Origin of the sequence: Burkholderia sp. D-99 (assembly GCF_011605345.1) — a bacterium.
GTDB lineage: Bacteria > Pseudomonadota > Gammaproteobacteria > Burkholderiales > Burkholderiaceae > Burkholderia.
This window is the reverse complement of the sequence record NZ_JAAOXM010000005.1, coordinates 172,769-288,111: the sequence shown is the minus strand read 5'-3', so window position 1 is coordinate 288,111 and position 115,343 is coordinate 172,769. Positions and strand designations below refer to the sequence as shown.

General features: G+C 67.4%; 68 protein-coding genes and 1 pseudogene (1 of these 69 cut by a window edge). 41 read left to right on the top strand and 28 right to left on the bottom strand.

The features are described 5' to 3' along the window. Positions 1-120: 120 nt before the first annotated feature. From HAV18_RS20875 to HAV18_RS20830, 10 genes are all read left to right on the top strand, one after another. Complete coding sequence (locus tag HAV18_RS20875) at positions 121-1,167, top strand: LLM class flavin-dependent oxidoreductase (protein WP_347814779.1); 1,047 nt, start codon at positions 121-123, stop codon at positions 1,165-1,167. Positions 1,168-1,207: 40 nt separating this feature from the next. Beyond that, a complete protein-coding gene (locus HAV18_RS20870) occupies positions 1,208-2,434 on the top strand; it encodes an FAD-dependent monooxygenase (protein WP_166959217.1) in 1,227 nt (408 codons plus the stop codon). 66 nt (positions 2,435-2,500) lie between these two features. Further along, the gene (locus tag HAV18_RS20865; protein ID WP_166959215.1) at positions 2,501-3,034 is read left to right on the top strand and encodes a flavin reductase family protein; all 534 of its coding nucleotides are present in this window, start codon (positions 2,501-2,503) and stop codon (positions 3,032-3,034) included. Positions 3,035-3,395: 361 nt separating this feature from the next. Beyond that, a complete protein-coding gene (locus tag HAV18_RS20860) occupies positions 3,396-4,319 on the top strand; it encodes a LysR family transcriptional regulator (RefSeq protein ID WP_166959213.1) in 924 nt (307 codons plus the stop codon). Between the two features lie 100 nt (positions 4,320-4,419). Further along, positions 4,420-6,522: an FUSC family protein gene (locus HAV18_RS20855; protein WP_166959211.1), complete on the top strand. Its 2,103-nt coding sequence runs from the start codon at positions 4,420-4,422 to the stop codon at positions 6,520-6,522. Further along, positions 6,512-6,706 (top strand): DUF1656 domain-containing protein, encoded by a 195-nt coding sequence (locus tag HAV18_RS20850; RefSeq protein WP_166959209.1) that lies wholly within the window; start codon positions 6,512-6,514, stop codon positions 6,704-6,706. The genes HAV18_RS20855 and HAV18_RS20850 overlap by 11 nt, the downstream gene beginning before the upstream one ends. A 24-nt stretch (positions 6,707-6,730) precedes the next feature. Further along, positions 6,731-7,645, top strand: a complete 915-nt coding sequence (locus HAV18_RS20845) for an HlyD family secretion protein (RefSeq protein WP_166959207.1) — start codon at positions 6,731-6,733, stop codon at positions 7,643-7,645. Positions 7,646-7,656: 11 nt separating this feature from the next. Next, positions 7,657-9,132: an efflux transporter outer membrane subunit gene (locus tag HAV18_RS20840; RefSeq protein WP_166959205.1), complete on the top strand. Its 1,476-nt coding sequence runs from the start codon at positions 7,657-7,659 to the stop codon at positions 9,130-9,132. Between the two features lie 57 nt (positions 9,133-9,189). After that, the gene (locus HAV18_RS20835; protein WP_166959203.1) at positions 9,190-9,630 is read left to right on the top strand and encodes a hypothetical protein; all 441 of its coding nucleotides are present in this window, start codon (positions 9,190-9,192) and stop codon (positions 9,628-9,630) included. 52 nt (positions 9,631-9,682) lie between these two features. Next, positions 9,683-10,426, top strand: a complete 744-nt coding sequence (locus HAV18_RS20830) for a hypothetical protein (RefSeq protein WP_166959201.1) — start codon at positions 9,683-9,685, stop codon at positions 10,424-10,426. Between the two features lie 127 nt (positions 10,427-10,553). On the opposite strand, the gene HAV18_RS20825 is transcribed toward HAV18_RS20830, so the two are convergent. From HAV18_RS20825 to HAV18_RS20800, 6 genes are all read right to left on the bottom strand, one after another. Further along, positions 10,554-11,279, bottom strand: coding sequence for a hypothetical protein (locus tag HAV18_RS20825; RefSeq protein WP_166959199.1), 726 nt, complete (start codon positions 11,277-11,279; stop codon positions 10,554-10,556). A gap of 217 nt (positions 11,280-11,496) precedes the next feature. Continuing rightward, positions 11,497-13,191, bottom strand: coding sequence for a long-chain fatty acid--CoA ligase (locus HAV18_RS20820; RefSeq protein ID WP_166959197.1), 1,695 nt, complete (start codon positions 13,189-13,191; stop codon positions 11,497-11,499). Positions 13,192-13,320: 129 nt separating this feature from the next. Then, positions 13,321-14,991 carry a GMC family oxidoreductase gene (locus tag HAV18_RS20815; RefSeq protein ID WP_166959195.1) on the bottom strand — a complete coding sequence of 557 codons (1,671 nt, stop codon included), beginning with the start codon at positions 14,989-14,991 and terminating at the stop codon, positions 13,321-13,323. Between the two features lie 29 nt (positions 14,992-15,020). After that, a complete protein-coding gene (locus HAV18_RS20810) occupies positions 15,021-16,442 on the bottom strand; it encodes a coniferyl aldehyde dehydrogenase (protein ID WP_166959193.1) in 1,422 nt (473 codons plus the stop codon). Between the two features lie 166 nt (positions 16,443-16,608). Further along, entirely contained in the window at positions 16,609-17,565 is a 957-nt protein-coding gene (locus HAV18_RS20805; protein WP_208102051.1) for an alpha/beta fold hydrolase, read from the bottom strand. 2 nt (positions 17,566-17,567) lie between these two features. Beyond that, on the bottom strand, positions 17,568-19,094 hold the full coding sequence (locus HAV18_RS20800) for an NAD(P)/FAD-dependent oxidoreductase (RefSeq protein ID WP_166959191.1): 1,527 nt from the start codon (positions 19,092-19,094) through the stop codon (positions 17,568-17,570). 181 nt (positions 19,095-19,275) lie between these two features. On the opposite strand from HAV18_RS20800, the gene HAV18_RS20795 reads away from it, so the two are divergent. Continuing rightward, a complete protein-coding gene (locus tag HAV18_RS20795) occupies positions 19,276-20,487 on the top strand; it encodes a CdaR family transcriptional regulator (protein WP_243771741.1) in 1,212 nt (403 codons plus the stop codon). 306 nt (positions 20,488-20,793) lie between these two features. Here the strand turns inward: HAV18_RS20795 and HAV18_RS20790 are convergent, their stop codons facing one another. From HAV18_RS20790 to HAV18_RS20730, 13 genes are all read right to left on the bottom strand, one after another. Next, positions 20,794-21,453: a TetR/AcrR family transcriptional regulator gene (locus tag HAV18_RS20790; RefSeq protein WP_166959189.1), complete on the bottom strand. Its 660-nt coding sequence runs from the start codon at positions 21,451-21,453 to the stop codon at positions 20,794-20,796. Between the two features lie 34 nt (positions 21,454-21,487). Then, on the bottom strand, positions 21,488-22,837 hold the full coding sequence (locus HAV18_RS20785; RefSeq protein WP_166959761.1) for an FAD-dependent oxidoreductase: 1,350 nt from the start codon (positions 22,835-22,837) through the stop codon (positions 21,488-21,490). A gap of 104 nt (positions 22,838-22,941) precedes the next feature. Continuing rightward, a complete protein-coding gene (locus tag HAV18_RS20780) occupies positions 22,942-23,910 on the bottom strand; it encodes a YCF48-related protein (protein ID WP_166959187.1) in 969 nt (322 codons plus the stop codon). 25 nt (positions 23,911-23,935) lie between these two features. Further along, positions 23,936-24,220: a hypothetical protein gene (locus HAV18_RS20775; RefSeq protein WP_166959185.1), complete on the bottom strand. Its 285-nt coding sequence runs from the start codon at positions 24,218-24,220 to the stop codon at positions 23,936-23,938. Between the two features lie 31 nt (positions 24,221-24,251). After that, on the bottom strand, positions 24,252-26,612 hold the full coding sequence (locus HAV18_RS20770) for an efflux RND transporter permease subunit (protein ID WP_166959183.1): 2,361 nt from the start codon (positions 26,610-26,612) through the stop codon (positions 24,252-24,254). Between the two features lie 63 nt (positions 26,613-26,675). Continuing rightward, the gene (locus HAV18_RS20765; protein ID WP_166959181.1) at positions 26,676-28,517 is read right to left on the bottom strand and encodes a DUF1302 domain-containing protein; all 1,842 of its coding nucleotides are present in this window, start codon (positions 28,515-28,517) and stop codon (positions 26,676-26,678) included. Positions 28,518-28,601: 84 nt separating this feature from the next. Beyond that, positions 28,602-29,966, bottom strand: coding sequence for a DUF1329 domain-containing protein (locus HAV18_RS20760; protein ID WP_166959179.1), 1,365 nt, complete (start codon positions 29,964-29,966; stop codon positions 28,602-28,604). 32 nt (positions 29,967-29,998) lie between these two features. Continuing rightward, positions 29,999-30,160 (bottom strand): hypothetical protein, encoded by a 162-nt coding sequence (locus HAV18_RS20755; protein WP_166959177.1) that lies wholly within the window; start codon positions 30,158-30,160, stop codon positions 29,999-30,001. 165 nt (positions 30,161-30,325) lie between these two features. Continuing rightward, entirely contained in the window at positions 30,326-30,739 is a 414-nt protein-coding gene (locus tag HAV18_RS20750; protein WP_166959175.1) for a RidA family protein, read from the bottom strand. A gap of 18 nt (positions 30,740-30,757) precedes the next feature. Then, on the bottom strand, positions 30,758-31,591 hold the full coding sequence (locus HAV18_RS20745; RefSeq protein WP_166959173.1) for a phytanoyl-CoA dioxygenase family protein: 834 nt from the start codon (positions 31,589-31,591) through the stop codon (positions 30,758-30,760). 592 nt (positions 31,592-32,183) lie between these two features. Then, the gene (locus HAV18_RS20740) at positions 32,184-32,873 is read right to left on the bottom strand and encodes a hypothetical protein (RefSeq protein WP_166959171.1); all 690 of its coding nucleotides are present in this window, start codon (positions 32,871-32,873) and stop codon (positions 32,184-32,186) included. 34 nt (positions 32,874-32,907) lie between these two features. Beyond that, positions 32,908-33,564, bottom strand: a complete 657-nt coding sequence (locus HAV18_RS20735) for a cytochrome c (RefSeq protein ID WP_166959169.1) — start codon at positions 33,562-33,564, stop codon at positions 32,908-32,910. Positions 33,565-33,574: 10 nt separating this feature from the next. Continuing rightward, positions 33,575-35,062 carry an FAD-dependent oxidoreductase gene (locus HAV18_RS20730; protein ID WP_166959167.1) on the bottom strand — a complete coding sequence of 496 codons (1,488 nt, stop codon included), beginning with the start codon at positions 35,060-35,062 and terminating at the stop codon, positions 33,575-33,577. 395 nt (positions 35,063-35,457) lie between these two features. Between HAV18_RS20730 and HAV18_RS20725 the strand changes: the two genes are divergently transcribed. Next, positions 35,458-36,396 carry a thioesterase family protein gene (locus HAV18_RS20725; RefSeq protein WP_166959165.1) on the top strand — a complete coding sequence of 313 codons (939 nt, stop codon included), beginning with the start codon at positions 35,458-35,460 and terminating at the stop codon, positions 36,394-36,396. 126 nt (positions 36,397-36,522) lie between these two features. Here HAV18_RS20725 and HAV18_RS20720 read toward each other — a convergent pair whose 3' ends face one another. The 5 genes from HAV18_RS20720 to HAV18_RS20700 all read right to left on the bottom strand — a co-directional run bounded on the left by HAV18_RS20720 (position 36,523) and on the right by HAV18_RS20700 (position 41,246). Continuing rightward, positions 36,523-37,194, bottom strand: a complete 672-nt coding sequence (locus HAV18_RS20720; RefSeq protein ID WP_166959163.1) for a TetR/AcrR family transcriptional regulator — start codon at positions 37,192-37,194, stop codon at positions 36,523-36,525. A gap of 277 nt (positions 37,195-37,471) precedes the next feature. Further along, positions 37,472-38,344, bottom strand: coding sequence for a c-type cytochrome (locus tag HAV18_RS20715; protein ID WP_166959161.1), 873 nt, complete (start codon positions 38,342-38,344; stop codon positions 37,472-37,474). Then, the gene (locus HAV18_RS20710) at positions 38,345-39,823 is read right to left on the bottom strand and encodes an FAD-dependent oxidoreductase (RefSeq protein WP_166959758.1); all 1,479 of its coding nucleotides are present in this window, start codon (positions 39,821-39,823) and stop codon (positions 38,345-38,347) included. Positions 39,824-39,883: 60 nt separating this feature from the next. Further along, positions 39,884-40,612, bottom strand: coding sequence for a TetR/AcrR family transcriptional regulator (locus tag HAV18_RS20705; RefSeq protein WP_208102049.1), 729 nt, complete (start codon positions 40,610-40,612; stop codon positions 39,884-39,886). Beyond that, the gene (locus HAV18_RS20700; RefSeq protein ID WP_407062436.1) at positions 40,551-41,246 is read right to left on the bottom strand and encodes a hypothetical protein; all 696 of its coding nucleotides are present in this window, start codon (positions 41,244-41,246) and stop codon (positions 40,551-40,553) included. Before HAV18_RS20700 ends, HAV18_RS20705 begins: the two co-directional genes overlap by 62 nt. 781 nt (positions 41,247-42,027) lie before the next feature. On the opposite strand from HAV18_RS20700, the gene HAV18_RS20695 reads away from it, so the two are divergent. The 11 genes and pseudogenes from HAV18_RS20695 to HAV18_RS20645 all read left to right on the top strand — a co-directional run bounded on the left by HAV18_RS20695 (position 42,028) and on the right by HAV18_RS20645 (position 54,389). After that, positions 42,028-43,167, top strand: a complete 1,140-nt coding sequence (locus HAV18_RS20695; protein ID WP_166959159.1) for an ATP-binding protein — start codon at positions 42,028-42,030, stop codon at positions 43,165-43,167. 430 nt (positions 43,168-43,597) lie between these two features. Next, positions 43,598-44,755: an efflux RND transporter periplasmic adaptor subunit gene (locus HAV18_RS20690; RefSeq protein WP_166959157.1), complete on the top strand. Its 1,158-nt coding sequence runs from the start codon at positions 43,598-43,600 to the stop codon at positions 44,753-44,755. A 20-nt stretch (positions 44,756-44,775) separates the two neighbouring features. Beyond that, entirely contained in the window at positions 44,776-47,919 is a 3,144-nt protein-coding gene (locus HAV18_RS20685; RefSeq protein ID WP_166959155.1) for an efflux RND transporter permease subunit, read from the top strand. A gap of 4 nt (positions 47,920-47,923) precedes the next feature. After that, positions 47,924-49,366, top strand: coding sequence for an efflux transporter outer membrane subunit (locus HAV18_RS20680; RefSeq protein ID WP_166959153.1), 1,443 nt, complete (start codon positions 47,924-47,926; stop codon positions 49,364-49,366). A gap of 113 nt (positions 49,367-49,479) precedes the next feature. Further along, positions 49,480-50,169 carry a response regulator gene (locus tag HAV18_RS20675; RefSeq protein ID WP_166959151.1) on the top strand — a complete coding sequence of 230 codons (690 nt, stop codon included), beginning with the start codon at positions 49,480-49,482 and terminating at the stop codon, positions 50,167-50,169. After that, positions 50,166-50,426 carry a hypothetical protein gene (locus tag HAV18_RS20670; RefSeq protein WP_166959149.1) on the top strand — a complete coding sequence of 87 codons (261 nt, stop codon included), beginning with the start codon at positions 50,166-50,168 and terminating at the stop codon, positions 50,424-50,426. Before HAV18_RS20675 ends, HAV18_RS20670 begins: the two co-directional genes overlap by 4 nt. Before the next feature lie 51 nt (positions 50,427-50,477). Then, a pseudogene (locus HAV18_RS20665) lies at positions 50,478-50,606 on the top strand (lipoprotein-releasing system transmembrane subunit LolC); the annotation flags it as partial. Between the two features lie 198 nt (positions 50,607-50,804). Continuing rightward, positions 50,805-51,452 (top strand): paraquat-inducible protein A, encoded by a 648-nt coding sequence (locus tag HAV18_RS20660; RefSeq protein WP_166959147.1) that lies wholly within the window; start codon positions 50,805-50,807, stop codon positions 51,450-51,452. Then, positions 51,449-52,096, top strand: coding sequence for a paraquat-inducible protein A (locus HAV18_RS20655; RefSeq protein ID WP_166959145.1), 648 nt, complete (start codon positions 51,449-51,451; stop codon positions 52,094-52,096). Before HAV18_RS20660 ends, HAV18_RS20655 begins: the two co-directional genes overlap by 4 nt. Next, entirely contained in the window at positions 52,093-53,763 is a 1,671-nt protein-coding gene (locus tag HAV18_RS20650; protein WP_166959143.1) for an intermembrane transport protein PqiB, read from the top strand. Before HAV18_RS20655 ends, HAV18_RS20650 begins: the two co-directional genes overlap by 4 nt. Continuing rightward, a complete protein-coding gene (locus HAV18_RS20645) occupies positions 53,760-54,389 on the top strand; it encodes a membrane integrity-associated transporter subunit PqiC (protein ID WP_166959141.1) in 630 nt (209 codons plus the stop codon). The genes HAV18_RS20650 and HAV18_RS20645 overlap by 4 nt, the downstream gene beginning before the upstream one ends. 87 nt (positions 54,390-54,476) lie before the next feature. Here the strand turns inward: HAV18_RS20645 and HAV18_RS20640 are convergent, their stop codons facing one another. Beyond that, positions 54,477-55,631 carry an AraC family transcriptional regulator gene (locus tag HAV18_RS20640; RefSeq protein WP_166959139.1) on the bottom strand — a complete coding sequence of 385 codons (1,155 nt, stop codon included), beginning with the start codon at positions 55,629-55,631 and terminating at the stop codon, positions 54,477-54,479. Next, complete coding sequence (locus HAV18_RS20635; RefSeq protein WP_166959137.1) at positions 55,631-57,265, bottom strand: AMP-binding protein; 1,635 nt, start codon at positions 57,263-57,265, stop codon at positions 55,631-55,633. The genes HAV18_RS20640 and HAV18_RS20635 overlap by 1 nt, the downstream gene beginning before the upstream one ends. A 301-nt stretch (positions 57,266-57,566) precedes the next feature. Here HAV18_RS20635 and HAV18_RS20630 point away from each other — a divergent pair, with 301 nt between their 5' ends. The 3 genes from HAV18_RS20630 (at position 57,567) to HAV18_RS20620 (ending at position 60,357) form a co-directional block, all read left to right on the top strand. Continuing rightward, positions 57,567-58,358 carry an HAD-IIB family hydrolase gene (locus HAV18_RS20630; protein ID WP_166959135.1) on the top strand — a complete coding sequence of 264 codons (792 nt, stop codon included), beginning with the start codon at positions 57,567-57,569 and terminating at the stop codon, positions 58,356-58,358. A 300-nt stretch (positions 58,359-58,658) separates the two neighbouring features. Continuing rightward, entirely contained in the window at positions 58,659-59,114 is a 456-nt protein-coding gene (locus HAV18_RS20625; RefSeq protein WP_166959133.1) for a carboxymuconolactone decarboxylase family protein, read from the top strand. A gap of 139 nt (positions 59,115-59,253) precedes the next feature. After that, on the top strand, positions 59,254-60,357 hold the full coding sequence (locus HAV18_RS20620) for an AraC family transcriptional regulator (protein ID WP_166959131.1): 1,104 nt from the start codon (positions 59,254-59,256) through the stop codon (positions 60,355-60,357). Between the two features lie 109 nt (positions 60,358-60,466). Here the strand turns inward: HAV18_RS20620 and HAV18_RS20610 are convergent, their stop codons facing one another. After that, positions 60,467-61,972 carry a HAMP domain-containing sensor histidine kinase gene (locus HAV18_RS20610; RefSeq protein ID WP_166959129.1) on the bottom strand — a complete coding sequence of 502 codons (1,506 nt, stop codon included), beginning with the start codon at positions 61,970-61,972 and terminating at the stop codon, positions 60,467-60,469. Beyond that, positions 61,972-62,691, bottom strand: a complete 720-nt coding sequence (locus HAV18_RS20605; protein WP_166959127.1) for a response regulator transcription factor — start codon at positions 62,689-62,691, stop codon at positions 61,972-61,974. Before HAV18_RS20605 ends, HAV18_RS20610 begins: the two co-directional genes overlap by 1 nt. 485 nt (positions 62,692-63,176) lie before the next feature. On the opposite strand from HAV18_RS20605, the gene HAV18_RS20600 reads away from it, so the two are divergent. The 15 genes from HAV18_RS20600 to HAV18_RS20530 all read left to right on the top strand — a co-directional run. Next, complete coding sequence (locus HAV18_RS20600; protein WP_166959125.1) at positions 63,177-63,470, top strand: hypothetical protein; 294 nt, start codon at positions 63,177-63,179, stop codon at positions 63,468-63,470. Beyond that, on the top strand, positions 63,461-64,180 hold the full coding sequence (locus HAV18_RS20595; protein ID WP_166959123.1) for a thioesterase II family protein: 720 nt from the start codon (positions 63,461-63,463) through the stop codon (positions 64,178-64,180). The genes HAV18_RS20600 and HAV18_RS20595 overlap by 10 nt, the downstream gene beginning before the upstream one ends. A 136-nt stretch (positions 64,181-64,316) precedes the next feature. Continuing rightward, on the top strand, positions 64,317-65,267 hold the full coding sequence (locus HAV18_RS20590; protein WP_166959121.1) for a UDP-glucuronic acid decarboxylase family protein: 951 nt from the start codon (positions 64,317-64,319) through the stop codon (positions 65,265-65,267). 159 nt (positions 65,268-65,426) lie between these two features. Beyond that, positions 65,427-66,737, top strand: a complete 1,311-nt coding sequence (locus HAV18_RS20585; RefSeq protein ID WP_166959119.1) for a diaminobutyrate--2-oxoglutarate transaminase family protein — start codon at positions 65,427-65,429, stop codon at positions 66,735-66,737. Positions 66,738-66,815: 78 nt separating this feature from the next. Further along, positions 66,816-67,814, top strand: a complete 999-nt coding sequence (locus HAV18_RS20580; RefSeq protein WP_166959117.1) for a TauD/TfdA family dioxygenase — start codon at positions 66,816-66,818, stop codon at positions 67,812-67,814. 308 nt (positions 67,815-68,122) lie between these two features. Then, a complete protein-coding gene (locus HAV18_RS20575) occupies positions 68,123-72,520 on the top strand; it encodes a beta-ketoacyl synthase N-terminal-like domain-containing protein (RefSeq protein WP_166959115.1) in 4,398 nt (1,465 codons plus the stop codon). Continuing rightward, entirely contained in the window at positions 72,517-75,840 is a 3,324-nt protein-coding gene (locus HAV18_RS20570; protein WP_166959113.1) for a type I polyketide synthase, read from the top strand. The genes HAV18_RS20575 and HAV18_RS20570 overlap by 4 nt, the downstream gene beginning before the upstream one ends. Then, positions 75,837-89,249 carry a non-ribosomal peptide synthetase/type I polyketide synthase gene (locus tag HAV18_RS20565; protein WP_166959111.1) on the top strand — a complete coding sequence of 4,471 codons (13,413 nt, stop codon included), beginning with the start codon at positions 75,837-75,839 and terminating at the stop codon, positions 89,247-89,249. Before HAV18_RS20570 ends, HAV18_RS20565 begins: the two co-directional genes overlap by 4 nt. 10 nt (positions 89,250-89,259) lie before the next feature. Beyond that, complete coding sequence (locus HAV18_RS20560; RefSeq protein ID WP_166959109.1) at positions 89,260-90,876, top strand: MBL fold metallo-hydrolase; 1,617 nt, start codon at positions 89,260-89,262, stop codon at positions 90,874-90,876. Further along, positions 90,864-94,778: a non-ribosomal peptide synthetase gene (locus HAV18_RS20555; protein ID WP_166959107.1), complete on the top strand. Its 3,915-nt coding sequence runs from the start codon at positions 90,864-90,866 to the stop codon at positions 94,776-94,778. The genes HAV18_RS20560 and HAV18_RS20555 overlap by 13 nt, the downstream gene beginning before the upstream one ends. Next, complete coding sequence (locus HAV18_RS20550; RefSeq protein WP_166959105.1) at positions 94,775-103,861, top strand: non-ribosomal peptide synthetase; 9,087 nt, start codon at positions 94,775-94,777, stop codon at positions 103,859-103,861. Before HAV18_RS20555 ends, HAV18_RS20550 begins: the two co-directional genes overlap by 4 nt. 851 nt (positions 103,862-104,712) lie before the next feature. Next, positions 104,713-113,439, top strand: a complete 8,727-nt coding sequence (locus tag HAV18_RS20545) for a non-ribosomal peptide synthetase (protein WP_243771738.1) — start codon at positions 104,713-104,715, stop codon at positions 113,437-113,439. Continuing rightward, on the top strand, positions 113,436-114,092 hold the full coding sequence (locus HAV18_RS20540) for a glycosyltransferase family 25 protein (protein ID WP_166959101.1): 657 nt from the start codon (positions 113,436-113,438) through the stop codon (positions 114,090-114,092). The genes HAV18_RS20545 and HAV18_RS20540 overlap by 4 nt, the downstream gene beginning before the upstream one ends. Before the next feature lie 53 nt (positions 114,093-114,145). Continuing rightward, on the top strand, positions 114,146-114,625 hold the full coding sequence (locus HAV18_RS20535; RefSeq protein ID WP_166959099.1) for a hypothetical protein: 480 nt from the start codon (positions 114,146-114,148) through the stop codon (positions 114,623-114,625). 37 nt (positions 114,626-114,662) lie between these two features. Beyond that, positions 114,663-115,343 carry the beginning of a cyclic peptide export ABC transporter gene (locus tag HAV18_RS20530; RefSeq protein WP_166959097.1) on the top strand. The gene runs 1,023 nt beyond the window's last position, so 681 of the gene's 1,704 nt are visible here — the first part of the coding sequence; its start codon is at positions 114,663-114,665; the stop codon falls past the right edge of the window.

Here is a 115,343-nt window from a genome sequence, read left to right as displayed (position 1 = left end):
CTTGCAAGTACATTGCGAGCGATCCTGTTTCCCGACCAGGGGACGCATTCGTCGCGGCATCGCTTCCCCTTTGCAGACAACGGCAGTACATCAACCTGTGAGGTGTCTATGAAGTTCGGCGTGTCCTTTCTGCCCGATACCGGCCCGGCCGACCGCCCGGCGGCCGACTATTACGCGCAGGCGCTGAAGCTCAGCGCGCTGTCCGAGCGACTCGGCTACACGTACGTGAAGATGACCGAGCACTACCTGAAGCCGTACGGCGGCTACAGCCCGTCGCCGCTGATGTTCCTCGCGGCCGTGGCCGCGCAGACGAAATCAATCCGCCTGATGACGGGCGGCATCCAGGCGTCGTTCCATCATCCGATCCAGCTCGCGGCCGAGGCCGCGCAGCTCGACGCGATCTCGAACGGGCGGCTCGAACTGGGCTTCGCGCGTGCCTTCCTGCCGTACGAATTCGATGCGTTCGGCATCGATCTCGATTCGAGCAAGACGCGCTTCCAGCAAACGATCGACGCGACGGTGCGGCTCCTCGCCGAGGAATCGGCCAGCGAGGACACCCCGTTCTTCCGCTATCGCGACGCGCAATCGCTGCCGCGCCCGACGCAGCAGCCGCGCCCGCCGGTCTGGGTCGCGGCGCTGCTCACGCCGTCCAGCTTCGAGTGGATCGGCGAACGCGGCTTCAACCTGCTGATGGCCGCGCCGCCGCGCAAGGCCGCGCTCGCGAAGACGCAGGAGATGGTGGCGCTGTATCGGGAAACCTTCGAGCGCCATCACGGCCACACCGGCCGCAAGCCGCAGGTCGCGATCAGCATCCCGCTGATGATCGGCACATCGGACGCGCACGCGCTGGCGCTCGCGGAGCCGCGCCTGCGCCATCACTGGCGCCAGTTCGCGGAAGCGGCGAAGTCGTGGGAGCAGGTGCAGTCATCGGCCTACCAGGGCTACAACGAAGCGATGAAGAACAAGATGGGCGGCATGGACACGGCCGACCTCGACGCGACCGCCGTGCTCGGCACGCCCGACACCGTGCGCCAGCGCATTCGCGCGCTCGAGGCCGATCTCGGTCTCGACGCGATCCTGTGGCACATCGACTACGGCGCGCAGCCGTACGAGCTGATGAGCAACAACCTGGAGGTATTCGCCCGCGACGTGCTGCCGGGACTATGACGCCATGCCGATTCCTTCCGGATCCACAGCGAACCCGCCCATGACACCGTCCCTGTCACTCGACACGATCGTCGTCGGCGCCGGCATCGGCGGCCTGGCCGCCGCGCTCGCGCTGCGGCGCGCCGGCCATCGGGTCACCGTCCTCGAGCAGAGCCGGGCGTTTCGGGAAGTCGGCGCCGGGCTGCAGGTCGTGCCGAACGCCACGCGCGCGCTGCGTGCGCTCGGCGTGCTCGACCGGCAGCGGCTGGCCGCCGTCGCCCCGACCGCGACGATCCGCCGCCGCTGGCAGGACGGCAGCCTGCTCGGTTCTTTCCCGCTCGGCGACGATGTCGAAGCCGCCTTCAACGCGCCGTACTGGAACGCGCATCGCGCCGACCTGCATGCCGCGCTGCTCGACGCCGTGCGCGACCCGTACACGGCCGGCCCGCCCGTCACCGTACTCGGCGGCATCGCGGTGCGCGGCCTCGACGCGTGCGGGCCGAGCGGCGCGACGCTCGTCGACGCGGCGGGCACGCGCTGGCGCGCGGATCTCGTCGTCGCCGCCGACGGCATTCATTCGACGCTGCGCCACGCGCTGCTCGGCGACGACGCGCCGCACTACAGCGGCGACGACGCGTATCGCGCGCTGATCGACGCCGATGCAATCGACCCGCGCTCGCCCGTGTTCGAGATCGTCAAAGAACCGCAGGTGACGATCTGGCTCGGGCCCGGTCGGCACGCGATCCATTACTGGGTGCGCGACCGCCGGCTGCTGAACCTCGTCGTGATCGTGCCAGGCGACGGCAGCACGCGCGAATCGTGGAGCAGCAAGGGGGACCGCGCAACGCTCGAAGCCGAGCTCGACGGCTGGGATCCGCGCCTGGTCGGGCTGATCCGCTGCGCGTCGGACCTGAGCCGCTGGTCGCTGCACGACCGCCAGCCGCTCACGCGCTGGGTGTGGGACAGCGTGTGCCTGCTCGGCGACGCGTGCCACCCGATGCTGCCGTACCAGTCGCAAGGCGCCGCGCAGGCGCTCGAGGACGCGGTCGTGCTCGGCCGGTGCGTGACCGGGCTCGCGTCGAAGGAAGCGCTCGGCGCCGCGCTGGTCGAGTACCAGCGCCTGCGGATCGACCGCAGCGCGCGGATCCAGCTTGCCTCGGCCGGCAACGGCGGCGTGTTCCACCTGCCCGACGGCCCCGAGCAGGAGGCGCGCGACGCCGAGCTCAAGTCGCGCCGCGCCGACTTCAAGTCCTACCACTGGACCTGGGCCAACGCGTACCAGCTTTGACGCCCGCCCCAGTGCCGTGCGGTGCGACCCGCGCGGCACCGGGGCCCCTCGCGACAGGATTGCATCATGACGAACACCGTGGACATTGCGAAGCAACTGAAACAGGCGATGCGTGGCGTGGCCGCCACCGTCACGATCGTCACGACCGGCGGCGGCGGCGACGGCGCCACTGCCGCACCGTGCGCGCTGACCGCCAGCTCGTTCACGTCGGTCGCGCTCGATCCGCCGACCGTGCTGGTGTGCATCAACCGCGGCGCCAGCATTCACGCGTCGATCACCGGCCGCCGGCGCTTCTGCGTGAACGCGCTGCGAAGCTGCCACGTGCCGCTCGCGCTTGCGTGCAGCACGACGGGCTCCGATGCGCGCTTCGCGCACGACGCGTGGCGCACCGACGCGGCGACCGGCCTGCCCTATCTCGAGAACGCGCAGACGTCCTTCTTCTGCGACACGCTCGAACAGGTCGAGGTCGGCTCGCATTCGATTCTGGTCGGCCGGGTCACGCGCGTCGCGATGTCCGACGACGTGAACCCGCTGATGTACGTGAACGGCGCGTTCGCCGCCGTCCGCTCGCTGCCGCTCGATGCCGGCACGGGGCGCTAGCGCGTGTTCCCGCAAACAACAGCCATGCGGACGTGCCTTACCGCCCGTCCCCCGAGAGGACTTCCTTGGCACGCGTGCAGCGAGCAAGAAGCGCCGTTTGGCCGAGTCCAGCACCCCGAAGGAAGTGCCCTTGGAAGACAAGCGACGCACGACGCCGCAATGCGGGCGGAAAGGCACCTTCCCCTGCTTTGAGCATTCATTCGTGAGGCTGCCCCGTGATTGGCGGAAACACGCCCTTACCCACCGATGCGTGCGTCACGCGTGATGCCGCGCGCAATCATTGCGTGCGCTGCAGTCACGCTGCGCGCGCGTATCCCGCACTACCATTGCGCCGCATGCACGCGATGAAACGGAGAAGCCGATGGCACCCGACCTGAACCTGCTGATTTCGCTCGACGCGCTGCTCGAAGAGGGCAGCGTCGTCGGCGCCGCACGCCGCATGAACCTCAGCCCGCCCGCGATGAGCCGCACGCTCGCGCGCATCCGCGAAACGGTCGGCGACCCGATCTTCGTGCAGGCCGGCCGCAAGATGGTGCCGACGCCGCGCGCGCTCGAACTGCGCGGCGTCGTCCGCGAGACCGTGGAGCGTGCATCGCAGTTGCTCGCGCCGTCCGCGGAAATCGATCTCGGCACGCTCGACAAGCAGTTCAACGTGCGTGCGAACGACATCTTCGTCGGCCTGCACAGCAGCCGGCTGCTCGAGGAGATGGCGCGCGGGATGCCGCGCGCGATGCTGCGCTTCATGCCCGAGGAAGACGACATCGACGACGATGCATTGCGCAGCGGCCGCATCGACCTGTTCATCAGCGCGTCGCGCCGCCTGGGGCCGGAGATTCGTGTCCAACCGCTGTTCACGACGACCTTCGTCGGCCTCGCGCGCCACGACCACCCGATCTTCGACGACGACATCACGCCCGAGCGCTTCGCGCGCTGGCCGCATATCGGCGTCTCGCGGCGCGGCAAGTCGGCGGGGCCGATCGACGACGCGCTCGCCGCGCGCGGGCTCGCGCGCCACGTGCTGCTCGTCGTGCCGACGCCGTATGCGGCGATCTTCGCGCTGCAGGCGTCGGACCTGATCCTGCCGCTGCCCGAGCATCTCGCGCGCGGCGCAGTGCAGGCCGGGCTCGGCGTGCGCGCGTTCGAACTGCCGGTGCCGCTCGAAACCGTGCTGATCACGCAGGCGTGGCATCCGCGCTTCCAGAGCGACCCCGCGCACCAGTGGCTGCGGCGGGTCGTGCGCGGGCTGTGCACCGGCCAGCCGGCGCTGCATCCGGCGCACGCATGACGCATGCATCGCACGCACTCGTCGAGTGCAAAGACGTCACTGTTCCGCATGCATGGCTCGACCGTAGACTGGCTTCGTCCTTTCTCATGGAGCGAGCGCAGTGCATGACGCAGCAGATCAGACGCGCGCCGTCGCGGCGCCGCCCCGCCGCCTGAATCGCGCGGCCGCGGCGCTGATCGCGCGCATCGACATCTTCACGCCGCGCGGCGCGTATGTCGCGCGCTCGGTCATTGCCGCCGCGCTCGCGCTCGGCGTCGCGTACCTGCTCGAACTGGAAACCCCGTACTCGGCGGCATCGACGGTGCTGCTCGTGATCAATCCCGTCCAGGGCGCGGTGATCGGCAAGGGCGTGTGGCGCGTGGTCGGCACGATCGCGGGGATGGTCGTCGCGTTCGTGCTGATGGGCTGCTTCGCGCAGCAGCCGCTGCTGTTCATCCTCGGCTTCGCGTTCTGGCTCGGCGTCTGCGTCGCGGGCATGACGCTGCTGCGGCACTTTCGCGCGTCGGGCACCGTGGTGGCCGGCTACACGATCGGCCTCGCGACCTACGGCGCGATGCAGCATCCCGAGCTGACTTTCGAGCACGTGATCGGGCGCGGCTCGACGGTCGCGATCGGCGTGCTGTGCCTGAGCCTCGTGTCGATGCTGCTCGGCACGCGCGACGTGCACGCGAAGCTCGACGCGCTGGTGACACGTGTCACGGCCGACGTCGCGCGGGTCATCGCCGCGCAACGCAACGGCCTCGCGGCGGCCCCCGCCGACGACAAGCGGCACGCGCTGTTCGCCGGCATCTACGGCATCGACGATCTGCTCGCGCTCGGCAAGGCCGAATCGGAAGATCTCGCGCAACGCGCGGCCGCCGTGCGGCACGGGATGGCGTCGCTGTTCGGCGCGCTCGCGGGCGGCATGCCGCCGCTGCCGGCCGACAGTCCCGGCGCGCGCGCGGTCGCGTCGCTGCAGCCGGGTCTCGCGGCAGCGTGGCAGGCCGCCGCCGACGCATTGGGCAACGGCCCCGGCGGCGCGGCGCACGCGCTCGTCCTGCTAGCCGATGCGCGCGAACGCTTGCGCGACGCGCTCGATGGCATCGCGCTGGGTCATCCGCGCGACGACGCGGCGCTGCTGATCGCCGGCGAACGGCTGATCGAACAGATCGATGACTACCGCGCGGCGCTGGACGGGCTCGTCGAATTGCAGCGCCCGCGGCCGGGCTACCGGCCCGCACGGGTGCGCTTTCACCGCGACACGGGCGCGGCCCTGCGCAACGGCGTGCGCGCTGCGTGCGCGATCACGATCTCGGGCGCGTTCTGGCTCGCGACGGGCTGGAACCAGGGCGACATGATGCTGCTCGTCGTCGCGCCGTACTGCGCGCTGCTCGCGACCGCCGGCAACCCGGCCGCCGGCGCGCAGGCGTTCATCAAGGGCACCGTGCTCGCCGTGCCGGCCGCGTTCGTGTGCGCGTTCGGCATCCTGCCGCGCATCGAGGGCTTTCCGCTGCTCGTCGTCGCGCTTGCGCTGTTCTGGATGCCCGGCATCTACGCGACGAGCGTGCCGAAGACCGCGCTCGCGGGGCTCGCCTATCTCGTCGCGTTCAACACGCTGACCGGCGCGACCAATCCGTTCCGCCCCGACTTCGCGCTGTTTCTCAACCAGTCGGTCGCGTGGGTGCTCGCCACGTTCCTCACGCTGCTCACGTTCCGGTTGATCCTGCCGCGCAACCTGGCCGTCGACGCCACGCGGCTGCGCCGCACGATCCGCGACGACACGCTCGCGCTCGTGGCCGGCAGGCGCGTCACGGCGGCGGGCTGGCAGCAGCGCCAGCAGCACCGCATCGCGCAGCTCGGCGCGCTGCTCGCGGGCCAGCCGGCCGCGATGACACAGGCCAGCATCGAGGCGCTCGCGGCGCTGCATGTCGGCAAGGAGCTGCTGCGGATCCGCCGCGGCGCCGCGCGCGACGGTTTGCCCGACGCCGCGCGGCGGTACGTGCGCGCCGGGCTCGCGGGTCTCGCGCGGCATGCAGCCGCCCCGCCGCGCGCAGCCCGGCATGCACGGCGCGCCGCGCACGCCCTCGCCGGCCTCGCCACCGCACAGCCGGGCAACACCGACCTGAAGTGGCTGATGGCCGCGTTCGCCGACGTCTACGTTTTGCTGCACACGTACGCCGCCTATTTCACCGCCGTTCCGGAGCGCGCCCGCGATGCTCAGTGAATTCGCGCTGGCCGGTATCTACCTGCCGCCCTTTTTCGTCTATGCGTGCGCAACCGTGCCGCTCTACATGGCCGTGCGCGCACTGCTCGCCCGGCTCGGCGTGCTGCGCCGCGTGTGGCATCCGGCGCTGTTCGAGTTCGCGATTTCGCTGGTGCTGGTCGCCACGCTCATCCTCTATTTCTAGCCTCCCGTCGGAACGTATCGCGTCATGTCGCTCAAACCCCTCACCCGCTCCCTGCTGACGCTCGCCACGGTGGCCGTCGCGATCGTGCTGGTCGCCGCGCTCTGGCATGCGTACGTCCTCGCGCCGTGGACGCGCGACGCGCGCGTGAGCGCGCACGTCGTGCGGATCGCGCCCGAAGTGTCGGGCACCGTCGTCGAAGTCGCAGTGGTCGACAACCAGCGCGTCGCGAAAGGCGACGTGCTGTACCGGATCGATCCGCAGCGCTTCGCGCTGGCGGTGGAGCAGGCCGAAGCGCAGGTTGCCGCGACCGCCGAGTCGATGCGCCAGAAGCGCGACGAAGCGCAGCGGCGAACCGGCCTCGACGATCTCGTGCCGCGCGAGGACATCCAGCGCTCGAGCCGCGCGGTGGCGATCGCGCAGGCCGAGCACCGCAAGGCGCTGGCCGCGCTCGACGTCGCGAAACTCGACCTCGAACGCACGACGCTACGCTCGCCGGTCGACGGCTACGTGACGCAGCTGCGTCTGCGTCACGGCGACTATGCGGTCGAGGGCAAGCCCGGCATCTCGGTACTCGACGCGCACAGCTTCTGGATCACCGGCTATTTCGAGGAAACCAAGCTGCGCCGCATCGCGACGGGTGCGCCCGCAACGATCCGGCTGATGGGCTTCGATCCGCTGCTGAGCGGGCACGTGACGAGCATCGGTCGCGGCATCGCGGACGAAAACGGCACGCTCGACGAACTCGGCCTGCCGGCCGTCAACCCGACCTTCAGCTGGGTGCGGCTCGCGCAGCGCATTCCGGTGCGCATCGAGATCGACCGGGTGCCGGCCGGCGTGCTGCTGGCGGCCGGCATGACGTGCAGCGTCGAAGTCGGCGAACGCGGGCGCGAGCGCACGCCGCGCGGCCGGCTCGCGTCGTGGCTGCACGCGTGGATGTGATGGAGGCGACGATGCGATGCCCGTTCCCTCCGCTGCGCGCGACGTGCTGCGTGCGCGCCTTCGTCGTGGCCTGCGCGTGCGCGCTGGCCGCGTGCACGACGGTCGGCCCCGATTACGTGGCGCCGCAACCCGCGCACCCGCCCGGCTGGATCGCGCCGCGCGACACGGTGACGACCGCCCCCGCGCAGTTGCAGGACTGGTGGCGCGCGTTCGGCGATGCGCAGCTCGATGCGCTGGTCGAGCAGGCGATCGCGCACAACCAGGATCTCGCGATCGCGCGCCAGCGCTTGCTGCAGGCGCGCGCCGAACGTGACCAGATCGCGAGCCGCCTCGGCCCGACCGTCAGCGCCGGTGGCAATGCCGATGCACTGCGCTCGTCGCGGGCGCTCGACTGGCCGCCCGGGATCGGGCAGTCGCGCACCTACCGGCTCGGCTTCGATGCGTCGTGGGAACTCGACCTGTTCGGCGGCACGCGACGCGCGGTCGAATCGGCCGATGCGCAGATCGATGCGTTCGACGACGATCGCCACGCGATCCTCGTGAGCCTGCTGGCCGAGCTCGCGTCGGATTACGCGGCGCTGCGCGCGACCCAGGAGCGGCTGCGCATCGCGACGGACAACGTCGCGAGCCTCGACGCCACGCGACGGCTGACCGAGCGTTCGAACCGGCGCGGCCTCGGCACGTCGTTCGCGGTTGCGCAGGCGCGTGCCGAGCTGCAGCTCGCGCAGGCGACGTTGCCGCCACTGCAGCGGGACGTCGCGCGGCTCGCCCACGCGATCGGCGTGCTCGTCGGCGGCTTTCCGGAAACGCTGCGCGACGCGCTGAGCGCGCCCGGCGCGACACTGCCTGTCGCCCCCGCGCTGCCCGTCACGCTGCCATCGGACGTGATTCGCGAGCGCCCCGACATTCGCGCGGCCGAACGGCGGCTTGCCGCCGCGACCGCGCAGATCGGCGTCGCGCGCGCCGAGCAGTTCCCGCATTTCGCAATTCCGCTGAGCCTCGGCACGACGGCGAGCCTCGTGCAGGACCTGTTCACGGGTGCGAGCGTCGCCTGGTCGGTCGCGCTCGACGGCACGCAGACGCTGTACGACGGCGGCCGCGCGAAAGCCGGCGTCGACGCCGCGCGCGCGGCCGCCGAGGCCGCACGGCTCGCCTACGAGCAGCGCATCCGCAGCGCGTTTCGCGATGTCGAGGACGCGCTGGTCGCGATCAGCGCGGCACGCGACGGGCAGGCCATGCTCGCCGCGGCGGTCGACAGCAGCCAGGATGCGCAGTCGCGCGCGACGCGGCTGTACCGCAACGGCCTCGGCGAATACCTGTCGGTGCTCACCGCGCAGCGCGCGACGTACCGCGCACGCGATGCGCTCGCACTCAGCCGGCTCGCCCAGGTGCAAGGTGCGATCGCGCTCTACAAGTCGCTCGGCGTCGGCTGGCGCGACGCGCCGCCGGTCGCGCAGGCCGGCGCAGCGCCAGCGAACGCGCATTGAATGCCGCCTCACGGCCACCCGACGCTTCGGCGTCGCTCATCCACCGGAGAACCCTCGATGCCCGCTCTCAATCCGAATGATTTCGCGTTACACGACATCCAGCTCTTTCCGGTCTGCGTGTTTCGCCCCGAACACGCGACACCGGGCTACGCGCCCCGCTGGGAAGGCGAGATCGACACGCTGATGCGCCACGGCGAGCCGTTCGTGATCGTCTACGTCGAGCTCGATACCGACGAGAGCCACGACGACCGCAAGCATCGCGCGGTCTGGCTCAAGCAGAACAAGGAAGCGCTGGGCGCCGTCTGCAAGGCGCTCGTCAGCGTCGAATCCGATCCCGACCGGCGAGCGGAAGTGGCCGCGCAAGGAGAGATCGCCGTCAAGGCATTCGGGATTCCGCATCATGCGGTGGCGTCGCTCGGGCAGGCCGTCTCGCTCGCCGCGCGGCTCACGCGGCAGCACTCGGGCAATGACGCGCGGCAGGCCGGACAACAGGCATGACGGGGCCGGCACGCCAGGCCACGTTGAATTCGCCACCGACGCGAGGGCCGGCATGCGCTATCCAAGCCTGACGATCACGGGCTCGCACACGCTTGCGTCCTGTCCGTCGCGGCTTCCCGATCCAGGCGAGATCCTGTTGTGGCGACTGCGCGGCGAATGGCAGCTCGTCAGCAGCGAGCGAGGCCATCTCTACCTGTCGAGGACGGAGCTGCGGCGTGCCAGGACGCATCCGAATCGCGCGCACGGCCGCCGCTTCGCGATCGGCCGGTCGGCGCTGCGCGCGATCCTGGGGACGCTGGCCGGCCGCGCGGCGGACGAGTTGACGCTGATCGAGCGCGAGGCCGACCATATCGCGATCGCGGGCTGCGACGTGCTGGACGGGCTCGACATCGTGGTCGGCCATGCCGGCATCTGGATCGTGATCGCGATCGCCCGCGGCCCGATCGGGCTGGGCATTGCGCAGACCGGCACAACCGCCGATCCGGCATCGCGCGACCAGCTTCGGCTGGACAGCATTTCGAATGCGTGCGGGAGCGGACACGGTGCCACGCTCGCGTCGCTGGCGCCACTCGCGGGGCCATTCCGCGAGGTCGATACGCCGCATGCCGGCAACTGGCGCCTGCTCGATATCCCGCTGTCAGGCCTGGCCTGCGCGGCAACCATTGCCGCTCGCCAGATGGACCGGATCCATGCGGTCGGCTGGCGCGGCGAGCGGAAAGACTGGCTGGCCGATCGGGATCGCTACCTGCGGGCGGCGACGTTGCGCGCCGGCGCCGCCTGCGTCGCGGCCGGGTAGACCGGATTCGGGGCCCACCCGTTGCATGCCTGGGCGATTCGCGCGTTCGGAATCGTTCATGGGAGCCGTCCATGGGAGCGCGCGAAGGAAGCCGGTTATGGGGGCTCCCGGTGTCGACTTCGATCCGTTACCCGGCAACCGCCACACCCGCTTTCACGTGCCGGCCGGCACGGCGCAGCAACTGCAGGCCGAACCACAGCATCCACAACGGCAGCAGCAGGACGACGACGATCTCGCTCGCACCCGTCACGGCTTCGAACTCCGGAAAGAATCCGGACACGAAAATGACCGCGAAGAACCACCCGGTGATCTTCAGCAGGAACGACCCGTGCCATCCGGCCTTTTTCAACAGATTGGCGGCGATCGGAGCCCAGAAGAACACCAGCGGCCCTTCGGCCCACCACAGCCCGCTTTGCGTACCGTTGGCGACGGTCGCCCACGCTGCCGCCGCCGCGGCCCTCGTTACGCCGTCTCCACCCGCATACATCTGCGCCAGCGGATTGAGCACCGACAACTGCAGTGCCGCGCCGGTGATGCCGAGCACCGCATACGCGCCGATCGCGAACGCGATCATGTAGCCGAGCGCACCGAGTTCATCCTTGAAGCTATGCAGGAAGTACCCGCCGATCACGAGCACCGCGAGATAGAACCCGAACACGTCGGCCAGCATCGACAGGCGAAACAGGTCGCGCGTGTCGGACGGCAGGCTCAGCATCGTCGCGCCGTGCAGCAACATGCCGGTATCCGTGCCGGCCACCATCGACACCAGCCCCACGTTCGCGTACGCCAGCAGGCCGCCGACGATCGCGCTCCATGCGGTGAAACGCATGACCTTGTATGAATCGTTCCTCATTCTCTTTCTCCGCACTCCATGCCCGGTTCCCGCATGGAGAACCATTCGATTGACGTTGACAGGCCCGATCGCGCGACGCCGCAAACCGGGTCGCCCGATCAGTAGTTCATATTAATAATGATAGGTCGCAATGACAAACATAAAAGCAGCGCAGCACACGAGGGAATGCCCTCACGGCTGCTTCATTCAGGTCGACGCGTGACGCATTGCACGTACGTCATGCCACTGCGTTCCCCTGAGCGGCGGCGGCTGCCGCCGCCTCTTCCCTTTCCTGCAGTTCCCGCCACATGATCTTTCCCGACCCGGATTTCGGCAGCGACTCGACGAATTCGACGATGCGCGGAACCTTGTAGGAGGCCATATGATCGCGTGACCAGGCAACCACGTCGTCGGGCGTGACACCGTCGGGATACGCCGGATCCAGCACGACGAATGCCTTCACGGTCTCGCCGCGATGCGCGCTGCGCGTGCCGATCACGCACACTTCCTTGATCGCCGGATGGCGGTACATCATCGTCTCGACTTCGGCCGGCCACACCTTGTAGCCCGACGCGTTGATCATCCGCTTCAGCCGGTCGGCCATGAAGAAGTAGCCGTCCGCGTCGACGCGGCCGAGATCGCCGGTGCGCAAAAAGCGCTTGCCGTCGATCTCGACGAACGCCTGCTGCGTCGCATCCGGATTGCGCCAGTACCCTTGCATCAGTTGCGGCGCATGCGTGACGATCTCGCCTACCTCCCCTTGCGGCACGGGCTGGAACGTGACCGGATCGACGATCCGCGCATCGACGTCGAACACTGGAATGCCGAGGCACTGCGCCTTGGGGCGCGCCGGCGGATTGATGTGCGTCGCGGCGATCGTTTCCGACATCCCGTAGCCTTCGACATAGTCGAGCCCGACCGTTTCCCTGAGTTTCCGGGCAATCGCGTCCGGCATCGCCGCGCCGCCGCCGCGCACCGAGCGCAGGCTCGACAGGTCGTATTCGTGCAGGTTCGGGTTCGACAGGAAATCCACCATCATCGTCGAGATCGACTGCCACACGGATACGCGGTTGCGGCCGATCGCGCGGCCCGCGGCATCGCGATCCCAGCGCGGCAGCACGACCACCGTCGACCCGCGGTACAGCGGGCCGTTCAGGCCGCCCTGCATGCCGGTGACATGAAACAGCGGCAGTACCGCCAGGTGGATCGCGTCCTCGGGGTCGTCGAACCAGTCGACGAAGCCGGCCCCCGTGCACATGACGCTTCGATGCGTGTGCACGCAGCCTTTCGGCCTGCCCGTCGTGCCGGACGTGTAGGGCATCAGGCAGATGTCGTCGGGGCCCGCCGTCAGTTCGCCCGGCGCCAGCTTCGCGGCGAGCGCATCGTGCCAGTGCACCACGCCGGGCCCGTCGACGTGGCGCGGCGCGGCCACGAAATCGGGCAACGGAACGGCCGGAGGTTGCGCCACGTAGTCGCCATACGTCGCCACAACGACGTTCGCGAGGCCACCCGCGCCGCCCACGAGCGGCGCGATGCGCGGATACAGGTCCTGCGCGACGAACACCGTGCTCGCGCCGCTGTCCTCGATGTAATGCTCCAGCTCGTCGGTCATGTTCATCGGATTGACCGGAACGACCACCGCGTTCGCACGCAGGATGCCGTAGTACGCAATCATCCATTGCGGGCTGTTCTGCATGTACAGCAGCACGCGGTCGCCCGCCTTCACCGCGCAACGTTGCTGCAGGAAGCCCGCCACGTGCTCGGCTTCGCGCTGGAAACGCGCGAACGAGACCGGCGTGTCGTAGAACAGGATGAACGGCTTGTCGGGATGGCGCGTGGCCGCGGCCTCCACGTGACGGAACAGGTTGGTCGCGGGCGGCACCTGATGCGTGGCCAGGTGCGCGGGCCAGAATGGCGATCGGATGGCAGACATGGTTCGGCAACTCTTCGTCAAAACTGCGGGTGATAAATCGCATCGGCGGGACCGGTCGTCCCGACGCTGCATGCACGCATTCGTTTGGCCGGGTGAACGTCCGACGCTGACGGCCATCGGACTGTCACCCTATCGGCCGGTCTCGATGCCCGACGTCGTGTACCGGTGTGTTTCCGCCGCCGTCGCGCCCGCCGCGGATGCCACCCGGCTAACGCCGCGCATCATGTCGACCGCCTTCTCCGCGATCATGATGGTGGGCGCATTGGTGTTGCCGCCGATCAGTGTCGGCATCACCGATGCATCGACGATGCGCAGCCCGTCGAGGCCATGCACGCGCAACTGCGGATCGACCACGGCCATCGCGTCCTGCCCCATGCGGCAGGTGCCGACCGGGTGATAGACGGTATCCGTGCGCTTGCGCAGCACGGCGCGGATCTCGTCGTCGCTGTGCACGTCGCGCGTGAACATGTCCCGCGTGATCCACTCCGCGAGCGCAGGCGCGTTCATGAGGCCGCGCGTGATCTTGAAGCCCGCCACCATGTCCTCCAGGTCGCGCGGATCGTCGAGGAACGCGGGATCGATCAGCGGCGCGTCGGCCGGGTCGCGGCTGAGCAGCGTGACCGAGCCGCGGCTGCGCGGGCGCAGCAGGCACACGTGGCACGACAGCCCGTGGCCCAGGTGCATGCGCCGCGCGTGGTCGTCGACCAGCGCCACCAGGAAATGCAGCTGGATGTCGGGCGCGTCGAGGCCGGGTTGCGTCTTCAGGAACGCACCGCCTTCGGCGAAATTCGACGTCAGCATGCCGCGCCGCTCACGGCGAAAGCGCATGATCTCGCGCAGCATCCGCGCGCTGCCGCCCACCGAGATGCCCATCGTATCGAGGCTGCGCGTGCGGTAACTGAAGATGAAGTCGGGGTGATCCTGCAGGTTGCGGCCCACGCCGGGCAGATGGTGCAGCGTCTCGATGCCAAACCGCGCGAGCTCGCCATTCGGGCCGATACCGGACAGCATCAGCAGTTGCGGCGTCTGCAGCGCGCCCGCTGCCAGCACCACCTCGCGCCGGGCGCGGAAGGTCTTCAACGTGCCTTTCTGCAGCACTTCCACGCCCACCGCGCGCTTGCCCTCGAACAGGATGCGCCGGACCTGCGCGTGCGTTTCGACGGCGAGATTGGCGCGTTTGCCGAGGTGGGGGAACAGATAGCCCTTCGCCGCGCTCCACCGTTCGCCCTGCTTCTGCGTGACCTGGTAGATGCCGACGCCTTCCTGCTGCGCGCCGTTGAAATCGTCCGTCAGCGGCAGGCCGGCCTGGCGGGCCGCCGCCAGGAAGCGCGCCTGGAACGGATTGTCGGAACGCAGGTCGCTGACCCACAGCGGGCCGTCCTGGCCGTGCCACGCGTCGTCGATGCGCTCGTTATGCTCGCTCAGGCGAAAGTACGGCAGCACTTCGTCGTACGACCAGCCGGGATTGCCGAGCGCGGCCCACGTGTCGTAGTCGCTGCGGTGGCCACGAATGTAGACCATCGCGTTGATCGCGGACGAGCCGCCCAGCGCCTTGCCGCGCGGCTGATAGCCGACACGCCCGCCAAGCCCGCGCTGCGGCACCGTATCGAACGCCCAGTTGTTGAGGTGGGTCGGCAGCATCGCGACGGTGCCCGCCGGGATGTTGATCGCCATGTCGTTGCCGCCGCCGCCCGCCTCCAGCAGGCAGACAGTGGTGTCCGGGTCTTCGGTCAGGCGCCCTGCTACCACGCTGCCGCCCGAGCCGCCGCCCACGACGATGTAGTCGAACTGATGATTCATGGCATTTCTCTCGATACAGGATTCGGAAGTCACGCGATTCGCGACAGCGTGCGCAGCAGCAAATCGAAGACGCGTCCGTACGGAGGATGGAACAGCACGGCGCCGTTCCAGCGGGCCTGGTGAAACACCGGCTTCAGTTTGCTGAAGGTGTCGAAGCCCCATCGCCCGTGATAGGCGCCCATGCCGCTCTGCCCGACGCCGCCGAACGGCTGGTTCTCCTGTACCAGGTGCCACAGGCAGTCGTTGATCGTGACGCCGCCGGACACCGTCTCGCGCAGCACGCGATCGCGGCGCGACGCGTCTTCGCCGAACCAGTACAACGCCAGCGGACGCGCGCGGCCCTGAATCCAGGCCAGCGCATCGTCCAGATTCGCGTATTCGACGATCGGCAGGACGGGGCCGAAGATCTCTTCGTTCATCAGCCGCGTGTCGGCCGGTGCGCCAACCACGATCGTGGGCGCGAGCTTGCGCGACGACATGACAAACGATTCGCCGGCCGGGTTGACTTCGAGGATGCGCGCGCCCGCGCGACGCGCTTCATCGACCATGTCGGCGAGGCGCGCGCGGTGGCGTTCGCTGATGATGGCCGTGTAGTCGGGATTGGCGGCCAGCGTCGGATACAGGCGCGCGACGGCGCGCGCCAGTTGCGACGCGACGCTGTCGGCCGTGCCGGTGGGCACGAGCAGGTAATCGGGCGCGACGCAGGTCTGGCCCGCGTTCAGCAGCTTGCCGAACGCGATGCGCTGCGCGGCCACCGCGACGTTGCACGACGCATCGAGGATGGCCGGCGATTTGCCGCCGAGCTCGAGCGTCACGGGCGTCAGGTTGGCCGCGGCCGCCTGTGCGACGACACGCCCCACCTGGGTCGAACCGGTGAAGAACAGGTGATCGAACGGCAGGCTCGCAAACGCCTTGCCGAGTTCGACGTCGCCCGCTACGACGTCCAGTTCGTCCGGTGCAAAGGTCTCGCGCGCCATCGACGCGAGCAGGTCGGACAGCGCGGGCGTGAGCTCGGACGGCTTGATCAGGACGCGATTGCCGGCGGCAAGCGCCGCGAGTGCCGGCCCGAGCGAAAGCTGCAGCGGGTAATTCCACGGCGAGATGATGCCCGTCACGCCCAGCGGTTGCGGCATGAGCCGGTTGTGGCCGGGACGGAAATGCAGCGCGGTCGATACGCGGCGCGCCCGCATCCAGTGCTTCAGGTGCCGGCGCGCATGCCGGATGCCGGCGCGCACGACGAACACCTCCGCAAGCCGCGTCTCGTGAGCGGAGCGGCCCTGAAAATCGGTGTCGATGGCGCGCACGATGTCGTGCTCGTGCGCATCGAGCCACGCGGCCAGCCGTTCGAGGCGCGCCAGCCGGGTGGCCAGCGTCGGGTTCGGCTCCAGCGCGAAGGCGCGGCGCTGGCGCTCGAAGCGGGCCGCAAGGTCGGTCGGGTAGCCTTGATGCATGGTGTCTCCTCCTGTTTGTCGATCGTGCGATCGCGTCGCATCACGACAAGCGTCTTGCAAGGTGTTCCTGGTTTTCACGCTGCCTTGGGGCAGTTCTCTTGGCGGCGATTGCGCGAGCGCCGCGCCACGCCGTCTCCCCCGGTCCGCGTGCCGCGGGCGAACCGGCTCACGCAATGTGCCTGCCGGCGCGCGCGGGTTCCGCGGCAGCGCACGTCGCACGGCGCCGGATATGGCCGTCGATCAGGCTCGTCAGCAGCGGCACGACGCCATCGGGAATGTCATGCCCCATGCCCCGCACCATGACCATGTCGGCTCCCGGGATGGCGGCAGCGGTCGCGACACCTCCGCTGGGCGCGACCAGCAGGTCTCGATCGCCGTGTACGACCAGCGTCGGCGCCTGGATTCGCCGGATTTCATCGGTTCGATCTCCTGAATTGATGATCGCGCCGATCTGGCGGGTCGTGCTCTCGTGGTCGCGCGCCTGCTGGCCGCGGTCCCATGCCTGCGCCGCGTACGCGCGCCGTGCGGCGTCGTCCGCGGGATATGCCTGCGTGCCGATGTGGGCCATGATGCGGCTGTACTGCTCCACCGCCGCATCGCGCGTGCGCGGCGGCGGTGCGGTCAGCATCATCATGCTCGACATGGCCGGCTGGCCGACCTTGCGCGCACCGGTCGTGGAGATGATGGAGGTGAGCGACAGCACGCGTTGCGGATGACGCGCGGCGAGCACCTGGCCGATCATGCCGCCCATCGACATGCCGACGACGTGCGCGCGCGCCACCTGCAGGTTGTCGAGCAAGCCGATCGTGTCCTGCGCCATGTCTTCCAGGTCGTAGCCGTCCTTGACTGGCCGGCGCAGGAATTGCCGGAGCACGCTCGGCCCCGGCCGCGGAATGCGGGACGAGCGCCCGACATCGCGATTGTCGAACACGATCACGCGATAGCCGCATTGAATCAGCGCGCCGATCAGCGCAGGCGGCCAGAAGGTCAGCTGGAGCGTCATGCCCGCGATCAGCAGCAACGGCTCGCCGTCGTCGGGCCCGTAGGTGCGATAGCAGAGGCGCACCCCGCTCGGCAGGTCGCAGAACGCGTCCTGGATCTGTTCCATGGCGTGGATCGTCATGATCAGGCTCCGACGGCCCGGCGGGCCTCGACGCGATCCGTGCCGCCTGCTGCCGGCGCGTGCCGGAAACGCAGGTTAGGATCTTCGACCGGGCCATGCCGCAATATCTTGACGTCGACGTGATAGTCCATCGACATGACCCACGGCGTGCCCGGGCCCTGTCGCGGCAGGCCGCCGATCGCACGCTGGACGTAGCCGGCACCGAAATCGAGCAGCGGTCGCGTCGGCATGTCGGCGGCCGGCAATTCGGGCATGCAGACCGCGTAGCCGCCGCGCTCCATATGCGTCAGCAAACGACAGAAGTGTTCGGCCAGCAGCCCGACCTTCATCGTCCACGACGAATTCGTATAGCCGATCGAGAACCCGAAGTTCGGCACGCCGCTGAGCATCATGCCCTTGAAAGCCACCTTGCTGTGGAGATCGACCGGCTCGCCGTCGACCACCAGCTTGATCCCGCCGAAGAATCTGACGCTGAGCCCGGTCGCCGTGACGATGATATCGGCGGGCAAGGTCTGCCCGGATTCCAGCACGATGCCCGTTTCCGTGAAGGTCTTGATACGGTCCGTCACGACCGATGCACGGCCATCGCGAAGCGACTTGAAGAGATCGCCGTCCGGCACCGCGCACAGGCGCTGGTCCCACGGGTTGTACGGCGGGTTGAAGTGGACGTCGACCGGATAATCCTTCGGCAACTGGCGCTTGTTCAGGTAGCGGATCAGGCGCCGTGCTGCCTGCGGACGCGACCGGCAGAAGCGCCAGATGAAGCGGGAAATCGCGACATTCTTCCGACGCACGATCGCATAGGCCCACTTGTGCGGCATGATCTTGCGCAGCGTATTGGCGATGATGTCTTCCGACGGCAGGCTCACCACGTAGGTCGGCGTGCGCTGCAGCATCGTGACGTGCCCGGCCTTGCCGGCCATGGCCGGCAACAGCGTGACGGCAGTCGCGCCACTGCCGATCACCACCACGCGCTTGCCGCTGTAGTCGAGATCTTCCGGCCAGTGCTGCGGGTGAACCACCGGGCCGCCGAAGTTCTCGATCCCGTCGAGCTTCGGCGTGTAGCCTTCGTCATGGCGATAGAACCCTGCGGCGCTGAAGAACCACTTGGCCAGGATCGTCTTGCGTTCGCCGGTATCGAGGCGCTCGACTTCGACGCTCCACAGCGCCTGCGCACTCGACCAGCTTGCCTGGATCACCTTGTGATTCATGCGGATGTGACGATCGATCCCGTATTCGGTCGCCGTCTCTCTCAGGTACGCAAGGATCGAATCCGCACCGGCGATCGCCTTCTTGTCGGCCCAAGGCTTGAAACCGTAGCCGTAGGTGTGCATGTCCGAGTCGGAGCGGATGCCCGGATAACGGAACAGGTCCCACGTGCCGCCGGTCGCGGCACGCGCTTCCAGAATGAGGTACGTCGTGCCGGGACGGTCCGTCTCGAGTTGACGGGCAACGCCGATCCCGGAAAGGCCGGCGCCTACGATGAGCACATCCACATGCTCGGTGGACGGAAGAGGGTGTACGGTCACGGCGTGTCTCCAGATTGCGTCGAAATGCGCGATGTGACGTTATTGTTATCAACCGAATTGCGCCGAACAAGGTGTCGAACGCACAGTACGCGACTACAATTGGTGCAACTTGCACCTCTTCACCTGCGTGTTGCCCGCCATGTCCCAGAATCTTCCTCCCGTTACCCCGCCGCCATGGCCGATGCCGTCACTCCGCATCCGGGAATTGATGCGCCAGGGTGCCGAAATCGCGCTGAATGTGCAGACGGAATGGCTGCAGGAACTGGACAAGGAGAACGTGGCGACCAGCCCGACGATGAGCGACCCCGTGCTCGCGGCGGCCGTGCGGCGGATCAACCGCAACGGGCTGATTCACTGGGCAACCTCCAACCTCGAAAACCCTTGCGCGCCGGTATCCCGCTTTCTGTCCGCCGACATGCTGAGCAGTGCGCAGGAACTGGTGCGGCGCGGCCTGACCGACCTTGTGTTCGTCGCGGCCCGTTCGTCACAGAGCGTCCTGTGGCAACGCTGGATGGAGCTCGCGTTCGCGTTGACCCAGGACCCGGAAGAACTGCGCGAGTTCCTGGCCGTGTCGTCACGTTCGATCGCGACTTTCATCGACACCAACATGGTGGGCATGGCGGAGTTCATGCGCGCCGAACGCGAAGCGCGACTGCGCGGCACGCACGCCGACCGTCGCGAACTGGTCACGCAGATCGTCGAAGGCACGGCCATCGGCGCGCAGGAGGCCAGCCGGCGTCTCGGCTATACGCTGGAGCAGCGCCATCATGCCGCGATCGTCTGGAGCGAGGAAGCCGATATCGAACTGGGGCTGCTGGAGCGGGCGGCCGATGCACTGGCCCAATGCTCGGGCACGCGCAATGCACTGGTCGTCGTCGCGAACACGGCGACGCTGTGGGTCTGGACGTATCACGACGGCAAACCGCTCGACATGTCCTGGTTGCAGCGCGCGATCAACCCGCTGCCCGGCGTGCACATGGCCGTCGCGACCGCCGGCAGCGGCATGGAAGGATTCCGGCACGGTCATCTGGACGCACTGGCGACGCAGCGGCTGCTCGGCCGGCTGCATGCCGGCGTCGGCGTGGTGCATGCGGACAGCATGAGCCTGATCGCGCTGATGACGAACCATATGGAGTCCGTACAACAGTTCGTCACCAATACGCTGGGCGAACTGGCCACCGCCGACAAGTCGCTGCGCGCTGCGCTGCGCGCGTTTCTCGCGGAAGGCTGCAGCGTGACCGACGCGGCCGAGAAAACCCATGTTCACCGCAACACGCTGCTGCGCCGTCTCGAGCGCGCCGAGTCGCTGCTGCCCCGCCCGCTCGCGCAGCAGCGCCTGCACGTCGCGGCCGCGCTGGAGGTGCTGTACTGGATCGCCAGCGATCCGGATTGATTGCGGCGAATGCGGTGGGGCCGCTCACCTGCAGATGACGTGTGCAGCGGCGGTTGACGTGCAACGGAAAGCGACGGCCCGCTGCTCGGCGCTCGGCATCGACATCGCGCTGTCGGAACTGCCGTGGAGTGCGTTGTCGCTAGCCGCGTGGCTGCTCTTTCCGGCACTGGACGCAAAGAACGCGTCCGCGCTGGCCGGATGGCAACCAAGGGCCCGACGCCGACGGCCCGACATGCGGAGCAGCACGCCGGCGCGTACCCCACGGGTTCGTTGCGCGGCTACGCACTGTCACCGCAGGGCGTTGCCTCAAGGTCGCGTTCCGTAGATGAGACGACGGGCCGTCTCCATGAACATCACATCGAGCCTCTGCGTAAATCGCGCTGACCCGGTTTGCATCGTCAGGCCATCAGCAGTCGCAATCAACAGCGTGGCAACGTGCAGGCTGTCGGCCGCGTCGAACGCCGGATTGACGGTGCGCAACAGCTTCGCGATCTCGCGCGTCAGTGTGTCGTACCATCCGTCGAACAGTTTGAGGCATTCGGGATCGATGGCGGCGAACGACAGGAAATGCCTGAACAACGCGCCGTATTGCGCATCTTTCGCATCGCTCAACGAGCGTGCCAGCACGCGTTCGAGTACGTCGTCGGGAGAGGCATCGCTGTCGAGCATGCGCGTCAGCTCGCCCAGGTACGCATCGATGGCCGGCTCGATCACGGCCCGCAGCACGGCCAGCCGGGTCGGGAAGTAGTACTGCAGATTGCTCACGCTGATACCGGCGCCGGCGGCGACCGCGCGCTGCGAGAAGGTCAGCGGGCCACCTTTCAGCAGCAGTTCCCGCGCGACGTGAACGATCGTGTTGCGCGTGCGCAGGCCCTGGGCCCGCATGCCGTCGAGATTGCTGCCTGACGACGCGGCACTCGTCGCGCGCCGCCTTCTGCCACCGTGGTGCGCTTTGGGTTCGGTCATCGTGTCCGGTTCGTCGTGATGGTGTTGGATGGCGCTATCCGCGATTCGCGTGGCGGTTCACGCGCTCGTCGAGCAGGTTCGCGATGCCCAGCACTGCCTTGATCGCACACCAGCGCAGCGGCTCCGGCGGCATCGACGGCGTGCGGTGCGTGAGCGCGGCGAGCAGCGGCGACTCCGCGCCGTGGATCCGGTCTGCCAGCACCTGCCCGATCAGCGACTGCGTGCCGACGCCGTGCCCCGAGCATCCGGCCGTGTAGAACACGTTGCCATGCGTGCCGGTCGCGCCGACCACCGGCAGCGCATCGCTGGCAACCGAGATATAGCCGCTCCAGCATGCACGCACCGGCAGGTTGCCCAGTTGCGGGAAACGCGCGTGCAGCGTCGCCAGCAGCGCGCGATAGGCCGCGTCGTCCGGTACGTTCGGCGTCCGCGAACCATAGACGTAATCCAGCCGCTTGGTCGTCACCAACAGCGTATTGCGCGCGGTGAGCCGGTGGCTCTCCATCGTCATGTGCGGTGTCACGATTCCCTCGCGATTCGGCCAGCCCAGTATCGCCAGTTGCGCATCGGAAAGCGGTTCGGTTTCGAGCGCCGACACGCGCAGCGGCATCACCTTGTTGCCAAGCAAGCCGAGTTGCGGCGTATACGCATTGGTGGCAAGCACCATGACCGGCGCGCTTGCGCTGCCGCGCGCCGTCCGGGCCCGTACGGTCTTGCCCGGGTCGAAGTCGAGCAGCGCGGTGTTCTCGTAGAGCCTCACGCCTGCCGCGAGCGCGGCGCGCCGCAAGCCCGTCACATACTTGCCGGGATCGAGCGTGCCGCCGCCGGGCAGGTGGCAACCGAACAGGAACGCCGGCGGAATGCCGCGCGCGCGCAGCGCCGCGCCATCGAGAAACCGGGCAGGAGAACCGAGCGCAATGCCCATCTCCATGTTCTCGCGCAGGCGCTTCTCCTGCGACGGATGCACGCCCGCGCGAATGATCCCTGTCGCGCGAAAGTCGCAGTCGATCCCGTACTCGACGAGCTTGCGCTCGACGTAGGCAACGCCTTCGTCGTAGAAGCCGACGATCCGTTTCGCCTGCTCGCGCCCCACGCGCTTCACGAACAGTTCGTACTCGAGCCCCTGCCCGCCCGCGAGATAGCCGGCATTGCGGCCGCTCGCGCCGAAGCCCGCGAACTCTCGTTCGATCACGACGACGCTGGCGCCGCGCGCAGTCAGTTCGAGCGCAGTGGACAGGCCCGCGAAGCCGCCGCCGACGACGACCACATCCGCGCGAACGTCGCCTTCGAGCTGCGGCTGCATGTCGTCCGGCCGCTCGATCCATCCGCCGATGGGCCGGTATGCTCGCAACGCACGGTCTGCCTGCGCCGTATCGAACCGCATGGCATTGCCGGACGAGTCATCCAGAAATGGGTACTGCGAATCGCTCATATGTGCCTCCGTCACTCCGTGCCACCAACAGGAATCCCGCGTCATTCGGGATGCAATCAGGGCGACGTCAACACGCCGTCCTGCGAGAAAAGGATCGGCGTGCCGCCGTTGTCGGGCAGCGCGGCGGTCAGCGTCGCACGATCCGGGCGCTGCGCAACCTCGACCGTTGCCGCCCCCGCACGCTGCTTCAATACCAGGCCATCGATCCCGACGCCGATCAGGCCATCACCTGCCGCCACCAGACCGGTGATCGAACTCCGCGTGCGACTGTCGACGGCCGTCCAGTTCACGCCACCGTCGCTGCTCTGGTACAGGCTGCCGAGCAGGCCACCCACCACCACGCGACCATCCGGCAGCGCCGCGCCCGTCCAGAGCGAACCCTTGCCGCCCGTCTGCAGGTAGATCCAGCTCGCACCGCCGTCAGTCGACTTCAGCACCGTGCCCTGTTCGGCCGAGATGTAAAGCGCGCCGTGACGATCGCCGAACGCGTGATACAGGTTGCGGTCGGCCTTGCCGCCGCCCGGCGGCTTCGGCAGCGTCACCCGGGTCCAGGTCTTGCCGCCATCATGGGTTTGCAGCATCAGCGACCACAGGCCGACCGCGAGCCCGTCCTGCGGCGTCGTGAACAGCACGGAGAACAGCGGCTGGTCGACCGACGTGTCGATGCGCTGCGTCATCCAGGTCTCGCCGCCGTCGTCGGTCGCGAGTATCGTCCCCCACTGGCCGACGGCCCAGCCGTGCTTCGCATCCGCGAACGACACGGCCGACAGCGTCGCCGACACCGGCACGCGTCGCGCCTGACGCCAGGTCTTGCCGTCATCGTCGGACAGCAGCACGATGCCGTGCTCGCCGACCGCGACGATCCGCGACCCGGCGCGCGCTGCGTCCATCAGCATCATGTGCGTCGGCGCGGCCCACGCGTGCGCAGGCTTCACGGCCCACGCCGCGACGGTTCCGTCCTGCGTTTGTGCGAAGGCCGTCCCGGCCGCGCAGAGCGCGATACAGGCAATGAGCGTCTTGATCATGGTGAATCTCTGTAGTGTGCGGGCATCAGTGGTTGAATAGCGCCGACCAGCCGGCATTCGCTTCGCCGAGCGCAACGGCCGATGGCTTGTCGGCACCCTGCGCGGTCGCTGCCCGTCGCTCGGCCTTGCCGTCGTCCGACGACGCAGCGACACCTGTTTCTCCGGTTGCGGCGTGGCGCACACCGGTGCGTGTCGTGTCCGTCGCGAACGCATGAGCCAGCGCGGTCCGACCCGCGCCCGCTTCATGAAATCGCGGGAAGGCACTCGCCGCGATGCAAAGTGCGGCGCAAGCAGTTAGCGTCTTGACCATGAACGAATCTCCATCAGCATGTTCACAAGCTTCAGTGACTGAACAAACCCGGCGCACGGGCCGGCTTGCGGCGCGGGAACCGACGCTCCAGCACCGAGGCCAGCGCGGGCAGCGCCGTCATCGCCATCAGCAGGTTGACGAGGAACATGAACGCCAGCAGCTTGCCCATGTCGGCCTGGAACTTCAGCGCGGAGAAGCTCCATGTCGCCACGCCGATCGCGAGCGTGATCGCCGTGAAGATCGTCGCGACGCCGACTTCGAGCATCGCGTGCTGCACCGCCTTCACGATCGTCTGCCCGCTCGCGAGGTGCACCTGCAGCCGGTTGTAGATGTAGAACGCGTAGTCGACGCCGATCCCCACCGCCAGCACCATCACCGGCAACGTCGCCACCGTCAGCCCGATCTGCAGTTCCTTCATGAACCAGTAGCCGATGAAGGTCGCCACCGACAGCGGTGCACAGCACGCGATCATCGCGCGCCAGTCGCGGTACGCGAGGAACACGAGGAACAGGATCGCGCCGTACACGTACAGCATCATCGGCAGCTCGCTGCCCGCGACTTCCTCGTTGGTCGCCGCCAGCACGCCCGCATTGCCGGCCGCGAGACGCACGGTGATACCCGGGAACGGATGCGATGCGCGATACTGCTTCACGTCGTCGAGGATGCGGTTGATCGTCGTCGCCTTGTGGTCGGTCAGAAACAGGTGCACGGCCGACATCGTGCAGTCGGCCTTCATGAAGCCCTTCACGCGCCCGACGTCGACCGATACCGCCCCGTAGTTCTCCCGATCGATCGGCACCACGTTCATCTTCGGATAGTCTTCGTTGTAGCCCTGGTTGTATGCGCGCAGCATGCCCGAGTACGACTGCACCGACACCACGCCCGGCTCGGTGCGCATCGCGGCCGCGAAATCGTCCTCGTACAGTCCGACCGCCGGGTTGTCGCACGCCTTGCCGGCCGACTCGATCGCAACCGTCAGCCAGTCGAGGCCCATGTCGTAGTTGCCGGCGATTGACGTCGCGTCGCGATTGAAGCGGGCGGCCGCGCGCAGTTCCGGCGCACCGGGCTGCAGCGTGCCGATCACGCGGTCGCGGCTTTGCCACGCGGCCAGCGCGAACACGACCAGCGCCAGTGCGACGGTCGCGCCCGCATACTTCGGCTGCGCGATGCGCGCGAGCGGGCGCAGCCATGCCGAGCGCCGCTCGCCGCGCTTGAGCGCGCTGTCCGCGTAGCGCTTCGTGAAGTTGAAGCAGGACGCTGCCACCGGCAGCAGGATCAGGTTCGTCACGATCTTGTACGCGACGCCGAGCGACGCGGTGATCGCCAGTTCACGCACCATCGGGATCGGGATCAGCAGCAGCGTGATGAATGACACGAACGCGGTGATCAGCGCGAGCACGCCCGGAATCAGCAGCCCGCTGAAGCTGCGCCGCGCCGCCTCGTACGAATCGTGCCCGTGCGAAATCTCGCGCACGATGAAGTTCACCTGCTGCACACCGTGCGACACGCCGATCGCGAACACCAGGAACGGCACCAGCACCGCGAGCGGGTCGAGGCCGAAACCCAGCAGCCTCAGCGTGCCGAACTGCCAGACCAGCGACGTCAGCGAGCACGCGATCAGCAGCACCGTGAAGCGCAGCGAATGGCAATACCAGTACACCGCGAGCGCGGTCAGCAGCAGCGCGATCGCGCAGAAGCCGAGCACGGCCTTCGCGCCGTCGGCGATGTCGCCGATCTGCTTCGCGAAGCCGATGATCTGCACCTCGTAGCCGGCATCCTCGAACGGCTGGCGGATCTTCTGTTCCAGCAGATGATTGAAGGCGACGTAGTCGAGCACCTTGCCCGCACCGTCGCGCTCGTTCAGCTCGGCCGTGATCATCGCGCTATCCTCGCCGTGCGACACGAGCGTGCCGACATAGCCGCCCAGCGTCGTCGCGCGACGGATCTTCTCGACGATCTCCGGCGTCAGCTGATCCGGCGTGATCGTGCCCGAAATGATCGGCTCCGCCCGAAACCCTTCATCGGTAATTTCATTGACGAACGCGTTCGACGTCCACAGCGAGCGCACACCGATCCGGTCGACGTTCGGCAGGTAGGTCACCGCCTGCGTGACCTTGTACAGCCGTGTCAGACCGTCCGGCGTCCAGATCGAGCCGTGCTTCGCGCGCACGACGACGGTGATCCGGTTCGCGCCGAGCAGGTCGTTCCGGTACTGCTGGAACGTACGGATGTACTCGTGACCGATCGGCATCTGCTTCTCGAAGCCGGCATCCATGCGCAGTTGCATCGCGAACACGGCCATCACGACGGTGAACAGGCCGATCGCCGCGAGCACGATCGCGCGATGACCGAAGAAAAGCCTTTCAAGGCGGCTGACCAGACGATTAAGCACTGCATTACCCCTTCATGTTTTCCGGCGATGCCCGACGCGCGCGCTCGCTTCCGCTTGCGCCCGTCAGAAGTTCCGGGTAGCAAACACACCGACGAAATTGCGGTCCGCATACGGATTGCCCACCGACTGATGGCCGCCGAAGAACGCCGCGAAGTTGATGCCCGCCTGCCACGTCGGCGGATTCTGGTTGAACAGCACGTAGACGTTCACCGACTTCGCACCCTGCATGTAGTTCGCGGTGAAGGTCGGCGTGTACCCGTAGAGGCCGGTGCTGAACGTCACGCCCGGCGTCACCTGCCAGCCGGGAATCAGCGAGCCGTCGTAAGTCCAGTTGAAGTCGACCGTCGCGCCCACCGAACTCGACGTGCCCTGCCCTTGCGTGATCGGATAGCCGAGCCCCGAGTTGTTGTTCAGCCACGGGAAATAGCCGGTGGCCGGCACCTGCGTGACCGGCTGCCCGTCCACGGTGCGCGTCACGTCCGAACCGAGGCCCGGGTAGTAGATCCACGTGAGTTCCCAGGTCAACGCGGCGGAATCCGCGGCGATCAGCTTCAGGAACGGGTACTCGCTGCGCGTCAGCGCGAGGAGCCCGTTGACATCCAGCTGGAACTTCTTCTTGTCGGCCCACTGCTGGCAGTTGACACCCTGTACGCCGTTCGTGACCAGGTCGGTCGGGCCGCCCGCGCCGTAGCAGCTCGACAGCGCGACGGCATCGCGCGGCCGATACGACAGCTCGGTGCCGATGGCCCACGGGCCGACCCCGAAGTTCGCGCTCGCGCCGAACAGTTGCCGATTCTGGAGATACGACCATTGCGCGGTGCCGTTTGACAGCGTCGACAGCACCGGCGACTTGTCCGTGTAGTTCAGGTAATAGAACGCGAAGTTCGCATCGAACGAGCGCGGCGAATAATTGAACTTCACACCGAACTGCGGCCGGTACTTTGCCGGCAACTGCGTGGAGACCGGAATGCCGAGGTCATTGAACGGCGGCCCGGCGAAGGCGCCGTTGACGAGCCCGTTCTTGATCGCGTTCAGCGTATCCTGGTTACCCGCTGCCGCCCCGCCGCCGATTGCATTGGCGATCGTGCCGACGCCCGGGCCCGACACGTTGGGGTTGTTCGCGTTGATCGTGAACGGTTCGGCGCCGCGGCCGATGACGTTCGCCAGCGACCAGTACGAACCGACCGGCGGGAGGCGGTTGCCGTTCCACTGGAACTGGTAATACGCTTCGGTGCTGAAGCCGTGGGAAAGATCGGCAGCGAGGCTCAGCATCGGCGCCGGCAGCAGCGCCTGCTTGAGCTGCGAACCCGGGATCAGCAGCTTCTGGACGTCGATCGAGTTGGTCGCGTTGATGCCGCTCTGCGCGTAGATGCTCTCACCCCAGTTGATCACCTGGTTGCCGAGCCGAACGTGCGCGTTGCGTCCGTCGATCGTGAAGTCCTTCTGTGCCCACAGATCGAGGAGTTGCGCGTTGTACACCACCTGCGCGGCAGCCGTGCTCGACAGCGGTGTTCTGGCCGTTCTCCCGGCGAGGAAATCGTACATCCCCGTGCCGCGCACCATGAACTTGAGCCCTTCGCTCGGCATCTTCAGCAACAGCTCGCTGGTCGCGCTCACGTAGGTGCTGAACGGCTGCCCCTTGCGGTAGTTCAGGTCGCCGTTGTCGCCGTAACCCCACTGGTTCGTATTGGCGGCCGCACCGCAGCCGTACGCGTTCGGATCGCCGGTCAGCGAGCAGCTCGGACTCTTGGTCCGGATCCCGCCGCCCGCCGTGAGATTGGACACCCACGACCCCTGGACAGTCCCGTCCCCGAGCGTGAACTCGTACCCGTACGCAGTCGACGTTGCCACACCCAGCATTGCAATCGACACCGTAGTAGTCTTAACGATATTGCTTGCTTTCATCGCACCACCCACCCATCTCCAGACCGGATGCCGACGGCGCGAGCGCGCCGTCGGGCCTGTTTTCTTTTTTTTTTACTACGGCAATCAGCGTTCGCTGACCGACCTCAGCGATTCCGCCGTGTAGAAATCGGACTTGAAGCGCGGATCGTTGATCTCCTGATACCAGCGGATATCCTTGCCCTGGCCGATCGTCGACGAATCGAACACGTAACGTCCGCTCAGCACGTCGTACTGCGCCATCGGCTCGTTGTCGCAGGCACCGCCCAGCTCCCATACCGGAATCGGGTAGCTCTCGCGTACCTTCCACAGCTTGCCCTGCGCGTCGTAGTCCTCGCCGACGAGTGCAAGCCAGCTGTCCTCGTCGAGGTAGAACACCTTCTTCGACGCGACATGGCGCGCACTCGGCTTGACCGTCGCCTCGACGACCCATACGCGATGCATCTCGTAGCGCCGGTTCGCCGAAGCGATGCCGTCCGGCGTCGCGACGTCGTGCAGCTTGCTCTTGAACTTGTACATGCCGAATGCGTTGTACGGAACGAGCATGTCGCGCTTGCCGACGAGCTTCCAGTTGAACCGGTCGATCGAGCCGTTGAACATGTTGGCTTCGTCGATCAGATACTGGTTCTCGAAGCCGATCAGCGGCGCGTCATGCGTATAGGCCGGCATGCGTCTCACACGGCGCTGGCCCGGAAAGTAGTAGTAGGTTTCCGAGTCCTTGTTGAAATACTGGCGCTGCACGAATGCCTGCCCGGCCAGCGCGGCCGGTGAAGTGGCCGAGAAATAGGCGGCCAGGCTGAGCTGGTCGACATCCTTCGGCCCGCTCTTGCCCGATTTGCCCGACGGGAAATAGAACACCTGCGGGCCGATCCCGTCGATCCAGTCGCCGCCGCCCGGACGCGGCGAGATGGACGTGACGACCAGTGGCCATTCGATACCCACACCCCGATACCGGTTCTCGTAGTTCAGGATCGCTTCGACGCCGTTTTTCGGCTGCGGAAACAGCACGCCTGGCAAGACGCCCGCTTCGAGCGTTTCGCCATCCGATGCGAGCTTCGCGGCCGCGAGGTTGGCCTTCGTGTTCTGCTCGGCGAATTCCGGCAGCTGGCACTCGCGATGCGACGGGTAGACATCCATCCGGTAACCTTTGCGCTGCTTGATCAATGCGATCTGGCCGGGCGACAGATTGCTCGCGTACTTGTCGACGTTCGCGGCATCGATCGAATAAAGCGGCTTCTCGTTCCGGTGTTTCCAGAAATCGCCTCGCGTCTTGCCGTATTCCCAGCCCGACTGCGGCTCCTGCCTGCCGGCAAAGGCCGGAATGGAGCCGTCCTTGCTCGCGCCGCGTTCGGCTCCCACCGGGGTGAGGTCGTCGGCCATGGCGCCGCCGGCCATCATCAACAACGCAGCCGCGATTGCGGACACGGTTCCGATCGTGTGCTTCTTCATCATGTTCTCCTTCCGAGACTCTCGAGACTCTGCTTTCATTCACCGGTTGCGCGGTTGACGGGCGACAGGCGTTCAATCCGTTTCGAGTGGCTAGCGCGCCGCTTCATGGCGGGCCATCGCGTGACCTCTGCGACCGCGAAACGCTCGATCTTCATCGAGCCGATGCGTTTTACTTTGTAAGCAATACGAAATATCATCTGTACTCTCCGGCCCCAACCGCTTCAATCCTTACCGCCCTCTTCCGTCGCCGGCGCGGGGATTCGGCGCATCCGGCAGGCAGTCCTCACGTGCCGGATGCGGCGGCGTCGAACCCCGCCTTGCGTCGCCGCTGCTCCGGCCGCGCCAACGGCCGGATGTCCGGCTCAGGCAGCGCCGGACCCGGCCACTGCCACCGCGCGCACTTCGACACACAGCTCGGGCAACGCGAGCTGCGTCACCCCGACCGCCGTCCACGATGGATAGCGATCCGGGAAATATTCGTCCTTCACGGCCGAGAAGGCTTCAACCTCGGCGCGCAGATCCGTATGAAAAGTCGTCAGTTCGACCACATCGGCAAGACTCGCGCCCGCCTCGACCAGAATCGCCTTCAGCGATTCGAACGCGATGCGCGCCTGCGCCTGCACGCCGTCGCCCGGTCGCATATCCGCGCCGATTCCGACCTGGCCGGAAACCCAGATCGTGTCGCCCACCCGCGTGGCCGGGGCGAAATGGTAGGTGTCGTACCACGCCTTGAACCCGGGTGGAATGATCGGTTGCCGCTTGCTGGTAGTTGCCATGACTGGAATCCTCCGGATTCAGACGAGTTGACGGAAACACGGCGCGCGAAACGGGTCGCCCGCCTTCAAGGACGCGAGCTCGTCCACGAACAGCACGCCGGCCGGCGTGAAACCGGATGCGCTGTTGTCCGGCAACGGGCTGAACGTGGCGTCGTCGCCGAAGAAGCGCAGCACGAGCGTGTGGCGATCGGGAAACTCCGGATCGACCACGCCGCCGCCGTGCAGCACGCCGGGATGAAGCAGCAGGACGTCGCCCGGCTTCGTGGCCCACGAGATGATGTCGTACTTGCCCGGATCGGCGCGGCGCTCGGCTTCGATGTCCGGCATCCGCGGCCACACGCCACCGCCATGCAGCGGCTCGGTGGGATCGTCGACGTTCTGGAACGTGGTGCCGTCGTGACGCACGCCGCGATGCGAGCCCCGGACGATCTCGAGCGCGTTGCGCTTGGGAACGGCCTCGAAACTGATCCACGCGTTGCCGAAGTGCATCCCTGCCCACGGCAGGTACGAGGTGTCCTGATGCCACAACGAGCGCGCGCCCTTTCCGCCTCGCTTCAGGAACAGCTCCTCGGCGAAGAACCACGCGTGCTCCGATCCCCACAAGTCGGCAAACAGGCGACCGAGCGGCAGCGTGGCGACCAGCTCGTCGAGCCGTTCCTTCGCATACGGATTCGCGTTGTCGACGTGCGACCGGAATTCGGTACCGTCGAGCAGGCTCGACGCCATCGGCCCCGGGTTTTCAATACCCCAGTCGAACGCGAGCCGGCATCGGGCCAGCTGTTCCTCGTTCAACACACCTTCGATCAGAACCGCGCCGTCTTCCGCGAAAGCCTTGCGCTTGACATCGTCCATCTGTCACCTCCTGTTGGTTCGCCCCCGCCTTGCTTGCGGGTCCGCTGTACCGTCTTGACTGTAGAACTTGATAACAATGTTAGGTAATGATGATAAATTTAGAAAAAAATAAAAAGAGAGGGTATTCCCGGTACGGATTCAATGCGTGGACAAAGCGGGATGCCTGGCATGGCATGCGCTCCCTCAGCCGGGCATGCGAAGCCGATCACGGCCGCGTGCCTGCCGGCGCGCCGCGCCGCGTGCACGACGAAAGGGCACACGAAGGACAAGTGCCCGCTCTTTCCTACGACGATTGTTCGACGGCTTTCACGTGTCGCGGCCAGCGCCGACCCGAGACCCCGCCATCCCAAACATCGGACAACGAGACACTCAGGTCGTCTACGGATCGATGTCGACACCGCAGCACGCAGGCCAGTGGATACGCGAGGGCCGATGCACGTTCGCCTCGCTCCTGAACACCGTTACTCACGCGCGCGATCGGCCGCGGCGAGTAACGGAAGCGATTCGGCCCTGCGCGGCACGACGACACGACGGCCATCTCCGGCACGTGTCTTCGATCGACGCAAATGCGCCGGTGCGCGTCGCTACGCGCTTACGCGAGGCGACGATCCCCGCTCCGTGTCGAGCGGAGCCGGCTGGCGTCATGCGTCTGACCTGCGCGCTCCAGCGCGCAATAGGCGTAATACAGCACGACTGTCATGTACGACCACGTCACCAGCGCGAGTACGAAGAAGTTGAGCACGACGTTGTGCTCGTCTCCCGGTATCGGATAGAAGTCGTAGATGCATGCAATCGCCATCGACGCTGCCGCCGCGACGGTCGTCGTCATCGCGTGAAACCGCTCTTCGGCCGCCAGCAATTTCCGCACAAAACCGGCGAGGTAGATCGTCAGCCATGCCCATGTCGCGACATAGAAATACGGCTGCACTTTCGCGATCAGGCCAGACACCAGCACGATGGTGCCGACGATGGAGATCCCGAACAGCACGACATCCTGGCGGCCCGACGGCCGGTAGCCGCGCGTCACGGCCATCAGGCCTGCAACGGCGACGAGCGGCATCCCGAAGCCGCGGGAAAACGCATCCAGGACATGCGAGATCAGCCCCGATATCTCGAAGTGAGTCGCGAAGTAGATCAGCGCATTGGTCGAAGATACCGTCACGATGAACCACTCGATCCCGAGCAGGAAATTGCGCTTCTTGAGAAACTTCCAGCCGTAAATGGCCGTCGTGGTTGCCAGCAACCCACTGGCGAAGCAAAGTACGAGCGATCTGCTGTCCATGATCAAATGCTCCATTCCGATTGCATACGGTTCATCATTCCTTCTCCGGATTCAAACTCGCCAGGTACTGGGCGACGGCGTCGCGGTCTTTCGGCGACAACGCGGCGGCGACGCGCTGCATCGTGCCGGTCGCTTCGGTTCGCGTGCCGGCGGCAAACGCCTCCAGTTGCTTCAGCAGATAGTCGTGCCCCTGGCCCGCCAAGCGCGGGAACTGCGCCTGGCCTGTCAGGCGGGCGCCGTGACACGCGGCACACGCCCCCTTCTCGACCAGTTGCCTGCCTTGCGCCGCCTGTTGCGGATCGGCTTCGAAGTAGCGGTTGCTGCGCACCGGCTGCCGCGCGTAGTACTCGGACAGCGACTTGATTTCGGTCTCGCTCAGGCTCATCGCCAGCGGCGCCATGTTCGGGTTGGCGCGCTTGCCGCTCGCGAAGTCGTGAAGCTGGGCCGCCACGTAGGATGCCGGCTGCCCCGCCAGGCTCGGATAACCCTGCTCGACCGACGTACCCTTGACGCCGTGACAGCCGAGGCACGCGTCGGTCAGGTGCGGCCACGGCCCGCCGTCGGCGCGGTACGCATCGTCGGACGCGGACACGAACTGTTGAAGGCGGTACAGATTCAGCAGCGTCGGCCCGAAGACGACGAGCGATACGGCGACGAGCCCCGCAATGGCGAGCAAGATGCGTTTTTTCATGATTGCTCTCCTATGCGCGGCGCAGGCCGTTCAGTGCCTGCAATGCGCCCTGATGGCCCGAACGCACGGCGCCATCCATGTAGCCCGCCCAGATGTTCGCGGTTTCGGTCCCCGACCAGATCAGGTTGCCGCACGGCAAATGCAGTCCGTCGCCGTGCGCACTCCAGAAGCCCGGTGGAATCGCGGACACACACGTGATCGTCCACGGGTCGGCGCGGCTCCAGTCGTGGTCGTGATACGACACGGGCGACAACGCATCGTCACCCCACGCCTGCGCATAGATGTCCGTGAGCATGTGTTGCGCGGCCTTCCGGTCCGTCGGCAACAGCGCGTTCCGGACGAACGCGTTGATGATCCCGATCTCGCCGCCGGGCGGGGAGTTGTCGAACGCCCAGATGATCGGCCCGCCGACCTGGAAGATATGGCCGTTCAGCCCCTTCTCCCGCCAGAACGGACGGCGATAGACCATCGCCGTCTTGCGCGCCGGCGAGTGAGCGGGCCACGCACGCTGCAGCGACGCCCGCTTCTCGGGCAACGGCGGCTCGAACTGGACCTGGTTGCAGAGGGCCGGGTGGATAGCCATGATGACCTTGCGCGCACGCACCTCTCCACGATCGGTATGCAACGTGACGATGTCGCGATCCCAACCGGAGATCCGGCGCACCGGGGTCGACAGGCGCACCTTGTCACCCAGTTGCCCGGCCATCTTCGTGCAAAGGATCTGCGAGCCGCCGATGAAGCGTGTTTCCTGTGCGCTGTGCTTGATGGAGTCGAGTTGCGTGAAGTCGCAGGACGCCGAATTGATCATCGACAGGAAGTGCAGCAGCCCCATCCTGACCGGCGGAGCGCCGCCGCTCAGCGTGCACGAGCCCTCCCACCCCACCCGGTCCTCGGGCTTGATGTCCTGCGTCACCAGCCAGTCGGCCACCGACAGCTTGTCCAGCTCGCCCGCCCGGGGCGACGTCCACGGCGCGCCCGACGGCACGTCGCGCGACATCTTGCTGAGCTTCGACGATATGGCTTCGTCGGTGCCGAACGTGCCTTTCAGGTCGGCCGTCGCGCGGCCTTCTCCGCCCAGGATGACCGTCTTGCCTTCGTAGTAACTCGGGAACGTGCCCACCTCCAGTTCGCGGGCGAGATCGGCGACGGCGGTCTGGCCCGGCCCGATCCATTGGCCGCCGACCTCGGTGACAAATCCGCCTTCCACGTTGTAGTTGAGGGTCCGGCCGCCGACGCGGTCGCGCGCCTCGAGCACCACGAACGATTCGCAACCGGCCTGGCGCAAGTCGCGCGCGGCCGTCAGCCCGGCCAGCCCCGCACCGATGATGACCACGTCGAGTACGTCGCCCGGCGTGCCGGACGTGCCGCCTTCGCCGGCGCTCGCCTGCCGCGCGCCGATCGCGAGCGTGCCCACGGCGGCGGCCGACGCGCCCGCATACTTGAGCCACTGCCGCCGACGCAGATCAGCTGCTCCATTGGGGAAAGACTTCTTTGGCATTTTGTGTTCGCTACTGCAATGAAAGTCGCTCGGGAGCCGTCAATCAGGATGACGAACGATAGGCGGCCCGTTCGGCACGTCGTTCCACACCGATCTGAATGCAGTCGCCATCCAGGCGCCCGCTCGTGGCGCAAGGCAAGTCGACAACCCATGCAATCCATTTATAGGAATATGTGACAAAAGTAGGTCATGATACATACAACAAAAATAAAGAAAAGACAGGGGATTACCCTGCCTGTGAAGAGCCGTCGGACGCTGGCAGACGACGATGCGCACGGCAGATCATTCATCGCACGAATGCATGCCGATTCACAAAATAAACTTCAGTGCGGCGCACGTGCCCGCTATGCTCGCGGTCAAGAATCCACGCGAGAAATCGCATCGATCCGCCGGCGATGGCATCGTCGCACGGCATTCACGCGCTCGATCACGGCAACCCATGTCCGGCCGCGACTCGCGCGCGTGCCGTGGTGCGCGTGCCGCTCAATTCGATTCCCCGTCTCGTCGACGGGGCATGGCCTCATGGGAACAGGAATGTCAGGCGCCTGCGTGGAAATACCCGTCGATATCTCGTCGCGATTCGACGTCCTTGGCTATCCGAACGGGGCTACCTCACGAGGCTGGCAGCCGAGACGCTCGCCGGACGGAGCGCGCACCCCGATCTGCTGTCGATCAACGCGAGCTTTTTCGGCCATCCCGTTTCCGGCCCCGCAACGGCCCGCATCGTCGAACTGGGGTCGACAAAAAGCCTGTCGCGCGCGACGTTGTCGTTGATGCAGGAAGACGAACTCAAGGCGTTCTACGTTGCGACGTTCACCGACTTCTCCCGGACCACCGGCGCCACGGCGTCGGATTGCGCGGGACCGCAGTTGCCGGCCACGCCTTATCGCTCGTGCGTGAGCATCGACACGCTGGCGATCCCCGATCCGATGCGCTCGTTCATCTCGCAGTTCGACCTGCGTCTCGCACCTGGGGCATTGCAGAACAGCAGGCCCCAACACACCGCGACCATAGAGGGATGGATTTCTCTGGATGACGAAGTATCGCCGACGCTCGCGTCGCTGGCCCTCTTCGCCGATGCGTTCCCGCCGCCGATCTACAACGTCATCGATCGCGCCGAGTGGGGATCGGTGTCGACGATCGACTATGCGGTCCATCTCAAGGCCAACCCCGACCCCGGGCCGATCCACTCACGCTTCCTGACGAAGGAAGTCCGCAACGGCCTGCTGGTCATCGATGGCGAATTGCGGGATACGAGCGGGCAGCTCGTGGCGGAATCGCGTCAGCTCGTGAAATTCCGCGGAACGCTCGGCAACACACGTCCGGCAAGCTGAATGCCCACCGTGCGCGTCGCCATCGCCAGACGCGGCGCCTGCGACGCGGTATCACGCGCGGGGGGCAAAAGAAAAAAGACAGGGGCATGCCCTGTCTTCTCATGTCACCTGGCCAGACCGCGGCCGCTACCGGCTCTTGCCGCCGGACGCCTTGCCTTCCACCAGGGTGTATGCCGACGCCAGAAACCTCGTATCGAGCCCCTCCGTCTGCCGCCCCATCGTGTACTGGAGCGCCAGCCCGTCGACCATCGCGACGAGCAGCATCGCGACATGCTCGCCGTCGGCTGCCTTGAGGCCCGGATTCACTGCACGGACGAGCACGGCGATCGCTTGCGTCAGGGACGCATACCATTCGTCGATCAGCCGCGCACATTCGGGGTCGATCGACGCGAACGAAACGAAGTGGGCCCACAGGGCCGTGCCCTTGACGTCTTTCGCATTCTCGAGCGCCATGTCGAGCAATGCATCGAGCGTTTCACGCGGCGGCGCGCCGCTTTCAAGCGCGCGCTTCAGCGCGCTCAGGTAGGCCTCGATCTCGGGCTCCATGACCGCCCGCAGCACGGCAAGCCGCGTTGGAAAATAGTACTGGAGGTTGCTGACGCTGATGCCGGCACGCTGCGCGACCGCACGCTGGGAAAACTCCAGCGCACCACCCTCGAGCAAGAGTTTCCTCGCCACGCGCACGATGAGTTTGCGCGTACGGACGCCCTGGGCCCGAAGGCCTTCAGGCTGCGCGCCGGTGGGTGCAGCACTCGATGTGCGCCGTTTCCTGGTCGGTTGCTCAATAGGCACTGTCATCGCTTCCGTCGTGATCTGGGCGTTCCCGCCTTCCTGATGTGATAGGACCGGCGTTTCGCCGGTCGCGAACGACTATACCCGATGCCGACACCAATTTCCATCCGGGGCGCCGCCGGCTGGCGGCTCGCGGCCGCTGCCTCCGTTCGTCGCGGCGCGCGTATCGCGCGCGCCGTGTCGCGGCTACCGGGGCCGCCCCGAGCCTGCCCGTTCTTCCGGGCGCTACCGTCCGCCCGCGTCGTCGCAGCAAGCGGGCGGGATCGCCGCGCCGCTGCCGTCGTCACCTGACGCCGCCGCCATCGCGCCCGGGCGACGCGTTGGCGAGGTAGTACGCCACGGCACGGATGTCGTCGCCGGACAACCTGGCGACAGCGGCATGCATCGCACGGGCCGGATCGGCACGATTCCCGGTCTTGATGGCCGTGATCTGCTTCACCAGATCCGCCTCGTCGTGATTCGCGAGGCGCGGCGCATGATCCGCCGATGCGGCCGCAGCATGCGTCGGTGCGATACTCGCCAGGTAATGCGCGACGGCCCGGATGTCTTCATCCGACAATGCGGCGGCCACCCCATTCATCGCGCCGGTCTCGTCATGCCGCTTGCCTGCCCGGAACACGACGAGCTGGTCTGCCAGATAGGCCTCGCCCTGCCCCGCGAGGCGAGGCGCGCGCTCGTTGCCCGTCAGGCCCGCACCATGACAGGCGACGCAACTTCTCGCCTGCACCACCGAAAGGCCGCGCGTGGCGAGCGCCGCGTCGACCCGTATCTTCTCGTTCTGGACCGGTGCCTGGCGCGCGAAATAGTCGGCCAGCAGCTTCATCTGTTTCTCGTCCATGCCGCGTGCAAGCGGCCCCATGTACGGATCCGGCCGGCGGTCGCTGGCGAACGCGCGCAACTGGGCCTCGATATAGGCCGCCGGCTGGCCGGACAGCGCCGGATATCCGCCGTTACCCGATTGCCCGCGCGGGCCGTGACAGATGAAACACGTCTCCTGCGGCTGAGGCCACGGGCCGGCATCGGCCCTGAGCGTGTCGGCCTCGCTGTCCAGCGCCTTCCCGAAGCGGTAATAGCCGTACAGATCGGGCCCGAACACCACGCCGGCCGCCGACACGGCAGCGACCACGACAACACCGATGATCCATGCTCGCTTCACTCAAGCCTCCGTTGTCCGATGCGCGAGCGCACCCAAAACCTGCAGTGCGGCGCGATGCCCCGAACGCACCGCGCCATCCATTGCGCCGGCCCAGATGTCGGCCGTCTCCGTTCCTGACCAGATCAGCCGCCCGGCCGGCGGGTGCAGGTACTCGCCCCACTTCGTCCAGAAGCCGGGCGGAATCGGATGGATGCAGGTCAGCGACCACGGGTCCACCTTGCCCCAGTCGTAATCGTGGAACTGCGTCGGGCGCAGCGCCTTGTCGCCGAGCGCCTGCGCGTAGATCGCGGAAAGCGTCCGTTCCGCCACCTTCGCGTCGCTCGCGAGCGCGCCCGGTGCGATGAAGCCGTTGATGACGCCGATCGACGCGTCCGGCGGCGAGTTGTCATAGGCCCACAACAGCGGACCGTTGACCGGGATGACCTGCCCGTTGAACCCGTCGTCCCGCCAGAACGGCCGGTCGTAGACGTGAACCGTCTTGCGCATCGGCGCGTAGGCGGGCCACCGGCGTTGCAGCTGCGCCCGGCCGTCCGGCAGTGGCGGGTCGAATACGACCTGATTGCACAGCGCCGGATTCAACGCGACGATCACGCGGCGCGCGCGCACGACACCCTGGTCGGTGTGAAGCTCGACGACCTCGCGATTCCAGCCGGAAATCTTGCGTACCGGGCAGGACAGCTTCACCCGTTCGCCGAGTTCGTTCGCCATCCTGATGCTGAGCACCTGCGAACCGCCGACGAAACGCGATTCCTGTGCGCCCCCCTTGATCGACTCGAGCTGCTCGTAGTCACTGTTCGCGCTGTTGATCGTCGCCAGGTAGTGCAGCAAGCCGAGCTGCGCCGGCGCCGTGCCGAGCGACAAACGGGCGGCCAGGCTGAACGAGAATTTCTCCTCGTTGGTCAGGCCTTGCTGCGCAAGCCACGCGCCCAGCGACAGCTGGTCGAGCTCTGCCGCATTCGGTGCCTTCCACGGCGCCGCCGAAGGCACGTTCTTCGCCATCGCATTGAGCCGGGCCGCGATCGTGCCGTTGCCGCCCACCGTGCCCTGCGTGTCCTGCGCCACCCGCGCACCGTCCGCCAGGTATACCGTCTTGCCGGCGTAGTACGTATCGAAGGTATCGACGTTCAGCTCGCGCGCGAGATCGACGATCGCTGTCTGGCCCGGACCGAACCACTGCCCTCCCGCCTCGGAAATTCTGCCGCCGCCGAGGTCGTGGTTGTAGGTTCGCCCACCGACGCGATCGCGCGCCTCGAGCACGACGAACGATTCGCATCCGGCACGCTTCAGGTCGCGCGCGGCGGTCAGCCCCGCGAGCCCCGCGCCGATGATCGCGACGTCGAGCACGCCGTCGTTCCCGATAACTGCGTCGGCCACTCGCGCGAGCGACACTTCGCCGGCCGCGAGCGACGCCGCGCCCACCGCTGCGAGGCGGAGTATGTTGCGCCGGGTCTGGGCATCCGGCCTGGGTTTGCGATTCATTTTTATAGTCCTTCCGTCCTCGTCAGTTTGTCCTTGCACCGGTACGCGGCGATCGCGCGTTCATTCCATCAGCTCGTCGCACGTACTGCTCACGAACACTTGCGTCACCGCCGCGTCGACCCATGCGTCGGTCAGGTGCCACCGTCCGCTCGCACCGTCGGGCAACACGTCGTCGCCCAGCCCCGTCAGGCCGAGCGTCAGCAACTCGATCGGCAACGGCAGCCGCACACCGGCGCACGCCAGGCTCCGATCCCGCTGCTCGTTCAGGAATGCAGCGAATCGAACGCGGAACCGCTGGTCGTGCACGGACAAGAGTGCCGCTTCCATCCACATGACGCAGGCATCAGGCTGGCGATAGCGTTGCCTGAAGTACGCATGCATCGCGCGCTCCGTCACATCGCGATCGTTACGCGCTTCGACGATGCGCATCAGCTCACGCTCGACGTCTTCGTGATCGCGCTTCAGCAATTCGAGCAGCACGACCGTCTTGTCGCGGAAATTCGAATAGAACGCGCCGCGCGTATAGCCCGCCGCGACGGCGATGCTCTCGATGCTCGCCGCCGCATACCCTATTTCGGCAAAGATCGTGCGTGCCGCTTGCAGCAAACGCTCCCGTGTCTCGCCGTCGCGCCTCCTTCCGCGCCGAGGCGCCGGCTTCACCGCATGTCCGGTCTGATCCGCGCCGGGTTCTGCGTACTCTTTCATATCCTCATTCATGTCAGGATTCCTATTCGAATGAGGTAAATTCACGCCACCGGAGCATGCCTGCAGCCCCGGCCTTTTCGACATGACGCTTCCGTTCCAGCGCGCAGTACGCGTAATAGATCGCTACCGCGAAATACGACCACGTCAGCAGCGCCAGCACGGGAAAACTGAATACGGCGCCGTGCGCATTGCCAGGCATCTTGTACAGGTCGTCGACATACGCGACGATCAGCGACAGCACGATCGCCAGCGTCGTCGTCATCGCATGCAACGCTTCCGCGGCACGCAACAGCCGCACGACGAAATAAACCAGATAGAGCGCCAGCAACGCCCACATCGCTACATAGAAATACGGCAGGACGACATCGACGAACTCGAGCGTCATCAGCGCCATCGTTCCCACCACGGCCGTCCCGAACAACATCACGACCTGCTGGGCCATCGGCCTGTATTCGTGCGTGACGGCCATCATGCCGGCAGCCGCAATCACCGGGATGCCGAACCCTCTCGTGAACATGTCCAGGAAGTGCGCTACGCCGGACGAGCATGACCAGCCCGTCGCCATGAAGATCAGCGCGTTAATGGAAGACGCCGTCACGACCCACCAGGCGACCCCGAGCAGCGGGTTGCGCTTCCGGACGAACTTCAGGCCGTAGGTTCCTGTCGCCCATGCCAGCAAGGCAACGGACAACTCAATGTCAGGCGATCTGAAATCCATCATGAATCTTCCAGTACCGATTCGGTTCGATGCTTCATTGCTTCTCCGGATCAACGCGCGCCCGACTCGATTGCGCACGCCCATCGGTGTGCTCATGCTTCCCGTTCGCACCGGCAGCGACACCCCACCCTTCCTCGATCCTCGCCCCTTCCATCGAACCCCGCCGGATCAAGCGGGCCGGGACAGTTCAACAAATAGAAAACATTAACTATTGTAGGTCATGATACATAACAACTGTCCATGAAAAAAAGCAGGGTATTCCCCTGCCTCGAAAGCGCCTTGATCGCCTGGAATCATCGGGCAGGAATCGGGGCCAGCCGATGGCCCAACACGCCTGCCGACCCGAGCCGCCCCGCACTGCCAGCGTCGCTCGCTTTCCAACGCACCCCGAACCATCGTGTCATCCGGTGGCCAATTTCGTGCGGTAACATTGCGATTCGATGGAGTGAATAGCAAAAACCAAAGCGGACACCATGACTGAAGAATCCATACCGTCCCGCGCGAGTCGAGCCGTTCGGCCACTGTCTCTGTCGGTCGGGAGCGATCCCGTTGATGCAAGCCCGGCCCTCTCCGGTCCCGGGCGACATGGCGCCTCCGGCACATCTGCAGCCGGGAACCTTGGCGCACCGAGGCGCGCCGCCGCCTCCCGCACCGCGTCGGCAGCTCCTGACCGGCACACCGCTCGCCCGCCCCGGTCACACGTCTCCGTTGACGCCACGGCAACCAGACCGCGCAACCTTCCCGTCGTGAACCGACACAACACCACGCTTGGGAGCACGAAATGAAGCTCGGAGGGCTCGGCCGCAAGATTGCGGTGTCGATGGCGGAGCTGGCGCTCGGCATCACGTTGATCGTCGTGCTGATGCTCTATGCGTTCTACTACGTGATGCTCCGGCACTGGAGCGAGGTTTGCTACCAGGCGGGCTGGTTTCCGTCGAACCCCGAGTGGATCTGGCTGGGCATCACCATCGTGACCGGCCTGGCGCTCGCGATTGTCGCGTCGGCGCGACTCGCGCACCGGATTCTGGTGCCGCTCAATTCCGTCGCCGACAGCATTCGCCGCGTCGCCAAGGGCGACCTGACCGCGCGCGCCGTCGCCGGCGACCGATCGATGCGCGAAGCCGCGCTGATCGCGGACGACTTCAATGCACTCGCGGCCCAGCTGCAGCGCATGACGGACGAACAGGCATTCTGGAATGCCGCGATCGCTCACGAGCTGCGTACGCCGGTCACGGTCCTGCGCGGGCGGTTGCAGGGGCTGGCGGAAGGCGTCTTCCAGCCGGGCGAGGCGCTGTTCCGAAGCCTGTTGACCCAGGCGGAAGGACTGACGCGCCTGATCGAAGATCTCCGCGTGATCAGCCTCGCTGAAAGCGGGCATCTGAGCGTCAGCATCCAGGAGACCGACCTGGCGACGCACATCAAGGCGGTCGTCGAGGTGTTCGAGGATTCGCTGGCCGCAAACGGTCAACACATGGTGCTCGATCTCGATACGCGGCCCATGCGCTGCGACCCGTTCCGGATGCGCCAGGCGCTGCTCGCGCTGCTGGAGAATGCGCGGCGCTATGCGGTACCCGGCGCGATACGCATTCACACGCGCGTCGAGAGCGGCACCTGTCGCTTGCTGATCGAAGACGAGGGGCCGGGCATCCCCGCCGATTGCGCGGCCCGGATTTTCGATGCATTCCGGCGCGTGGACGATACGCAGTCCAGCCAAAAGGGCGGCAGCGGCCTGGGGCTGGCCGTCGTCGCGGCCATTGCGCAGGCGCACGACGGAGAGGCATCGTGCCGCCCGGCGGCATGCGGCGGCACGGCGTTCGAATTACGCTGGCCCGACAGCCCCGCATCGCCGTGCGTCGCCACGCCGAACCGGAAGGACGTGACGTCCGCCACGCAACGCTCCGTCGATACCGATCCGTGCTGAACTGCCTGGCGAGCCGTCGACACGCCCCGTGCGCCGGCCTGCCGCCCCTCAACCTCGCGCACACCACCACTGAACGGGCGGTGCGCCTGCGTCAAGCGATGCGCCCGTCGCCCACGCCGAAGCGCTCCTCGCGGTAACGGCGCCCGGAGCGCCAAGCCGGCGATGCCGATGGCATGCACGGCCGCCGCCATTTCATCAGATGATTGCGGCATTCCGGGATGCCCTCGCCGCCCATCCCGCTCCCGGATACCGCCAGGTCGCCCCGGGAGCCCGTCATCTTCGGGCTCGGCCCGCCGCCGCATCGCCCTCCCGCCATTCTTTCGCCCCTCCATCAAACCTCCATCTTTCCGCACAAAAAACTCCATCGGGCACACGCACACTGCGAACCGAAAATGCGGGCCATTGGGTGCCTGCGTCCCAAGGAGTCCACATGAAGAATCAGAAACGAGCCTGCTACAGCGCCGTGTGCGCGCTGGTGGCGGCGATGCTGGCGGGCTGCGGGCCCTCCGAACAGCAGGCCGCCGCGCCGGCCATCCCGGTTGCGGCGATGACGCTGGCGGCCTCGCCCCTCGACCTGACCGAAGACCTGCCCGGCCGCGTCGCGGCCCACCGGATCGCGGAGATCCGGCCGCAGGTCAGCGGCATCGTGCAGCGACGGCTGTTCGAACAGGGCTCGGAAGTGCGGGCGGGCGAGCCGCTGTTCCAAATCAACCCGGCGCCGTTCAAGGCCGACATGGACACGGCCGCGGCGGCCCTGCAACGTGCGGAAGCCGCGCTCGAACGGGCCAAGGTGCAGACCACGCGTCTCAAGCCGCTGGTCGAGGCCGACGCGATCAGCCGTCAGGTCTACGACGACTCGGTGTCGCAACGCGACCAGGCTGCCGCCGACGTCGCGCAGGCCCGCGCGACGCTCGCGCGCCGCCAGCTCGACCTGAAGTTCGCGACCGTCGAAGCGCCGATCACGGGCCGCATCGACCAGGCCCTCGTGACCGAGGGTGCGCTCGTCGCGAGCAGCGACAGCCAGCCGATGGCACGCATCCAGCAGATCGACCAGGTTTATGTGGACGTCCGCCAGCCGGCCGCGTCGCTCGATTCGCTGCGCGGCGCGCTCGCGGGACAGCCGGACGACGCGGGCAACGGCCTGCCGGTCGACGTGCTGCGCGACGACGACTCGCGCTACGACGTGAAGGGCCGCATGCTGTTCTCGGGCGTCAACGTCGACCCGGGTACCGGCGACGTGCTGCTGCGCGTGCTGGTCGACAACCCGAAGCGCGAGCTGCTGCCGGGCATGTACGTGCGTGCCCGCATCCCGCGCGCGCACTACGCCAACGCGCTGACCGTCCCGCAACAGGCGATCGTCCGCGCCGGCGGCAAGACGCAGGTCTGGGTGCTCGACGCGAAGGGCGCCGCGCATCTCAAGGGCGTCGAAGTCGGCGAGCTGACGCACCGCAGCTACCGCATCAAGTCGGGTCTGCAGGCGGGCCAGAAGGTCGTCGTCGAAGGCATGGAGCGCCTGAGCGACGGCGCGGCCGTGACCGCGACCGCATGGAAGGCGCCTGAAGCGGTCAACACCGCTTCCACGCACTGAGTCACGGGGAGCCTCCAGTCATGTCCCAATTCTTCATCCGGCGCCCGGTCTTCGCGTGGGTGATCGCCCTCTTCATCATCCTGCTGGGCCTGATCGCCATCCCCGAACTGCCGGTTGCGCGCTATCCGTCGGTCGCACCGCCGAGCGTGACCATTACCGCCACCTACCCGGGCGCCACGCCGCAAACGATGAGCGACAGCGTGCTGAGCCTCATCGAGCGCGAACTGTCCGGCGTGAGAAACCTGCTGTACTTCGAATCGTCGGCGGATACCTCCGGTCAGGCGCAGATCACCGTGACCTTCAAGCCCGGCACCGATTCCGCGTTGGCGCAGGTCGAGGTACAGAACAAGCTCAAGACCGTCGAACCGCGCCTGCCCCCCGTCGTGCGTCAAAACGGCGTGAACGTGCAATCGGCCGCCACGGGCTTCCTGCTGTTCGTCGGCCTCAAGTCGGAAAGCGGCCGCTACGACGAAAACGCACTCGCGGATTACATGGCGCGCAACGTTGTCGAGGACTTGCGACGTGTCGAAGGCGTCGGCAAGGTGCAACTGTTCGGCTCCGAACAGGCGATGCGCATCTGGGTCGATCCGCAGAAGCTGATCACCTACGGCCTGTCGATGAGCGACCTGACGACGGCCATCAGCCAGCAGAACATGCAGATCGCCCCGGGCAGCCTCGGTGCGGCGCCCGCACTGCCGGGCCAGCGCGTGACGGTGCCGCTCACCGCGCAAGGCCAGCTCACGTCACCGGAGCAGTTCGCAAAGATCGTGCTGCGCGCGAATGCGAACGGCTCGAAGGTCGTGCTCGGTGACGTCGCGCGGGTCGAACTCGGCCCGCAGGCATTCACCTTCGTCAACAGCGAGAACGGCAAACCCGCCACCTTCGCCGGCGTACAGCTGGCGCCGGGCGCCAACGCGGTGAAGACCGCGGAGGCCGTGCGCGCGCAGCTGGACATGATCGCCAAGACCATGCCGGCCGGGATGACCTACTCGATCCCGTTCGATACCGCGCCGTTCGTGAAGATCTCGATCGAGAAAGTGATTCACACGCTGCTCGAAGCGATGGTGCTCGTGTTCCTGGTGATGTACCTGTTCCTGCAGAACGTGCGCTACACGCTGATCCCGGCGATCGTCGCGCCGGTGGCGATGCTCGGCACCTTCACGGTCATGCTGATGACAGGCTTCTCGATCAACGTGCTGACGATGTTCGGCATGGTGCTCGCGATCGGCATCATCGTCGACGATGCGATCGTCGTCGTGGAGAACGTCGAACGCCTGATGATGGAAGAAGGCCTGTCGCCGAAGGACGCGACGATCAAGGCCATGAAGGAAATCACCGGCGCCATTATCGGCATCACGCTGGTGCTGACGGCCGTGTTCCTCCCGATGGCGATGTCGAGCGGCTCGGTCGGCGTGATTTATCAGCAGTTCACGCTGTCGATGGCCGTGTCGATCATGTTCTCGGCCGTGCTCGCGCTGACGCTGACGCCGGCCCTGTGCGCGACGATGCTCAAGCCGGTCGAGCCTGGCCACCACGAGAAGCGTGGCTTCTTCGGCTGGTTCAACCGCCGCTTCGACCGCCTCACGGATTGGTACGAAACGCGCGTCGGCCGGCTGGTCGGCCGCACGGGCCGCGTGATGCTGCTGTTCGTCGCGATCGCCGTCGCGCTGGTGTTCGGCTTCCGCATGCTGCCGTCGTCGTTCCTGCCCGAGGAAGACCAGGGCTACTTCATGACCGGCTTCCTGCTCCCGGCGGATTCGACCGTCGAGCGCACGGGTGACGTGGTCAAGACCCTCGAGAAGCATCTCGCGTCGCGTCCGGCGATCCAGTCGAGCATCTCCATCATCGGCTACGGCTTCTCCGGCCTCGGCTCCAACGCGGCACTGAACTACGCGGTGCTCAAGGACTGGGACAAGCGCGAGGGTTCGTCCACGCTGGAAGAAGCGATGCGCGCGCAGGCCGCGACGGGCGGCGTGACGGAAGGCACGGTCATGAGCCTGTTGCCGCCGGCGATCGACGGGCTGGGCACCAGCTCAGGCTTCACGATGCGTCTGCAGGATCGCGCCAACCAGGGCTACGCGGCGCTCAAGGCGGCTGAAACCAAGCTGCTCGAACTGGCCGCGCAAAGCAAGGTGGTGACCGGCGTCTATCCGGACAGCCTGCCGGCCGGCACGAGCGTGCGGCTGGACATCGACCGCGACAAGGCCGAAGCGCTCGGCGTGTCGTTCACGACCATCAGCGACACGCTGTCGGCCGCGATGGGCTCGACCTACGTGAACGACTTCCCGAACGCGGGCCGCATGCAGCAGGTGATCATCCAGGCCGATGCCCCGGCACGCATGCAGATCGACAACGTCATGAAGCTCTACGTGCGCAACGCGACCGGTGGCATGGTGCCGCTGTCCGAAGTGGTGCATCCGGTCTGGTCGGAAGCCCCGCTCCAGATGGTGCGCTTCCAGGGCTACCCGTCCGCGCGTATCTCCGGCGGTTCGGCCCCCGGCTACTCCAGCGGCGCGGCAATGGCCGAGATGGAGCGTCTGGCAGCGCAGTTGCCGCCGGGCTTCACGGTGGCCTGGACTGGCCAGTCGCTGCAGGAGCGTGAATCGGCATCGCAGGCGCCGATGCTGATGGCGCTGTCGATGATCGTCGTGTTCCTGGTGCTCGCGGCGCTCTACGAGAGCTGGGCGATCCCGTTGTCGGTGATGCTGGTGGTGCCGCTCGGCCTGATCGGCGCACTCGGCGCGGTGATGCTCCGCGGGCTGCCGAACGACGTGTTCTTCAAGGTCGGGATGATCACCGTGATCGGCCTGTCGGCGAAGAACGCAATCCTGATCGTGGAGTTCGCGAAGCAGCTGCGCGAAGAGGGTATGGGGCTGATCGAGGCTGCCGTACAGTCGTCCAAGCTGCGCCTGCGTCCGATCCTGATGACGTCGTTCGCGTTCGGGCTCGGCGTGGTGCCGCTCGTCATCGCCTCCGGCGCCAGCTCCGAGACGCAGCACGCGATCGGTACCGGCGTGCTGGGCGGCATGATCACCGCCACCGTGCTGGCCATTTTCTTCGTTCCGGTCTTCTTCGTGTTCGTGATGAGCCTCCAGGAACGCATCTCGGCATGGCGCGCATCCGGCAAGAAGCCCGCCACCGTGACCCACGAACAAGAAGGTTGATGCCATGCGATTGCTCATTCTTTCCGCTGCGGTTTCCGCCGCCCTCGCGCTGTCGGCCTGCTCGATGGCACCCAAGCTGGTCAAGCCCGAGATGCCGGTGCCGACCGCCTATACGACCGCTGCCGCGGCCGACCAGCACGCGAACGCAGCCGATCTCGGCTGGCGCACGATGTTCGGCGACCGTCGCCTGCAGCGCCTGATCGAGCTCGCGCTCGACAACAACCGCGACCTGCGCCTGGCCGCGCTGAACGTCCAGGCCGCCGAAGCGCAGTACGGCATCCAGCGTTCCGCGCGCCTGCCGTCGATCGGCACCGGTGCGAGCTTCACGCGCCAGCGTACGCCGGCCGACTCGCAATCGAACCCGCCGGTGTTCGAGACGACGCAGAACCAGTACGGTGTAAACGTCGGCGTCAGCGCGTTCGAGATCGACCTGTTCGGCCGCGTGAAGTCGCTGTCCGATGCAGCTTTCGCGCGCTACCTCGCAACCGATCACGGCCGCCGCGCGGTGCAGATCGCGCTCGTCGGCTCCGTGGCCAACGCGTATTTCGCCGAGCGCCTCGCGCAGGAACAGCGTGCGCTGTCCGAACGCACGCTGAACGACTGGCGTCAGTCGCTCGATCTCGCACGCCGGCTCAAGGAAGCGAACCAGGCGAGCGGCGTCGACATCGCGCAGGCCGAAGGCCAGGTCGCGAGCGCCAGCGCCGATCTCGAAGCGCGTTCGCGCGCCGTCGAGCAAGCACGCAACGCGCTACGTCTGCTGGTCGGCACCGACCTGCCGAAGACCCTGCCCGACCCGCTGTCGCTGGAACGCCAGCCAGTGATGACGCAACTGCCGGCCGGCCTGCCGTCGGAATTGCTGTACCGCCGGCCGGACATCCAGCAGGCCGAGCAGAACCTCGTCGCCGCCAACGCCGACATCGGCGCGGCACGCGCGGCGTTCTTCCCGCGCCTGTCGCTGACCTCGTCGATCGGCTTCCTGAGCCCGGGGCTGGGCAGCCTGTTCGCCGGCGGCCAGAACGTGTGGAGCTTTGCGCCGCAGGTCACGCTGCCGATCTTCCAGGGCGGCCGGCTGCGTTCCGAACTGAATCTCGCGGAAGTGCGCAAGTCCAGTGCGGTCGTCGAGTACGAACGATCGATCCAGACCGCGTTCCGCGAAGTGGCCGACGGCCTCGCCGGGCGCGAGACGTTCAGCCGCCAGATCGACGCGCAGAGCCGGGTCGTCAAGAGCGCCGAGCGCCGTACCGATCTCGTGAACCTGCGCTATCGCGCCGGCATCGAGGATCGGCTGGAACTGCTCGACTCGCAGCGGCAGCTGTATGCCGCGCGTCAGGCCTTGCTGGATCTGCGCAATGCCGAACTGGGCAACGCGGTCGCGCTCTACAAGGCGCTCGGTGGCGGTCTGGTCGACACCGACGTGCCTCCCGCCAACAACGTGGCGAACAACTGAGCAACGAGTCGTCGCCCTTCCGTTCGCGACGACTGAACGCACGGTGAAGTCCGGCGGCGCACGTGCCGCGCCGCCGGCCCGCCTGCAGGTCACGCTCACTTCCGGTGAACCCGATGAACCCTCTGATACTCATTGCCGAAGACGATCCGGAGATCGCCGAAATACTCGACGCCTATCTCGCTCACGACGGCTATCGCACCTACCGCGTCAGTCACGGCCAGGCCGTGCTCGACGTGCAGCCCGTGCTGAAACCCGACCTGATCCTGCTCGACGTCAGGATGCCGAAGAAAGACGGCTGGGAAGTCCTGGTCGAACTGCGGCGCCGCGGCGACACGCCGATCGTCATCATCACGGCGCTCGACCGCGAAATCGATCGCTTGCAGGGGCTGCGCTTCGGTGCGGACGACTACATCACGAAGCCCTTCAATCCGGCCGAGGTGGTCGCGCGCATCCGTGCGATCCTGCGCCGCCTGGAAACAACCGCAGCGGGACGCTTCATCAAGGTCGGCAACCTTGAAATCGACACGCAAAGCTACCTGACCACGGTCCGCACGGACATCGGGGAAACCAGCATTTCGCTGACGCTGACCGAATTCCGGCTGCTCGCCCACCTGGCCGGCTCGCCGAACCGCGTGTTCACGCGCAGCGAACTGATCGACGCCTGCCTCGCCGACGTCGACGCGCTGGAGCGTACCGTCGACAGCCATATCAGCCGGTTGCGCAAGAAACTCGAATGCGCGGGCGCGTCCGGGATGCCCGAGGTGATGCGCGGCGTCGGCTACCGGCTGCGCAGCACCCAGTGAACGCGCCTCATGGATCGCGGCTGCGCGTTGCGCGGATCATCGGCCTGCTGACGGTCGCTGTCGTGCTGACGATCGCGACCGGGTGGTTCGTCGTCTACGGGCTGATCCTCGCCGTTTCGTCTCCTGCGACCGACCACCCGATCGCGGTGGTGATCCGGGAGACGCCGAGCTATCTGCTGCTGGCCGCCTTGCTGCTGGCCGGGCTCGTCGCGACGGTCATCGATCTCGTCAAACTGGCGCGCAGGTCAGGCTTGTAACCCGTTGCGCCGCATTCGCTGCCAGCCCCTTCCCCCGTGAAAAGACTTTTTCTGAAACTCCCGTACGAGTGGCAGATCGGGTTGCGCTATGCGCGTCCCGGCAAGCGTGCGGGTGGAAACGGCTTCACGTCGTTCGTTGCGCTCGCTTCGATGACGGGCATCGCGCTCGGCGTTGCTGCCCATTCGTTTCGACGAAAGTCCGGCGAAAGATAGCACTCCCATCCAACCCCGGTTCGCCGTTGTCGTGACAGATTGTGTGCGCCTGTAGAGCCACCCGGCAGCCTGCGCCTTTTGATCCCGCTCCATCGTTTCTCCATCAAACCGCACAAAAACGTCCATCGACGCCACGCACACTGCGAAGCAAGTCATCGAGCACGCATGCGCGAGCAACACGAACACATGGACACGTTTCCGACCCTGATCGCCTGTGAGCATTGCGACAGCGTCTACCGGCGCCGCGCGCTGGCGCCTCACGAGGTCGCGCGGTGCGAACGCTGCGCCGCCGTGCTGTTCCGATCGAGCTGGCTCGATATCGACCGATGGCTCGCGCTGGCGGTTGCGGCCGGCGTGGTCTTTGCCATCGCCAACCTCTGCCCGATCATGCGGATCAGCGTGCAGGGGCTGCACAGCGAGGCCACACTGTGGCAATCCGCGCTCGCGCTTGCCCAGGGTTTCGCCGCGCCGATCGCGATTCCGACGGCCCTCGCGATCGTGGTGGTGCCGTTCCTGCAGATCGCCACGCTGATCTGGTTGCTGGCCTTTGCCCGTGCCGGACATCGCGCACCCGCATTCGGCCCGCTGATGCGGCTGCTCGTCGCGCTGCGGCCCTGGAGCATGATCGAGGTCGGATTGCTCGGCATCCTGATCGCCATCATCAAGCTGTCCAGCATCATGCAGATCATTCCCGGCGCCGGCTTGTGGGCCACCGCCGTGCTGATGGTGCTGATCCCGCTGATCGCGGGTCACGACGCGCGCCAGCTGTGGGACTGGGTCGTCCCGGTGGAAGCCGACGGAGGCCGCCCGTGAGCCTGCCCGTGCGCGCCAGTCAGCTGGGCATGGTCGGGTGCCATGCATGTGGCCTCGTCTGCCGCACGCACGCATCCGCCGCGCACGACGCCCATCCGCATGCCGCGGAAACGGCCCGCTGCCCGCGATGCGGGGCCGCGCTGCACGCGCGTCGTTCGGACAGCATCGTGCGCGCCTGGGCGCTCCTGATCGCCAGCCTGATCTTCTACATCCCGGCCAACCTGTTGCCGGTGATGCGCACCACGCTGCTCGGCAGCCACAGCGAATCGACGATCCTCAGCGGCGTCGTGGTGTTCTGGAAAGCCGGCTCGTACGGCATCGCGTCGGTCATCTTCATCGCGAGCGTCGTCGTGCCGTGCACGAAGTTCCTCGCGCTCGGCATGTTGCTCGTCACGACCGGCCGGCGCAGCGTGTCGGCCATGCGCGAGCGGGCCGTGCTGTACCGCGCGGTCGAGCTGGTCGGTTACTGGTCGATGCTGGACGTGCTGGTCGTCGCGATCATCTGTGCGCTGGTGAAGTTCGGTCCGCTGTCCGAGATCGAACCGCGCGCCGGCATTTTGTTTTTCGGCATGGTCGTCATTCTCACGATGCTGTCTGCGATGAGTTTTGACCCACGCCTCATTTGGGACGCCGAAGAAGCATGAATCCTGCATCCGGCCCGCAAGGCCTCGAACCCCACGACCCGCCCGTGTCACGCAACCGGCTGCGGCTTTCGCTCGTCTGGCTCGTGCCGCTCGTCGCGGCGCTGATCGGCCTGTCGATGGTGATCCACGCGTGGTTGTCCGTCGGGCCGGAAATCACGATCACGTTCAGCACCGCGCAGGGTCTCGAGGCCGGCAAGACGCCCGTCAAGTACAAGGACGTCGTGATCGGCACCGTGACCGCCATTTCGCTGAGCGACGACAGTTCACACGTGGTCGCGACGGTTTCGTTCGTGAAGAATGCACGCAACCTGATTCGCGACGACACGCGCTTCTGGGTCGTGCGGCCCCGCGTCGGCATGAGCGGCGTATCGGGCATCGATACGCTGTTCTCCGGCGCGTACATCGGCATGGACACGGGCCGCTCCGACAAGGCGCGCAAAGCCTACACCGGGCTCGAAACGCCGCCTACCATCATCAACGGCACGCCGGGAACGAGCTTCGCGTTGCGGGCCACCGATCTCGGCTCGCTCGATATCGGCTCGCCGGTCTATTACCGCCATCTGATGGTGGGCCACGTCGCGTCGTACAAGCTCGACATGCAAAGTCGCGACATGAACCTGCAGGTGTTCATCGATGCGCCGTACGATCGCCTGGTGACGACCGATACGCGCTTCTGGAATGCGAGCGGCATGGATCTTTCGCTCGACGCGAACGGCCTGAAGCTGAAAACCCAGTCGGTCGCGACGATCGTGGGCGGCGGCATCGCGTTCGCGACACCGGAAGACGGCGGCACGGCGGCCGCCCCTGCCGGCAACCTGTTTACGCTCGCCGCCGACGAAGCTGCCGCGATGGCCGCTCCGGACGGTCCGTCCCAGCTCATCCGGCTGCGTTTCGAACAGCCGTTGCGCGGGCTCGCGGTCGGGGCGCCGGTGGAATTTTCCGGCATCGAAATGGGCAAGGTCGTCTCCACCCAGCTCGACTTCGACCGTGCCACCCAGCGTTTCCGGTCCATCGTCATGGTCAAGGTTTATCCGTATCGTCTCGGCCCCGTCGTCGAGAAACTGCAGAAGACCGAAGGCAACGGCAATCCGCGCGCGGCCCAGTTCCTCGCGGGCCTGGTCGAGCACGGGCTCCGGGCGGAAACGCGTACCGGCAACCTGCTGACGGGGCAGCTCTACATTTCGTTCGATTTCGTGAAGAACGCGCCGAAGGTGCCGTTCGACGCCAATGCGACGCCGCTGACCATTCCCACTGTCACCAGTACGTTCGACAAGCTGCCGGAGCAAGTCGCCGAAATCGTCGACAAGATCAACAAGATGCCGCTGAATTCGATCGGCAAGCATGTCGATTCGAGCCTGACGAACCTGGACGCGACGCTCAGGCAGGTCAACGGCCAGTTGCTGCCGTCGACGACGCGCGCGCTCGACCAGGCGAACCAGACGTTCGGCGCGTTGCGTCAGGGCATCGCCGAGGACGGTCCGCTTCAGGAAAACCTGGCGAACACGCTGACCGAAGTCCAGCGTACCGCGCGCTCGTTGCGCACGCTGACCGACATGCTGGGCCGCCGTCCCGAATCGCTGCTGCGGGGAACCGGGGCCGATCATGCACTGCTCGCGCCGGCTGACACTTCAACCCCGCCTGTCCAGCAGGAGCCACGACAACCATGAGCTTCCCGATTCGCGCCAGGACGATCGCCCTGGGCGCAGGTGCCGTCATCGCGCTGACCGCCTGCGCGTCGAACCCGGTGCATTACTACACGCTCGTCTCGCCGGCCACGTCCGCGACGGCAACCACTGCGCGCGGCACCGCGCCGCTGGCGATCAACGTGTTGCCGGTCGGCATTCCCGCCCAGCTCGACCAGCAGCAGATGGTCGTTCGCAGCGGCACGGGCAGCGCGGTGATACTCGACAACGAACGCTGGGTCGCACCGCTCGGCGACGAGCTGCGCGCGGCACTTTCGTCGGCACTCGTCGAGCAACTGGGCGCGCGCAACGTCACCGGCCTGCCGCGTCCGTCGAACCAGGCCGTCATGAGCATCCGCACGCAGGTGCGCCGCTTCGATGCGTGGCCCGGGAGCATGGCCCAGTTCGAAGCCGACTGGGCCGTCGGTGTGCAGCAGGACACGCCGGGCCCGCGCATTTCGTGCAGCACGCGGCTCAACGAGGCCGCTCCTGGAAGCTATGCCGACATGGTGCGCGTGCAACAGCGCATGATCGAGCAGTTCGCCGCCCGGATCGCGAGCACCGTGCGCAGCTTCGGCAGCGGGCGCCCTGCCTGTCCCGTCGACTCGTGAAGCGCCCCGCCTATGGGAGCCGTCCATGGGAACCCGCGAAGGGAGCCGGTTATGGGAACCGGCTCCGTTGACCCTTGAAGCGACGCGTTATGCGCGCCGCCGGTAAGTCCCCGGCGTGCTCCCCGTCCAGTGCCGGAACGCGCGATGGAACGCGCTCGGATCGTCGAAGCCGATGTCGGCACCGATCGCCGCGATCGTGTCGGGCGTATCGGTCAGCCGCTGGATCGCGATGTCGCGCCGCAACTCGTCCTTGAGCACCTGGAACGTCGTCCCTTCGGCGGCCAGGTGGCGGCTCAACGTGCGCACCGAGCAATGCAGGTGCTCGGCCGCCTGGTCGATCACCGGCAGGTCGGGCAACGCTGCCGACAGGTACTGCCGCACGCGATGGCACACGAGCTGTTCGCTGAACGATTCGAAGATCCAGTCGCCGGGTGCGCGCGCGAGGAACTTGCGCAGGTTGCGCTTGCTCTGCCGGATCGGCGCGTCGAGGTAATCCGCACTGAAGCGCATCAGCGTGCGCTCGCAGTCGAACGCCACGGAGCCGGTGAAGAAATACAGGTGGTCGACCGCATGGCGCGGCCGCGGGCACGCGAACTCGATCTGCAGCAGCGGAATCTTCTGCCCGATCAGCCAGGAGCACACGCCGTGCACGAGCTTGAGCATCAGTTCCTGGCCGAGCGCGCCGATCGGGCCGATGGCGTCGTTCGGGCGCAGCAGCACCTGCGCGACGAGGCCGTCGCGCTTCGATTCGACGAAGAAATCGTCGAGCAGGATATGGAAGAATTGCCCGAAACGGTGCTGCGCCGTTTCGAGGTTGCGCGCATCGAGCAGGCTCAGGCACAGGTACTTCAGCGTGCCGCCGCGCAGCGGGCGCGAAAAGATGCCGGGCATCTCGTCGTCGAGGTCGATCGCGAGCGTACGGTACAGCGTCGAGAACTGTTCCTCCGTCACGCGCGCATGCGGTTCGCCGAGCAGCTCGATCGGGATGCCGGCTCCGCGCAGGTAGCGCTCGACCACGTCGCGCTGCGCACCGGCGCTCGCGAGGAAGCCGTTGACGAGCGAGATCGGCACCGTCGCGCTCGGCGACGGCAGCGCCCGCCCGGGCCCGGGCTGGGCGGAAAGTGAATCTGAACCGGTCATCGCGTCCCCGTCGATCGAACCGCTCGCATTGTACTTGAGCGGCCCGCGCGGAGCCTTCCGGGCCTTCGGCGCGCCGGGCCCTGCGCGGCGCGCCGACGCCATCAGTCGGTGCGGCTGAGTTCCCGGCGCAGGATCTTGCCGACGGTCGACTTCGGCAGCCGGTCGACGAAGCGAATCAGCTTCGGCACCTTGTAGGCCGCGAGGCTCTCGCGGCAATGCGCGACGAGTTGTTCCTCCGTGACGCAGGCATCCTGCGCCAGCACCACGAACAGCTTGACGGCCTCGCCCGTGCGCGCGTCCGGCACGCCGATGCACGCGCATTCGGCAACGCCCGGCACGGCGGTCGCGACGGCTTCCACCTCGTTCGGGTACACGTTGAAGCCCGACACGATGATCATGTCCTTCTTGCGGTCGACGATCCGCAGGAAGCCGGCTTCGTCGAACACGCCGACGTCCCCCGTGCGGAAATAGCCGTCGGCCGTGAACGCGGCCGCATTCGCTTCCGGCTTCTGCCAGTAGCCGCTCATCACCTGCGGCCCCTTCACGCAGATTTCGCCCGCGCCGCCGATCGCCACCTCGTTGTCCTGGTCGTCAAGCAGCTTCACGTCGGTCGACGGCAGCGGCAGGCCCGTGGTGCCCGTGAACGCGTCGATCGACTGCGGGTTGAACGACACGACCGGCGACGTTTCCGACAGCCCGTAGCCCTCGCGGATGAAGTTGCCCGTCACCGCCTTCCAGCGCGACGAGATCACGTCGATCACGGCCGCGCCGCCGCCGGCCGACAGCTTCAGCCGCGACCAGTCGACTTCCGTCAGGCGCGGATGGCCGGCGAGCCCCGCGTACAGCGTGTTCACGCCGACGAACACCGTCGGGCGCGCGGCCTTCAGCACGTCGATGAAGCCGTCCATGTCGCGCGGGTTCGCGACCAGCCAGTTCTGCGCGCCGATCGCGAAGTAGGACAGGAAGTTCACCGTCAGCGCGAAGATGTGATACAGCGGGATCGCCGTGACGACGACCTCCTCGCCCGGCTCGCGCGCGGCCGGCACGATCGCACCGAACTGCGCGATGTTCGCGACGAGGTTGCGGTGCGACAGCGCGGCCCCCTTCGACAGGCCCGTCGTGCCGCCCGTGTACTGCAGCAGCAGCAGGTCCGCGCCGCCGAGCGGCACCGGTTCGAACGCGAGCGACTCCCCGGCGGCAATGGCTTCCGCGAGCGGGACCGAACCAGGCGGCAGCGCGTCGCATGCACCGGCCGGCGCATCGACGACGCCGAGATCGCCGCGCCCGACGCTCAGCACGGTGCGCACGCGCGTGCCGCCGACCACCTCGGCGAACGTGCCCATCGACCCGCCGCACACCACGGCGACCTCGACGCCCGCATCGTTGAGCTGATGCTCGAGCTCGCGCGCCGTGTAGTGCGGGTTCACGTTGACCTGGATCGCGCCGATCTTCGCGACCGCGACGAACGCGACCGGAAACGCGAGCACGTTGGGCAGCATCACGGCCACGCGATCGCCCTTGCGGACGCCCACGACCTGCTGCAGATACGCGGCCAGCGCGGTCGACAGGCGGTCGACGTCGGCATAGGTGAGCGTGCGGCCGTACGCATGGAACGCCGGACGACCGGCGAAACGGCGCATCGCGTCGTCCAGCAGCGCGCTTACGGAAGGATGGCGATCGGGATCGATCTCGGCGGGGATCGAGCCATACGACCCGGTCCAGTGTCTCTTCGTCATGTCTCACTCCACGGGGGACGGCGCGCCAGCTGCGCGCCGTTCGCACGACGGCCTGCACGCCGGAGGGCGCGGGCCAGTCGCCTGACTGGCGACTATCGCCCGCGCGGCGTACTTTGCAAATGATCCGGGCGGCCGAAAAGATGATCGAAACGGACACGCGCGCATGCGCTTGTCTAGGCAACTTCGTGGAGCGCCGCGCAGAATCGTATATTCCCCGGCACGAATTGCAAAGCATCAAGCGGCGTAGCACGGCCCGTCGCCCTTCTTCATAATCGACGATCGTCATTCATTCGTCGCGCACATGCAGCCGCTTGCCCTGGCCCCCGCCGAAGCCTTCTCGTCCGTTCGATTCGTGCTGACCGACATGGACGAGACCCTGACCTATCAGGGCCGCCTGGCCGCGCAAACCTACGCGGCGCTCGAACGCCTGCAGGCCCGCGGCATCCATGTGATTCCCGTGACCGCCGCGCCGGCGGGCTGGTGCGACCAGATGGCGCGCATGTGGCCGGTCGACGGCGTGATTGCGGAAAACGGCGGACTCTTCATCCGGCGCAGCCCGGACGGGCATGGCGTCGAACGCCGTTACTGGCATGCGGACGATGCGCTCGCCGGCGCGCGCGACGCACTCCGGCGCATTGCGCGGCAGGTCGAGACGGCCGTACCCGCCGCCCGTCACGCGGACGACCAGGACTTCAGGCTGACGTCGCTCGCGTACGCCCGCACCGGCAGCGACCAGGACGACCGCATACGCGACGCGCTGGTCGCGGCCGGCGCGGACGCGACCATCAACAACCTGTGGATCATCGGGTGGGTCGGCGGGTACGACAAGCTGTCGATGTCGCTGCGCGTGCTGTCGGACACGTTCGGCATCGACGCCGGCTCGGCGCGCGAGTGCGTCGCCTATTCCGGCGATTCCACCAACGACGCGCCGATGTTCGGCTACTTCACGCACACGGCCGGCATGAGCACCGTGGTCGAGTATCTGCAGCAGTTGCCTGCGTTGCCGCGATGGATCACGCAAGGCCCGGGCGGCAGCGGGTTCGTGGAGTTCGCCGATGCGATTCTGCGCACGCGTGCGGACGATCGGGGCTGACCGCGCCCGCACATCGACTATCGCGTGATCGGCATGAACAACATACGGGATCCGGCGATTCCTGTCGCCGGCCGCACCTGATACGATCGCTTCGCTTCCGGTTCGCCACGGCCGAACGTGCCGCGCGCCGCCGCCCATGAAGCCGCCGGATCCGCACAACGGATCAAGTGCGCATCTCGCCTGTTCTCGCCGGTCGATCCCGCTGCCTGATAATCAGGAATACTGTACATATGGCGCCGACCACGGCAGCACGCCAAACCGGAACAAGACAACCAACAACACTTTCAAAGGTCAGTCGCCATGCCAGAACGCATCTCGTTTGGACAACTCCCCGCCCGGCTGCTCGACGTCGTGCTCAACGTCGAGGCCTACGCGAACGACACCGGCCACGACTTCCGGCTCGTCGAGCTGGTACGCGCACGCGTGTCGCAGCTCAACGGCTGCGCCTATTGTCTCGACCGGCATATCAAGGAAGGCATTCACGCGGGCGAAGACCCGCTGCGCTACCACCTGCTGCCCGTCTGGCACGAAACGCCCGGCCTCTACAGCCCGAAGGAGCAGGCCGCGCTGCGCTGGGCCGAGGCGCTGACACTGATCAGCGAGCACGCGATCGGCGACGAACTCGTCGACGCGACGCGCGCGCATTTCGATCGCGACGAACTGGCCACGCTCACGCTGATCGTCGCGCAGATCAACACGTGGAACCGGCTCGCGAAGCCGTTTGCATGGGAGGCCGGTGTGTTCCAGGCGGGTTGAAGCCGGTTCGCGGCGCCCGACGCGCGCCGCGCCGGGTGGCGCCGGCGCGCGTATCAGGGTGAACCCTGTGGCGCATGGGACCGATCCCGAGCAGAATTGCGTGCCGTAAACGATATCGATTCGGACGCAGGATGCTCCCATGCCGCGCAGCGCGCCCTTGAACCCGACGACCGCCCGCGCAGCCCGCCTGCCGGACGTCGAGCCGATCCACGCGTTGCGCCAGCAGCGCTTCACGCCGGCCAAACTGGCCGTGCTGCTCGACGTGGCGGCACAAGCCGGCCTCGACCCGGTCGCGGTGCTCGACGGTACCGGCCTCACGCCGGCCGCCGTCGCAGACCCGTTCACGCTCACGTCGCCGCTGCAGTTCCTCACGGCCGCGCGCAATGCCATCGGCCGCTACGACGGCTCCGATCTCGGCGTGCGCGTCGGCCACCGGCTGCACGTGTCGAGCTACGGGATGTACGGTTACGCGATGCTGTGTTCGGAATCGCTCGCGCACGCGTTCGAATCGGCCGTCAAATATCACCGGCTCGCGAACGGCATGCTCGGGATCCGCTGGGTCGAACAGGGCGATACCGCGTCGTGGCTGTTTCCCGACCGGCACGAAGTCGCGCTGCCCGATCTCGACGAGCCGCTGTACCGTTTCCTGATCGACATGCAGTTCGCGCTGCACGTGACGATCATCAAGGACGTGATGGGTGCGTGGTGCGTGCCGGCGCGCGCGCAGTTCGTGCAGCCGCGGCCGACGCACGCGGCGCTGCTGGGCGATGCGCTCGAATGCCCGATCGCCTTCGACCAGCCGCATCATGTGCTCAGCTACCCGGCCGCGTGGCTCACGCGCGCGCCGCAGCTCGCGAATCCGATTACCGCCGCGCAGGTGTCGTCGCACTGCGCGAGCCTGCTCGATGAATTGCGCAGCCAGGCCGGCGTCACGCGGCGCGTGTACCAGGAACTCACGCGCACACCCGGGCAGTTTCCCGATATCGACGCGATCGCGGCGATCCTGTGCGTCACGTCGCGCACACTGCGCCGCAAGCTCGAAGCGGAAGGCACGTCGTACAGCGATCTGCTGGCGAGCGTGCGCAAGGCGCTCGCGATCGACTATCTCAGCACGACCACGCTCAGCACCGAGGACATCGCATTGACGCTCGGCTTCAGCGATGCGGTGGGTTTCCGCCACGCGTTCAAGCGCTGGACCGGCATGACACCGAGCGACGTGCGGCGCAACAAGCGCGGCGGTTGAGCGCGGGGGCTGGTGGTGCTGGCGGTGCTGGCGGTGCTGGTTGTGCTGGCGGTACTGGCGGTGCTGGCGGTGCTGGCGGTGCTGGCGGTGCTGGCGGTGCTGGCGGCAGTCAGCGTCCGTCGCCGATCGCCGGCGTGGCCACCGCCAGCGCGAACTCGAACACCGCGCCACGCCCGGCCCGGTCGACCAGCCGGATACTGCTGCCGTTGAGCGCCAGCATCCGGTGCACGATCAGCAGCCCGAGGCCGCCGCTCGTCACCGCGCCGCCGCTCATCGGCCGCTGCGGCCGCTGGAACAACCCTTCGCGCCGCGCCGCCGGAATCCCTTCCCCGGTATCGGCCACGGTCACGAGCACGCGGTCGCCGCGCGGCTCCAGCGTGACCTCGACCTCGCCATGCGCAGGCGTGTGCCGCAGCGCGTTGTCGAGCAGGTTGGTCAGCACGCGCTCGATCATCCCGAGATCGGCCGACACGACCGGCACCCGCGGCGGAATCCGCGCATGCAGCGCAACGCCGCGCGCCTGCGCGGTCAGCTCGAACTTCTGGAACACGTCCTGCACGAGATCGACGAGCGAGAACGGCTCGCGTTCGGCCTGCACGCCGCCCGATTCGAGGCGGGCGAGCTCGAACAGCGCCTGCGCGAGCCGGCCGACCTTCGCGCTCTGCGCGAGCGCGATCGACAGGTAGCGCCGCCGTTCGGTCTCGGCGAGCGTGTCCGCCTTCAGCGACAGCGTCTCCAGGTAGCCGTGCAGCGACGTGAGCGGCGTGCGCAGGTCGTGCGAGATGTTCGTGATCAGCTCGCGCCGCTGCTGGTCCTGGTGCGTCAGCGCACGCCACTGGTCGCCGATCCGGTCGGCCATCTGCGCGAACGCGGATTCGAGCACGACGATGTCGTCGCCGCGCCGGCCCGGACGCGAACGCGGCACCGGCGGCTGCGTGTCGGGCGTGCCATTCGCGTCGAAGCGGCGCATCGCGTCCGTCAGCCGGCGCAGCGGGCGCGTGATGAAGCTGAACGCGGTGAGGCCCGCGAGCAGGCCGAGCAGCGCGACCAGCGCCATCGACCACAGTGTCGTGCGCAGCACGTTGCCGGCGTCCACGCGCGCGGCCAGCTGGTCGTGCGCCTCGCCGAGCAGCACCACGTAGATGTAGCCCGACGGCGGCTGCCCCGCGCGCTGCAGCGGCGCGGCGCTGAAGACCTTGCGTGCGTCGGGGCTGCGCGGGTCGTCGCCGAGGATCGGCAGCGGCTCGCCCGCGATGAAGCGCTGCACGGGGGCGAGATCGACACGGTCGCGCTTCACGTGGCCGGGCGGCGCATCGTCGCCCTTGATGCGCCCCGCGTTGTCGAGCAGATAGACCTCGACGCTCGGGTTCACGCCCATCAACTGGCCGAACAGCGTGCGCACGGCGTCCGGGCGCAGCCCGTTCGCGTCCATCAGCGGTGCGCTGTGGGTCACGCTGTTGACGATGTTGGCGGCCAGGTCGCGGGACAGCCCCTGCACGACTTCCTGTTCGCGCATGTCGTTCGCGCGGATCTGCAGCCACGCCGACGCGCCCGAGCACGCGAGCAGCAGCACCGAGAACACGAGCGACAGCCGCTGGGTGAGGGTGAGCTTCATCATCCGTCCCGCTGTCCCGGCGCGGCGAGCTTGTAGCCGCGGCCCCACACGGTGAGGATCCGCACGGGCTCCGCCGGGTCGGCCTCGATCTTCGCGCGCAGCCGGTTGATGTGGGTGTTGACCGTGTGTTCGTAGCCTTCGTGCTGGTAGCCCCACACGGCATTGAGCAGGTCCATCCGCGAGAACACCTTGCCCGGGTGTCGCGCGAAGAAGTACAGCAGGTCGAATTCGCGCGGCGTGAGGTCGATGCGCGTGCCGTCGACGCTCGCTTCGCGCGCGATCGGGTCGATCGCCAGCCCCGCGACGTCGAGCGTACCCGCGTCGATCCGCGAATCGCGCGCGAGCGCATCGACGCGCCGCAGCAGCGCCTTCACGCGCGCGACGAGTTCGAGCACCGAGAACGGCTTGGCCAGATAGTCGTCGGCGCCGAGCTCGAGGCCGAGGATCCGGTGCACCTCGCTCGAGCGCGCGCTCGTGATGATGATCGGCGTGTAACGCGTCATCGCACGTGCGCGCCGGCAGATTTCGAGGCCGTCGACGCCCGGCAGCATCAGGTCGAGGATCAACGCATCCCAGCCACCCTGCTCGAGCAGGCGCAGCCCTTCGGCGCCGTCCGCGCTGTGCACGACCTCGTAGCGCTCGTCGCGCAGGTGCAGGCTCAGCACGTCGGCGATGTCGGCGTCGTCTTCGACGATCAGGATGCGTTTCGGTTGGTCCATGGCGGCGGGTGGCGGCACGTCGGTGCCGGGGGTGGATATCGGTTCGGGCCGGCCCCGGGCCCGGGCCGGCTGGCCGGTTTCCCCGGGGGCGAATCGCGGTTACGTGCCGCGCTGCCGCCATTGTGCAAAATTTTGCGGGGGGAAGGGATCACATTTCGTTTAATTTTGGATCGCGCCCGTGCCGTGAGCCAATACCCGCAGCGCTTTCCGCCCCGTCCCCTTTTGCCGGGCCTCGCGGCCTGGTCGGCCCAACCCAATTGGCCCACGATCGAGACTCGGGCCATGTGGCTCAAATTCGTGCAGGAATTCGTGGTCACCGAGCGCGACGTCGCCAGGACCGGTGTCAACTCCCCCGCATTCCTCTGCCGCGCGCATGACGACGCTCGAACTGCACACGTCCCGTTTTTCTACGACATACATCCACGCGGCCTCATGTTTAACTCATGCCCAGCCGGGTCGGGTGCATTCCGAATCCTGGCGGCACCATGAATTTCCATGACGCGAATCAACGCTTCCGCGACTGCTCGCGTGCGGCCTCGCAGCCTTCGTACAGCGCTAGCGAACCGGCTATGGAAACGGCCTGTCGCCTGGCGCATCGCGAAGCCGCGCCGGGTGTTCAAGCCCGATTCCCGCCAGGTGAAGATGGCCGACGCATCACCATGAAAACAATGACCGAACCTTTAGTCGTGAACAACGCCGAACCCGTGAATGCCTGCAGCGCGATCTCCGGCAGCCCGGCAGCAAGTACGCCGATCGAGTACCCGCTCGCATGCGTCTGATCTGTTTCCCTTACGCGGGCGGCTCGGCCGCCGTCTATCGTGGCCTGCAACCGCTATTGCCCGGGATCGAGGTGCACCGTCATGAGCTTGCCGGCCGAGGCAGCCGCCTGTCGGAGCCTGCCGTGCGGGATATGGCGACGCTGATCGACGCGTTGCTGGACGACCTGGGCAGTTGCTTCGATCGTCCCTTCGCACTGCTCGGCCACAGCATGGGCGCGGCGATTGCCGTCGAACTGGCGCTGCGGCTTCCCGCGCATGCGCGACCGAACCTCCGGCATCTGTTCGTAAGCGCGCGCGCTGCACCGGGCAAGGAGCGCCCCGTTCGACGGATGCAGGCGCTGGACGACCGCGCGTTCATCGACGCGCTGCGCGAGATGGGCGGTACACCGAAGGCGGTGCTGGACAACCGCGAAATGATGGCGTTGATGATGCCGGCGCTGCGTGCGGATTTCACGATGATCGAAAACTACCGGGCCGTGCCTGGACGCAGGCTGGCAGTCGACATCACCGCGTTCGCGGGCGTGGCGGATGAACAGGTCCCTGCCGATTCCGTTTCAGGCTGGGATGCCGCGACGACCGGGCGCTGCGATTTTCATGTCATCGACGGCGATCACTTCTTTATCCGGAGCGAAATGCGGGCGATGGCCGACATCATTGCGACGCGCCTGCGGCGCGCGGATCACGTTGCATCGACCGCCCTGCAAGCGTGACGGGCATCGCACACGTCGGGGTCCGCATCGCGCGATCGGCGTGCCGTGATCGTCGAAGCGAAGCGCCTCGCGGTCCCGCCGAACGTGCCCGGGGGCAGCTCGCCAGTTACCTACGCGTCAAACCTGGAGTGCAATTGTGCAACGTAATCGAAAGCGGATCCTCGTAACCGGTGGCGCGGGTTTCCTCGGTTCGCATCTGTGCGAGCGCCTGATCGAACTCGGTCATGACGTCTTGTGCGTCGACAACTATTTCACCGGCACCAAGCAGAACGTGGCCGCGCTGCTCGGCAACCCGAGCTTCGAGGCGCTGCGCCACGACGTGACCTTTCCGCTGTACGTGGAGGTGGACGAGATCTACAACCTCGCCTGTCCGGCATCGCCGATCCACTATCAGTTCGATCCCGTGCAGACCACCAAGACCAGCGTGATGGGCGCGATCAACATGCTGGGGCTCGCGAAGCGCACGCACGCACGCGTGCTGCAAACCTCCACGAGCGAAGTGTACGGCGACCCCGACGTGCATCCGCAACCGGAGACGTACCGGGGCAACGTCAACCCGCTCGGGCCGCGTGCGTGCTATGACGAAGGAAAACGGTGCGCGGAGACCCTGTTCTTCGACTATCACCGCCAGCAAAACGTGCAAATCAAGGTGGTACGGATCTTCAACACGTACGGGCCGCGCATGCATCCCAACGACGGTCGCGTCGTATCCAACTTCATCGTGCAGGCGCTGCGCGGCGAGGACATCACGCTGTATGGCGACGGCAGCCAGACCCGCGCGTTCTGCTATGTCGACGACATGGTCGGCGGCCTGATCCGGATGATGGACACGCCCGCGAACATCACCGGCCCGATCAATCTCGGCAATCCGCATGAGATCGCGGTCAGTGAACTCGCGCAGATCATCTTGCGCCTGACGGGCTCGAAGTCGCGAATCGTATTCCGGCCGCTGCCGAAGGACGATCCGACGCAACGTTGTCCGGATATCACCCTCGCACGCACCCACCTCGACTGGAAGCCGACAATCGGGCTCGAAGTGGGGCTGCGTCGAACCATCGACTATTTCCGCTCGACCGTGCCGGCCTGACGCCACGCCGGTGTCCCGCTTTCCCGTGGCAGACGCGATACGGAGACCATGCTTCAATCAGCCGTACCGCTGCACCCTTGCCGTTGCACCATTGGCCGACACGAAGCGATGCAGATTCGCCAGTGTCCATCATCCGCGCTGCAAGCCGGATCCCCAAGCATGGAAAAACTCGATTATCTCAAGCATGTCGAATCGAACGCGCGAACCTATGCGACGTCGTTTCCACGGCTGTTTACCCATGCCGAAGGCATACGCATGCGCGACTCCGACGGGCAGGAATACATCGACTGCCTGTCCAATGCCGGAACGCTCGCACTCGGGCACAATCACCCGGAAGTCAACGAAGCCGTCATGCGGTTCCTGTCCTCCGGTCAACTGCAACAGGCGCTCGACCTGGCGACGCCGGCCAAGCACGCGTTCGTCGAACAGCTGTTCTCGATGTTGCCGAACGCGATCGCTGATACCGGCAAGATCCAGTTCTGCAGTCCGAGCGGAGCGGATGGCGTCGAAGCGGCGATCAAGCTCGCCCGGCATCATACGGGCCGCCCGACGATCATGGCGTTCCACGGCGCCTACCACGGCATGACGACCGGCGCACTCGCCGCATCGGGCAATCTCACGCCGAAATCGGCCGGCAGCAACGGGCGCGACGTTCATTTCCTGCCCTACCCCTATGCCTTTCGCTGCCCGTTCGGCACCGACGGCTCGGCAACCGATCAACTCAGCATCAACTATATCCGGACGGTCCTGTCCGATCCCGAGAGCGGGATCACGAAACCCGCGGCCGTCATCGTCGAAGTCGTGCAAGGCGAAGGCGGCTGCATCCCCGCTTCCGACGCCTGGCTGATCGAGTTGCGCGAGCTGACGCTGCGGCATGAAATCCCGCTGATCGTCGATGAAGTGCAGACCGGCCTCGGCCGAACCGGCGCGCTGTTCGCCATCGAGCATTCCGGCATCCGGCCGGACGTCCTGGTGTTGTCGAAGGCGTTCGGCGGCGGCTATCCGCTGTCGGTGGTGGTCTATGACAAGCGCCTGGACACCTGGCCGCCCGGCTCGCACGCGGGCACCTTCCGCGGCAACCAGATCGCGATGGTGGCCGGTTTGTCGACCATGCGCATCGTCGATCGGGACGGGCTGCCGGCGCACGCGGACACGGTCGGCAAGCTGCTGGTCGCCGGCCTCGAACGTATTGCCGAACGCTTCCCCAGTCTGGGCCAGATCCGCGGCCGCGGCCTGATGATCGGCGTCGAAGTCGTGCTGCCCGGCCGCGATGGCCAACCCGGCCCGACCCATGCGGCGCTCGCGCAAGCCATCAAGCTGAATTGCCTGCGCAACGGACTCGTGATCGAAACCGGCGGCCGTCATGGCGCGGTACTCAGGTTCCTGCCGCCGTTGATCGTCTCGGAAGCGGACATCCACGAGATTCTCAACCGCTTCGAACAAGCGGTGGAAACGGCCTGCCGCGCATAGGCACACCGCAGCGTAACCGTGAAGACCGGTCGGTCCGCGGTGCGTCGCGATCCACATCCAGATAAGGAAGAGTTGACCATGCTGGGCATGACGGAGCGCAAGCTGCTTGCCGACGGGGCCTCGCCGTTGCTGCTGGAGCCGGCATCGAGCGGGCGAGTGAACGGGCACGATCTCGTGCTGGCGGTGAACGACAATCGGGTTGAACTCGAATCGCGGCTTCTGGAACATGGCGCGCTCCTGTTTCGCGGTTTCGACGTGTCATCGGTCGCCGAATTCGAGGCGTTTTCGAACGCGGTGTCGGCTCATCAGTCCGACTACGTCTATCGTTCCACGCCGCGCACCTCGATCGGCAACGGCATCTTCACCGCCACCGAGTATCCGCCGAGCGAGACGATCGCGCTTCATTGCGAAAACGCGTATCAACGCAGCTGGCCGCTGCGCGTCGCATTCTGCTGCCTTTGCGCACCCACGGCCGGCGGCGAAACGCCGATCGCCGACATGCGGGAGGTGAGCCGCCGGATCGGAGCACGCATCCTGGAGAACTTCGAGGCGAAGCAGGTTCGCTATGTCCGGCACTACCGGCGGCACGTCGACATTCCGTGGGAAACCGTCTTTCAGACCACCGACCGCAGCCAGGTCGCGGCCTTCTGCGCAGACAACGGCATCGAGCACGAATGGCTCGACGACGACACGTTATGCACCGCACAGATCAACCAGGGCGTGGCCTACCATCCGGTCACGCGTGACCGGGTTTTCTTCAACCAGGCCCACCTGTTCCACCTCTCGAACCTGGAAGCATCGCTCGCCAGTTCGATCGTCAGCCTGTTCGGCGAGGATCGCGTTCCACGCAACGCGTTCTACGGCGACGGGAGTCCATTCGATCTCGACGACATCGGGCAAATCCGCAACGCGTACCGCGAAAGCGCGATCCAGTTTCCCTGGCAGCAAGGCGACGTCCTGCTCGTCGACAACATGCGATTCGCGCATGGGCGCAATCCCTTCGACGGCGAGCGCAAGGTGATCGTGTCGCTGCTGGATCCCTACTCCCCCGACACGGGAACGCCGTCGGGCAGGTAGTCGGCAAACCATGACCGTGCGAATGAATGACCGGTCCGATTGAATACGCGCACGAAACGTCGTGTCCTTGAATTACAGGGCAGACGCCGGTTTGGCGCGATGCTCTAATCTCGATACAACCCGATTCAAGAAGCAAGGCTGGCGGGCGCGCCGCGACTGGTCCTGAGGTCACGCGACGCGACAGTGAACCCGGTATGCGCCCGGCACATGGCGTGCATGACGGACTGTCTTTGCCCGTCAGAATGAACGCACGGATTCACAAGTGACGTGCATTCAGATCAACGTTTGGCAGACAACGAAGGTTGAGTATGCTTCCCGATACAAAATTCAGGACTGTTACGGAAATACTGCAGTTTCGCGGCAAGATCGAACCGGATAAGACGGCGTTCATTTTTCTCGATAACGGCGAATCGGAACTGGCCCGACTCACGTATGGCGACCTGGACAAGCGCGCGCGCGGCATCGCCGCCAGCCTGCAAGAGATTGCGCAACAGGGCGATCGTGTCCTGCTGGTCTATCCGCCCGGACTGGAATTCATCTGCGCGTGGGTGGGATGCCTGTACGCCGGCCTGATCGGCGTGCCTGCCTATCCACCGCGCAGGAATCGCCCGGCCGATCGCCTCAAGTCGATCGTGGCCGACGCCGGGCCGGTTGTCGCGCTCACTGACGCCGCCACGCTCGGCGGCATCGCGCATCGCGCGGACGGTTATTCCGACACGCTGGAACTGCGGATCCTGGCGACCGATCAGGACTTCGACGCACCGGCCGGGCAATGGCGCGCGCCGGACATTACGCCGCAAACGCTGGCGCTGCTGCAGTACACGTCGGGCTCCACCGGTACGCCCAAAGGCGTGATGATCAGTCATGCGAACATCCTGAGCAACATGGCGGTCATCGCCGAAGCCAGCGATGCCGATGCGTCGGCCGTGTTCGTCAGCTGGCTCCCGGTGTTTCACGACATGGGTTTCTTCGGGAAGGTGCTGTTGCCGATCTATCTCGGCGTGCTGTCGGTGCTGATGGCGCCGGCGGCGTTCGTGCAGAAGCCGCACCGCTGGCTGAAAGCCATCACGAAGTATCGCGGCACGCATTGCGCGGCGCCGGATTTCGCGTACGACCTGTGCGCACGCAAGATTTCGGACGAAGCCGGCGAACAGCTGGATCTGAGCAGCTGGCGGGTGGCATTCAACGGCGCGGAACCGGTGCGCGCGGAATCGGTGGCGCGTTTTTCGCGTGCATTCGCATCGCGCGGCTTCCACGCGGAAACCATGCGCCCGGTTTACGGCATGGCCGAGGCGACCTTGTTCATCTCCGGCCAGCCGGCGCGCTCGCAGCCGCTCGTGGCCGACTTCGACGCCGACGATCTTGCGCAAGGCGTGGCGACGAGAAGCGCGCACGGCAAGCGCCACGCGCTGGTCTCATGCGGCCGCGCCTGGGCGGGGCATCGCCTGCAGATCGTGAACCCGGAGACCGGTCAACGCTGCCCGCCCGGCCGAATCGGAGAAATCTGGTTGACGGGCCCGAGCGTCGGCGTCGGCTACTGGAACCGCACCGAGGAAACGGAGCGCACCTTCCGCGCGAGGCTGGACGGCGATGACGCGCGCTACCTGCGCACGGGCGATCTCGGCTTCGTCGATGGCGAGCACCTCTTCGTCACCGGCCGCCTGAAAGACCTGATCATCGTCGCGGGCCGCAATCACTACCCGCAGGATCTCGAACAATCGGCCGAGTCGAGTCACCCCGCGCTGGCGCCCGCCGCGTCAGCGGCGTTCTCGATCAACGTCGATAACGTGGAGCGGGTCGTCGTCGCCGCTGAAGTACGCCGCGAGGCGCTCAACACGCTGAACGCCGAAGCCGTCGCCACGGCGATCCGGCGCCAGCTCGCCGAAGTGCACGATGTCGATCTGTATGCGGCGATCCTGTTGAAACCGGCGACGATCCTGCGCACGTCCAGCGGAAAAATCCAGCGCAGCCGAATCCGGCAAGCCTTCCTCGATGAACAGGGGCTCGCGATCGCGGGCGAATGGCGGCGTTCGCTCTCCCGGGAGGCCGCACGCCCGGCCACCGCGGTGCGCGGCACGCAGGAACTGGTGCAATGGTGCATCGAGCGGGTCGCGCATCTGTCGGGCATCGCGCCCGGCAAGCTTGACCCCGACGCGCCGTTCAGCACCTTTGGGCTCGATTCGAAAGACGCGATCCTGCTCTCGGGCGAGTTGCAGGACTGGCTCGGGCAGCCCGTTTCTCCTACGGTCGTCTACGATTTCCCGAGCATTGCCCTGCTGGCGCGCCATTTCTGCGGCGCCGGGCATGCGGCGTCGGACGACACGCCCGTTGCCGCCGCACGCGCGGATATCGCCATCGTCGGCATGGGATGCCGCTTCCCCGGCGCCAGTCATCCCGACGCATTCTGGCAGCGCCTGCTGGAGGGCCATGACGCGGTCGGCGCGTCGAACGCACGCGCCGGCGGCCTTCCGACCACGGGATTGCTGGACCAGGTCGATCAGTTCGATGCGGAATTCTTCGGCATCAGCGCCCGCGAGGCCGAAACGATGGACCCGCAGCAGCGCCTGCTTCTCGAGGTGGCGTGGGAGACGTTCGAGCACGCGGGGATCGTGCCCCGGCATCTCGCCGGCAGCCGCACCGCGGTCATCGTCGGCATCAGCAATTCCGACTACGTCCGGCTGGCGCAGGAAGAAGACGCGGATGTCGGCCCGTATGTCGCGACCGGCAATGCGCTCAGCGTCGCCGCCAACCGCATTGCCTACACGCTCGATCTGCGCGGCCCGAGCTGGGCGGTCGACACGGCGTGTTCGTCGTCGCTCGTCGCGGTTCACCACGCGTGCCGCGCGCTGCAGCGCGGCGAGAGCGATGCGGCGCTTGCCGGCGGGGTCAACCTGATCCTGGCGCCGCAATTGAGCGCGTCCTTCACGCAAGCGGGCATGCTGTCGCCGGATGGCCGCTGCAAGGCATTCGACGCGGATGCCAACGGCTATGTGCGCGGAGAAGGCGTGGGCATGGTGCTGCTCAAGCGTCTCGACGATGCGCTCGCGAACGGCGACACCGTGTTCGCGGTGATCCGCGGTTCGGCGGTGAACCAGGATGGGCGCAGCAACGGCCTGACCGCGCCGAACGGCCCGGCTCAGCAGGCCGTGATTCACAGCGCGCTGCGCGATGCCGGCGTGCGGCCGCAGGACATCGGCTTCGTCGAGGCGCACGGAACGGGCACGCCGCTGGGCGACCCCATCGAGCTGAACGCGCTGACGGCTGTGCTGAGCGAATCGCGCCAACCTGAAGCGCGCTGCTGGATCGGTTCGGTGAAGACCAACATCGGCCACCTGGAATCGGCAGCAGGCATCGCGAGCCTGATCAAGACCACGCTGGCGCTGCACCATCGCACCATTCCGCCGAACCTCCATTTCCGGTCGCTCAATCCGCATATCGCGCTCGACGACACGCCGTTCCGCATTCCGCAGCAGGTCATACCCTGGCATCCGGAACACGGGCCGCGTGTGGCCGGCGTGAGTTCGTTCGGCTTCGGCGGCACCAATGCGCACATGATCCTGTCCGAAGCGCCGCACGCCGGCGTGGTCGTAGACGATCCGGCGGCGCCCGCGACGCACGTCATGACACTCTCCGCGCGCACGCCCGAAGCGTTGCAAGCGCTGGCGGCGTCCTACACGGTGTATTTCGACACCCATCCCGAGGTCCGCTTGCGGGAGGTCGCGTCGACGGCGAACACCGGGCGCACCCACTTCACGCGGCGGGCGGCCATCGTCGCATCGAGTCTCGATGCGTTGCGTTCACGGCTGCATGCCGTTTCGGCCAGCGAGGCCGCCGACACACCGCCCGCGGTGACGTTTCACTTTTCCGCCGACGACGGCGCCAGCGCCGATGCGGTTCGGCAATTGCGCTCGGCGAGCCCCGCTTTCAGCGCGCTGATGCAGCAGCAACCGGACGCGGCCGAGGACGGCTTCACGGCATTCCAGCGCGCGCTCGCGCAACTGTGGATGTCCTTCGGCATCACGCCGGACGCCGTCAGCAACACCGGCGACGGGCATCGCGCCGCGGCCTCGCTGGCGGACGTGCCGCAGGCCCCGGACGGCGCTGCGGCGGGCACCCATGGCATCGTCATCGAGATCGGCGCGCAGGCGGCCGCCTGGGACGCGATCCTGCACACGCTCGCCGAGCTCTACGTCCGTGGCGCATCCGTCAACTGGCACGCCGTCGAGCAGCCCGCACCGCACCGCCGGCTCGCGCTGCCGACCTATCCGTTCGAGCGTCGCGGCTTCTGGCTCAACCCGCGCGCGCCTCGGCATCCGTTGCTCGGGCGCCTCATGGCGCAGCACGCGCATTTGCCCGGCACGTGGATCTGGGAGTCGAGTCTCGACGCACCGGACACCGCCTTTCTCGCCGGTCATCGCGTGAAGGGACCGCCCGTCCTGCCCTATTCCGCCTATGTGGAAATGGCGCTGGCGGCCACCGCGGAGATCGGCGCCGACGGCCATACCACGCTGAAGGACCTCGCACTGCATGCGCCGTTGCCGCTGCATCCGCATGGATCGCGCGCCGTGCAGACCGTGCTGAGCCGCCAGTCCTGGGGACCGTTTTCGTTTGCCGTCTATCACCGGATCGAGGACACGAGCGCTGCCGCGACATGGCAGATCTGCGCCAGTGCCGAAATCCACGAATCGGATCGGAGCCACGCATGAAATTCGGCCTGATGTTCTTCGCCAGCAGTGAAGAGGCGCTGTCCGGCAACAAGTACCAGCTCGTGATGGAGAGCGCGCGCTTCGCCGATGCGAACGGGTTCTCCAGCGTCTGGGTGCCGGAGCGCCATTTCACCGAATTCGGCTCGCTGTACCCGAATCCCGCCGTCCTGCACGCCGCCCTCGCCGCGGTCACCGGACGCGTGCAACTGGTCGCGGGCAGCGTGGTCGCCGCGCTGCACAACCCGATCCGGATCGCGGAAGAGTGGTCCATGGTGGACAACCTGTCGAACGGTCGCGTGGGCGTGTCGTTCGCCTCCGGATGGAATCCGGACGACTTCGTGCTCGCGCCTGACAAATACGCGACCCGGCAGGACGACATGCTGACGACGCTGCGCACCGTCCGGAATCTGTGGCGCGGCGGATCGCTGAATGCGAACAATGGCGTCGGCAAGCCGGTGCAGTTGCGCATCTACCCGACGCCGGTGCAGCCGGAACTGCCTGTCTGGGTGACCGCCGCCGGCAATCCGCAAACGTTCGTCCGCGCCGGCGAAGTCGGCGCCAACCTGCTGACCCACGTGCTCGACCAGGACCGGGACCAGCTCGCGCACAAGATCGCCCTCTACCGCGAGGCGCGCGCGAAGCATGGCTTCGATCCGGCGACCGGCACCGTGTCGGTGATGCTGCACACGTTCGTCGGCGACGACGCGACGCGGGTGCGCGAGCAGGCGCGTGCGCCGTTCTGCAACTACATCCGCAGCAATATCGGACTGCTGAACGGGCTGGCGCAAAGCCGTGGCCAGTCGGTGGACGTGCGCGCGATGGGCGCGCGCGAACTGGACGAGTTCGTCGAGTTTCTCTATGAACGCTTCGCGCAATCGCGCGGCCTCATCGGGACGCCGGAAACCTGCGTCGACCTGGTGCGGGACCTCGAGTCGATCGGCGTGGACGAAGTGGCGTGCCTGCTCGATTTCGGTCCGCCGGTCGAGCTGATCCTGGGCAATCTTCCTCACCTGCGCCGGCTGCGGGAAATGTGCGCGCCCAAACGGCGCGCCGAGCCGGCGAGATTCGATGCCGCCGAGGTGCAGGCGCGCTGCACCGAAACGACGTCGGGCGCGGACTTCAATGGCGAAATCCGGCAGTACGGCGTGCAGATCGACGGCGTGTTCGATGCGATCCGGCAGATCTGGCGCACGACCGGTGAGGCGCTGGGGAAAATCAGCCTGCCGGCCGACGCACTGGCGTCGTCGCAATTCCACGTGCACCCGGCGTTTCTCGATGCGTGCAGCCGCGTGCTCGCGGCCGCCATCGATCCGGACGCGCTGCAGGCCGGGGACCTGTACCTGCCCAGTTCGATCGGTGCGGTACGGGTTCATCAGCCGCCGTCGTCAGCGCAGGCGTGGAGTCACGCGACGCTGCGCAAGCCGACCGGGCAACATGCGCTGGAGGGCGATATCCGCGTCCACGACCTCGCCGGCCGGCTGCTGATCGAGATCGATGCGCTGCGGTTGCAGCAGGTGCGTGCCGGACGAGCCGTCGAGCGGCACGACTTCGCCGCCCTGCTCTATCAGCGTGTCTGGAGACCGTCGAGCGTCGAAGCGGCAACCGGCGCTTCGGAGCAGGGCGAGTGGCTGATTCTCGCGGACTGTGGTGGCGTCGGCGCGCAACTGTCGGCCCTGCTGGAAAGCGCGGGCGATACGTGCGCGCTGCACTTCGCCGACGCGAGCGCGGCGCTGCCCGCGCTCGACCGGCCGCTGAAGGGCGTCATCCATCTGTGGAGTCTCGATCTCGCGCCCGCCGATATCGCCGCGAGACGGCGCGCCAGCGCGAGCGTGCTGCAGCTGGTCAGGGCGCTTGCGTCGCGCGCGCCGTCGGCCCGGCAGGCGCGTCTGTGGCTGGTGACGTCGGGTGCGATGAACGTTCTGGATGGCGAATCGACCGCCGTGGCGCAGGCGCCGCTGTGGGGGTTGGGCCGGGCGATCGCAGTGGAGCATGCGCCGCTGTGGGGCGGCCTGATCGACCTCGATCCCGCGCAGCCGTCGGCGACCCACATCGTGCAGGCGGTGCTGGCCGGCGGCCGTGAAGACATGATCGCGTTTCGCGGTGGACAACGCCACGTCGCGCGCATCGCCCGCGACAATCGCGAATTCGTCAGCCACCGGCCGGTCAGGTTCCACCCTGACGCGACCTATCTGGTGACCGGCGGGCTCGGCGGGCTCGGCCTGCGGCTCGCGGCCTGGCTCGCCGGCAACGGCGCCGGCAAGGTCGTGCTGCTCGGGCGCAGCGAGCCTTCCGCCGCCGCCGAAAAAATCCTGCAGACGCTCGACGCCCGCTTCATTCGCGCCGATCTGTCGCGTCGCGAGGACGTCGCGGACGCGATCGACGAAATCGCGCGTTCGATGCCGCCGCTCAAGGGGGTGTTTCACCTCGCCGGCGCACTCGACGATGCGCTGCTGGCCCGTCAGGACGACGACTTCTTCCATCGCGCCGGCAGCGGCAAGGCCGATGGCGCGTGGTATCTGCACGAGCTGACGGCCGACCTGCCGCTCGACCATTTCGTGCTGTTCTCGTCGATGGCCGCGCTGATCACCATGCCGGGCCAGAGCAACTACGCGGCGGCGAACAGCTTCCTCGACGCGCTGGCGCAGCATCGGCGCGCGCAGGGAAAACCGGCGCTCAGCGTCAACTGGGGGCCGTGGGCCGAGATCGGCCACGCCGCCACCGACTACGGACGGCGCGCGCATGAACAGCTGGGCGCGCTCGGTGTGGGCACGCTGTCGCCCGAACTGGCCATCGCGACCCTCGAACGGCTGATGGCGTCCGGCGTTGCCCAGTCCGGGGTCGCGCGCATCGACTGGCCGACGCTGTTCCGGGTCGATGCGCCGGCTGCCGGGTCGGCGTTGTTTTCCGAGCTGGCGCAACCGGCCGCGCAGCCTGCGCAGCAGGAGACGGCATTGCTGCGCCAGCTGCATGCGTGCGCGCCGCGCGAGCGGCTCGAGCTCATCGCCGGCACGCTCGCGAAGATGCTGGCCGAGACCTTGCGTCTGCCCGGCCCCGACGCCATCGCGCCCGAGCAATCGCTGCTCGATCTCGGCCTGGATTCGCTGATTGCGCTCGAACTGACCGACCGCCTCACCAAGGTGTTCGGCAGGCCGTTCCGCGCGACGCTGTTCTTTTCCTATCCGAACCTGCAAGCGCTCGCCCGGTACGTGCTCGGCGAACTGTCACCGTCGCTCCCCGCGCCTGTCGTCGACGAAGCATCGGACGACCTCGACGAGGACGACCTTTCCGAACTGATCGCGCAGGAGATCGGCGCCCAATGAACGCCAAGGCCACGCAAGCACTGAAAGCCGCACTCGACGAACTGCGCCAGCGGCGCGCGGAAATCGCGGCGCTGCGCTCGGACCGCAACGAACCGATCGCCATCATCGGCATGGCTTGCCGCTTCCCCGGCCGCAGCGATACGCCGGACGCGTTCTGGCAATTGCTCGACAACGCGCGGGACGCCGTCACCGAAGTGCCGGGCGAACGCTGGGACATCGATCGCTATTACGACCCCGATCCGTCCGCGCCCGGCAAGATGGCGACCCGCCACGGCGCGTTTCTCGAACGCGTCGATCAGTTCGACGCGGCGTTCTTCGGGATCGCGCCGCGCGAAGCGACCTATCTCGATCCGCAGCAACGGCTCCTGCTCGAAGTGGCGTGGGAGGCGCTCGAGAACGCCCATCTCGCTCCCGAGCGCTTCCGGCAGTCCGCCACCGGCGTGTACGTCGGCATTACCTGCTTCGACCATGCGATCCAGGTGTCCAATGCGGCGATGCCGTCGAGCAGCTACGCCGGCACGGGCAGCGCACTGAACATGGCCGCGGGCCGGCTGTCGTTCGTGCTGGGCCTCACCGGCCCGAGCATGGCGATCGATACGGCCTGCTCGTCGTCGCTGGTCTGCCTGCACCTCGCCTGCGAAAGCCTGCGCTCGCGCGAAACCGGCATGGCGCTCGCGGGCGGCGTCAACCTGATGCTGTCGCCCGAGGTCATGGTCAGTTTCTCGCAGGCGCGCATGCTGTCGCCGGACGGACGCTGCAAGACCTTCGACGCGTCGGCGGACGGCTATGTGCGCGGCGAAGGGTGCGGCATGGTGGTGCTCAAGCGCCTCTCCGACGCGCTCGCGGACGGCGACCGGGTACTCGGCATCGTGCGTGGCACGGCGGTCGACCAGGGCGGCGGCGGCGGCGGGCTGACCGTGCCGAGCCGCGATTCGCAGGAACGGGTGATACGCCGTGCGCTGAACCAGGCTGGCCTCGCGCCCGGCGACGTCTCCTATGTCGAGGCCCACGGGACCGGGACCTCCCTCGGCGACCCGATCGAGGTCGAAGCGCTGGCTGGCGTCTACGGTCCCGGCCGCACGGCCAGCGAGCCGCTCGTGATCGGGTCGGTCAAGACCAATATCGGGCATCTCGAATCCGCGTCCGGCATCGCCGGCCTGATCAAGGTCCTGCTGTCGTTCGAGCACGACCGGATTCCGGCGCACCTGCACTTCACGCGACCCAATCCGCATACGCCGTGGCAGGACATCCCGATCCGCGTCGCGGCCGATCCGGTCGCATGGCGTCGCGGGGAGCGCCGGCGAATCGCCGGGGTCAGCGCGTTCGGATTCAGCGGCACCAATGCGCACGCGATCGTCGAGGAACCGCCGGTCGCACCGGCGCACGCGGCGCAGCGCCAGTTGCTGCTGCTGTCGGCCAGATCCGAAGCGGCGCTGGCGGCGCTCGCATCACGCTACGAGCGCGCGATCGCCGGCGCGACGCCGCAGGAGCAGGCCGCCATCTGCCGCGCAGCCGCCACCGGACGGAGTCACTATCCGTTTCGCACGGCCTATGTGTCGGGCGGGCGGAGCGCGTCGGCGGCCGTGGCGCGCACGGGCAAGGCGTTGCGCCTGGGCGCCCTGTTCGGCGTGCCGGACACTGGCGTCGCGCGCGCGCTCCACGCATCGGAACCGCTGTTTCGCGATGCCTTCGACCGTTGCGCGGTGCCGCTGGACGCACTCGATACCGACGCGGGCCGCTTCGCGGTCCAGTTCGCGTGGGCGGAACTGTGGAAGGGATGGGGCATCCGACCGGCCGTCGTGTCGGGACACGGCATCGGCGAATATGTCGCGGCCTGCGTGGCGGGTGTCGTGAGCGTGGCCGACGCGCTGCGCCTCGTGGCCGCCCGCCCGGATGCCGACGCGTTGCGCGCCGCGCTTCAGGACATGCCGCTCGCACGGCCATCGGTCCGCCTGATTTCCGGCTGTCTCGGCGCGGAGGTGACCGACGAGGTGACGCACCCGCAGTACTGGCTGCAGCTTGCCGGGGCGCCGGATCAGGCCGACGCGCCGCACGTGCCGGAGGGGCTCGCCGACGGCTGGCTGCCGCCGCCCTGCGCCGGCGAGACACTGGAGCACGCTCTCGCGGCACTGTACGTGCAGGGCGGGCAGTTCGACTGGCACGCGCTGTTCCCGGCGCCGGCCCAGCCTGCCACCACGTTGCCGAACTATCCGTTCGAGCGGCAGCGGTTCAGCCTGGAGAAGATCCCGTCGCCCGTCGTCGGCAAGGATGCCGGCAGCATCGACGCCGCGCTGCGGCATCTCAAGTCGTCCGGCAAGTACCCGGAAGACGTGCTGAACGTCTTTCCGGAACTGCTCAGGACCGCGTTCGCCCCGGCCGAAACCGCCGCCCCGGCCGTTCCCCCGCTCTATCACGTGATGTGGGAGCAGCAGGCCGCGTTGCCGGCGGCACGGCTCGCCGCCGACGCGTCCCCGTGGCTGATCTTCGCGGACGAAAGCGGTGTCGGCGAACGGCTCGCCGCGCTGCTGCGCGCGCACGGCGCGTCGTGCGCGCTGGTACGCCCCGGCCGCGACTATGGCGGCGGCGCGGAAGCGGGCTGGCAGGTCGCGCCCGAGCAACCGGACCATTTCGTGCGCTTGCTGAACGAGACGGCCGCGCCCGGGCAGCGCATCGTCTTTTTATGGGCGCTGGACGAAGCCGTGGGCGCGTCGCGCATGTCCACCGCGCTGCTGCATCTCGTGCACGCGCGGGCCGGCAGCGAGCGGGCGTCTTCGATCGGGCCCAGGATCTCGGTGGTCACGCGCGACGCGGTGGAAGCCGGCGAGGCGCCCCGCGTCACGGGGCTCGCACAGGCTGCACTGTCGGGCCTGGCACGCGGGGCGATGATCGAGCATCCGGAATGGTTCGGCACGGCGATCGATCTCGATCCGGCCGCGCCGGCGGACGAGACGCAGGCGCTGCTTCAGGAACTGCTCGGCGAGCACCGCGAAGAACAGGTGGCGTTGCGGCGCGACGTGCGCCATGTCGCACGCCTGAGCCCGCTCGCGCAAACCGACACGGCCGCGCTGCGGGTCGATCCGGACGCGGCCTACCTGATCACCGGCGGGTTCGGTGCGCTCGGGCTGCACACCGCGCGATGGCTGGCGGCGCGCGGCGCCGGCACGCTGATCCTGGTCAGCCGTCAAGGGGCGGCAAGCGACGAGAGCCGGCAGGCGATTGCCGAGCTGCGCGAGCGCAATGTGACACTGCGCTGCGAACGCCTCGATATCGCGGATCCGGTGGCGGTCGCCGATTTCTTCGCCGCGCTGCGGCGCGACGGCGTGCCGCTGCGGGGCATCGTGCATGCGGCCGGCATCGTCGGCTACAAGCCGATCGTGCAGGTCGAGCGCGCGGAACTCGACGCGGTCCTGGAACCCAAGGTCGCCGGCGCTGTGCTGCTTCATCAGCACAGCGCGCCCTTCCCGCTCGATTTCTTCATCCTGTTTTCGTCGATCGCATCCGCATGGGGCTCGCGTGACCAGGCGCACTACAGTGCCGCGAACCGCTTCCTCGACGCGCTCGCGCATCATCGCCGCGCGCTGGGCCTGCCGGCCCTGAGCGTGAACTGGGGGCCCTGGGCACAAGGCGGCATGACGTTCCCCGAAGCGGAAGCGCTGCTGCGGCGCGTCGGCATCCGGTCGCTGGCGGCGGATCGCGCGCTCGACCTGCTGGATCACCTCCCCGCCGTGCCGCAGGCGGCGGTCGTCGATCTCGACCTGGCGCTGTTCCAGGCCTCGTACGAGGCGCGCGGGCCCCGCCCCTTCCTCGACCGCGTGCGGGTGGCCGGCACCGCCACGGGCGCGCAGGCGATGCCGGCATGGCGCGACGCCTCGCCGCGCGAGCGCAAGCGTCTGCTGGCGGACAGCATCGACCGCGCGGTGGCCCAGGTGCTCGGCTACGAAGCGGGGACGCTGGATCGCAACCTCGGCTTCTTCGAGATGGGCATGGATTCGCTGATGGCGCTGGACGTGCGCACGCTCGTCGAACAGGCACTGGGCATCCCGTTGCCGGTCGCGCTGCTGTTCGATCATCCGACGGTCAACGCCCTCGCCGATTTTCTGGCGGACCTGTCGTCCGGCACGACGCCGGACGCGCACGCGACGCCAACGGAGGTCGTGGCGCCGCGGCCGGTCGCGGCGACCGCTGCGGCCGCTGCAGCCCGCGAGACCGGCACGCCGGAGCCGATCGCGATCGTCGGCATGAGTTGCCGTTTTCCGGGCGCCGCGCACGACCTCGACGCCTACTGGCAGCTGTTGAACGACGGCGTGGATGCGATTTCCGAAGTGCCGCGCGAGCGCTGGGACGTCGACGCGTACTACGACCCCGATCCGGAAGCGCCGGGGCGCATGTACTGCCGCTTCGGCGGTTTCCTCGGCGACGTCGACCAGTTCGATCCGGCCTTCTTCCGTATCACGCCGCGCGAAGCGGCCGCGATGGACCCGCAGCAGCGCCTGTTGCTCGAAGTCAGTCACGAAGCGCTGGAGCATGCCGGGATTCCCGTCGACGGTCTCAAGGGCAGCCGGACCGGCGTCTTCGTCGGCATCACCACCAACGATTACGCGAACCTGCAGCTTCGCAACGGCGACGGCAGCGGCATCGACGGCTATTTCTTCACCGGCAATCCGCTCAACACGGCGGCCGGCCGCATCTCCTATGGACTGGGCGTGCAGGGACCGAGCATGGCGATCGACACCGCCTGCTCGTCGTCGCTCACCGCGATCCATCTCGCCAGCCAGAATCTGCGAAGCGGCGAATGCGATCTCGCGATCGCGGGCGGCGTCAACCTGATCCTGTCGCCGGACAACTCCATCGCCGTGTCGCGCACGCGGGCGCTGGCGCCGGACGGCCGCTGCAAGACCTTCGACGCGGCGGCGGACGGCTTCGTGCGCAGTGACGGCTGCGGCGCGCTGGTGCTCAAGCGCCTGTCCGATGCGCTCGCCGCAGGCGATCGCGTGCTGGCCGTGCTGCGTGGTTCGGCCGTCAACCACGATGGCGCATCGAGCGGCTTTACCGCGCCGAACGGCCGCGCGCAGGAAGCCGTCATCCGTCAGGCGCTGGGCGGGCTGTCCGCCGCGTCCATCGATTACGTGGAAGCGCACGGCACCGGCACCCCGCTCGGCGATCCCGTCGAGGTGCAGGCGCTCGCGACGGTTTTCGGCGAAGGCCGTGACGGGGGCCGGCGGCTGCGGGTCGGCTCGGTGAAGACCAACATCGGCCACACGGAATCCGCCGCCGGCATCGCGGGGGTCATCAAGGTCGTGCTGTCGCTGAACCACGACCGCCTGCCGGCCCACCTGCATCTGCGCCGCCCGAACCCGCTGGTGCAGTGGGACGCGCTGCCCGTCGAGATCTGTACCGAGGCGAGCGCGTGGCCGCGCGGCGAGCGGCCACGGCGAGCCGGCGTGAGCGCGTTCGGCGCGAGCGGCACCAATGCGCACGTGGTACTCGAAGAAGCCCCCGTGCCGGCGCAACGGGCGACACCGTCGAGACACAAGGTGCATGCGCTGGTGCTGTCGGGCAAGACGCCCGCCGCATTGCGCGAGCTTGCCGGGCGCTATCAGCGGCGGCTCGAAGCCGAACCGGGTCTCGATATCGCGGCCGTGGCGTTTTCGGCGGCGGCCGGCCGCTCGCATTTCGCACACCGGCTGGCGCTGCCGGTGACCTCCGTCGAGGACGCCATCGACAAGCTGCGCGCCTTCCAGGCCAAGGAACCTGCAGGCGCGGCGCAGCCCGCCCCTCGCGTGAAGATGGCGTTCCTGTTCACCGGTCAGGGCTCGCAATACGCCGGCATGGGCCGCCGCCTGTATGACGCGTATCCGGTGTTCCGCGACGCCATCGACCGCTGCCGCGCGGTGGCCGATCCGCTGCTCGACAAGCCGTTGCTCGAGGTGCTGTCCGCGCCGTCCGAGGACATCCATCAGACCGGCTACAGCCAGCCGGCCCTGTTCTCGCTGCAGTACGCGCTCACCACGTTGCTGGCGTCGTTCGGCGTAGTGCCGGACGCCGTGATGGGGCACAGCGTCGGCGAGTACGCGGCGGCTTGCGCGGCCGGCGTCTTCTCGCCGGAAGACGGCCTGCGGCTGATCGCCGAACGCGGCCGGTTGATGCAGGCATTGCCCCGCGACGGCGAGATGGCGGCAATTTTCACCGACCTCGCCACGGTCGAGCGCGCGATCGAAGCCTGTCCGCACGAGGTCGCGGTGGCTGCCGTCAACGGGCCGGCCAGCATCGTGATTTCCGGCAAGCGCGAGCGCATCGCACTGCTGGTCGACGCGTTTGCCGCGCAGGGCATCCGGTCCGTGCCGCTCAACACGTCGCACGCGTTTCACTCGCCGCTGCTCGAGCCGATGCTGGACAGCTTCCAGGCCGCGGCGCAAGCCGTGCCCGTCGCGCGCCCGGCCATCCCGTTCTATTCGAATCTCACGGGCGCCGTGATGGACGAGGCGCCCACCGACGCGTACTGGCGCCGTCACTGCCGGGAGCCGGTGCAGTTCGCGAGCAGCGTCGAGCGCCTCGCCGAAGCCGGTTTCAACGTGCTGGTCGAAATCGGTCCCAAGCCGGTGCTCGTCAACCTGGCCCGCGCGTGCTGCGCGCCGGATGCCGGGATCCAGTTCCTGGCCCTGCAGCGGCCGCAAGTCGAGCAGCAGGCGCTGATCGAAACGCTGTCGAGCCTTTATGCCCGGGGCGTCGATGTCGCCTGGGCCGCAACCGAAACACCCGCGCCCGTGCGCGTCGCCTTGCCGTCCTATCCCTTCCAACGCAGCCGTACCTGGTTTCAGAAAGCGGACACGTCCATGACTCAGACAAGCGCATCACCCATCGCTGCAACGCCGACCCACGACCGTAGCGGCGAGGTTCTCGAATGGCTTCGCGGCAAGATCGGCGAATTGATCCAGGCCGATCCCGCCACCATCAACATCGACCTGCCGTTCCTGGAGATGGGCGCCGACTCGATCATCCTGATCGAGGCCATCCGGCACATCGAGAAGCAGTACGGCGTGAAGACGGCCATGCGCCGCTTCTTCGAAGACCTGGCGACGGTGCAGGCGCTCGCCGAATACATCGCGGACAACCTGCCGGCGGAAGCCGCGCCGTCCGAGGCCGAGGCCGAGGCCGAGGCCGTAGCCGTGACCGTGGTCGAGCCGTCCACGGTGGCGCTCGCGCCGTCCGCTCAGGGGCTTGTGCCGACCGCCGCCGCGCCGGTGGAATGGGTGGCGGCCGAAGGCGGCTCCGCGGTCGAGCGCGTGTTGCGGGAGCAGAATCAGCTGCTGTCGCGCGTCATGAGCCAGCAGATGGATCTGCTGCGCACATCGCTGACCGGCCACGCCGACGTCCGGCCGGCGACGGTCGCCGCGCAAGCCGTCACGAACGTTGCGAACGTTGCAGCCAAGGCCGCGATCGCGGTGCCGGCCGCCACGCCCGCGGCGAAGCCCGCGCCGGCAACTGCGGCCGCGACCGGCAACCGGCCGCCCAAGCCGATGATGCCGTGGGGCAGCCCGGTCGAACAGCGGGCGCGCGGCTTGTCCGCCGTACAGCAGGAGCATCTCGAAGCGCTGATCGTGCGCTACACGACGCGCACCCGGAAATCGAAGGAATCGGTGCAGGCGTCCCGCCCGGTGCTGGCCGACAGCCGGGCCACGGTCGGCTTCCGCTTTTCGACCAAGGAAATGCTGTATCCGATCGTCGGCGAGCGCGCGGCCGGTTCGCGGCTGTGGGACATCGACGGCAACGAGTACATCGATTTCACGATGGGCTTCGGCGTGCATCTGTTCGGCCACACACCGGACTTCATCCAGCATCAGGTCAGCCGCGAATGGCAACGCCCGCTCGAACTGGGCGCACGCTCCAGCCTCGTCGGCGAAGTGGCCGCGCGCTTTGCCCGCGTCACCGGCCTCGATCGCGTGGCGTTCTCGAACACCGGTACCGAGGCGGTCATGACCGCGATGCGGCTCGCGCGCGCCGTGACGGGGCGCGACAAGATCGTGATGTTCACGCATTCGTATCACGGCCATGCCGACGGCACGCTCGCCGCGGCGAACGCGGAAGGCGTCACGGAAACCATCGCTCCCGGCGTGCCGTTCGGCTCGGTCGAGAACATGATCCTGCTCGACTACGGCAGCGACGCCGCGCTCGAGGCCATTCGCGGCATGGCGTCGACCCTCGCGGCCGTGATGGTCGAGCCCGTGCAGAGTCGCAACCCGTCCCTGCAGCCCGTCGCGTTCCTCAAGGAACTGCGCCGCATCACCGAAGAGGCCGGTGTCGCGCTGATCTTCGACGAAATGATTACCGGCTTCCGCGTCCATCCGGGCGGCTCGCAGGCCATGTTCGGCATCCGGGCCGATCTCGCGACGTACGGCAAGATCATCGGCGGCGGCCTGCCGCTGGGCGTCATCGCCGGCACCACCCGCTTCATGGACGCCATCGACGGCGGCATGTGGACCTACGGCGACCACTCGTTCCCGGTCGCGGACCGCACCGCGTTCGGCGGCACGTTCTGCCAGTACCCGCTGGCGATGGCGGCCGCGCTGGCCGTGCTGGAGAAGATCGAACAGGAAGGCCCGGCGCTGCAGGCAGCGCTCAACGAACGGACCGCGCAAATCGCCGGCACGTTGAATGCGTTCTTCGTGGAGGCTGAGGCGCCGATCAAGGTCACGTGGTTCGGCTCGATGTTCCGCTTCGAATTCACCGAGAACCTGGACCTGTTCTTCTATCACATGCTCGAAAAGGGCATCTACATCTGGGAATGGCGCACCTGCTTCCTTTCCACCGCGCATACGGATGCCGATGTCGACCGGTTCATCCGCGCGGTGAAGGACAGCGTCGCCGACCTGCGCCGCGGCGGCTTCATCCGGCCGCACTCGAAGCACGGCACGGTCGCCGCGCTGAGCGAAGCGCAACGCCAGCTGTGGGTGTTGTCGGAAATCGATCCCGACGGCTCGCTGGCCTACAACGTCAACACCACCCTCGAACTGAAGGGCCGGCTCGACGAAGCCGCGATGCGCGCCGCCGTCCAGGGCCTGGTCGATCGACACGAGGCGCTGCGCACGACGGTGACGCCGGACGGGTCGGGCCAGATCGTGCATCCGTCGCTGACGCTCCGGATTCCGCTGATCGACGCGGACCAGGACGCGTGGCGGGACCAGGAGAGCCGCGAGCCGTTCGACCTGGTGAACGGCCCGCTCTTTCGCGCCGCGCTCGTGCGCCTGGACAGCGAACGTCACCTGCTGGTGATGACGGCCCATCACATCATCTGTGACGGCTCGACGTTCGGCATCCTGCTCGAGGATCTGGCCCGGGCGTATGCCGGCGCCGCGCCGGCCGCGGCGCCGCTCCAGTTCCGCGAATACCTGAAGCAGCTCGACGGCCAGCGCCACAGCCCGGAAACGAAGGCGAATCGCGCGTACTGGCTCGCGCAGTGCGAGCGCCAGGCCGAACCGTTGAACCTTCCGGCGGACTACCCGCGGCCCGCGGTGAAGACGTTTCACGGCAAGCGCGTGTCGCTGCACCTGGACGCGGCGGCGGCCGCGTCGCTGCGCACCGCCGCCCGTCAGAACGGCTGCACGCTCTACATGGTGCTGCTTGCCGGCTTCAACCTGTTCCTGCACCGCATCGCCGGCCAGCAAGAGATTGTCACCGGCATCCCGGTGACCGGCCGTTCCGTGGCCGGCAGCGATCGCCTCGCCGGCTACTGCACGCATCTGCTGCCGCTGCGCTCCACGCTGCCCGAGCAGGCCACCGTAGCCAGCTTCCTGGCCGGCACCCGGCAGAACCTGCTCGACGCGCTCGAGCACCAGGACTATCCGTTCGCCGAACTGGTCCGCGAAATCGGCGCGCAGCGCGATCTCAACGCCGCCCCGCTGGTATCGGCGGTCTTCAATCTGGAGCCCGTGTCGGCGCTGCCCGGCCTGCCGGGCCTGACGGTCGACCTGGTCGCCCCGCTGATCCGTCACACCGCGTTCGATTTGAACGTCAACGTCCTCGACTCGGGGGAGGCACTCCTGATCGATTGCGACTACAACACCGATCTGTTCGACGAGCGCACCGTGGAGCGTTTCCTCGCGATCTACCGGACCCTGCTCACGCGTCTAGCGGGCGATGCGTCGGCCGCCGTTGCCCGGCTGCCGTTGACGAGCGAAGCGGAGCGGAACCTGCTGACCGTCGAGTGGAACCAGACCGAAACAGATTTTGGCGAGGCCGCCGCTCAACCGTTGCACCGCCTGTTCGAACAGCAGGTCGCGCGCACGCCCGATGCCGTCGCCGCCGTCCATGACGACGACACGCTCACCTACGCCGAACTCAACCTGCGCGCCAACCGCCTCGCGCACCGGCTCATCGCCCTCGGTGTCGGGCCCGACGCCCTCGTCGGCGTCGCCATGGAGCGCTCGCTCGACATGTGCGTCGCGCTGCTCGCCGTCCTCAAGGCCGGCGGCGCCTACGTCCCCGTCGACCCCGACTATCCCGCCGAGCGCGTGCGCTTCATGATCGATCACGCTCAGTTGCGCTGGCTCCTCACCCAGCAGCATCTGCGCGACGCGCTGCCCGACACCGAAGCCGCCCTGATCGTCGTCGATTCCAGCGAACTCGACCTCGATCCCGACGCCGTGGCCAACCCCGAGCCTGATCTGAACGGCGACAACCTCGCCTACATGATCTACACGTCCGGTTCCACCGGCCGGCCCAAGGGCGCGCTCAACACCCATCGCGCGATCACCAACCGCATCCTCTGGATGCAGCACGCCTACTCCCTCGACGCCGACGACGCCGTCCTGCAGAAGACCCCGTTCAGCTTCGACGTCTCGGTCTGGGAATTCTTCTGGCCGCTCGTCACCGGTGCGCGCCTCGTGTTCGCCCGACCCGGCGGACAGCGCGAGACCGACTATCTGGCCGAACTCATCGAGCGCGAACGGATCACCACGATTCACTTCGTGCCGTCGATGCTGCGTGCCTTCCTCGACCATCCGGACCTCGACGCGCACTGCGCGTCGCTGCGCCGCGTCGTGTGCAGCGGCGAGGCGCTGCCCTACGACCTGCAGCAGCGCTGCCTCGAGCGCCTGGACGTCAGGCTGTACAACCTCTACGGCCCCACCGAGGCCGCCGTCGACGTGAGCGCATGGGAGTGCAAGCGCGACGACCCGCACCGCATCGTCCCGATCGGCCGGCCCATCGCCAATACCCGCCTTCATATCGTGGACGCGCACATGCAGCCCACGCCGCTCGGCATCGCAGGCGAACTGCTGATTGGCGGCACGCCGGTGGGGCTCGGCTATCACGGCGAGCCGGAACTGAGCGCCGAGAAGTTCATCGCCGACCCGTTCTCGACCGACCCGCGGGCGCGCCTTTACCGCACCGGCGATCTCGCGCGCTACCGCCCCGACGGCAATATCGAGTTCCTCGGCCGCATCGATCATCAGATCAAGCTGCGCGGCCTGCGCATCGAACCCGGTGAGATCGAGGCGGTACTGACCTCGCACCCGCTGGTCGACGCCGCCGTCGTGGCGCTGCGCGGCGTGGACGACGGCGCGAAACTCGTCGCATGGCTGTGCGCGTCGCACCCCGAAGCCGAACTGATCGAAGCGGTCCGCGGCCATCTGCGGCAGCGGCTGCCGGATTACATGGTGCCGTCGGCGTTCGTCGTCGTGACCGCGTTCGAGACCCTGCCCAACGGCAAGCTCGATCGCACCAGGCTGCCCGAACCCGGCGACGGCCCGGCCCACGTTGCGCCCGCCAACGCGCTCGAAGCGCAGTTGACGGTCATCTGGCAGGAAGTGCTCGGCCAGGCCCGCATCAGCACGACCGCCCATTTCTTCGAGCTGGGCGGCAATTCGCTGTCCGCGACGAAGGTCGTCGCGCGCATCCGTCGCGATCTGCATGCGAAACTGGAAATCCGCAGCCTGTTCGCGCACCCCACCATTGCAGGTCTCGCGAAGCGCATCGCCGATACGCAGCCGATCGATTACGTGCCCGTGACGCCGCTGCCGGCGCAGACGCACTACGAACTCTCCCCCGCCCAGACCCGGCTGTGGGTCCAGGATCGCCTCAATGCGGGGCAAGCCGGCGGGCCGCTGCCCACGTCCCTGCTGTTCGAGGGCGTGCTCGACGTGGATGCGCTCGTGCGTGCGTTCCGCGCGCTGAGCGAACGTCACGAGATCCTGCGCACGCGTTTCGTGCTGGCAGGCAATCAGCCGGTCCAGCAGGTGCTGCCGCCCGGCGAAGCGGCCTTCCCGGTCGAGGTCGTCAATCTGCAGGATGCCGAGGACCGGGACGCCCAGGCCATCTCGATCTACGAGAGCGAACGGCTCGCGCCGATGGATCTCGCCGCCGGCCCGCTCTTCCGCGTCAAGCTGCTCAGGTTGTCCGAAGTCCGGCACATCTGCCTCTGCACGATGCACCACATCGTGAGCGACGGTTGGTCCACGGAGGTGCTGCTCGACGACCTGTCGAAGCTCTATGACGCGTTCGTCCAGCGCCGGCACAATCCGCTGCCCGCCCTTTCGATCCAGTACAAGGATTACGCCGGCTGGTTGAACCGCCTGCTCGCCGGGCCGGACGGCGCCCGCATGAAGGACTACTGGCTGGCCAAGCTGGGCGGCGGCCTGCGCGCGCTGGCACTGCCGGGCGACGTCGAGCAGCTGGCCGCACCGAGCTGGAAAACCTGGCGGTTCGAACTGCCCGCCGCCGCGACGACGGCGCTCGATGCGCTCGGCAAGCGTCACGGCGCGACCTTGTTCGTCGCGCTGCTGTCCGCCATCAAGGCACTGTTCTACCGCCGTTCCGGCCAGGAGGACATCGTCGTCGGTACGCCGGTCGCGGGCCGCGAGCTGCCCGAACTCGAGTCGCAGGTCGGCCCTTACCTGAACGTACTGGCGCTGCGCGATCGCGTCGCCGGCGACGACCGTTTCGACACGCTGCTGACCCGGGTGCGGGACACCACCCTCGAAGCGTTCTCCCATCCGCTGTATCCGCTGGATCGCCTGCTCGACGAACTGCACATCAAACGCGTTGCGGGACGCAACCCGCTCTTCGACATCGGCCTGACGCTGCAGAACCAGCGCGAGGGCGCCGTCGATCGCTACGCGGGACAAGTGCACATTGCCGAGCAGCCGGACCACGATCCGCAACGCGCGGACACGGAAGCCGCGACGGACTTCTGGTTCCTGGCCGAGCCGCGCGCCGAGGGCCTCGCGATCAGCGTCGTCTATCACGCGGGGCGGTTCAGCGAGGCCCTGGTGCAAGGCCTTGCCGACGAGCTGACGTCCGTCATCGGCGAAGTGCTTGCCGATCCGGGCGTTCGCATCCGGAACCTGACCTTGGGACACCGTGCGCTGCACGCCGAAACCCGTCAGCCGACCGTCGAACTCAGCGCATTCTAAGGAGCCTTCGTTGACTATTTCGTCCAACACACACGTCTACCTGCGGCAAAACATTCAGTTCGAACCGCTGATCAACGGTTGGTACGCGTGGTTTCACACGCTGCCGCCGTTGACCGCCGCACTCAACGTGGCCGAGCGGTTCCTGCCGCTGCTGCAGTCCTATGCCGCGTCGCCGATGATGCATGCGGCAGCCTGCAAGGATCCCGCGATGCGCGGCGGCCCGTTTCTCGACCTGGGCGGCAAGCGCGTCGACGAAATCCGCGCGCTGATCGAGCAGACCACCGGTCGCGCGACCCGCCAACTGGAACTGGCGAAGGCTTACAAGACGTTCTCCACGTTGCTGCTGGAACAGGCGAAGGGGATGGCGTCGGACCCGATCTATCCCGAGATCCCGGACGTGCTGAAAGGCTATGTCGAGATCTACTACGACCTGAATCACAACCCGTCCTTCCGGCTCTTCGAGAGCTTGCTGTATGCGAGCCCGTTCTATGCGCGCGATGCCCAGAGCATCGCGCTGTCGGCGATCGACGAGAACACGCCCCGGCCGTTCATTCTCAGCACGCCCCGGCTCAGCGACGAGCGCACGCTGTTTTGCAAGATGGCCTTCGACGATCGCGCGCTCGATGCGCTGTTCCGGATGCGCGACACACCCGGCAGCTACGCGAAAATCGTCGACCTGATGCGCGTGGAGGAGAAGGACGAGCCGCTGTTCCGCACGTTCTTCGTCGAGGAGGCGCCAGCGCCGAAACCGGATCGTTCGTTCGACGGCGACGACATCCGCATCCGCTATTACGGCCACGCGTGCCTGCTGGTGCAAAGCCGAGGCGTGAGCATCCTGATCGATCCGGTGATCAGCTACGGCTACGACACCGCGCTGCCGCGCTATACGTTCGCGGACTTGCCCGACCAGATCGACTACGTGCTGATCACGCACAGCCATCACGATCACATCGTCCTCGAAACGCTGCTGCAGCTTCGCCACAAGATCAAGACCGTGGTGGTCGGCAGGAATCTCGACGGGTTCCCGCAAGATCCGTCAATGGCGCTGGCGTTGCGCAAGCTCGGTTTCGACGATGTGCTGGAAGTCAGGGATGCAGACGAAATCAAGCTGCCCAACGGCGTCATCACCGCCATTCCGTTCCTGGGCGAACACAACGATCTGGCGATCCAGAGCAAGCAGAGCTTCATGATCCGCTTCGGCACGCGTTCGGTGCTGTGCATCGCCGATTCGTGCAACCTGGACCCGCGCCTCTACGAGCATGTCTTCCGCCTCGCCGGCAAGCCGGACACGTTGTTCGTCGGGATGGAAACCGAGGGCGCACCGCCGTCATGGGTCTACGGCCCGCTGTTTCCCAAGGCGCTGCCGCGCGACCTCGACCGGTCGCGCCGGGCGCGGGGCTGCCAGTTCGGCGAGGCGGCCGCGCTGGTGGACGACTTCCCGTTCAACGCGGCGTATGTCTACGCGATGGGGCAGGAGCCGTGGCTCAACCACCTCCTCGACAACACCTTCGACGAAAACTCGCCCAGCCATATCCAGTCCACCCAGTTTGTCGCGCACTGCAAGGCCAAGGGCATCGCCTCCGAAATCCTGTACGCGACGAGGGAGATCGTGCTTTGTCAGAACTGAATCTCAACGCGCTGTCGACCAGCGGGCAATACCAGGAACACCTCGCGTTCTGGAACGAGGCGCTCGGTCGCATCGACGAAGACTTCCGTCTTCAGCAGGCATGGCAGGCGTATGCGTTGCCCCTCGGCCCCGCGCCGGCGCTGACGTTCGCGCTCGACGGCGACGCGGCGCAGACCCTGGCGAAGCTCGCTGCCGGCAACGAGCTGGGCGCGTTCGTCGTGCTGCTGGCGGCGCTGTTCCGGGTGCTCGGGCGCTACGACGGCGCAGCCAGCCTGTTCGTGGACACGCCGCGCCTGATCGCCGAAGCCGCGAACGGTTCCGCCGATTCCGTCCCGCTGCTCGACGCCGCCCAGCCCGGCCCCACGGTTCGCGCGTACCTGAACCAGGTGCGCGACAGCGTGCAGCGCAGCTATTCGTATCAGGATTTTCCGATCGCGGCCCTCGCGCACAAACTGCGCGGCGAACGGCCGGCGACCAACGTCGGCGTGCGCTTCGACGGCCTGCACGAAGCGTGGACGGAGGGGGACTACGACCTGTCGATCGAGATCCGGCATCGTGCGTGCTACGAGATCGTCCTGACGGGCCGGCAGACGGTCTTCACGCTGCATTATCTGCAGCATGTCGCGCGGCACCTGCGCAACGTCGTGGCCGGCTTCGGCGCGCTGGACGCCCCGCTCGACACGGTCTCGCTGCTCGATGACGAGGAACGTGCGCGCCTGCTTGCGCATGCGGCACCCGTTGCCGTGGATGGCACCTTCCTCGCGCAGTTCGCGCAACGGGTCGCGGCCACGCCGGACAGCATCGCGGTGGTGACCGCCGACGCATCGCTGACCTATGCGCAGCTGGACGACCAGGCGTCCCGGCTGGCGGGCTTCCTGCTCGCGGAATACGCGATCGAGCGCGGTGACGTGGTGGGGGTGGTCGCCGACCGGTCCGAGCGCTGGATCGTCGGCATGCTCGGCGCGCTCAAGGCGGGCGCGGTATATCTGCCGCTCGACCCGGAGTTTCCGCGGGAGCGGCTGCGCTTCATGATCGAGGACGCGAAGGTCAAGGCGCTGCTGACGAACTCGGAATACCTGCCGTTGCTCGCCGATTTCTGGGCGATTCCGATGTTCGCGCTCGACTTTCAGCTCGACACGCTGGAACCCGCACCGGCGTCAGCGCAGGTCGAGGTCGCGCCGGGCGACGCGGCGTACATCATCTACACGTCCGGCTCCACGGGCATCCCCAAGGGTGTCGTGCTCGAACATGCAGGGCTCCTGAACATGGCGCAGTCCCATGTGAACGCCTTCGGTTTCGATGCCGACGACCGGTTCGTCCAGTTCTACTCCCCGGGCTTCGACGGCTCGATCATGGAGATTTTCGTCACGCTGCTCGCGGGGGCGCGCCTGGTGCTGGCGAAGACTGCCGTGATCCGGGACGTGCCGCGTTTCGTCGACTACATCGCGCAGCAGGGTGTCACCACCGTCAACGCGACGCCGGCCTATCTCGCGTCGCTCGACTGGAACGCGCTCGGCGCCGTGAAGCGGGTCATCAGCGCGGGCGACAACGCGCGCGTGGCGGATCTGCGCGAACTGGCCCGGACCCGCGTGTGCCACAACTCGTACGGCCCGACCGAGGCCACCGTGTGCATCGCGGACTACGTGGTCGACCCGGCGATCGCCTACGGCGCCCGTCTGCCGGTCGGCCGCCCGATCCACAACACGCACCTGTACCTGCTCGACGAGCACGGGGCGCTGGCCCCCGACGGGTGTACCGGCGAGATCTGCGTGTCCGGCATCGCGCTGGCGCGCGGCTATGTCGGCCGCGACGACCTGAGCGCCGCCGCGTTCGTCGACCACCCGTTCGAAGCGGGCGAGCGCCTCTATCGCACCGGCGACCTCGGCGTCTGGCTGCCGGACGGCAACCTGGAAGTCACCGGGCGCCGCGACACGCAAGTGAAGATTCGCGGCTATCGCATCGAGATGGGCGAAATCGAAGCGGCACTCCGGCAGCACGCCGGCGTGACCGACGCGATCGTGTTCGTGCGCGAGGATACGCCGCAGCACAAGCAGCTGGTGGCCTGCGTCGCCACGGCGACGGCCAGCGTCGCCGGCCTGCGGGAACATCTGAAGGAACGCCTGCCCGAGTTCATGGTGCCGGCCTCGATCGTGACGCTCGAACGCCTGCCGCTGACACCGAACGGCAAGCCCGACCGCAAGGCGCTCGCCGCGCTGGAGCTGGCGCCCGTGCCGAGCGCAACCGCGTACGTCGCACCGGCCAATGACGTCGAAGCGCGCCTGGGCAAGATCTGGTCCGAGGTGCTGGGCCACGAGCCGATCGGCATGCACGACAATTTCTTCGAACTCGGCGGCGACTCGATCCTGCTCATTCAGGTGATGTCGCTGGCCCAGCAGGTCGGCCTCAAATTCACCGCCGACCAGTTTTTCGCGCATCCGACCATCGCCGCGCTTGCCCGGGTTGCGGTGGAGGCGCCGTCGATCCTGATTCCGCAGGAACCCGTGGTCGGCCCCGCCCCGCTGACGCCGATCCAGTCCTGGTTCTTCGCGCAGGACGTGGCGGACCCGCACCACTACAACCAGTCGACCATGATCGAGGTGCCCGCGTCGCTGCGGCCGGACGTGCTCGAGCACGCGCTGGCGGCGGTCGCGACCCATCATGACGCGCTGCGGCTGGGTTTCGAGCGCGTCGCCGGCGCATGGCAGCAATCGCATGCGGCGCCGCCGCTGGCGATTCCGCTCGGCGTCACGTCGCTGGCGGACGCGGCGCCCGCCGCTCGGCAGGCGGCCATGCTCGCGACCGCCAGCGCCATGCAGGAAAGCTTCACGTTGTCGGCGCCGCCGCTGCTGCGCGCGCACCTGTTCCAGTTCGGTCCCGACGCGCCGCAGCGCCTGCTCGTGGTCGCGCACCATCTGGTGATCGACGGCGTGTCGTGGCGCATCCTGTTCGAAGACCTGTACGCCGCGTGTCGCCAGCACGAAGCGGGCGAAGCGGTGCAGTTGCCGGCCAGGACGACGGCGTGGCGCGACTGGTCGACGCGCCTGTCCGAACTCGGTGCGAGCACGCCCGACGGGCTGGACTACTGGCTCCAGGCCCGCGCCGACGAGCCTGCGTGCTTCGACGACATGCCGGTCGGCACCGTCGGCGAAGCCGGCACGACGGTCATCGATTTCGACGCCGGGCAGACGCTCGCGCTGTTGCAGGACGTGCCGCGCACGTTCAACACCCAGATCAACGAAGTCCTGCTGACGGCCCTGCTGCTTGCGTTCGGCGACTGGACCGCCAACGCCACGCTGGTCGTCGAGCTCGAAGGCCACGGTCGCGAGGACCTCTTCGACGGCGTCGATACGTCGCGCACGATCGGCTGGTTCACCACGCACTACCCGGTGTACCTGAATGCCGGCAACGCCACCGTGGCGGTCGACGCGTTGCGCCACGTCAAGGAGCAGCTGCGCGCGGTGCCGATGCGCGGGCTCGGCTACGGCGTCGCCCGCTACCTCGGCAACGACGCCGGCATCGCGGCGACACTGGAACGGCAGCCGCCGGCGCCGGTGCGCTTCAACTACCTCGGCCAGATCGATCGCGTGCTGGCCGACGACACGGGCTGGAAACCGGTGCTCGACTTCCAGAGTCCCGAGCACAGCCCGCGCGCACGTCGCGGCCATCTGTTCGAGATCGACGGGATGGTGTTCGACGGGCGTCTGCGCCTGACCTGGCGTTACAACCGCGCGGCCTGCCCACCCGGCGTCATCGAGCAGCTGACGCAGTGCTACCGCAGTCGTCTGCTGTCGATCGTCGAGGCCAGCGGTGACGGCCCGCGTGGGCTGAGCCCGTCGGACTTTCCGGCCGCTCGCATCAGTCAGGAAGCGTTGGACGCCCTCGTATCAAGGATCAAATCGTGACCTCCCCCACCATCGCCGATATCTACGAGCTCTCCCCGATGCAGGAGGCGATGCTCTTTCATGCCGTGCACTCGCCCGGCGCGAGCAGCAGCTTCAACCAGCTCGGTTGCCGGATCACCGGCAGCCTCGATCCCGCGCTGTTTCAAGCCGCCTGGCAGCAGTTGATCGATCGGCACCCGGTGATGCGCACGTCGTTCCATTGGGAGGCATTCGACAAGCCCATGCAGGTCGTGCATGCGCACGCCACGCTGCCGTGGGTGCAGGACGACTGGCGCGATCTGCCGGACCACGAACAGCGCGCGCGGTGGCGCGCGCATCTCGACAGCGACCTGGCCGAAGGCTTCGCGCTCGATCGTGCGCCGCTCGTGCGCTGCCGCCTGGTGCGCGTCGCCGAGCACGCGTACCTGTTCAGCTGGAGCCACCATCACATCCTGGCCGACGGCTGGTGCCTGTCGCTCGTGATCGAGGAGATCTTCGAGGCCTATCGCGCGCTCACGCACGGCGTGCCGCCGGCGCTCCCCGCGGTGCGCCCCTATCGCGACTATATCCAGTGGCTGCAGCAGCGCGAGCCGCAAGCCGCGCAGCAATACTGGGCGCGCTATCTCGAAGGTTTTCACTCGCCGACCCCGCTGCCCACGTCCGCGCGCGCGGACGCGGGCGAGCGCTTCGGCGAGGGTCTCGCGCAAGTGCAGGCCGACCTGTCGGCCGACCTGAGCGCGCGCCTGCGGCAATTTGCGGCCCGCCATCACGTCACGCTCAATACCCTCGCGCAAGCGGCCTGGGCGCTCGTGCTGTCGCGTTACAGCGGGGAGACCGACGTGGTGTTCGGCGCCGTCGTGTCCGGACGGGGCGCCAACCTGCCGGGGATCGAATCCATGCTCGGCCTGTTCATCAATACGGTGCCGGTGCGGGTGCGGGTCGACCCCAGGCAGCCGCTGGTGCCGTGGCTGAAGATGATCCAGGCGCGCGTGGCCGCCCGCGCGCCGTTCGAGCACACGCCGTTGCCCGACATTCAGCGCTGCAGCGAAGTGCCGCTGACGACGCCGCTGTTCGAGAGCAACATCACGTTCATGAATTACCCGCTGGACGCGTCGCTGACGCATGGCGCGCACGGGCTGGCGGTCGACGAGGTTCAACTCTACAACCGCGCGGACATCCCGCTCGAATTCGTGGTGACGGCACGCGACGACTGGAAGATGGAACTGTCGTTCGATCCGCGGCGCTTCGATGAAGACACGATGCAGCGCATGCTGGGCCACGTGGCCGCGACGCTCGATGCCTTCGCGGCCGATCCGAATCGGCTGCTCGGACGCCTGCCGATCCTGCCCGAGGCCGAGCGCCGGCTACTGCTGGACACCTTCAACGACACCGCCGTGCCGTTCGACGCCGCGCTCACCGTGGTGCATCGTCTGGAACAGGCCGCCGCGGCGCACCCCGGGCGGGCGGCGGTCGAGTACCGCGACAGCGTCCTGAGCATCGGTGAACTGAACGCCCGCGCCAACCGTATCGCGCACCGCCTGCTGGCCGCCGCCGAGCTGGGGCCGGATGCGCTGGTCGCGATCTGCATGCACCGGTCGGCCCACCTGATGGAAGCGATCCTCGCCGTCTGGAAGTGCGGCGCCGCCTATATTCCGATCGACCCCAACTATCCGGCGGCGCGCATCCGCACCATTCTCGAGGATTCCGGCGCCGCCCTCGTAATGACCTGCGACGGCCTGTTGCCGGCCGAGCTGGCCTCGCTCGCGCCGGTCGTGTCGCTCGACGACACCACCGGGATCGACGACGACACCAACCCCGGCCGCCCCGTGTCGCCCGACAGCCTCGCCTACGTGATCTACACGTCCGGTTCCACCGGAAAGCCGAAAGGGGCGATGGTCGAGCACGCCGGCATGCTGAATCACATGCTCGCCGAGATCGACGAGTTTTCGATTTCGGCTTCGTCGGTGATCGCGCAAACTGCGCCGCATTGCTTCGATATTTCGGTCTGGCAATTTTTCACGGCGCCGCTCGCCGGCGGCAAGACCGTGATCGTCGACGACGAATGCATTCGCGATCCGGCGTCCTTCATCGCGACCCTGGACGCCACCCGGGTCAGCATCCTCGAACTGGTGCCGTCCTATCTGTCCGCCGTGCTCGACCGCGCGTCGGAACGGCCGGCGCTGATGCGGCACCTGCGGCACCTGCTCGTCACCGGCGAGATGGTCAGCCCGGCCCTGGTGAAACAGTGGTTCGACGTGTTCCCGGACATCGCGGTGGTGAACGCCTACGGCCCGGCGGAAGCATCCGACGACGTCGCGCAGCACCGCATGACGTGCGCGCCGACCACGCCTTACGTGCCGGTCGGCAAGCCGATCCGCAACGTACGCCTCTACGTCGTCGACCCGCAGATGAACCTGTGCCCGATCGGGATTCCCGGCGAACTGTGCGTGTCCGGCATCGCCGTCGGCCGCGGCTACCTGAACAACGAAGCCGCAACGCGGGAGGCTTTCGTCGAGGATCCGTTCATTCCGGAGCGCGGTGTCCGCATGTACCGCACCAGCGACATCGGCTGCTATCTCCCCGACGGAACGATCGCGCTCTACGGCCGCAAGGACCACCAGCTGAAGATCCGCGGCTACCGCATCGAGCTCGGGGAGATCGACAACGCGCTGGCCGCCATTCCGGAAATCCGCCAGGCGGCCGCACTCGACTATCGCGACGACGCCGGCCGCGCCGCGCTATGCGCGTATGTCGCGTTCCGCGACGGCGCGTCGCTGAGCGATGCCGCGATAGCCGCCGCGTTGTCCGCCACGTTGCCGGATTACATGGTGCCCGCCATCTACGTGGTGCTCGACGCGCTGCCCCTGAGCGGCAACGGCAAGATCGACCGCAAGGCGCTGCCGCCGCTCGACCGGTCGCGGCTGTCGGCGGCGGCACACGCACCGACACCGCCCCGCACGCCCACCGAGACACTGCTGTGCCGCATCTGGGGAGAAGCGTTGGGCATTCCGGCGCCCGGCATCCACGACAACCTGTTCACGCTGGGCGGCGACTCGATTCTCAGCATGCGCATCGTGTCGCTGGCCGCCAGGGCGGGCCTGAAGCTCACCACCCGGCTGATCTTCCAGCATCCGACGGTTGCCGAGCTCGCCGCCGTGGCGACGCGCGGCACGGTCGGCGCGGCGGAGTTCGTCGCATCGTCCGGCCCGCTGCCGCTGACGCCGATCCAGACGCGTTTCTTCGCGCGGCATCAGAACGATCCAGATCAGTACAACCAGGCGGTCCTGCTCGACGTGCCGGCGGATTTCGATCCGGCCTTGCTGCGCCTGGCGTTGCGGCACGCGGTCAAATGGCACGATGCGCTGCGACTGCGCTTTCGCGCGGGCGAGTCCGGCTGGATCCAGGCAGTCGTCGACGATCCGGAGGTGCCCGTCGGCGTGTTCGACCTTCCGCGCGAGCGGCTCGCGCAGCACGTCGCGCAGTCGCATGCGAGCCTGAATCTGTCGGACGGCCCCGTCGTGCGTGCGGACCTGTTCCGGCTCGACGAAGGCCGTTCGCTTCGTCTGCTGCTGGTTGCGCATCATCTGGTCGTCGACGGCGTGTCGTGGGGCGCGCTGCTCGAAACCCTGTACGACGCCTATACCCGCCTGCGCAACGGCAAGGCGCCCGAATTTGCGGGCGGCAGCGCGACATGGACCGCCTGGACCCGGGCGATCTCGCGCTGGGCCGGCTCAGGCGCCGCCGACGCCGATCTCGTCCATTGGCAGGCCCTGGCGCGCGCCGACCTGCCCGGCCTGCCGCTCGATCGCGCCGCGCCGGCCGACGCCAATACCGTGTCGTCCGCCGAAACGATCGTGGTCGAGCTGGGCGAAGCCGCGACGACGGCCTTGCTGGGCGCCGCGCCCCGGGCCTACGACGCGCAGATCAACGACGTGCTGCTTGCCGCGCTCGCGCGTGCCGTCAGCGACTGGAGCGGATGCGCCGACGTCCTGCTGGATCTCGAAGCGCACGGGCGCGAAGAACTGTTCGAAGACCTCGACATCTCGCGCACGGTGGGCTGGTTTACGTCCGTGTTCCCGGTCGCGCTGACGGTCGATCCCGGCCCGCACGATCCGGCTCGCCTGGTTGCGTCGGTCAAGACGCAACTGCGCGCCGTGCCGAACGCGGGCATCAGCCATGGCCTGCTGCAAGACCGGCTCGACGGTCCGGCGCCGCAGCCGCAACTGCTGTTCAACTACCTGGGCCAGACCGACCAGCTGTTCGCCGCCGCGCGCGACTGGAAACCGGCGACGGAGCCGAGCGGGGACGGCCGCCATGCGAACCAGCGGCGCGAACACCTGCTCGACATCAACGCCTACGTGAGCGACAACCGCCTGCACGTTGCGTGGGAATTCAGCCGGGCCTGCCACGACGCCGCCACCATCCGGCGCGTCGCGCAAGCGTACCTCGCGGCGCTCGAATCCCTGGTCGCCGCCCCTGCCGTCCCGTCCGCATCGACCCGGCCCGCGACCGGCCTGGCGCAGGCGCCGGCCTCGGTCATGCCGGACGAGATCGCCGACGTCTACGCGCTGACGCCGACCCAGCAGGGCATGTTGTTCCACGGGCTGTTCGAACCCGCGTCGGATGCGTACTTCAGCAGCCTGAATTTCCGTATCGACGGCGCGCTCGACGTCGAACGGTTCCGCCGCGCGTGGGATACCGTGGCGCAGCGGCACGACATCTTGCGAACGTCGTTTCACTGGGAAGACCTCGACAGCCCCGTGCAGGTCGTGCATCGCCATATCGACTTGCCGTGGCACGAGGAGGATCTGCGCGCGGCGTCCGCCGCGGAGGCCGAACGGCGTCGGCAAACCTACGACGCGCAGGACCGGGCACGCGGCTTCGACTTCACCCGGGCGCCGCTGATGCGCGTCGCGCTGTTCCGCATGGGCGATCACGCCTGGTGCTTCCACTGGAGCCATCACCACATCCTGCTCGACGGGTGGAGCTCCGCCCGGCTCCTGGGCGAAGTGGCCGCCGCCTATCAGGCGCTGCCGGCCGACGGTGCGCCGGAGCAGGACGCGCCGCCGGCCTTCGCCGAGTACGTGCGCTGGCTGGCGCGCCAGGACGCAACCGCGGCGGAACGCTTCTGGAAGACGAAGCTGGCGGATTTCCCGGCGACGACGCCGCTCGTGCTGGGACGCCCGGAACTCGACGGCACGGCCGCGCCGGGCACCTATGTCGAGGTGCCGCTGCGGCTCTCCGAAAGCGACACGCAACGGCTCGTCGCCTTCGCGCAAACCCGTCGCCTCACCCTCAACACGCTCGTGCAGGGCGCGTGGGCCCAGCTGCTGGGTCGCTACAGCGGCGAAGCGGACGTCGTGTTCGGCACGATCGTTTCCGGTCGCCCGGCCTCGCTGCCGGCGTCGGACGAGATGGTCGGGCTGTTCATCAACACGCTGCCGGTGCGGGTTCGCATCGACGCGCGCCCCACGTCCGCGTGGCTCGCGCAGTTGCAGATGGAGCTCGCGCAGCAGGAGGAATATGCGCACTATCCGCTGGCCGACATCCAGAAATTCGCGGGCCTGCCGCCCGGCGTGCCGCTCTTCGAAAGCCTGCTCATCTTCCAGAACTATCCGGTCGAGGAAGCGCTGGCCGACGGGCTGCCCGGCCTGCGGATCGGCGAATTCCAGGTCGCCGATCCGAACAACTACCCGCTGACGCTGGTCGTGACGCCGGGCAAGCGCCTGTCGCTGCAGGTGCTGTACGACGACGGCCGGTTCGATCGCGAAACGATCGTCCGCCTGTTGGGTCACGTCGAAACGCTGCTCGTCGGCCTCGCCGGCGAGGAAGATCGCCCGAACCGCAGCGTTGCGCTCCTCACCGCCGCAGAGCGGGACGCCATCGTGCTCGGATGGAACGATACGTTCGCGCCGGTTCCGTCCGACCGGACGCTACCCGAACTGATCGAAGCCGTCGCAGCCGTGCACCCCGAGCGCATTGCGGTCCGCTGCGGCACGGAGGTCCGCACCTATCGCGACCTCGTCGAGGGCGCCAACCGGATCGCCGGTCATCTGCTGCACGTCGCGCCGATCCAGCCGGACGACCGGATCGCCGTCTGGATGCCGCGCTCGCCGCTGATGCTGGAAACGATCCTGGCCATCTGGAAGTGCGGCGCGGCGTACGTTCCCGTCGATCCGGCCTATCCGGCCCAGCGGGTCGAGACCCTCCTGACGCTGGCCCGGCCGGCCATCATCGTCGCGACGGACGGCATGCCGCCGCCGGCTCTGGCGTCGATCCCGCGGGTCGATCCCGCGCGCCTGCCCGAGCAACGGGGTGCCGGCGCGCCGGCGCCGCGTTGCCGGCCCGCGGATCTCGCTTACGTGATCTTCACGTCGGGTTCGACCGGCCAGCCGAAAGGCGCGATGGTCGAGCATTGCGGCATGCTCAATCACGTGCTCGCGATGGCGCGCAGGGTCGGGCTCGGCGCGCAGAGCGCGGTCGCACAGACCGCTTCGCACTGCTCCGACATTTCGGTCTGGCAGTGCTTCGCGGCACTGGTGTCGGGCGGCACGACGGTGATCTATCCCGATGCCGACATTCTCGAGCCCGCGCGCCTGATCGACGCGCTTCACCGCGACCGCATCACGGCGATGCAATTCGTGCCGTCCTATCTGGCGACCTTTCTCGGTGAGCTGGAACGGCACCCGGCGCCGGCCTTCCCGCACCTCGACACGCTGCTGACGATCGGCGAAACCCTGCAGCCGGCCTCCGCGCACGCGTGGTTCCGCCTGAATCCGGCGGTCCGGCTCATCAACGCATACGGGCCGACCGAAGCGTCGGATTCCGTCGCGCATTTCAGCATGGAACGCGCGCCGGACCTGCCGGCGATTCCGATCGGCCGCCCCATCGAGAACCTGCGCCTCTACGTCGTCGACGCCGACATGAATCCGTGCCCGGCCGGCGTCAAAGGCGAGATCTGCATCGGGGGAGCGGGCGTCGGGCGCGGCTACCTGTTCGACGAAGCACGCACCCGGGCGGTGTTCCGCGACGATCCGTTCAGTCCGGAACCGGGCGCGCGCCTGTATCGCACCGGCGACATCGGCTGCTTCGGGGCCGACGGCACGCTCCACTTCTTCGGACGCCGCGACTTCCAGGTCAAGATCCGCGGCTATCGCATCGAGCTCGGGGAAATCGAAGCCGCGCTGACGGGGCTCGCAGGCATCTCCAACGCCGTCGTGGTCGCCCGGCAGGCGTCGGACTCGGACATGACCCTGTGCGGCTACGCGTCGGGCACCGGCTGGACGCCCCAACGCCTGCGCGACGCACTGCGCGACACGCTGCCGGCGCATATGGTGCCCGACACCGTGATGCTGTTGCCGGCGTTGCCCGTCATGCCGAACGGCAAGATCAACCGCGCCGCGCTGCCGCTACCGGATGCCGCGTCCGTGCCCGACGGCGCGCCGGCCGAACCGCAGACGCCCGTCGAGGCCGCGCTGCTGCGCCTCTTCGCCGAGGTGCTCGGCCGTCGGCCGAAGGGCGTCGACGACGACTTCTTCGAGCATGGCGGCCAAAGCCTGAAAGCGATCCAGATGGTCAGCCGGATCCGGCGTGAACTGAAACTGAACGTCGCGGTCGCCGATATCTTCCAGGCGCCGTCGCCGCGCGCACTCGCGCGGAAGCTGGCATCCCGCCCCACCGATCTCCTCGATGTCGATGCGCCCATCCCGGCGCTTGCGGTGCAACCGTCCTACGCGGTGTCCCGTGCACAGAAGCGGATCTGGCTCGCCAGCCGCAGCGCGGATCCGTCCACGTACAACATGGCAGGCGCGCTGCAGCTGGACGGCGCCGTCGACACGGCGCGCCTCGTCCGTGCGTTCGACGCGCTGGTCGATCGCCATGAGAGCCTGCGCACCGTGTTTGCGATGATCGAAGGCGAGCTGCGGCAACGCATCCTCACCCGCGAGGCATCCGGATTCCGGGTCGAGCACATGGATCTCGCGGACGATGCTGCGCTGCAGGCCATCGATGCGCTGATTCGCGAGGAAAGCGGGCAGCCATTCGATCTCGCGTCGGGGCCGCTCTTGCGCGTCAAGCTGGTCCGGCTCTCGCCGACGGAACACCTGCTGCTGTTGAACATGCACCACGTGATATCGGATGCGTGGTCGATCCGCGTGCTGACCGACGACCTGCAGGCCCTGTATGCGGGACACGACCTGCCGCCGCTGTCGATCCAGTATCGCGACTACGCCGCGTGGCACAACGCGAGCCTCGAAGGTCCGCACGCCGCCGCGCATCGCGCGTACTGGCTCGCGCAACTCGCGGCGCCGCTGCCCCGCCTGCAACTGGCGTCCGACTTCCCGCGTCCCGAGCGGCCCGGTCATGCCGGGCAGACGCTCGAAGTCGAACTGTCGGAGCAGCAGGTGACGGGCCTCGCGGCACTGGCCCGCGCGCACCATACGTCGCTCTACACGGTGCTCCTCGCGTCGTTCTGCGTGCTGATGCACCGCTACACGGGGCGCGAGGACATCGTCATCGGCAGCGTGTCGGCCGGCCGCGACAGCGAGCAGCTCGAATCGCAGATCGGGGTGTTCCTCAACACCCTCGTGCTCCGCGTCCCGGTGCAGCAGTCCGCAACCGTCGAAGCGGTGATCGACGCGGTGGCAAAAGCCTCCACGGACGCGCTGGCGCATGCGTCCTATCCGTTCGATGCACTGCTGGACGACCTGAAGATTCGCACCCCGGCCGGCCACTTCCCGATCTTCGACATTCAGGCGAACGCCATTTCGATGCCCGCGCCGCAGTCGGATGTGCGCATCACGGACCGCTCGCAGGCGGACACCACGGCCAAGTTCGATCTGTCGTTCCAGGTCGTGGAAAGCGATGGCCGGCACCGCATTCAGTTGATCTACAACGCCAACCTGTTCCGCCCCGCGACCATCGCCGCGATGCGCGATCGACTGCTCGCGATCCAGGACGTCTTCCGCCGCGATCCGGCCATGCCGGTCGATCGCATCCCGCTGTCCGGCGAAGCGCCCGCCGCCAGCCCGCGCGTGCGGGTCGGCCTGCGCCTGAAGCGAGCGCCCGAAGTCACCGTCGACGACGTGCTCGAGGAGAAGTCGTGATGCCGGCCGGAGTGCGAACGGCGGGCGCCATGCGCCCGGCTTCGGGTTGTTTCAGGTGAACAAAACGTATCGAGGAGTTTCCTGTGCAAGACAATAACGTGCTGGTCACCGACCATCGCTATGCGCACACCGCGCGATTCTGGCGCGAAAGCCTGTCCCTGGTCACCGGTACCTACCGGATCGCCGCGCACGCGCCGAGCCCGCAACCGGGGCGCCAGCTCTCCTGCACGGTGCCGCTCACGCCCGCGTCGCTCGACGTGTTGCGGCGCATCGGCGACGGCGAGCTTGCCGAATTCGCCGTCACGGCGGCGGGCATTGCGTTCCTGCTCTGGCAATACTTCCGGACGCCGGTCACGGTGCTCGGCACGCCGGGGCTTGCAGAGCACCCGTCGACCCGGGTCGGCACCATTCCGCTGATCATCGAGGTCCGTCCCGAGGAGCGCATCGAGGACTACCTGTCGCGCGTGGCCGGGATCGTCGAGGAAAGCTATGCCGAGCATCAATTCCCGCTCGAAACGCTGGTGCGTCACGAAAAGGAGCTGGCGCTCGCGCAGCTCACGAAGGTCTCGCTGGCGGACGATCGGGTGCACCATGCGCTGACGGGGCAGGACGACGACCTGCAGTTGCACCTGCGACTGGCGCGCGGCGAAATCGAGATTCGTCATGCCGGCGCCATCGAGCCATTCGTCATGGACGGTTTCGCAAGCGGCCTCGCCACTGTGATGCAGGCATTCGAACACCTCGACCAGCCGGTCGGCGACATCGACTCGAGCGCGCCGGACGCGCGCCGGCAGCTGGCCACCTTCAACGAAACCGCGGCGGCCGGCCCTCGCCATCCGACGGTCGTCGAGATGTTCGAAGCGCAGGTCGCCCGCACGCCGGCAGCGCCGGCCCTCGTCACCGACAGTGCGTTGATGACCTACGCCGACCTGAACGCCCGGGCCAACAGCCTCGCGCATCAGTTGCGCGAACATTACGGCGTCGGGCAGGAATCGCTGGTCGGCGTCATGCTCGAACGTTCCGAATGGATGATCGTCGCGATTCTCGGCATCCTGAAGGCAGGGGCGGCGTTCGTTCCGTTGGACCCGGCCTATCCGGCCGAACGGATCAATCACATTCTCGGCGACACCGGCCTGTCGCTGCTGGTGACCCAGTCGAGTCAACTGGCGCAATGGTACGAGTTCTCCGGCGTGACACTGCTGCTGGACCAGGAGCTCCCCCACTGGACGCCGCTGCCGGACAATCCGCCTTGCCGCGCCGAACCGGCGAACCTGGCCTACGTGATCTACACGTCCGGCTCGACCGGGCGCCCGAAAGGCTGCCTGCTCGAACACCGGAACCTGGCCCACTACATCGCGTGGGCCGTCGAGTACTACTTTCCGGAAAGCACGACCGGCAGTTTCGGCCTGTACAGCTCGCTGTGCTTCGATTTCACGCTGACCAACCTCTTCTGCCCGCTGGTGCGCGGCAAGACGCTGCGCATCTATCCGCAGTCGGAAAGCATCGACACCATTCTGGCCCGGATGTTCCAGCCCGGCAGCGGCGTCGACACCCTCAAGCTCACGCCGACCCACATTCATCTGCTGGAGTACATGAACCTGGCACGCTCCGGCGTGCGCAAGGTGATCGTCGGCGGCGAGGAACTGACGCCCCAGCACATCGCGACGCTGCGGAAGATCGATCCGTCGATCGAAATCTACAACGAGTACGGTCCCACCGAGGCGACGGTCGGCTGCATCGTCGAGCGCGTCGAGGACGTGCCGGCTTCGGTGCTGATCGGCCGGCCCATCGCCAACACCCGGGTGTACATGCTCGACGAGGCCCTGCGGCCGGTCCCGCTTGGCGTGCCGGGGGAAATCTGCCTCGCCGGCGCCGGCCTCGCACGCGGCTACCACCTGCGACCCGACGTCACCGCCGCGAAATTCGTCGAGCATCCGTTCCCCGGCGAAGCGCGCATCTACCGCACCGGCGACATCGGCCGATGGCTGCCCGACGGACGGATCCAGTGCTATGGGCGCGTCGACGACCAGGTCAAGATTCGCGGGCACCGTGTCGAACTCGGCGAGATCGAGGCCGCGATCACCGCGCACGAGGCGGTCGTCGGCGCAGCGGTCATGCTGCGCGAATCGGCTCACGGCGTGCGCAAGCTGGCGGCCTACGTCAAGGGTTCCGCGAGCCTGAACGTGCCGGACCTCAGGGCGTTCCTGGGCGGGAAACTGCCGGACTACATGGTCCCGTCCGACATCGTCCTGATCGCCGAATTTCCGCTCAACGCCAACGGCAAGCTGGATCGCCCGGCGCTGCTGGCCATGGAGCCGGCCGCGGCGCCCGACGCGGCCAGTCCCGACGCCACGCCGGTCCAGCTCGAACTGTTGCGCATCTGGCGCGACGTGCTCGACAACCCGGCCGTCGATCTCGCCGGCCGCTTCTTCGACTACGGCGGCGATTCGCTCCAGGCCATGCAGCTGGTCTCGCGGATCTGGGGCAGCTTCTCCGTCGAGATCGGCATCGACGCGATCTTCGAACTCCAGACCATCGGCGCGGTGTCCGACCTGATCGAGGCGTCGTCACCCCGCGCCGGTGCGACGGCCGGCAACATCCTGCCCCGCTCACGCGCGAACGACCTGCCGCTGTCCTTTCCGCAGCAGCGCCTGTGGTTCCTCGCGCAACTGGAAGGCCCGTCGGCCGCCTACAACATCTCGAGCGCGCTGCGTTTCGACGGCGCACTGGACCTCTCGCGCCTGCGGGCCGCCGTGTCCGGGATCAGCCGGCGTCACGAGATCCTGCGCACGACGTTTCCCGCCATCGACGGCCTCGGGGTCCAGCGCATCGCGCCGCCCGCGCCGGTCGCGCTCGACGTCGTCGACGTCGCCAGCGAGTCCGAGGCGCTCGCGCTGCTCGCCGAGCAAGCCGATCGCCCGTTCGATCTCGCCGCCGGGCCGCTCTATCGCGTCGTGCTGTATCGCGTGCATGCGGATTTGCACGTCTTCGGCGTCGTGATGCATCACATCGTGTCGGATGCGTGGTCGTCAGGCATCCTCATCGGCGAACTGGCCGCGCTCTATGCAGGCCAGCCGCTGCCGGAACTGGCCATCCAGTACGCGGACTACGCGGTGTGGCAGCACGAGCGCCTGGCGTCCGCCGATACGCATCGGGAACTGGCGCTTCTGAGCGCATCGCTGACGGACGCGCCGGACCTGATCGAACTGCCCACCGACCGTCCCCGCCCCGCCATCCAGCAGTTCCGCGGCGCGGTGCTGCCGTTCCGGCTGGACGGCGAACGCGCCGACGGCCTGCGCGCGATCGCACGTGCGTCCGGCACCAGCACGTTCATGGTCGTACTCGCTGCGTATGCGCTGCTGCTGTCGCGGTACAGCCATCAGCAGGACCTCGTCATCGGCTCCCCGATCGCCAATCGGCGCTCCAGCATGACCGAGCCGCTGATCGGCTTCTTCGCGAACATGCTCGCGCTGCGCGTGGACCTGTCGGGCAATCCGAGCTTCGACGAATTGCTGGCGCGCGTGAAGCGCGTCGCGCTGGACGGCTATAGCCGCCAGGAGATTCCGTTCGAACAGGTCGTGGATTCGCTCAAGCTCGAGCGCAACCTGAGCCGCACGCCGGTTTTCCAGGCCGTGTTCGCGTACGAGAAAGCGCAATCCCAGGCGCTGAGCTTCCCCGGTCTCGTGGCGACGCCGGTGTCGGTGGAGACCCACACCGCCAAGTTCGACCTCACGCTCCATATCCAGGATGCCGACGACGGCCTGGCGGGCTCGCTGGAATACAACCTGGACCTGTTCGACGCCGCCACGATCGATCGCATGGCGGAACACTTCCGCACGCTCGTCGATGCCGTGATCGCCGATCCGGACCGGCCGCTCGGCGGGCTTGCGTTGACGAGCGAAGCGGAGCGGAACCTGCTGACCGTCGAGTGGAACCAGACCGAAACGGATTTTGGCGAGGCCGCCGCTCAACCGTTGCACCGCCTGTTCGAACAGCAGGTCGAGCGCACGCCCGATGCCGTCGCCGCCGTCCATGACGACGGCACGCTCACCTACGCCGAACTCAACCTGCGCGCCAACCGCCTCGCGCACCGGCTCATCGCCCTCGGTGTCGGGCCCGACGCCCTCGTCGGCGTCGCCATGGAGCGCTCGCTCGACATGATCGTCGCGCTGCTCGCCGTCCTCAAGGCCGGCGGCGCCTACGTCCCCGTCGACCCCGACTATCCCGCCGAGCGCGTGCGCTTCATGATCGAGCACGCGCAGTTGCGCTGGCTCCTCACCCAGCAACATCTGCGCGACGCGCTGCCCGACACCGAAGCCGCCCTGATCGTCGTCGATTCCAGCGAACTCGACCTCGATCCCGACGCCGTGGCCAACCCCGAGCCTGATCTGAGCGGCGACAACCTCGCCTACATGATCTACACGTCCGGTTCCACCGGCCGGCCCAAGGGCGCGCTCAACACCCATCGCGCGATCACCAACCGCATCCTCTGGATGCAGCACGCCTACTCGCTCGACGCCGACGACGCCGTCCTGCAGAAGACCCCGTTCAGCTTCGACGTCTCGGTCTGGGAGTTCTTCTGGCCGCTCGTCACCGGTGCGCGCCTCGTATTCGCCCGACCCGGCGGACAGCGCGAGACCGACTATCTGGCCGAACTCATCGCGCGCGAACGGATCACCACGATTCACTTCGTGCCGTCGATGCTGCGTGCCTTCCTCGACCATCCGGACCTGGACGCGCACTGCACGTCGCTGCGCCGCGTCGTGTGCAGCGGCGAGGCGCTGCCCTACGACCTGCAGCAGCGCTGCTTCGAGCGCCTGGACGTCAGGCTGTACAACCTCTACGGCCCCACGGAAGCCGCCGTCGACGTGACCGCATGGGAGTGCAAGCGCGACGACCCGCACCGTATCGTCCCGATCGGCCGGCCCATCGCCAATACCCGCCTTCATATCGTGGACGCGCACATGCAGCCCACGCCGCTCGGCATCGCAGGCGAACTGCTGATCGGCGGCACGCCGGTGGGGCTCGGCTATCACGGCGAGCCGGAACTGAGCGCCGAGAAGTTCATCGCCGACCCGTTCTCGACCGACCCGCGGGCGCGCCTTTACCGCACCGGCGATCTCGCGCGTTACCGCCCCGACGGCAATATCGAGTTCCTCGGCCGCATCGATCACCAGATCAAGCTGCGCGGCCTGCGCATCGAACCCGGTGAGATCGAGGCGGCGCTGCGCACGCATCCGGCGGTCGACGACTGTGTCGTGATCGCGAAAACGGAAGGCATCCGAACGTTCCTGATCGCCTATATCGCGACCGCAACGCCGGACCTCGCCGATCTTCGCGCCTATCTGGCCGGCAAGCTCGCTGACTACATGGTGCCGTCGCAGTTCGTCGCGCTGGCGTCCTTGCCGATGCTGCCCAACGGCAAGATCAATCGCAAGGCGTTGCCTGCGCCCGCGGACACGATCGACGCGGCCCTGCCGCACGCGCCGGCCGTCACGCCCCGGGAAATCCTGCTGGCGTCAATCTGGCAAGACGTGCTGCAACTGCCTTCGGTCGGCATCCACGACAACTTCTTCGAACTGGGCGGCGATTCCATCCTGAGCATTCAGGTCATCGCGCGCGCCAATCGGGCGGGACTTCGTGTGACGGCGAAACAGCTGTTCCAGTACCAGACGATCGCGCAGCTGGCCGCCGCACCCGAAGAGCGGGCAACGTATGCGTCGAGCGTCAGCCCGCTGGGCGATGCGCCGCTCACACCGGTGCAGCACTGGTTCTTCGAGCAGGAGACCGATGCGCCGTCGCACTACAACCAGACGGTCCTGATCCAGGTGCCGGCGGATATCGACGCGTCGAGGCTCGCCGACGCGTTCCGGCAAGTCCACGAACATCACGATGCATTGCGCCTGCGTTTTTCGCGCAGCGCGGGCCGCTGGACCCAGGAAGTCGTCGCCGGCGGCGAGGCGCCCGCATGCTTCGCGAAGCGGGAGATCGCCGGCGACGCCGGCGAGCGCCTGGCGGCGATGCGCGCCGCCGCCGCCGAAGCCGAACGCGGCATCGACATCACGCACGGCCCGCTACTGGCGGCCCGGCTCTTCTGCGTGGCGGACGAGCCGCTCGCCCGCCTGTTCGTGTCGGTCCATCACCTGGCGGTGGACGGCGTGTCGTGGCGCGTGCTCCTCGAGGATCTGCATGCCGCCTACCACGGCCAGCCGCTGCCCGAGAAAACAACTTCGTTCCGCGAATGGGCGTTGCATCTGCAGCAACTGAGCCGGTCGCCGGCCATCGGCAACGAAGCCGGGCTGTGGCAGGCCCTCGTCGCGCAGCCCGTCGAACCGATGCCGGTCGATTATCCGGCCGCGGGCGCGGCCAGCAACGCGGTCGGCGACGCGGCGTCCGTGTCGTTCGAGCTGGACGAAGCCGCCACGACGGCATTGCTGCGCCGGCTGCCGCGGGCCCACGACACCCGCATCAACGACGTCCTGCTCGCCGCGCTTGCGCAAGCCTGCAGCATGGTCACGGGCAACGCCCGCACCCGGATCGATCTCGAGAGTCACGGCCGCCACGTGTCGGATGCGCCGCTCGACCTCACCCGGACGGTGGGCTGGTTCACCTCCATCTACCCCGTCGTGCTCGAGGCCGACGCTCGGCACACGCCGGAGGAAGCGCTGCGTGCCGCACGGCAGCAGTTGCGCAGGATTCCGGCCGAAGGCTTCAGCTATTCGCTGCTTCGCTACCTGAGCCCCGACGACGCGGTGCGCGACGGTCTCGCCACGCTGCCGAACGCCGATATCCTGTTCAACTATCACGGGCAGCTCGATACCGTGTTGCAGCAATCCGAAGGCTGGCGCCCGGCGGCCGAGGACCTCGGTTCGCTGCGTGCCGAGCGGTCGCAGCGCACGCATGCGTTCGAGATCGTCGCCGCCGTTGTCGACGGCAGGCTTCAGGTGGACTGGCGCTACGGCGAGCGGCTGCACCGGCGGCAGACGGTCGAGAATCTGGCCGCGCACTTCAAGGATCGCCTGCTCGACTTCGCGGCGTCGGTCCAGGACACCGCATGGGACGACATCGAGGACAGCTACCCGCTCTCTTCGCTGCAGCAGGGCATTCTGTTCCATTCGCTGTACGACCTGGATCCCGCCGCCTATTTCCAGCAGTTCAGCTTCGTCGTCCGCGGCCCGCTCCAGGTGCCGGCGCTCCGGCAAGCGTGGGCCCATGCGCTCGCGCGCCATCCCGTGTTGCGCACCGCGTTCGCGTGGGCCGATCGCGATCAGCCCGTCCAGACCGTGCTGCACACGGTCGACCTGCCGTGGACGTGCCTCGACTGGCGATCCCGCGATGCGTCCCGCCGTGCGCAGGACTTCGACGCTTTCCTCGCCGATGACCGGCGGCGCGGCTTCGATCTTCAGCGCGCGCCGTTGTTCCGCTGCACGCTGATCCAGGAAACGGACACGCGCCATCGCTTCTGCTGGAGCGCGCACCACATCATTCTCGACGGCTGGAGCACCGCCATCCTGATGAAGGAAGTGTTCGACGACTACCTGTCGCTCGTCCGCACCGGCGCGCCCGCGGCGGCCGCATCGGCGCCGGGATACCGCACGTACATCGACTGGCTCGCGCGCCATCCTCGCCCGGCCGACGAAACCTGGTGGCGCGCCGAACTGGCGGGGTTCCATGCCGCCACGCCGATCGCGGCCGGTCCGGCCCGGCAGGCCGCCGGCGACGCCGCTCGGCAGGCTACGCGGCGGACACAGCAATTCCTGCTGGACGAGGCCCTGGCCGCGCGGCTGCAAGCGCTCATGCGCACCCATCGCGTCACCCTCAACGTCCTGATACGCGCTGTCTGGGCATTGGTGCTGCAGCGCCACGCCGGAACGGACGACATCGTCTTCGGCGTCACCGTGTCCGGTCGCCCGCCGATGCTCGACGGCGTCGAGTCAATCGCAGGGCTGTTCATCAACACGCTGCCGCTGCGCTTGCGCATCGCGCCGGAGCGCCCCTTCGTCGAATGGCTGGCGGAGGTCCACGCAGCCCAGACGGCCATGGAACCGCATTCGTACAGCTCGCTGGTCGATATCCAGTCATGGAGCGAACTGCCCGCCCGCGACAGCCTGTTCGACAGCCTGCTGGTGTTCGAGAACTTCCCGGTTGCCGCTGCTCCCGATCTCGGGCCGGACGACATCGAGATCCTCGACACCCGCGCCTTCGCGGAATCGAATTACCCGCTGACCCTGACCGTGCACCCGAACGAGCGCATCGGCTTCGAAATTTCGCACGACGCACACCGCGTCGCGCCCGACGTGGTGCGGCAGATGCTGGACACCCTCCGCGCGTTGCTGGAGCGATTCGCCGCCGAGCCTGACCAGTTGACCGGCCAGCTCGCCGATGGGCCGGCTGCCGGTGGCCAGCCGGGCGCGCCGCGCGGCGTGGCCGACCCTGCCGTCCAACCCGCCGCCGGTCCGGTTACGGCGGCACGCGCCGTCGCGCCGACGGCACACGAAAGCACGTTGCTGGCGATCTGGCAGCGGATCTTCAAGCGAGACGACATCAAGGTCAGCGACAACTATTTCGATCTCGGCGGTCACTCGATCATCGCGATCCAGCTGATGGCCAATGTCGAGAAGGCGTTCGATCGCCGGCTGCCGATTTCCTGTCTCTTCGAGAATCCGACGATCGAGAAACTGGCGGCGGCGCTGGCCACGCAGGAACCGTCCGCCCCTGCCGGCGGGCTCGTGCCGATCCGCGACGGCGGTCCCGCTGCGCCGCTGTTCCTCCTGCCGGGCGCCGGCGGGAACGTCGTCTACTTCCACCCGCTCGCGAACCACCTGAGCGGAACCCACGCGATTCACGGGCTGGAAGCGCTCGGCCTCGACGGCGCCTGCCTGCCGCTCACCCGCGTGGAAGACATCGCGGCCCGTCACATCGAACGCATCTGGCCGCTGGTGGGCGCGGGCCCTTACTACCTGGCGGGCCACTCGTTCGGCGCGCAGGTGGCGCTCGAAATGAGCCGGCAGCTCGTCGCCAAGGGCGCCGTCGTGAAGCTGCTGGCGATCTTCGATGCGTCCGCACCCATCGACAGCCCGGCCGCCACCTACTGGCAGGACTGGGACGACACCGAATGGCTGGTCGCGATCGCCCACGAAATCGGCACCTTCCTCGGGACCGACCTTCAGGTGACGCGAGACGACCTCGTCCCGCTCGATCCCGACGGCCAGGCCGGCCTGATCCTCGACCGGATCGGCGCTCGCGGCAGCTGGTTCGCGGACGCCGGACCCGACCGCCTGCGCGCCTATCTGCGCGTCTATCAGGCCAACTTCAAGGCGCACTACGCGCCACAAGCTTCTCCGCTGCCCGTGCCGATCGCGTTGTTCCGCAGTACCGAGCGCGATCCTGGCGACTACGACCCGTCGCCCGAGATCGCGCAGCTTCGCCTGGACCCGGCCTGGGGGTGGTCACGCTTCTCGGCGCTTCCCGTCGAGGTGACGGACGTCCCTGGCGACCACCTGACCATGCTGCTCGATCCGCATGCCGGTGTCCTCGCTGCCCATGTCAATCAGTTCCTGGAAAAAACGCCCTCATGAAATCAACGCCGACGATCGACAACACTTTCGCCCGCAAGGTCTGCATCAACCTGGACCGGCGTCCCGATCGCTGGGAGGCGATGCAGCGAAAATTCGCCGAGCAGAACATCCTCACGGTGGAACGGCTGCCCGCCGTCGATGCAAGGCTCGCGAGCGTGCCGGAATCCTTGAGCCACATGCGTCCGCAGGACTACGGCTGCACGATGAGCCATCTCGCCGCCGTCAAGCAGGCCAAGGCCGCCGGCGCGAGCGAAGTCCTGATCTTCGAGGACGACGCGTTCTTCGCCGCCGATTTCGCCGCGCGCTTCCCCGAGTTCATCGCGCAGGTGCCGGATGACTGGCACATGCTGTTTCTGGGCGCGTATCACTTCGCACCGCCCATTCCCGTCGCGCCGAACGTCGTCAAGACGGTGGAGACGCTGACCGCGCATGCGTACGTCGTCAGGCACTCGCTTTACGACGCGTTCATCGCGATCAACGAGCATCCGCCGGCCATCAACGACCGCAACAACCTCGTCCTGCAGAAGACGTTCAACTGCTACTGCTTCGAGCCCAATCTGGTCGGCCAGGAGTCCGGCTACTCCGACATCATGGACGAAGTCATGCCGGAAAAGCCGCTGACCTATTCCATGCCCATTCCGGATGGCTGGTAACGCCTGCGGTCCACGCTCGCCGCGATCCATCACTCGACAGGCCATTGACTATCATGCAAATCACTACCGTTGACCATGAAGCGGCATTCGTACAGGCCGCACTGGATGCGCTTCACCGGGACCGCAAGCTCGGCGAGGCGATTTCGCTGGCTTACGGGAAATGTGAATCGACCGCCGGCGTGATCGACCTGATTTTTCCGTTGATCACGAAGAAACTGCGGATCGATTACATCCTCATGTACAGCATCGAAAGCAATCCCCGCACCCTCCTGAAATTTCTTCGGCTGATCGAGTCGCAGCTGATCCGGAACGACGGCTGGACGGCCGCGTCGGTCGAGGCTGCGTTGCAGGGCGTGGCCGATTCCATGAACGTCGGCTGGGACCGTGCGCAGCGCCTGCTGAAGTGCTGCATCCTGTTTTCCGATTCGCCGTTGGAAATCGTCGAAAGCATCACGTTTCTCGGAAGGCACGAGGCCTCGTCGAGATTGAGATCGGCGGCACACGTCATCGAACTCAGTCACCTGGTCAACTGAGCCCTTCCCGTTTTCACGCCTCTCCGAATAGCGACTCATGGACTCCGCGCAAAGCAAATCGCCGCCGTGGCACTCAGCCGTCACCCTGATGTGGCGCAGTCATCCCTGGTTGACCCTGGGCACGGTCCTGACGGGCCTCATCAGCGGCGTGGCGTCGATCGCGGGCGTCGGCCTGATCAGCCGGGTGCTTCACGACCAGGACGATCGACCGATGCTGTTGATGATCTTCATCGCGGTGAACGTCGTCGCGGTGATCTGCCGGAGCGGCGCTGCCGCGATGCCGTCCTACGCGTGCATGAAGATCATGACGCGATTGCGCGTCAACCTGTGCAAGCGCATCCTGGCGACGCCGCTGGAAGACATCGACAGGCGCGGCGCGCCGCATGTGCTGACGATGCTGACGCAAGACATTCCGCAACTGAGCCAGACCCTGCTCACCATACCGACGATCCTGGTTCAATCCGTCATCCTGATGTGCAGCGTCGCCTATCTCGCCTATCTGTCGTGGATCGTTTTCGCGTCGACGGTCACGCTGACGATCGTCGGCCTGGTGCTCTACCTGTTGTTCTATCGAAAGGCGGCCAATTTCACGGAACGCGTGCGCGACGAGTTCGTCCAGTTCAACGAATACACGCATAGCCTCGTGTTCGGCATCAAGGAACTCAAGCTCAACCGGGCCAGACGACGCTGGTTCACCAAGGCGGCGATCGAAGTCTCG

Excerpts from the sequence above, each read along its gene's own strand:
- HAV18_RS20870 (WP_166959217.1), top strand. The coding sequence starts at position 1,208 with ATGACACCGTCCCTGTCACTCGACACGATCGTCGTCGGCGCCGGCATC.
- HAV18_RS20865 (WP_166959215.1), top strand. The coding sequence starts at position 2,501 with ATGACGAACACCGTGGACATTGCGAAGCAACTGAAACAGGCGATGCGT.
- HAV18_RS20860 (WP_166959213.1), top strand. The coding sequence starts at position 3,396 with ATGGCACCCGACCTGAACCTGCTGATTTCGCTCGACGCGCTGCTCGAA.
- HAV18_RS20850 (WP_166959209.1), top strand. The coding sequence starts at position 6,512 with ATGCTCAGTGAATTCGCGCTGGCCGGTATCTACCTGCCGCCCTTTTTC.
- HAV18_RS20845 (WP_166959207.1), top strand. The coding sequence starts at position 6,731 with ATGTCGCTCAAACCCCTCACCCGCTCCCTGCTGACGCTCGCCACGGTG.
- HAV18_RS20840 (WP_166959205.1), top strand. The coding sequence starts at position 7,657 with ATGCGATGCCCGTTCCCTCCGCTGCGCGCGACGTGCTGCGTGCGCGCC.
- HAV18_RS20835 (WP_166959203.1), top strand. The coding sequence starts at position 9,190 with ATGCCCGCTCTCAATCCGAATGATTTCGCGTTACACGACATCCAGCTC.
- HAV18_RS20830 (WP_166959201.1), top strand. The coding sequence starts at position 9,683 with ATGCGCTATCCAAGCCTGACGATCACGGGCTCGCACACGCTTGCGTCC.
- HAV18_RS20825 (WP_166959199.1), bottom strand. The coding sequence starts at position 11,279 with ATGAGGAACGATTCATACAAGGTCATGCGTTTCACCGCATGGAGCGCG.
- HAV18_RS20820 (WP_166959197.1), bottom strand. The coding sequence starts at position 13,191 with ATGTCTGCCATCCGATCGCCATTCTGGCCCGCGCACCTGGCCACGCAT.
- HAV18_RS20815 (WP_166959195.1), bottom strand. The coding sequence starts at position 14,991 with ATGAATCATCAGTTCGACTACATCGTCGTGGGCGGCGGCTCGGGCGGC.
- HAV18_RS20810 (WP_166959193.1), bottom strand. The coding sequence starts at position 16,442 with ATGCATCAAGGCTACCCGACCGACCTTGCGGCCCGCTTCGAGCGCCAG.
- HAV18_RS20805 (WP_208102051.1), bottom strand. The coding sequence starts at position 17,565 with ATGACGATCCACGCCATGGAACAGATCCAGGACGCGTTCTGCGACCTG.
- HAV18_RS20795 (WP_243771741.1), top strand. The coding sequence starts at position 19,276 with ATGCCGTCACTCCGCATCCGGGAATTGATGCGCCAGGGTGCCGAAATC.
- HAV18_RS20790 (WP_166959189.1), bottom strand. The coding sequence starts at position 21,453 with ATGACCGAACCCAAAGCGCACCACGGTGGCAGAAGGCGGCGCGCGACG.
- HAV18_RS20785 (WP_166959761.1), bottom strand. The coding sequence starts at position 22,837 with ATGCGGTTCGATACGGCGCAGGCAGACCGTGCGTTGCGAGCATACCGG.
- HAV18_RS20780 (WP_166959187.1), bottom strand. The coding sequence starts at position 23,910 with ATGATCAAGACGCTCATTGCCTGTATCGCGCTCTGCGCGGCCGGGACG.
- HAV18_RS20775 (WP_166959185.1), bottom strand. The coding sequence starts at position 24,220 with ATGGTCAAGACGCTAACTGCTTGCGCCGCACTTTGCATCGCGGCGAGT.
- HAV18_RS20765 (WP_166959181.1), bottom strand. The coding sequence starts at position 28,517 with ATGAAAGCAAGCAATATCGTTAAGACTACTACGGTGTCGATTGCAATG.
- HAV18_RS20760 (WP_166959179.1), bottom strand. The coding sequence starts at position 29,966 with ATGATGAAGAAGCACACGATCGGAACCGTGTCCGCAATCGCGGCTGCG.
- HAV18_RS20755 (WP_166959177.1), bottom strand. The coding sequence starts at position 30,160 with ATGATATTTCGTATTGCTTACAAAGTAAAACGCATCGGCTCGATGAAG.
- HAV18_RS20750 (WP_166959175.1), bottom strand. The coding sequence starts at position 30,739 with ATGGCAACTACCAGCAAGCGGCAACCGATCATTCCACCCGGGTTCAAG.
- HAV18_RS20745 (WP_166959173.1), bottom strand. The coding sequence starts at position 31,591 with ATGGACGATGTCAAGCGCAAGGCTTTCGCGGAAGACGGCGCGGTTCTG.
- HAV18_RS20740 (WP_166959171.1), bottom strand. The coding sequence starts at position 32,873 with ATGGACAGCAGATCGCTCGTACTTTGCTTCGCCAGTGGGTTGCTGGCA.
- HAV18_RS20735 (WP_166959169.1), bottom strand. The coding sequence starts at position 33,564 with ATGAAAAAACGCATCTTGCTCGCCATTGCGGGGCTCGTCGCCGTATCG.
- HAV18_RS20730 (WP_166959167.1), bottom strand. The coding sequence starts at position 35,062 with ATGCCAAAGAAGTCTTTCCCCAATGGAGCAGCTGATCTGCGTCGGCGG.
- HAV18_RS20725 (WP_166959165.1), top strand. The coding sequence starts at position 35,458 with ATGGCATCGTCGCACGGCATTCACGCGCTCGATCACGGCAACCCATGT.
- HAV18_RS20720 (WP_166959163.1), bottom strand. The coding sequence starts at position 37,194 with ATGACAGTGCCTATTGAGCAACCGACCAGGAAACGGCGCACATCGAGT.
- HAV18_RS20710 (WP_166959758.1), bottom strand. The coding sequence starts at position 39,823 with ATGAATCGCAAACCCAGGCCGGATGCCCAGACCCGGCGCAACATACTC.
- HAV18_RS20705 (WP_208102049.1), bottom strand. The coding sequence starts at position 40,612 with ATGTCGAAAAGGCCGGGGCTGCAGGCATGCTCCGGTGGCGTGAATTTA.
- HAV18_RS20700 (WP_407062436.1), bottom strand. The coding sequence starts at position 41,246 with ATGGATTTCAGATCGCCTGACATTGAGTTGTCCGTTGCCTTGCTGGCA.
- HAV18_RS20695 (WP_166959159.1), top strand. The coding sequence starts at position 42,028 with ATGAAGCTCGGAGGGCTCGGCCGCAAGATTGCGGTGTCGATGGCGGAG.
- HAV18_RS20690 (WP_166959157.1), top strand. The coding sequence starts at position 43,598 with ATGAAGAATCAGAAACGAGCCTGCTACAGCGCCGTGTGCGCGCTGGTG.
- HAV18_RS20685 (WP_166959155.1), top strand. The coding sequence starts at position 44,776 with ATGTCCCAATTCTTCATCCGGCGCCCGGTCTTCGCGTGGGTGATCGCC.
- HAV18_RS20680 (WP_166959153.1), top strand. The coding sequence starts at position 47,924 with ATGCGATTGCTCATTCTTTCCGCTGCGGTTTCCGCCGCCCTCGCGCTG.
- HAV18_RS20675 (WP_166959151.1), top strand. The coding sequence starts at position 49,480 with ATGAACCCTCTGATACTCATTGCCGAAGACGATCCGGAGATCGCCGAA.
- HAV18_RS20660 (WP_166959147.1), top strand. The coding sequence starts at position 50,805 with ATGCGCGAGCAACACGAACACATGGACACGTTTCCGACCCTGATCGCC.
- HAV18_RS20650 (WP_166959143.1), top strand. The coding sequence starts at position 52,093 with ATGAATCCTGCATCCGGCCCGCAAGGCCTCGAACCCCACGACCCGCCC.
- HAV18_RS20645 (WP_166959141.1), top strand. The coding sequence starts at position 53,760 with ATGAGCTTCCCGATTCGCGCCAGGACGATCGCCCTGGGCGCAGGTGCC.
- HAV18_RS20640 (WP_166959139.1), bottom strand. The coding sequence starts at position 55,631 with ATGGCGTCGGCGCGCCGCGCAGGGCCCGGCGCGCCGAAGGCCCGGAAG.
- HAV18_RS20635 (WP_166959137.1), bottom strand. The coding sequence starts at position 57,265 with ATGACGAAGAGACACTGGACCGGGTCGTATGGCTCGATCCCCGCCGAG.
- HAV18_RS20630 (WP_166959135.1), top strand. The coding sequence starts at position 57,567 with ATGCAGCCGCTTGCCCTGGCCCCCGCCGAAGCCTTCTCGTCCGTTCGA.
- HAV18_RS20625 (WP_166959133.1), top strand. The coding sequence starts at position 58,659 with ATGCCAGAACGCATCTCGTTTGGACAACTCCCCGCCCGGCTGCTCGAC.
- HAV18_RS20620 (WP_166959131.1), top strand. The coding sequence starts at position 59,254 with ATGCCGCGCAGCGCGCCCTTGAACCCGACGACCGCCCGCGCAGCCCGC.
- HAV18_RS20610 (WP_166959129.1), bottom strand. The coding sequence starts at position 61,972 with ATGAAGCTCACCCTCACCCAGCGGCTGTCGCTCGTGTTCTCGGTGCTG.
- HAV18_RS20605 (WP_166959127.1), bottom strand. The coding sequence starts at position 62,691 with ATGGACCAACCGAAACGCATCCTGATCGTCGAAGACGACGCCGACATC.
- HAV18_RS20600 (WP_166959125.1), top strand. The coding sequence starts at position 63,177 with ATGAATTTCCATGACGCGAATCAACGCTTCCGCGACTGCTCGCGTGCG.
- HAV18_RS20595 (WP_166959123.1), top strand. The coding sequence starts at position 63,461 with ATGCGTCTGATCTGTTTCCCTTACGCGGGCGGCTCGGCCGCCGTCTAT.
- HAV18_RS20585 (WP_166959119.1), top strand. The coding sequence starts at position 65,427 with ATGGAAAAACTCGATTATCTCAAGCATGTCGAATCGAACGCGCGAACC.
- HAV18_RS20580 (WP_166959117.1), top strand. The coding sequence starts at position 66,816 with ATGCTGGGCATGACGGAGCGCAAGCTGCTTGCCGACGGGGCCTCGCCG.
- HAV18_RS20575 (WP_166959115.1), top strand. The coding sequence starts at position 68,123 with ATGCTTCCCGATACAAAATTCAGGACTGTTACGGAAATACTGCAGTTT.
- HAV18_RS20570 (WP_166959113.1), top strand. The coding sequence starts at position 72,517 with ATGAAATTCGGCCTGATGTTCTTCGCCAGCAGTGAAGAGGCGCTGTCC.
- HAV18_RS20565 (WP_166959111.1), top strand. The coding sequence starts at position 75,837 with ATGAACGCCAAGGCCACGCAAGCACTGAAAGCCGCACTCGACGAACTG.
- HAV18_RS20545 (WP_243771738.1), top strand. The coding sequence starts at position 104,713 with ATGTTCGAAGCGCAGGTCGCCCGCACGCCGGCAGCGCCGGCCCTCGTC.
- HAV18_RS20540 (WP_166959101.1), top strand. The coding sequence starts at position 113,436 with ATGAAATCAACGCCGACGATCGACAACACTTTCGCCCGCAAGGTCTGC.
- HAV18_RS20535 (WP_166959099.1), top strand. The coding sequence starts at position 114,146 with ATGCAAATCACTACCGTTGACCATGAAGCGGCATTCGTACAGGCCGCA.